Annotated in this window: 101 protein-coding genes, 1 tRNA gene and 2 rRNA genes (1 of these 104 only partly in view); 52 read left to right on the top strand and 52 right to left on the bottom strand. The window is 64.3% G+C overall.

From position 1 onward, the window contains the following. The first annotated feature begins 84 nt into the window (after positions 1–84). The 14 genes from argS to mgtE all read left to right on the top strand — a co-directional run bounded on the left by argS (position 85) and on the right by mgtE (position 17626). On the top strand, positions 85–1830 hold the full coding sequence (gene argS, locus I6L45_RS07410) for an arginine--tRNA ligase (RefSeq protein ID WP_216983847.1): 1746 nt from the start codon (positions 85–87) through the stop codon (positions 1828–1830). A gap of 3 nt (positions 1831–1833) precedes the next feature. Next, the gene (locus I6L45_RS07405) at positions 1834–2682 is read left to right on the top strand and encodes an SPOR domain-containing protein (RefSeq protein WP_043764044.1); all 849 of its coding nucleotides are present in this window, start codon (positions 1834–1836) and stop codon (positions 2680–2682) included. Positions 2683–2867: 185 nt separating this feature from the next. After that, positions 2868–3401: an ATP-dependent protease subunit HslV gene (gene hslV, locus I6L45_RS07400; protein ID WP_134694266.1), complete on the top strand. Its 534-nt coding sequence runs from the start codon at positions 2868–2870 to the stop codon at positions 3399–3401. 54 nt (positions 3402–3455) lie between these two features. Next, a complete protein-coding gene (gene hslU, locus I6L45_RS07395; RefSeq protein WP_134694265.1) occupies positions 3456–4784 on the top strand; it encodes an HslU--HslV peptidase ATPase subunit in 1329 nt (442 codons plus the stop codon). 161 nt (positions 4785–4945) lie between these two features. Further along, a complete protein-coding gene (locus tag I6L45_RS07390) occupies positions 4946–5578 on the top strand; it encodes a TetR/AcrR family transcriptional regulator (protein WP_210550471.1) in 633 nt (210 codons plus the stop codon). Next, positions 5575–6543 carry a secretion protein HlyD gene (gene hlyD, locus I6L45_RS07385; RefSeq protein ID WP_216983846.1) on the top strand — a complete coding sequence of 323 codons (969 nt, stop codon included), beginning with the start codon at positions 5575–5577 and terminating at the stop codon, positions 6541–6543. Before I6L45_RS07390 ends, hlyD begins: the two co-directional genes overlap by 4 nt. Further along, complete coding sequence (locus tag I6L45_RS07380; RefSeq protein WP_216983845.1) at positions 6540–8312, top strand: ATP-binding cassette domain-containing protein; 1773 nt, start codon at positions 6540–6542, stop codon at positions 8310–8312. The genes hlyD and I6L45_RS07380 overlap by 4 nt, the downstream gene beginning before the upstream one ends. Continuing rightward, positions 8309–9424: an ABC transporter permease gene (locus I6L45_RS07375; protein WP_216983844.1), complete on the top strand. Its 1116-nt coding sequence runs from the start codon at positions 8309–8311 to the stop codon at positions 9422–9424. The genes I6L45_RS07380 and I6L45_RS07375 overlap by 4 nt, the downstream gene beginning before the upstream one ends. Before the next feature lie 2 nt (positions 9425–9426). Further along, positions 9427–10515 (top strand): ABC transporter permease, encoded by a 1089-nt coding sequence (locus I6L45_RS07370; RefSeq protein ID WP_216983843.1) that lies wholly within the window; start codon positions 9427–9429, stop codon positions 10513–10515. A 300-nt stretch (positions 10516–10815) separates the two neighbouring features. Beyond that, positions 10816–13362: a nitrite reductase large subunit NirB gene (nirB, locus tag I6L45_RS07365; RefSeq protein WP_216983842.1), complete on the top strand. Its 2547-nt coding sequence runs from the start codon at positions 10816–10818 to the stop codon at positions 13360–13362. Continuing rightward, the gene (gene nirD, locus I6L45_RS07360; protein WP_043170594.1) at positions 13362–13679 is read left to right on the top strand and encodes a nitrite reductase small subunit NirD; all 318 of its coding nucleotides are present in this window, start codon (positions 13362–13364) and stop codon (positions 13677–13679) included. Before nirB ends, nirD begins: the two co-directional genes overlap by 1 nt. Before the next feature lie 51 nt (positions 13680–13730). Continuing rightward, positions 13731–14543 (top strand): nitrite transporter NirC, encoded by an 813-nt coding sequence (gene nirC / locus I6L45_RS07355; protein WP_216983841.1) that lies wholly within the window; start codon positions 13731–13733, stop codon positions 14541–14543. Positions 14544–14555: 12 nt separating this feature from the next. Further along, complete coding sequence (gene cysG, locus I6L45_RS07350; protein ID WP_216983840.1) at positions 14556–15956, top strand: siroheme synthase CysG; 1401 nt, start codon at positions 14556–14558, stop codon at positions 15954–15956. Between the two features lie 245 nt (positions 15957–16201). Then, positions 16202–17626 carry a magnesium transporter gene (gene mgtE / locus I6L45_RS07345; protein WP_216983839.1) on the top strand — a complete coding sequence of 475 codons (1425 nt, stop codon included), beginning with the start codon at positions 16202–16204 and terminating at the stop codon, positions 17624–17626. Between the two features lie 78 nt (positions 17627–17704). On the opposite strand, the gene I6L45_RS07340 is transcribed toward mgtE, so the two are convergent. Continuing rightward, on the bottom strand, positions 17705–19543 hold the full coding sequence (locus I6L45_RS07340) for a methyl-accepting chemotaxis protein (RefSeq protein ID WP_216983838.1): 1839 nt from the start codon (positions 19541–19543) through the stop codon (positions 17705–17707). 143 nt (positions 19544–19686) lie between these two features. On the opposite strand from I6L45_RS07340, the gene rraA reads away from it, so the two are divergent. After that, positions 19687–20172 (top strand): ribonuclease E activity regulator RraA, encoded by a 486-nt coding sequence (gene rraA, locus I6L45_RS07335; protein WP_042077135.1) that lies wholly within the window; start codon positions 19687–19689, stop codon positions 20170–20172. A gap of 272 nt (positions 20173–20444) precedes the next feature. Here the strand turns inward: rraA and I6L45_RS07330 are convergent, their stop codons facing one another. From I6L45_RS07330 to I6L45_RS07320, 3 genes are all read right to left on the bottom strand, one after another. Continuing rightward, positions 20445–21119, bottom strand: a complete 675-nt coding sequence (locus tag I6L45_RS07330) for a 7-cyano-7-deazaguanine/7-aminomethyl-7-deazaguanine transporter (protein WP_216983837.1) — start codon at positions 21117–21119, stop codon at positions 20445–20447. A 151-nt stretch (positions 21120–21270) separates the two neighbouring features. After that, positions 21271–21558, bottom strand: coding sequence for a DUF3630 family protein (locus I6L45_RS07325; protein WP_043764064.1), 288 nt, complete (start codon positions 21556–21558; stop codon positions 21271–21273). 10 nt (positions 21559–21568) lie between these two features. Beyond that, positions 21569–22996 (bottom strand): YdiU family protein, encoded by a 1428-nt coding sequence (locus I6L45_RS07320; protein ID WP_216983836.1) that lies wholly within the window; start codon positions 22994–22996, stop codon positions 21569–21571. 105 nt (positions 22997–23101) lie between these two features. Here I6L45_RS07320 and I6L45_RS07315 point away from each other — a divergent pair, with 105 nt between their 5' ends. Further along, on the top strand, positions 23102–23404 hold the full coding sequence (locus I6L45_RS07315; RefSeq protein WP_216983835.1) for a c-type cytochrome: 303 nt from the start codon (positions 23102–23104) through the stop codon (positions 23402–23404). Positions 23405–23496: 92 nt separating this feature from the next. Here I6L45_RS07315 and recQ read toward each other — a convergent pair whose 3' ends face one another. After that, the gene (recQ, locus tag I6L45_RS07310) at positions 23497–25332 is read right to left on the bottom strand and encodes an ATP-dependent DNA helicase RecQ (protein ID WP_216983834.1); all 1836 of its coding nucleotides are present in this window, start codon (positions 25330–25332) and stop codon (positions 23497–23499) included. A gap of 132 nt (positions 25333–25464) precedes the next feature. Here recQ and I6L45_RS07305 point away from each other — a divergent pair, with 132 nt between their 5' ends. Together I6L45_RS07305 and I6L45_RS07300 are read left to right on the top strand one after the other, a co-directional pair. Further along, a complete protein-coding gene (locus tag I6L45_RS07305; RefSeq protein WP_042077125.1) occupies positions 25465–25929 on the top strand; it encodes a thioesterase family protein in 465 nt (154 codons plus the stop codon). Between the two features lie 123 nt (positions 25930–26052). Beyond that, the gene (locus I6L45_RS07300; protein WP_043764070.1) at positions 26053–26580 is read left to right on the top strand and encodes a hypothetical protein; all 528 of its coding nucleotides are present in this window, start codon (positions 26053–26055) and stop codon (positions 26578–26580) included. A 553-nt stretch (positions 26581–27133) separates the two neighbouring features. Here the strand turns inward: I6L45_RS07300 and I6L45_RS07295 are convergent. The 10 genes from I6L45_RS07295 to I6L45_RS07250 all read right to left on the bottom strand — a co-directional run bounded on the left by I6L45_RS07295 (position 27134) and on the right by I6L45_RS07250 (position 40130). Further along, on the bottom strand, positions 27134–30109 hold the full coding sequence (locus tag I6L45_RS07295) for a hypothetical protein (RefSeq protein ID WP_216983833.1): 2976 nt from the start codon (positions 30107–30109) through the stop codon (positions 27134–27136). Between the two features lie 636 nt (positions 30110–30745). After that, positions 30746–30822: transfer RNA gene (locus tag I6L45_RS07290), tRNA-Pro, on the bottom strand. A 141-nt stretch (positions 30823–30963) separates the two neighbouring features. Then, positions 30964–31689, bottom strand: a complete 726-nt coding sequence (locus tag I6L45_RS07285) for an MOSC domain-containing protein (RefSeq protein ID WP_216983832.1) — start codon at positions 31687–31689, stop codon at positions 30964–30966. A gap of 84 nt (positions 31690–31773) precedes the next feature. Continuing rightward, entirely contained in the window at positions 31774–32616 is an 843-nt protein-coding gene (locus tag I6L45_RS07280) for an ABC transporter permease subunit (protein WP_043764072.1), read from the bottom strand. 73 nt (positions 32617–32689) lie between these two features. Then, the gene (locus I6L45_RS07275; protein WP_043764073.1) at positions 32690–33595 is read right to left on the bottom strand and encodes an ABC transporter permease subunit; all 906 of its coding nucleotides are present in this window, start codon (positions 33593–33595) and stop codon (positions 32690–32692) included. Continuing rightward, positions 33592–34746, bottom strand: a complete 1155-nt coding sequence (gene potA, locus I6L45_RS07270; RefSeq protein ID WP_043764074.1) for a polyamine ABC transporter ATP-binding protein — start codon at positions 34744–34746, stop codon at positions 33592–33594. The genes I6L45_RS07275 and potA overlap by 4 nt, the downstream gene beginning before the upstream one ends. A 75-nt stretch (positions 34747–34821) precedes the next feature. Further along, on the bottom strand, positions 34822–35907 hold the full coding sequence (locus I6L45_RS07265; RefSeq protein WP_134694247.1) for a polyamine ABC transporter substrate-binding protein: 1086 nt from the start codon (positions 35905–35907) through the stop codon (positions 34822–34824). Between the two features lie 120 nt (positions 35908–36027). Then, a complete protein-coding gene (locus I6L45_RS07260; RefSeq protein ID WP_216983831.1) occupies positions 36028–37125 on the bottom strand; it encodes a polyamine ABC transporter substrate-binding protein in 1098 nt (365 codons plus the stop codon). Positions 37126–37178: 53 nt separating this feature from the next. Continuing rightward, complete coding sequence (locus I6L45_RS07255) at positions 37179–38540, bottom strand: aspartate aminotransferase family protein (RefSeq protein ID WP_216983830.1); 1362 nt, start codon at positions 38538–38540, stop codon at positions 37179–37181. Between the two features lie 258 nt (positions 38541–38798). Continuing rightward, positions 38799–40130: a glutamine synthetase family protein gene (locus tag I6L45_RS07250; RefSeq protein ID WP_043764080.1), complete on the bottom strand. Its 1332-nt coding sequence runs from the start codon at positions 40128–40130 to the stop codon at positions 38799–38801. 462 nt (positions 40131–40592) lie between these two features. On the opposite strand from I6L45_RS07250, the gene I6L45_RS07245 reads away from it, so the two are divergent. From I6L45_RS07245 to malZ, 9 genes are all read left to right on the top strand, one after another. After that, a complete protein-coding gene (locus I6L45_RS07245) occupies positions 40593–40979 on the top strand; it encodes a TraR/DksA C4-type zinc finger protein (protein ID WP_043764081.1) in 387 nt (128 codons plus the stop codon). Positions 40980–41141: 162 nt separating this feature from the next. Continuing rightward, entirely contained in the window at positions 41142–42005 is an 864-nt protein-coding gene (locus I6L45_RS07240) for a hypothetical protein (protein ID WP_043764082.1), read from the top strand. Positions 42006–42096: 91 nt separating this feature from the next. Beyond that, positions 42097–42543 (top strand): DUF962 domain-containing protein, encoded by a 447-nt coding sequence (locus I6L45_RS07235; protein ID WP_043764083.1) that lies wholly within the window; start codon positions 42097–42099, stop codon positions 42541–42543. Positions 42544–42564: 21 nt separating this feature from the next. After that, positions 42565–43044, top strand: a complete 480-nt coding sequence (locus I6L45_RS07230; protein WP_210549611.1) for a CreA family protein — start codon at positions 42565–42567, stop codon at positions 43042–43044. A gap of 77 nt (positions 43045–43121) precedes the next feature. After that, a complete protein-coding gene (locus tag I6L45_RS07225) occupies positions 43122–44111 on the top strand; it encodes a 2-hydroxyacid dehydrogenase (protein ID WP_043764085.1) in 990 nt (329 codons plus the stop codon). 102 nt (positions 44112–44213) lie between these two features. Continuing rightward, entirely contained in the window at positions 44214–45575 is a 1362-nt protein-coding gene (yegD, locus tag I6L45_RS07220) for a molecular chaperone (RefSeq protein ID WP_134694241.1), read from the top strand. Between the two features lie 210 nt (positions 45576–45785). Continuing rightward, the gene (locus I6L45_RS07215; RefSeq protein ID WP_043764087.1) at positions 45786–46205 is read left to right on the top strand and encodes an META domain-containing protein; all 420 of its coding nucleotides are present in this window, start codon (positions 45786–45788) and stop codon (positions 46203–46205) included. 69 nt (positions 46206–46274) lie between these two features. Then, positions 46275–47123 (top strand): HDOD domain-containing protein, encoded by an 849-nt coding sequence (locus I6L45_RS07210; protein WP_043764088.1) that lies wholly within the window; start codon positions 46275–46277, stop codon positions 47121–47123. A 246-nt stretch (positions 47124–47369) separates the two neighbouring features. After that, positions 47370–49199, top strand: a complete 1830-nt coding sequence (gene malZ / locus I6L45_RS07205) for a maltodextrin glucosidase (protein ID WP_216983829.1) — start codon at positions 47370–47372, stop codon at positions 49197–49199. A 111-nt stretch (positions 49200–49310) separates the two neighbouring features. Here malZ and I6L45_RS07200 read toward each other — a convergent pair whose 3' ends face one another. Next, entirely contained in the window at positions 49311–49844 is a 534-nt protein-coding gene (locus tag I6L45_RS07200) for an ATP--cob(I)alamin adenosyltransferase (RefSeq protein WP_134694238.1), read from the bottom strand. 94 nt (positions 49845–49938) lie between these two features. After that, positions 49939–51054: a DUF5610 domain-containing protein gene (locus tag I6L45_RS07195; protein WP_216984189.1), complete on the bottom strand. Its 1116-nt coding sequence runs from the start codon at positions 51052–51054 to the stop codon at positions 49939–49941. Between the two features lie 179 nt (positions 51055–51233). Between I6L45_RS07195 and trmA the strand changes: the two genes are divergently transcribed. From trmA to I6L45_RS07175, 4 genes are all read left to right on the top strand, one after another. Next, entirely contained in the window at positions 51234–52340 is a 1107-nt protein-coding gene (gene trmA, locus I6L45_RS07190; RefSeq protein ID WP_216983828.1) for a tRNA (uridine(54)-C5)-methyltransferase TrmA, read from the top strand. Positions 52341–52491: 151 nt separating this feature from the next. Next, positions 52492–53199: a two-component system response regulator RstA gene (gene rstA, locus I6L45_RS07185; RefSeq protein WP_216983827.1), complete on the top strand. Its 708-nt coding sequence runs from the start codon at positions 52492–52494 to the stop codon at positions 53197–53199. Between the two features lie 115 nt (positions 53200–53314). Continuing rightward, positions 53315–54640, top strand: a complete 1326-nt coding sequence (gene rstB, locus I6L45_RS07180) for a two-component system sensor histidine kinase RstB (RefSeq protein ID WP_216983826.1) — start codon at positions 53315–53317, stop codon at positions 54638–54640. A gap of 53 nt (positions 54641–54693) precedes the next feature. Continuing rightward, positions 54694–54870 (top strand): hypothetical protein, encoded by a 177-nt coding sequence (locus I6L45_RS07175; protein WP_081843914.1) that lies wholly within the window; start codon positions 54694–54696, stop codon positions 54868–54870. 89 nt (positions 54871–54959) lie between these two features. Here I6L45_RS07175 and I6L45_RS07170 read toward each other — a convergent pair whose 3' ends face one another. From I6L45_RS07170 to rpmE, 3 genes are all read right to left on the bottom strand, one after another. Further along, positions 54960–56216: a malic enzyme-like NAD(P)-binding protein gene (locus I6L45_RS07170; RefSeq protein ID WP_216983825.1), complete on the bottom strand. Its 1257-nt coding sequence runs from the start codon at positions 56214–56216 to the stop codon at positions 54960–54962. Positions 56217–56395: 179 nt separating this feature from the next. Next, entirely contained in the window at positions 56396–57829 is a 1434-nt protein-coding gene (locus tag I6L45_RS07165; RefSeq protein WP_216983824.1) for a DUF2867 domain-containing protein, read from the bottom strand. Positions 57830–57945: 116 nt separating this feature from the next. Beyond that, positions 57946–58161 (bottom strand): 50S ribosomal protein L31, encoded by a 216-nt coding sequence (gene rpmE / locus I6L45_RS07160; RefSeq protein ID WP_010676078.1) that lies wholly within the window; start codon positions 58159–58161, stop codon positions 57946–57948. A gap of 147 nt (positions 58162–58308) precedes the next feature. Between rpmE and priA the strand changes: the two genes are divergently transcribed. Further along, positions 58309–60516, top strand: coding sequence for a primosomal protein N' (priA, locus tag I6L45_RS07155; RefSeq protein ID WP_216983823.1), 2208 nt, complete (start codon positions 58309–58311; stop codon positions 60514–60516). Here priA and I6L45_RS07150 read toward each other — a convergent pair. After that, positions 60513–61052, bottom strand: a complete 540-nt coding sequence (locus I6L45_RS07150) for a TetR/AcrR family transcriptional regulator (protein ID WP_216983822.1) — start codon at positions 61050–61052, stop codon at positions 60513–60515. The genes priA and I6L45_RS07150 overlap by 4 nt on opposite strands. Positions 61053–61201: 149 nt before the next feature. Here I6L45_RS07150 and I6L45_RS07145 point away from each other — a divergent pair, with 149 nt between their 5' ends. Next, a complete protein-coding gene (locus I6L45_RS07145; protein WP_216984188.1) occupies positions 61202–61597 on the top strand; it encodes an HPP family protein in 396 nt (131 codons plus the stop codon). Positions 61598–61652: 55 nt separating this feature from the next. On the opposite strand, the gene ompA is transcribed toward I6L45_RS07145, so the two are convergent. The 6 genes from ompA to ilvG form a co-directional block, all read right to left on the bottom strand. Next, a complete protein-coding gene (gene ompA, locus I6L45_RS07140) occupies positions 61653–62774 on the bottom strand; it encodes a porin OmpA (RefSeq protein ID WP_216983821.1) in 1122 nt (373 codons plus the stop codon). 246 nt (positions 62775–63020) lie between these two features. After that, the gene (ilvA, locus tag I6L45_RS07135; RefSeq protein ID WP_216983820.1) at positions 63021–64553 is read right to left on the bottom strand and encodes a threonine ammonia-lyase, biosynthetic; all 1533 of its coding nucleotides are present in this window, start codon (positions 64551–64553) and stop codon (positions 63021–63023) included. 3 nt (positions 64554–64556) lie between these two features. Beyond that, on the bottom strand, positions 64557–66398 hold the full coding sequence (gene ilvD, locus I6L45_RS07130) for a dihydroxy-acid dehydratase (RefSeq protein WP_216983819.1): 1842 nt from the start codon (positions 66396–66398) through the stop codon (positions 64557–64559). A 146-nt stretch (positions 66399–66544) separates the two neighbouring features. After that, positions 66545–67489 carry a branched-chain amino acid transaminase gene (locus tag I6L45_RS07125; RefSeq protein WP_216983818.1) on the bottom strand — a complete coding sequence of 315 codons (945 nt, stop codon included), beginning with the start codon at positions 67487–67489 and terminating at the stop codon, positions 66545–66547. Positions 67490–67501: 12 nt separating this feature from the next. Further along, the gene (ilvM, locus tag I6L45_RS07120; protein WP_216983817.1) at positions 67502–67759 is read right to left on the bottom strand and encodes an acetolactate synthase 2 small subunit; all 258 of its coding nucleotides are present in this window, start codon (positions 67757–67759) and stop codon (positions 67502–67504) included. After that, complete coding sequence (ilvG, locus tag I6L45_RS07115) at positions 67756–69402, bottom strand: acetolactate synthase 2 catalytic subunit (protein WP_216983816.1); 1647 nt, start codon at positions 69400–69402, stop codon at positions 67756–67758. The genes ilvM and ilvG overlap by 4 nt, the downstream gene beginning before the upstream one ends. A gap of 385 nt (positions 69403–69787) precedes the next feature. Here ilvG and I6L45_RS07110 point away from each other — a divergent pair, with 385 nt between their 5' ends. The 3 genes from I6L45_RS07110 (at position 69788) to I6L45_RS07100 (ending at position 73280) form a co-directional block, all read left to right on the top strand. Further along, positions 69788–71305 carry a YifB family Mg chelatase-like AAA ATPase gene (locus I6L45_RS07110; protein WP_216983815.1) on the top strand — a complete coding sequence of 506 codons (1518 nt, stop codon included), beginning with the start codon at positions 69788–69790 and terminating at the stop codon, positions 71303–71305. A gap of 120 nt (positions 71306–71425) precedes the next feature. Continuing rightward, positions 71426–72325: an acyltransferase gene (locus tag I6L45_RS07105; RefSeq protein ID WP_134694222.1), complete on the top strand. Its 900-nt coding sequence runs from the start codon at positions 71426–71428 to the stop codon at positions 72323–72325. A gap of 7 nt (positions 72326–72332) precedes the next feature. Then, positions 72333–73280, top strand: coding sequence for an acyltransferase (locus I6L45_RS07100; protein WP_216983814.1), 948 nt, complete (start codon positions 72333–72335; stop codon positions 73278–73280). Here I6L45_RS07100 and I6L45_RS07095 read toward each other — a convergent pair. Next, complete coding sequence (locus tag I6L45_RS07095) at positions 73223–73708, bottom strand: DUF523 domain-containing protein (protein WP_167332250.1); 486 nt, start codon at positions 73706–73708, stop codon at positions 73223–73225. The genes I6L45_RS07100 and I6L45_RS07095 overlap by 58 nt on opposite strands. Continuing rightward, on the bottom strand, positions 73708–74358 hold the full coding sequence (locus tag I6L45_RS07090; protein WP_216983813.1) for a DNA mismatch repair protein MutT: 651 nt from the start codon (positions 74356–74358) through the stop codon (positions 73708–73710). Before I6L45_RS07090 ends, I6L45_RS07095 begins: the two co-directional genes overlap by 1 nt. 74 nt (positions 74359–74432) lie before the next feature. Between I6L45_RS07090 and I6L45_RS07085 the strand changes: the two genes are divergently transcribed. From I6L45_RS07085 to phnE, 5 genes are all read left to right on the top strand, one after another. Then, positions 74433–75068, top strand: a complete 636-nt coding sequence (locus I6L45_RS07085; RefSeq protein WP_216983812.1) for a nicotinamidase — start codon at positions 74433–74435, stop codon at positions 75066–75068. 1 nt (position 75069) lies between these two features. Next, positions 75070–76248 carry a nicotinate phosphoribosyltransferase gene (pncB, locus tag I6L45_RS07080; RefSeq protein WP_216983811.1) on the top strand — a complete coding sequence of 393 codons (1179 nt, stop codon included), beginning with the start codon at positions 75070–75072 and terminating at the stop codon, positions 76246–76248. A 125-nt stretch (positions 76249–76373) separates the two neighbouring features. Next, a complete protein-coding gene (locus I6L45_RS07075; RefSeq protein WP_043153390.1) occupies positions 76374–77219 on the top strand; it encodes a putative selenate ABC transporter substrate-binding protein in 846 nt (281 codons plus the stop codon). After that, positions 77216–77977 carry a phosphonate ABC transporter ATP-binding protein gene (locus I6L45_RS07070; protein WP_216983810.1) on the top strand — a complete coding sequence of 254 codons (762 nt, stop codon included), beginning with the start codon at positions 77216–77218 and terminating at the stop codon, positions 77975–77977. The genes I6L45_RS07075 and I6L45_RS07070 overlap by 4 nt, the downstream gene beginning before the upstream one ends. Further along, positions 77965–79512 (top strand): phosphonate ABC transporter, permease protein PhnE, encoded by a 1548-nt coding sequence (gene phnE, locus I6L45_RS07065; protein WP_216983809.1) that lies wholly within the window; start codon positions 77965–77967, stop codon positions 79510–79512. Before I6L45_RS07070 ends, phnE begins: the two co-directional genes overlap by 13 nt. A gap of 79 nt (positions 79513–79591) precedes the next feature. Here the strand turns inward: phnE and I6L45_RS07060 are convergent, their stop codons facing one another. The 9 genes from I6L45_RS07060 to rph all read right to left on the bottom strand — a co-directional run bounded on the left by I6L45_RS07060 (position 79592) and on the right by rph (position 89104). Further along, entirely contained in the window at positions 79592–80200 is a 609-nt protein-coding gene (locus tag I6L45_RS07060; protein ID WP_216983808.1) for a thiol:disulfide interchange protein DsbA/DsbL, read from the bottom strand. 134 nt (positions 80201–80334) lie between these two features. Then, the gene (locus I6L45_RS07055) at positions 80335–81324 is read right to left on the bottom strand and encodes a serine/threonine protein kinase (protein ID WP_216983807.1); all 990 of its coding nucleotides are present in this window, start codon (positions 81322–81324) and stop codon (positions 80335–80337) included. 128 nt (positions 81325–81452) lie between these two features. Beyond that, positions 81453–82901: a cytochrome c oxidase accessory protein CcoG gene (gene ccoG / locus I6L45_RS07050; RefSeq protein ID WP_216983806.1), complete on the bottom strand. Its 1449-nt coding sequence runs from the start codon at positions 82899–82901 to the stop codon at positions 81453–81455. Between the two features lie 197 nt (positions 82902–83098). Then, a complete protein-coding gene (locus I6L45_RS07045; protein ID WP_005306857.1) occupies positions 83099–83362 on the bottom strand; it encodes a YihD family protein in 264 nt (87 codons plus the stop codon). 31 nt (positions 83363–83393) lie between these two features. Continuing rightward, entirely contained in the window at positions 83394–84548 is a 1155-nt protein-coding gene (locus I6L45_RS07040) for a diguanylate cyclase (protein WP_043764117.1), read from the bottom strand. A gap of 153 nt (positions 84549–84701) precedes the next feature. Continuing rightward, positions 84702–85091, bottom strand: a complete 390-nt coding sequence (gene cueR, locus I6L45_RS07035; RefSeq protein WP_043764118.1) for a Cu(I)-responsive transcriptional regulator — start codon at positions 85089–85091, stop codon at positions 84702–84704. Further along, entirely contained in the window at positions 85088–87499 is a 2412-nt protein-coding gene (locus I6L45_RS07030; RefSeq protein WP_216983805.1) for a heavy metal translocating P-type ATPase, read from the bottom strand. The genes cueR and I6L45_RS07030 overlap by 4 nt, the downstream gene beginning before the upstream one ends. Before the next feature lie 159 nt (positions 87500–87658). After that, positions 87659–88312, bottom strand: coding sequence for an orotate phosphoribosyltransferase (pyrE, locus tag I6L45_RS07025; protein WP_216983804.1), 654 nt, complete (start codon positions 88310–88312; stop codon positions 87659–87661). Between the two features lie 75 nt (positions 88313–88387). Continuing rightward, complete coding sequence (rph, locus tag I6L45_RS07020) at positions 88388–89104, bottom strand: ribonuclease PH (RefSeq protein ID WP_043764121.1); 717 nt, start codon at positions 89102–89104, stop codon at positions 88388–88390. Between the two features lie 146 nt (positions 89105–89250). Between rph and I6L45_RS07015 the strand changes: the two genes are divergently transcribed. After that, a complete protein-coding gene (locus I6L45_RS07015; RefSeq protein ID WP_216983803.1) occupies positions 89251–90114 on the top strand; it encodes a YicC/YloC family endoribonuclease in 864 nt (287 codons plus the stop codon). Positions 90115–90295: 181 nt separating this feature from the next. Here I6L45_RS07015 and I6L45_RS07010 read toward each other — a convergent pair whose 3' ends face one another. The 3 genes from I6L45_RS07010 to waaF all read right to left on the bottom strand — a co-directional run bounded on the left by I6L45_RS07010 (position 90296) and on the right by waaF (position 93662). Continuing rightward, complete coding sequence (locus I6L45_RS07010; RefSeq protein WP_210549643.1) at positions 90296–91174, bottom strand: DMT family transporter; 879 nt, start codon at positions 91172–91174, stop codon at positions 90296–90298. Positions 91175–91297: 123 nt separating this feature from the next. Further along, positions 91298–92563, bottom strand: coding sequence for a lipid IV(A) 3-deoxy-D-manno-octulosonic acid transferase (gene waaA, locus I6L45_RS07005; RefSeq protein ID WP_216983802.1), 1266 nt, complete (start codon positions 92561–92563; stop codon positions 91298–91300). A gap of 1 nt (position 92564) precedes the next feature. Further along, a complete protein-coding gene (waaF, locus tag I6L45_RS07000; protein WP_216983801.1) occupies positions 92565–93662 on the bottom strand; it encodes a lipopolysaccharide heptosyltransferase II in 1098 nt (365 codons plus the stop codon). 334 nt (positions 93663–93996) lie between these two features. On the opposite strand from waaF, the gene I6L45_RS06995 reads away from it, so the two are divergent. Then, on the top strand, positions 93997–94785 hold the full coding sequence (locus I6L45_RS06995; RefSeq protein ID WP_216983800.1) for a glycosyltransferase family 2 protein: 789 nt from the start codon (positions 93997–93999) through the stop codon (positions 94783–94785). A 50-nt stretch (positions 94786–94835) separates the two neighbouring features. On the opposite strand, the gene I6L45_RS06990 is transcribed toward I6L45_RS06995, so the two are convergent. After that, positions 94836–95885, bottom strand: coding sequence for a glycosyltransferase family 9 protein (locus I6L45_RS06990; RefSeq protein ID WP_216983799.1), 1050 nt, complete (start codon positions 95883–95885; stop codon positions 94836–94838). Between the two features lie 221 nt (positions 95886–96106). Here I6L45_RS06990 and coaD point away from each other — a divergent pair, with 221 nt between their 5' ends. Continuing rightward, the gene (gene coaD, locus I6L45_RS06985; RefSeq protein ID WP_216983798.1) at positions 96107–96589 is read left to right on the top strand and encodes a pantetheine-phosphate adenylyltransferase; all 483 of its coding nucleotides are present in this window, start codon (positions 96107–96109) and stop codon (positions 96587–96589) included. Positions 96590–96663: 74 nt separating this feature from the next. Here the strand turns inward: coaD and I6L45_RS06980 are convergent, their stop codons facing one another. The 6 genes from I6L45_RS06980 to radC all read right to left on the bottom strand — a co-directional run bounded on the left by I6L45_RS06980 (position 96664) and on the right by radC (position 100325). Then, complete coding sequence (locus I6L45_RS06980; protein ID WP_216983797.1) at positions 96664–97536, bottom strand: VirK/YbjX family protein; 873 nt, start codon at positions 97534–97536, stop codon at positions 96664–96666. 176 nt (positions 97537–97712) lie between these two features. Next, on the bottom strand, positions 97713–98525 hold the full coding sequence (gene mutM, locus I6L45_RS06975; protein WP_134694207.1) for a bifunctional DNA-formamidopyrimidine glycosylase/DNA-(apurinic or apyrimidinic site) lyase: 813 nt from the start codon (positions 98523–98525) through the stop codon (positions 97713–97715). Between the two features lie 26 nt (positions 98526–98551). Further along, positions 98552–99007, bottom strand: coding sequence for a hypothetical protein (locus tag I6L45_RS06970; protein ID WP_216983796.1), 456 nt, complete (start codon positions 99005–99007; stop codon positions 98552–98554). A 90-nt stretch (positions 99008–99097) separates the two neighbouring features. Beyond that, on the bottom strand, positions 99098–99265 hold the full coding sequence (gene rpmG / locus I6L45_RS06965; RefSeq protein WP_005323752.1) for a 50S ribosomal protein L33: 168 nt from the start codon (positions 99263–99265) through the stop codon (positions 99098–99100). A gap of 11 nt (positions 99266–99276) precedes the next feature. Beyond that, on the bottom strand, positions 99277–99513 hold the full coding sequence (gene rpmB, locus I6L45_RS06960; protein ID WP_005307492.1) for a 50S ribosomal protein L28: 237 nt from the start codon (positions 99511–99513) through the stop codon (positions 99277–99279). Positions 99514–99650: 137 nt separating this feature from the next. After that, positions 99651–100325, bottom strand: coding sequence for a DNA repair protein RadC (radC, locus tag I6L45_RS06955; RefSeq protein ID WP_216983795.1), 675 nt, complete (start codon positions 100323–100325; stop codon positions 99651–99653). Positions 100326–100473: 148 nt separating this feature from the next. Between radC and coaBC the strand changes: the two genes are divergently transcribed. The 4 genes from coaBC to I6L45_RS06935 all read left to right on the top strand — a co-directional run bounded on the left by coaBC (position 100474) and on the right by I6L45_RS06935 (position 104001). Continuing rightward, positions 100474–101676: a bifunctional phosphopantothenoylcysteine decarboxylase/phosphopantothenate--cysteine ligase CoaBC gene (gene coaBC / locus I6L45_RS06950; protein ID WP_216983794.1), complete on the top strand. Its 1203-nt coding sequence runs from the start codon at positions 100474–100476 to the stop codon at positions 101674–101676. Positions 101677–101766: 90 nt separating this feature from the next. Then, complete coding sequence (dut, locus tag I6L45_RS06945; RefSeq protein ID WP_010676116.1) at positions 101767–102225, top strand: dUTP diphosphatase; 459 nt, start codon at positions 101767–101769, stop codon at positions 102223–102225. 70 nt (positions 102226–102295) lie between these two features. Continuing rightward, positions 102296–102892 (top strand): nucleoid occlusion factor SlmA, encoded by a 597-nt coding sequence (gene slmA, locus I6L45_RS06940; protein ID WP_043764131.1) that lies wholly within the window; start codon positions 102296–102298, stop codon positions 102890–102892. 272 nt (positions 102893–103164) lie between these two features. Further along, on the top strand, positions 103165–104001 hold the full coding sequence (locus tag I6L45_RS06935) for a mechanosensitive ion channel domain-containing protein (protein ID WP_134694203.1): 837 nt from the start codon (positions 103165–103167) through the stop codon (positions 103999–104001). Between the two features lie 103 nt (positions 104002–104104). Here I6L45_RS06935 and I6L45_RS06930 read toward each other — a convergent pair whose 3' ends face one another. Further along, entirely contained in the window at positions 104105–104293 is a 189-nt protein-coding gene (locus I6L45_RS06930) for a holin (RefSeq protein WP_210549652.1), read from the bottom strand. 403 nt (positions 104294–104696) lie between these two features. On the opposite strand from I6L45_RS06930, the gene pgi reads away from it, so the two are divergent. Then, entirely contained in the window at positions 104697–106346 is a 1650-nt protein-coding gene (pgi, locus tag I6L45_RS06925; protein ID WP_216983793.1) for a glucose-6-phosphate isomerase, read from the top strand. 355 nt (positions 106347–106701) lie between these two features. On the opposite strand, the gene ilvC is transcribed toward pgi, so the two are convergent. Then, positions 106702–108183 carry a ketol-acid reductoisomerase gene (gene ilvC, locus I6L45_RS06920; RefSeq protein ID WP_043764265.1) on the bottom strand — a complete coding sequence of 494 codons (1482 nt, stop codon included), beginning with the start codon at positions 108181–108183 and terminating at the stop codon, positions 106702–106704. Positions 108184–108412: 229 nt separating this feature from the next. On the opposite strand from ilvC, the gene ilvY reads away from it, so the two are divergent. The 3 genes from ilvY to I6L45_RS06905 all read left to right on the top strand — a co-directional run bounded on the left by ilvY (position 108413) and on the right by I6L45_RS06905 (position 112290). Continuing rightward, positions 108413–109306 (top strand): HTH-type transcriptional activator IlvY, encoded by an 894-nt coding sequence (gene ilvY, locus I6L45_RS06915; protein ID WP_134694199.1) that lies wholly within the window; start codon positions 108413–108415, stop codon positions 109304–109306. A gap of 122 nt (positions 109307–109428) precedes the next feature. Further along, positions 109429–109620 (top strand): hypothetical protein, encoded by a 192-nt coding sequence (locus tag I6L45_RS06910; RefSeq protein WP_216983792.1) that lies wholly within the window; start codon positions 109429–109431, stop codon positions 109618–109620. A gap of 90 nt (positions 109621–109710) precedes the next feature. Next, entirely contained in the window at positions 109711–112290 is a 2580-nt protein-coding gene (locus tag I6L45_RS06905) for a bifunctional acetate--CoA ligase family protein/GNAT family N-acetyltransferase (RefSeq protein WP_216983791.1), read from the top strand. 77 nt (positions 112291–112367) lie between these two features. Here I6L45_RS06905 and rrf read toward each other — a convergent pair. Continuing rightward, positions 112368–112482: ribosomal RNA gene (gene rrf, locus I6L45_RS06900) — 5S ribosomal RNA — on the bottom strand. A gap of 124 nt (positions 112483–112606) precedes the next feature. Beyond that, positions 112607–113342: ribosomal RNA gene (locus I6L45_RS06895) — 23S ribosomal RNA — on the bottom strand; it runs 2153 nt beyond the window's last position.

The following is a 113342-nucleotide window of genomic DNA, read 5'->3' as shown; positions in this document are numbered from 1 at the left end:
TATAGTTTTCTCGGCCCGATGCGGGTAAAATTCACGCCCTTATCCAGTCTGTCATTTTTCGACGCGCAACCTCGGTGGTCAGTTATGAAAGAGCATATTCATCATCTACTTGAACAAACGGTAGCCAATCTCAAGTCAGCGGGCATCCTGCCGGCGGACCTGGAAGCCCGGGTGCAAGTAGACCGATGCAAGGAAAAGGCTCACGGTGACCTGGCCACCAACCTGGCCATGCTGCTGGCCAAACCGGCCCGCAAGAATCCCCGCGAGCTGGCCGCCGCCATCATCGAGCACCTGCCCGCCTCCGATCTGATCGCCAAGGTCGAGATCGCCGGCCCCGGCTTCATCAACTTCTTCTTCGACCCGAGCTGGCTGGCCGGTCAGGTCGAGGCCATGGTGACCTCCGCCAACGCCAACGTGAAACTGCCGACCGCCCAGACAGTGGTGGTGGACTACTCCGCCCCGAACGTGGCCAAGGAGATGGCGGTGCACCACATCCGCTCCACCGTCCTCGGTGACGTGGCTGCCCGTGCCCTGGAGTTCCTCGGCCACAAGGTGATCCGCGCCAACCACATCGGCGACTGGGGCACCCAGTTCGGCATGCTGATCGCCTACCTGGAGAAGATGGCCAACGAGCACGCCTCCGACATGGAGCTGCGCGATCTGGAAGCCTTCTACACCCAGGCCAAGCGCCACTACGACGAAGACGAAGCCTTCGCCGAGCGCGCGCGCAACTACGTGGTCAAGCTGCAGGGCGGTGACGAGTACTGCCGCGCCATGTGGAAGAAGCTGGTCGACATGACCATGGAACAGAACCAGCGCAACTACGACCGCCTGAATGTCTCCCTGACCAACAAGGACATCATGGGCGAGTCCATGTACAACGACATGCTGCCCCAGATCGTGGCCGACCTGAAGGCCAAGGGCCTCGCGGTCGAGAGCGAAGGCGCCACCGTGGTGTTCCTGGACGAGTTCAAGAACAAGGATGGCGAGCCCATGGGCGTCATCATCCAGAAGAGCGACGGCGGCTTCCTCTACACCACTACCGACATCGCCTGTGCCAAGTACCGCTATGAAACCCTGGGTGCCGACCGTGTCATGTACTTCATCGACTCCCGTCAGCACCAGCACCTGATGCAGGCCTGGACCATCACCCGCAAGGCGGGCTATGTGCCGGAATCCGTGCCCCTCGAGCACCACGCCTTCGGCATGATGCTGGGCAAGGATGGTCGCCCCTACAAGACCCGCTCCGGCGGCACCGTCAAGCTGGTCGACCTGCTGAACGAGGCCGAAGAGCGCGCCGCCGCCCTGCTGGAGAGCCGCAACAGCGACCTTTCCGCCGAGGAGAAGGCCCAGGTGGTCCACGCCATCGCCATGGGCGCGGTCAAATATGCGGATCTCTCCAAGAACCGCACCACGGACTACATCTTCGACTGGGATCTGATGCTGTCGTTCGAGGGCAACACCGCGCCCTACCTGCAGTACGCCTACACCCGGATCCAGTCCATCTTCCGCAAGGCCGGCGTCGATGCCGACACCCTGAGCGGCAAGGTGCTCCTGGCCGAAGAGGCGGAAGAGACCCTGGCCCAGAAGCTGATCCAGTTCTCCGACGCGGTCAACGGCGTGGCGGACAAGGGGATGCCGCACCTTCTGTGCACATATCTCTATGAATTGTCTGGCAACTTTATGACCTTCTACGAAGCCTGCCCGATCAACAAGGATGGCGTCGACGAGGCCACTCGCCAGAGCCGTCTGCTGCTGTGTGCGGCCACCGCCAAGGTGCTCAAGCTGGGCCTGGGCGTGCTGGGCATCCACACCCTGGAGCGCATGTAATAGATGGCGACCCGGGATTACGTCGGCAACAGCCCGCGACGCCGGGCGGGTGGCCGTAACATCAAGAAAGCGGCGCCTCGCCGCTTTCCTGTTATCCCGGCACTGCTGGCCGGGGCCCTGGTGGTCGGCTTCGGCGCCTTCCTCTACCTCATCAACGGCAAGGGGGCCGACGCCCCCACCATCGAGGAACAGGTAAAGGCGAACAAGCCCAAGGCGCAGGGCAATGGCCTGCCCCAGGAGAAGTGGAGCTACATCGAGCGGCTGGAGAACAAGCAGGTGGACGTCATCGAGCCGCCGCCCCAGCCAGGCGTGCTGCCGCCACCGCCCGCGCCGACCGTCACTCTGCAGCCGGAGACACTGCCGCAGCCGGTGCCGACCGACATTCCCCAACCGGGCACCCCCATCGGCCAGACGAAGCCCTATCAGCCGCAGCCGGTGCAGCCGACCAAGCCTGCCACCGCCGCCCCGGTCGCCAGCGCCCGGGAGCAGGTGATCGACCAGAAGGCCGAACGTGAACGGATGGAGCGGGAGATCCGCGCCGAGCTGGAACGGGAACGGGCCGAGGCCGCCAGGGCCCAGGCAGCGACCCAGTCTGCACAGACTGCAGCCGCCGACGGCGGCCGCTACATGATGCAGTGCGCCGCCCTGCGCTCCCAGGATTCCGCGGAGTCGCTCAAGGCGCGCATCGCCTTTACCGCCGGGCTCTCCTCCAGCCTGCAGGTGATCAACGGCGCCAACGGCACCGTCTACAAGGTGATGGTGGGCCCCTTCAACGGCAAGGCGGCGGCCGACGCGGCCAACCGCAAGCTGCAGGGCTCCGGCATCAGCGGCTGCATCCCCAGGAAGGGGTGATCGCCGCGTCCATGCACAGGGCCGGGTGGCAACACCCGGCCCTGTTTCTTTCGACGCCCACCTGGTGCCCATCTCCCCCTCCCCGCCATCCGCACAATAAACAGGCTTGAAAAGCCGGTGCGCCATCCCCATCTTTGTTGCCATGCACAGTCAGGCCGTCATTCGGCTCAAGCGAGGTAAATGAAGTGACTACCATAGTTTCAGTTCGCCGCAACGGTCAGGTCGTCATCGGTGGCGATGGCCAGGTTTCCCTTGGCAACACCGTCATGAAGGGCAATGCCCGCAAGGTTCATCGCCTCTACAACGGCAAGGTGCTGGCAGGTTTCGCCGGCGGCACCGCCGATGCCTTCACCCTGCTCGAGCGCTTCGAAGCCAAGCTGCAGGCCCACCAGGGCAACCTGGAGCGCGCCGCCGTGGCGCTGGCCAAAGACTGGCGCACCGATCGTGCCCTGCGCCGCCTCGAGGCCCTGCTGGCTGTCGCCGACGAGCACAAGTCCTTCATCATCACCGGCAACGGTGACGTGGTGCAGCCGGAGCACGATCTCATCGCCATCGGCAGCGGCGGCAACTTCGCCCAGTCCGCCGCCATCGCCCTGCTGGAGAACACAGAGCTGGATGCCAAGAGCATCGTCGAGAAGGCCCTCAAGATTGCGGGCGACATCTGCGTCTTCACCAACCAGCACCACACCGTCGAAGTGCTGGACTACAGCGCCAAGTAAGCGCCCCCCATTCTCCAGGGGCGGCCACGCTGCCCCCGACACAGGAATCCCATCATGTCCGAGATGACCCCGAGAGAAATCGTCCACGAGCTGGACAGGCACATCATTGGTCAGGCCGATGCCAAGCGCGCCGTGGCCGTGGCCCTGCGCAACCGCTGGCGCCGCATGCAGCTCAATGAAGAGATGCGCCACGAGGTGACCCCGAAGAATATCCTGATGATAGGCCCGACCGGTGTCGGCAAGACCGAGATCGCCCGCCGCCTGGCCAAGCTGGCCAATGCCCCCTTCATCAAGGTCGAAGCGACCAAGTTCACCGAAGTGGGCTACGTGGGCAAGGAAGTGGACAGCATCATCCGCGATCTGACCGATGTCGCCATCAAGCTGGTGCGCGAAACCGAGATGGAGAAGATGAAATACCGCGCCGAGGAGGCTGCCGAAGAGCGCATCCTCGACGCCCTGCTGCCGAACCCGCGCAACAGCTGGGGGGAAGAGGAGAAGGCCGACAACTCCAACACCCGCCAGATCTTCCGCAAGAAGCTGCGCGAAGGTCAGCTGGATGACAAGGAGATCGAGCTGGACCTGGCCGCCTCCCCGATGGGTGTCGAGATCATGACCCCGCCGGGCATGGAAGAGATGGCCAACCAGCTGCAGGGGCTGTTCCAGAACCTGGGCCAGGGCCAGAAGAAGAAGCGCAAGGTCAAGGTCAAGGAGGCCATGAAGGCGCTGATCGAAGAAGAAGCGGCTCGCCTGGTCAACCCGGAAGAGCTGAAGCAGAAGGCCATCGCCTCCGTCGAGAACAACGGCATCGTCTTCCTCGACGAGATCGACAAGATCTGCAAGCGCGGCGAGAGCTCGGGCCCGGATGTCTCCCGCGAGGGGGTCCAGCGCGACTTGCTGCCGCTGGTCGAGGGCTGCACCGTCAACACCAAGCACGGCATGGTCAAGACCGACCATATCCTGTTTGTCGCCTCCGGCGCCTTCCAGATCGCCAAGCCGTCTGACCTCATCCCCGAGCTGCAGGGCCGTCTGCCGATCCGGGTCGAGCTGACCGCGCTGACTACCGAAGATTTCGAGCGCATCCTGACCGAGCCGAACGCCTCACTGACCGATCAGTACCAGGCGCTGATGGCCACCGAAGGGGTCAAGATCGAGTTCACCAAGGATGGCATCCGCCGTCTGGCCGAGGCCGCCTGGCAGGTCAACGAGCGCACCGAGAATATCGGTGCCCGCCGTCTGCACACCGTGATGGAGCGCCTGATGGAAGACATCTCCTACGACGCCTCCGAGAAATCCGGTGAGACCTTCGTCATCGACACCGCCTACGTCAACGCCCACCTCGGCAAGCTGATTGAAGACGAGGATCTGAGCCGCTTTATTCTGTAAGGCCCGCTCCTCACGTTATCCAAACGCCTCCCTTTGTGGAGGCGTTTTTATTTTCTTTCTCTCTCCCTCCCTGCTCAAAAAAAGTGCTTCCTTCATTATCGAACTTGATTTATACATACGTATAACTTCGTGTGTTCTTTGCACACCATGGGGATGACACCGTGCACCCGACCCGGCAAAAACTGCTCGATACCGGCCTCGCCATCGCCACCGACAAGGGGCTGCGCGGCCTCACGGTGCGCGAGCTGGCGGCCGCCGCCGGGGTAAACCTCGGCTCCTTCGTCTACCACTTCGGCAACCGCGACGCCTTCATCGACGAGCTGGTGGAGCTCTGGTACGCCCCCCTCTTTGATGAGCTCAAGGCGGTGGCCGCCCGCGGCGCCTACCCCGATGCCCTCACCCAGTTCGAGGCCACCATGCAGGCGCTGATCGCCCTGGTGGGGCGCCAGCGCGGCTTCATCAACCACCTGTTTGGCGATGCCCTGGCGGGCGAAGGGGCCGCCCAGCGCTTCCTGCTCAGCCTGCCGCGCCGCCACCCCCTGCTGCTGCTCGAGCAGGTACAGCGGGCCCAGGCCGAAGGTTCGCTGGTGGCGGGCAACCCGGTGCAGCTGATGATCTTCATCATGGGGGCGGTCGGCCTGCCCCTGGTGATCGCCGGTGGCGGGCGCCAGCTCGGCTGGCTGCCCGAGCAGGCGGCCCCCTTCCTCGCCCACATCGACAACCCCGAGGCCGCTCAGCAGCGGCTGGTCTGGGCCCTGCGCGGCCTGCGCCGTCCCCAAGGAGAACCCCTATGAAGCAACGCATCGCGCTTGTGGCCCTCGTACTGGCCCTGATCGGTGGCTATCTCTGGTGGCAGGGGCGGCCCGCCGACGGCTCCATCCTCTACGGCAACGTCGACATCCGCGACGTGAACCTGGCGTTTCGGGTCGGCGGCCGGGTCAGCGAGGTGCTGGTGGACGAGGGGGACGCGGTGCAGGCCGGCCAGTTGCTGGCTCGCCTCGACCCGGCGCCGCTGATCCATAGCCGCGACAGCGCGCGGGCCAACCTGGCCGCGCTCACCGCCGCTAACGCCTTGATGCACAAGGGGTATCGCAGCGAGGAGACGGACCGCGCCCGGGCGTCCCTCAGCGCCGCCGAGGCCGCGGCTCTCGAGGCCGACAAGCAGTGGCGCCGCCAGAGCGCCCTGGCCGCCACCGGCGCCATCTCTCGCGGTCAGCTCGACACAGCCCGCTCCCAGCGGGATCAGACCCGGGCCCAGGTGCGCGCCGCCCGCGAGCAGCTGGCCCAGCTCGAGACCGGCTACCGTCCCGAGGAGATCGCCCAGTCCGATGCCCAGCTGGAGGGGGCCAAGGCCACGCTTGCCAGCGCCGAGCTGGCCCTGGCGGACGCGACCCTGACCGCCCCGAGCGACGGCATCATCCTCACCCGCGCCGTCGAGGCGGGCAGCATGGTGCAGGCCGGCGCCACCGCCTTCAACCTGTCACTCACCACCCCGGTCTGGGTGCGTGCCTACGTCGAGGAGCCCTGGCTCGGCCACTTCCCGAGCGGCACCAGGGTGCAGCTCACCACCGACTCAAGGCCGGACCAGCCCTATCAGGGGGTGGTGGGCTTCGTGTCGCCCAGTGCCGAGTTCACACCCAAATCGGTAGAAACGCCGGACCTGCGCACCCACCTGGTCTACCGGCTACGCATCGTGGTGCAGGATCCGGACCCGGCCCTGCGCCAGGGGATGCCGGTCACCGTCAGGCTGGCCCCATGAGCGCCGCCATCCGGCTCGACGGGCTGACCAAGCGCTTTGGCGAGCGCGTGGCGCTGGATGCCATCTCGGCCACCATACCGGGCGGCGGCATCACGGGCCTGGTGGGGCCGGACGGGGCGGGCAAGAGCACCCTGCTGCGCCTGCTCGCCGGCCTGCTGGTGCCGGAGGCCGGGCAGAGCCGGGTGCTCGGGCTCGATCCGGTGCAGGAGGGCGATGCCTTGCGCCAGCGCCTCGGCTACATGCCCCAGCAGTTCGGCCTGTATGAAGATCTCAGCGTGCTGGAGAACCTCACCCTCTACGCCGACTTGCGCGGCGTGGTGGAGCCCGAGCGCAGCCCGACGTTTGCCCGGCTGCTCGCCTTCACCGATCTCGCCCGCTTCACCGCCCGCCCGGCGGGCAAGCTGTCGGGGGGGATGAAACAAAAACTCGGGCTCGCCTGCGCCCTGCTCGGCCAGCCCGAGGTGCTGCTGCTCGACGAACCCGGGGTCGGAGTCGATCCCATCAGCCGCCGCGCCCTGTGGAAGATGGTGCGCGAGCTCGCCCAGGGGGGCATGACGGTGCTCTGGAGCACCGCCTATCTCGATGAGGCGGAGCTGTGCGATCACGTGCTGCTGATGGCGGAGGGCGCGGTGCGCACCAGCGGCCCCCCGGCGGATCTGATGGGGGCCATGGCGAGCCGCTGCTGGCTGCTGGAGGCGGGCAACCTGAACGGGCGGGAGCGGCGCGCCCTGCTGCGCCGGGCCCTGGCCCACCCGGCGGTGATGGACGGCGCCGTGGCCGGGGAGCGGGTGCGCCTGCTTCTGCGCCCCGATGCAGCACCGCCTCCCCTCGGCGAGCTGGGGCTCTCCGAGGGAGCCTTCGCACCGACCCCGGCCCGGCTGGAGGATGCCTTCATCGATCTGCTCGGCGGCGGGCCTGGCGGGGAGTCGAGCCTGGCCGCCACCATGGCCGAGGCCGAGCTGCCGGAGGGGGTCTCCCCCGAGGCGGTGATCGAGGCGCGCCACCTCACCAAGCGCTTCGGGGACTTTGCCGCCACCGACGACGTCAGCTTTGCGGTGCGCCGGGGCGAGATCTTCGGCCTGCTCGGCCCCAACGGGGCGGGCAAGTCCACCACCTTCAAGATGGAGTGCGGCCTGCTGCGCCCAAGCGGCGGCCAGGCCCTGGTGACCGGCATCGATCTCGCCCACAGCCCGTCGGCGGCGCGCCAGCACCTCGGCTACATGGCCCAGAAGTTTTCCCTCTACAAGCAGCTCACCGTGGCCCAGAACCTGTCGTTCTTCGCCGGCATCTACGGCCTGTTCGGCCGCGCCCAGCAGGCGCGCATCGACGCCATGGTGGAGGCCTTCGCCCTCGGGCCCTGGCTCGGTCAGCAGGCCGAAGCCCTGCCCCTCGGGCTGCGCCAGCGCCTCTCGCTCGCCTGCGCCCTGCTGCACGCGCCGCCACTGCTGTTTCTCGACGAGCCCACATCTGGGGTCGACCCGGTCACCCGGCGCGAGTTCTGGTCCCACATCAACGCCCTGGCCGATCACGGGGTGACCGTGCTGGTCACCACCCACTTCATGGACGAGGCGGAGTATTGCGACCGTATCGCCCTCATCTACCGAGGCAAGCTCCTGGCCCTCGGCACCCCGGACGAACTCAAGGGACAGGCGGCGCAGGCCATGCCCGTCAATTCGTCACACACCATGGCCTTACCCACCACCTCTTTACCCACCATGGAAGAGGCCTTTATCACCCTGGTCGAGCGGGCCAGCGAGGAGGACGCATGAGCATCAGCCGCCGCCGTCTGCTGGCCCTGTGCCGCAAGGAGTCGCTGCAGATCGTGCGCGACCCGAGCAGCATACTGGTCGCCTTCATCATGCCGGTGGTGCTGCTGGTGGTGATGGGGTACGCCATCAACCTGGACGTGGACCACCTGCGCCTCGGGGTGTGGCGCGCCGACGGCGGGGCGCCGGCGATCCGCTTCGAGCAGGCTCTGCGCGGCTCGACCGCGCTGGAGGTGCACGGGGGCGCGAGCAAGGAGGCGCTGCTCGGGAGCCTGGAGCGCGGCGAGATCCGGGGGCTTTTGGTGATCGACGAGGGCTTCTCCCGCGCCCTGGCCGGACAGGGGGGCAACGCGCCGCGCATCGCCCTGCTCACCGACGGCTCCGAGCCCAACACGGCGAACTTCGTCACCAACTATGTGCAGGGGATCTGGCAGGGTTGGCTTCTCACTGAGGGCAAGCCCCAGAGCCAGCCGGTGGAGCTGCGCACCCGCGCCTGGTTCAACCCCGCGCTGGTGAGCCGCAACTTCCTGGTACCGGGCTCTATTGCCGTCGTGATGACCATCATCGGCGCCCTGCTCACCTCCCTGGTGGTGGCCCGGGAGTGGGAGCGCGGCACCATGGAGGCCCTGCTCGCTACCCCGGTGACCAAGGCCGAGCTGCTGCTCTCCAAGCTCATCCCCTACTACGGGCTCGGCATCGCCGCCATGTTCATCTGCCTGCTCTTCTCGGTGGTTGTGATGGGGGTGCCCTGGCGCGGCTCCCTGGCCGTCCTGTTTCTGGTCACCAGCCTGTTTCTCGGCAGCGCCCTGGGGCTCGGGCTGTTTCTCTCCACCGTGATGCGCAGCCAGTTCAACGCCGCCCAGGCGGCCCTGACGGCGGCCTTCCTGCCGGCCATGATGCTCTCGGGCTTCGTGTTCGAGATCGCCAGCATGCCGCCCCTGCTGCGGGCCATCACCCACCTCATTCCGGCCCGCTACTTCGCGAGTTCGCTGCAGACCCTCTATCAGGCAGGCAACGTGATCTCGATCCTGCTGGTCAACGCCCTCTGTCTGTTGCTGCTGGCCGCCTTCTGGCTGGCCCTCACCGCCCGCAAGACGCGGCGAACCCTGGAGTAACCATGCTGACTCGACTCTGGTGGCTGGTGCGAAAAGAGCTCTCGATCCTGCTGGGCAACACCCAGGGGCGCTTCCTGCTGATCATGCCGGTGCTGCTGCAGACCGCCCTCTTCCCGTTCGCCGCCACCCTGGAGGTGACCGGCAACACCCTGGCCGTCTACAACCAGGACGGGGGCGCCGAGAGCCGCGAGCTGCTGGAGCGCCTGACCCATATGCCCGCCTTCACGACCGTGCTGCCGGTGGCAGGCGATGCCGGCGTGACGGCGGCCATCACCGAGCAGCAGGCCCTGCTGGCGCTGGTCATTCCCGCCGATTTCTCGCGCCGGCTGGCCCGGGGAGAGAGCGCACCGCTGCAGCTTATCGTCGACGGGCGCCGCTCCAACGGCGGTCAGGTGGCGGCGGGCTACATCAGCCAGGTGATCGCCCGCTGGCAAAGCGAGGGGCGCGGCGCCCCCGAGCTGCTGGTGCGCCACCTCTACAACCCCAACATCGAGTTTCGCTGGCACGTGCTCCCCTCCCTGGTGGCCATCATCACTACCATCGGCTGCCTCATCGTCACCGCCCTGTCGGTGGCGCGCGAGCGGGAAGAGGGTACCTTCGACCAGCTGCTGGTCTCCCCCCTCACCCCGGGCTGGATCATGGCGGGCAAGGCGGTGCCCGGCATCCTGGTAGCGGTGGGGCAGGGCACAATCGTCGCGCTGGCGGCCCGCTTCGTCTACGCGGTGCCGTTTTCCGGCAGCCTGACCCTGCTGCTGGCCGGCATGATCTGCTACGGTCTGGCGCTGGCCGGCATCGGGCTCTTCATCTCGTCCCTCTGTTCGACCCAGCAGCAGGCGTTTCTCGGGGTCTTCTGCTTCATGGTGCCGGCGGTGATCCTCTCGGGCTACGTCTCGCCGGTGGAGAACATGCCGCAAGTGTTCCAGTGGCTCGCCGCCATCGACCCCCTGACCCACTTCATCGTGCTGCTCAAGGGGGTCTTCCTGAAGGGGCTCGGCTGGTCGGCGGCCTGGCCCCTGCTCTGGCCCCTGATCGCCATCGGCGGCATCAGCCTCTCCCTCGCCCTTGCCCTGTTCCGCCGCCACATCGCCTGACGGTGTCGGCGCTCCACCAGGAGACCCGATGCAGGGTCTCCTGGTCCATGACGGCAATTTTCATCTTTTCCGTCATGCAGATAAGACCTCGCCTCCTCACCTTTCCCCCTTCCCTGACTGCCCTGATCGGGTTCCTGAATGAGCCTTCAATATACCCATTTATGTATATGCTTGAATTTTCGAGAATTACCCCTGAAGGGATATATAAACAGACACTTGATTTACATCAATTGCCCACCTCCCCTAACTGGATAGCCTAACGTCAGATTGATGTTTTATTACTCCAAACTTGAGGCAACCATGAGCAAAGTCAGACTGGTCGTTGTAGGCAACGGCATGGTGGGGCACCGCTTCATCGAAGAGTTGATCGAGCGGGCCGAGCCGGGCCGATACGAGATCACCGTCTTCGGTGCAGAACCCCGCCCCGCCTATGATCGCGTCCACCTCTCCTCCTACTTCTCCCACCACACCAGCGAAGATCTCTCCCTCGTCAAACCCGGCTTCTACGACAAGCACGGCATCCGTCTGCTGCTCGGCGAGGCGGTGAAAAAAATCGACAAAGCGGCCCGCGAGGTGCACTCCAACAAGGGCACTGTGGTCGGTTACGACAAGCTGGTGCTGGCCACCGGCTCCTACCCCTGGGTGCCGCCCATCCAGGGCAGCCAGCACCACGAGTGCTTCGTCTATCGCACCATCGAGGATCTGAAGGCCATCCGCAGCGCCGCCAAGAGCGGCAAGAGCGGCGTGGTGATCGGGGGCGGCCTGCTTGGCCTCGAAGCCGCCGGTGCCCTCAAGGCATTGGGTCTCGAGACCCACGTGGTGGAGTTTGCCCCTGTGCTGATGGCCGAGCAGCTCGACGGCCAGGGTGGCCAGCTGCTGCGCCGCAAGATCGAATCCATGGGTGTGCAGGTGCACACCAGCAAGAGCACCAGCGAGATCCTGATGCATGGCGGCGAACAGGCGAAACATCGCCTCGCCTTCGCCGACGGCAGCCAGCTTGAAGTGGACGTGGTGGTCTTCTCCACCGGCATCCGCCCGCAAGACACCCTCGGTCGCTACGGCGATCTCGCCATCGCCGAGCGCGGCGGCATCGTCATCGACGATCACTGCCTCACCTCCGACCCCGACATCTACGCCATCGGCGAGTGCGCCGCCTGGCAGGGCCGCTTCTTCGGCCTGGTGGCCCCGGGCTACAAGATGGCCCAGATCACCGTCGACCACCTGCTGGGCGGCGACAGCCGTTTCGAAGGGGCGGACATGAGCGCTAAGCTCAAGCTGCTCGGCGTCTCTGTCGGCTCCATCGGTGATGCCCACGGCCGCACCCCGGGCAGCCACAGCTATGTGTTCCAGGACGACCAGGCCGGCGTCTACAAGAAGATCGTGGTGAGCGAAGACAACAGCCGATTGCTCGGCGCCGTGCTGGTGGGTGACGTGGAGGATTACGGCAACCTGCTGCAGATGATGCTCAACGCCCTGCCCCTGCCGAGCCACCCGGACACCCTGATCCTGCCTGCCTATGCCGGTGCCAAACCGACCCTGGGGGTGGATGCCCTGCCGGAAAGCGCCCAGATCTGCTCCTGCTTCGACGTCTCCAAGGGCGACATCGCCCAGGCCGTCGCCGAGGGTCACACCACGCTCGCCGCCATCAAGCAACACACCAAGGCCGGTACCGGCTGCGGCGGCTGCGTGCCCCTCATCAGCCAGGTGCTCAACGCCGAGCTGGTGAAACAGGGCATCGAGGTCAACAACCACCTCTGCGCCCACTTTCCCCACTCCCGTCAGGAGCTGTTCCACCTGGTCAAGGTGGAGGGGATCAAGAGCTTCGACGAGCTGCTGGCCAGGCACGGTCAGGGTCATGGCTGCGAGGTGTGCAAGCCGACCGTCGGCTCCATCCTCGCCTCCTGCTGGAACGACTATGTGCTGAGCCCGCTCAACACCCCGCTGCAGGACACCAACGACATCTTCCTCGGCAACATGCAAAAGGACGGCAGCTACTCCGTCATCCCGCGCATGGCCGGTGGCGAGGTGACCCCGGAAGGGCTGCTGGCGGTGGCCGAAGTGGCCCGCGACTACAAGCTCTACACCAAGATCACCGGCGCCCAGCGCATCGGCCTGTTCGGGGCCCAGAAGGATGATCTGCCCGCCATCTGGCGCAAGCTGCTGGCGGCGGGCTTCGAGACCGGTCAGGCCTACGCCAAGGCGCTGCGCATGGCCAAGACCTGCGTCGGCAGCACCTGGTGCCGCTTCGGCGTGCAGGACAGCGTCGGCCTCGGGGTCTTCCTCGAGAACCGCTACAAGGGTATTCGCACCCCGCACAAGATGAAGTTCGGTGTCTCAGGCTGTACCCGTGAGTGTGCGGAAGCCCAGGGCAAGGACGTCGGCATCATCGCCACCGACGCGGGCTGGAACCTCTACGTGGGCGGCAACGGCGGCATGAAGCCGCGCCACGCCGACCTGCTGGCGTCTGACCTTGACCGCGAGACGTTAGTCCGGTTGATAGACCGCTTTATGATGTTCTACGTCATGAGTGCCGACAAACTGCAGCGCACCTCGGTCTGGCTCGGCAATCTGGAAGGGGGCGTCGACTACCTGCGCGAGGTGATCGTCGACGACAAACTGGGGCTGGCCGACACGCTGGAGCGCGATATCCAGACCCTCATCGACAGCTACGAGTGCGAATGGTCGCGCACCCTCAACGAAGAGCAGGCGTTGCAGCGCTTCAGCCACTTCATCAACAGCGACAAGCGCGACCCGGACGTCCAGTTCGTTGCCGAGCGTGACCAGCACCGACCGGCGACCCCGGCCGAGCGCATCCCCGTCTACCAGATCGAGGTGGAGACCAAATGATGAAATTAGCCTGCCAACTCAACGACATCCTGCCGGGCACCGGTGTCTGCGCCCTGCTCGAGGGGCGCCAGATCGCCCTGTTCCGCCCGAACGCGGCCGCCGAGGTGTTCGCCATCGACAACCGGGATCCCTTCTTCGCCGCCAACGTGCTGTCGCGGGGCATCCTCTGCGAACACGACGGCGAGCTCTGGGTGGCCAGCCCCCTCAAGAAGCAGCGCTTTCGCCTGAGCGATGGCCACTGCTTCGATAACCCGGCCATGTCGGTGCAGAGCTATTCCGTTGAAGTGCGCGACCAGCAGGTCTGGGTCGCCGTCTAACACCATGCATATCAGGGCTGCCCGCGGGCGGCCCTCTTGAAGGAAACAACGATGTATACAGAAACCATCAACAAGTGCGCCGCCAACGCGGCCCGCATCAACCGCTTCGAGCGCAGCGACAAGCTCGGCTTCTGGCTCAGCTCCGCCATGGCGGGGGCCTATGTGGGCCTGGGCATCATCCTCATTTTCACCCTCGGCAACCTGGTGGATCCCACCGTCCGTCCACTGGTGATGGGAGCCACCTTCGGCATAGCCCTCACCTTAGTTGTCATCGCCGGCTCCGAGCTCTACACCGGCCACACCATGTTCCTCACCTTCGGGGTGAAGAGCGGCAAGATCACCATGGGTGACCTGCTGCGCATCCTGCCGCAGACCTGGGCGGGCAACCTGCTCGGCTCCATCGTCGTGGCGCTCATCTACTCCTACGGCGGCAGCCTGCTGCCGGATGCGGGCAGTCTGGCCCACAAGGTGGCGCTGGCCAAGACCCAGGCACCGGCCCTGACCCTGTTCATGAAAGGGATCCTCTGCAACTGGCTGGTCTGCCTCGCCATCTGGATGGCGCTGCGCACCGAAGGAGCCGCCCGCTTCATCGCCATCTGGTGGTGCCTGCTGGCCTTCATCGCCTCCGGCTACGAGCACTCCATCGCCAACATGACTCTGTTCGCCCTCTCCTGGTTCGGCGCCCACTCCGAGGCCTACACCCTGGGCGGCATCGGCCACAACCTGCTGTGGGTGACCCTGGGCAACACCGTCTCCGGCGTCCTCTTCATGGGTCTGGGCTACTGGTATGCCACCCCCAAGGCTGAACGCCCTGTCGCGGTGACCGACGCCACCAACACCGCCAGCCAGACCCAAACCGCCTGATCAGGAGGCCCCATGGACTACTTGCCCATCTTTTGCCAACTCGACAACAAACCCGTGCTGCTGGTCGGCGGCGGCGAGGTAGCGGAGCGCAAGGCACGCCTGCTGCTGGATGCCGGCGCCCTCCTCACCGTGGTCGCCCCCGAGCTCGACCCCGAGCTGGCGGAACTGGCTGCCAACGGGAGCATCGAGTGGCTGGCCGGCGACTTCGCGCCGCAGCAACTGGCGGGCAAGTGGCTGGTGGTGGCCGCCACCGATCGGCGTGAGGTGAACGCCCTGGTCTACCAGAGCGCCAATCAGGCGCGGATCTTTGCCAACGTGGTGGATGATCCCAAGCGCTCCAGCTTCATCATGCCATCCATCATCGATCGATCGCCCCTGATGGTGGCCATCTCCTCCGGCGGCAAGGCGCCGGTGCTGGCCCGGCTGCTGCGGGAGAAACTCGAAGCCATGCTGCCCCAGCACCTGGGCGCCGTGGCGACCTTTGCCGGCAGCCTGCGGGATAGGGTCAAGGCGCGCTTTGCCACCATGGGAGAGCGGCGCCGCTTCTGGGAGCGGCTGCTGGGGGCCGATCGCCTCGGTCAGGCGCTGGCGCGGGGCGATCACGCCTCGGCCCACCAGCTGGCCGATACCCTGTTTGCCGAGGAGAGCAAGGCTCACGGCGAGGTGGTGCTGGTCGGTGCCGGCCCCGGGGATCCGGGTCTGCTCACCCTGCACGCCCTGCGCCAGATGCAGCAGGCGGATGTGGTGGTCTATGACCGCCTGGTCTCCGACGAGGTGATGGCGCTGGTGCGCCGGGATGCCAAGCGCATCTTCGTCGGCAAACAGGCGGGCAACCACTGCGTGCCCCAGGAGGGGATCAACCAGCTCTTGCTGGACGAGGCGAAGAAGGGCCAGCGGGTAGTGCGGCTGAAGGGGGGCGATCCCTTCATCTTCGGCCGTGGCGGCGAGGAGCTGGAGACGCTCGTTGGTACTGGCATTGGCTTTCAGGTGGTGCCGGGGATCACGGCGGCCAGCGGCTGCGCCGCCTACGCCGGCATTCCCCTGACCCACCGGGATCACGCCCAGAGCGTGCGCTTCGTCACCGCCCACGGCAAGGGGGGTGCCCAGGATCTCGACTGGCCATTGCTGGCCAAAGATCGGCAAACGCTGGTGTTCTATATGGGGCTTTCATCCTGCGGGGTAATCCGCGAGCAGCTGCTGGCCCACGGCAAGGGGGTCGACACCCCGGTGGCGCTCATCGAGCGTGGCACCCAGCCGAGCCAGCGGGTCATTCGCGGCACCCTGGACCAGTTGCCCGAGCTGGCGGTCGGGGTGGAGAGCCCGGCGCTCATCATGGTGGGCTCGGTGGTGACCCTGGCCGATCAGCTCGCCTGGTTCGGCACCAGCCCCACCTCAATGCAGGCCAGCGCCTGACACGAGAAGCGCCTCATCGAGGCGCTTTTTTTACACCGTCAGGCCGCTTCGGCCTATCTCCTTGTCCAGCGCCTCGGCCAGCAGGCGGACGCCGGGCACGATCGCAGAGCGAGCCTGGTCTGCCAGACTGACCCCGAGGCGCCCCCTGGGGGCGCCTTCCTCTTCTTTCTGTCATCCGCCGCCGGCTCCATTCTGGTATCCTAGTGACCATTTCCGACCCGATCCGTCACCAGGAAACCGCTTCTATGTCCCTCTCTACCCGCAATGGAGCCAAGCAGCGCGAACAGGATCGTTACCGCATCCTGGCCCTGCTGCTGGCCGACGACGACCTCACCGACAGCCTGCGCGACGCCGAGACACCGCTCGATGCGGTGCTGCGCGAGCGGGCCGACGAGATCGCCACCATGGTCAACCGCCTGCCGGCGGCCGACATCGCCGACGCCGTCGAGTCGCTGCCACCGGACGAGCGTCACGCCCTGTGGGCGCTGGTCGATCCGGACAGGCGTGGCCAGGTGCTGGTCGAGGCGTCGGAAACCGTGTGGGACAGCCTCATCAGCGGCATGAGCGACAAGGCGCTGCTGCACGCCCTGAGCACCCTCGACATCGACGATCAGATCTACCTGGGGCAATACCTGCCCCGCAACCTGATGGGGCGGCTGCTCACCTCCATGGCCCCCATGGACAGGGAGCGGGTGCGGGAGGTGATCCGCTATGGCAAGCACACGGTCGGCGCCATGATGGACTTCGAGCTCATCACGGTGCGGCCCGATGTCAGCCTCGCCACCGTGCAGCGCTACCTGCGCCTGCGCGGCCAGATCCCGGACAACACGGACAAGCTGTTCGTCACCGACAGGCGCAACCGGCTGCAGGGGGAGCTGCCGCTCACAACCGTGCTGCTGCACAAGCCGGAAACCCGGGTGAGCGACGTGATGGAGCAGGATCCCGTCACCTTCGACCCGGAGGACAACGACGAGGCGGCGGCCCGCACCTTCGAGCGGGACGATCTCGTCTCCGCCGCCGTGGTGGATGCCAAGGGCAAGCTGATGGGCCGGCTTACCGTCGCCGAGGTGGTGGACCTGGTCTATGAGGAGAGCGACACCGATCTGCGCCGCATGGGGGGGATCAGCCAGGAGGAGGACGTGTTCGCGCCGGTCGCCAAGGCGGTCAAGACCCGCTGGGCCTGGCTCGCCATCAACCTCTGCACCGCCTTCGTGGCGTCGCGGGTGATCGGCCTGTTCGAGCACACCATCTCCCAGCTGGTGGCGCTGGCCGCCCTGATGCCCATCGTCGCCGGCATCGGTGGCAACACCGGCAACCAGACCATCACCATGATAGTGCGGGCGCTGGCGCTGCAGCACATCCAGACCGGCAACGTCTCCTTCCTGCTGTGGCGCGAACTGGGGGTGGCCCTGATCAACGGCCTGGTGTGGGGCGGCATCATGGGCATCGCCACCTTCCTGCTTTATCAGGATGCGGCGCTGGGGGGCGTGATGACCCTCGCCATGATCCTCAACCTGCTGGTGGCGGCCCTGATGGGGGTCATCATCCCCATGACCATGAGCCGGCTGGGACGCGACCCGGCGGTGGGGGCCAGCGTGATGATCACCGCCATCACCGACACTGGCGGCTTCTTCATCTTCCTGGGGCTGGCGACCCTGTTCCTGCTCTGACACTCGCCCATCGCCCATGAAAAAGGGAGCCACTATGGCTCCCTTTTTCATGCAGCTGGCGTTATGCAAGTGACGGGGTCACACCCGGTACTGCTCCACCGCCCTGTTCAGCACCCTGGCCTGTTCGCTCAATCCCTGGCTGGCGCGGGCATTCTCCTCCGCCATCTGGCTCGACTCCCCCGCGATGTCGCGGATATTGCTGACGTTGCGGTTCACCTCGCCGGCCACCAGGCTCTGCTGCTCGATGGCGGCGGCGATCTGGGTGCTCATGTCCATGATGCGGGTGACATCCTGGGTGATCTGGCCGAGCAGCTCCCCCGCCAGGGTCGCCTGCTGCACGCTCTGGCCACCCTGCTCCCGGCAATCCGCCATCCTCGTCACTATATGGCCGGTCTGCTGCTGCAGCGAGCCGATGATGACGGCGATCTCCTGGGTCGACTGCTGGGTGCGGATGGCGAGGTTGCGCACCTCGTCCGCCACCACCGCGAAGCCACGGCCCTGCTCCCCCGCCCGCGCCGCCTCGATGGCCGCGTTGAGCGCCAGCAGATTGGTCTGATCCGCGATCCCCCGGATCACCTCCAGTACCGAGCCTATGGTCTCGCTCTCCCGCTGCAGCTGGCTCACTTCGCCTGAGGCCTGCTCCAGCTGGGTTGCCAGGGTGTGGATCTGGTGGATGGTCTGCTCGACCGCACCGCGTCCCTCGCTGGCCTTGTGGTTGGTAGCCGCGGCATCGTTCGCCGCCTGCTCCGTGCTGCGGGCGATCTCCTCGATGGTGGAAGCCGTCGCCACCTGATCCGTCTCCAGCAGCTGGCGCTGAGTCCCCTCGCTGGTGCGGTGCACGTTGCCTGCGAGGTGCTCCGCCGCCCCGGTCAGAGTGTGTGCGCTCTGTTTCACGTCCCCGATCAGGTGGCGGAAGCCATCCAGCATCACGTCCAGATTGCCCGCCAGCTGCGCCATCTCGTCATCCCCCCGCAGGGCGATGCGCAGGCGCAGATCGTTGTCCTGGCGGATGCGGTTGACCGTGTCATTGACCCGCGCGATGGGCCTGTCGATGCTGCGCCCCAGGAGCACGCTCATGAAGCCGATGACCAGGATGATCAGAGCGCCGCAAGCCAGCATCAGGCGGTTGAAGCCCTTGGTCTGGCTGGCCAGTTCACTCTCTATCTGCTGACCCACCCTGCCGAGGGTCTGCTCGGCCTGTTGCACCTGGGCGCGCATCTGGCCGCGCAGGCCGGCCTCCTCGCTCAGCCCCAGCTGCTGCATCCCCTGCACCAGGGCCACGAAGTCCTGGCGATACTGTTCGCTGGCCTGCTCCAGCTCGGCGCGCTGCTCCTCAGGCAACGCGCTCAGCCCCTGCTGGAAATCCTTGTGCAGGGTCTGGAAGCGATCCAGATACTGGATGTCGGTGCGCAGCATGAAGTCCTTCTCCGCCCGCCTCAGCTGCAGCATGGTGATCAGCAAGCCCTGCTGATCCTGCGCCTTGAGGGCCTCCTCCACCCTGTGCACCGCCGCCCGCAGCCTGCCATAGAGGCCGTCCTCCGGCCCCAGACCAATCTTCTTCTGCTGGGTGACCAGTTCGTTGAAGGCCTTGCCATAGGCGCTGACCTGACCATCCAGCCCGGCCAGTTCGGCACGGGCAGCACCGAGGTTGTCATCCTCCCCCAGCGCCCTGTCGAGCCTGTGGATCTCCGCCAGCACGGCGTTGAACCGCTCGGTGACAGCCGGATCCTTGTGCAACAGGAAGTCCTGCTCTATCCGCCTCAACTGCAACATGGACAACTCGAGGCCATCGACGCTGCGCTGTGCCTCCATCATGTGCCGGCTCTCCTTGCTGGCGTAGAAGAAGAGTCCGCTCAGGGTCAGCATGGCCGTGGCGACCAGAACGGTATTCAGTATCAGCTTGTGACGGATCAGCACGATAAACCTCGGGATCAGGGGGTGGACTGCATCGGGCGCGTGCAGAATACGTTATCCATATGTCCGTTCAAGGAATATTCATTGAAATGCCACCCCCACTCCTTATACTGGATCCACCTGTTTCCAGCGGTGGATCTGACACAATGGAATACAACACTTCAGAACTGTGCGACATCTATCAGGACATGGTGGATGTACTCGAACCCATGCTCTGTTCCTTCGGTGGTCGTGCCTCTTTCGGCGGCGTCATCACCACGGTCAAATGCTTCGAATCCAACGGCCTCATCCGTGAGCTGGTCAAGGAGAATGGCGCCGGTCGCGTGCTGCTGATCGACGGTGGCGGCTCCATGCGCCGGGCGCTGATCGACAGCGAGATTGCCACCACGGCGGCGGAGAACGAGTGGGAAGGGATCGTCTGCTACGGCTGCGTTCGCGAGGTCGACATTCTGGAGGATCTCGACATCGGCATTCAGGCCCTGGCCGCCATCCCGGTCGGCGCCGACAGCAAGGACATCGGTGAGACCGATCTGCCGGTCAACTTCGGCGGCGTCACCTTCCTGCCGGACGATCACCTCTACGCGGATACGACGGGGGTAATCCTCTCCCCCGATGCCCTCGACATCGAGTGATTGGATGGAAACGAAGAATGGGAGCCTGGGCTCCCATTTTTTATGCTCGTCGCTCGCTGAAAACAGGCAAAAAAAGAGGGCCAGTAAACTACTGGCCCCTTAACTGGAAGCAATGTGAGCAATGTCGTGCCTTCACAAGAAGTCCATCACGTTGGAACAAATGAAGTCTTTCCCGGAAAACAAGGTAACAATAATCATTCTCATTTAACTGTGCAAGCCTTATTTGCGAAAAACGCAAAAAAAATGACCACAGGTAACTGTGGTCATTTTCGTCAGGCCTGGCGTGCCGTCGTCTGCAAGCCGGCAAGGCTGGCGTCGCCCACCAGCTTGTGGCTGAGATAACGCAGCAACACGCCGTAGAGCGGCACAAACAGGCCCAGGCTTATCAGCAGCTTGAACACGTAATCCACGGTGGCGATCTCGACCCAGTGCTCGGCCATGAAGGGATCCGTGCTGCGCCAGAAAGCGATGCTGAAGAAGGTGATGGTGTCCACCAGGTTGCCAAACAGGGTGGAGGCGGCCGGCGCGACCCACCAGGCTTTCAGCAGGCGCAGGCGGTTGAATACCACCACGTCCATGAACTGGCCCACCAGATAGGCCATGAAGCTGGCCAGGGCGATGCGCGCCACGAAGAGGTTGAACTCCGCCAACTGGCCGACGCCCTGGAAGCCCCCTTCGAAGAAGAGCACCGAGAGCACGTAGGAGATGGCCAGCGCCGGCAGCATCACGGTCTGGATGATCTTGCGCGCCAAGCCGGCGCCGAAGATCCGCACCGTCAGATCGGTGGCCAGGAAGATGAACGGGAAGCTGAACGCACCCCAGGTGGTGTGGAAGCCGAAGATGGTGATCGGCAGCTGCACCAGATAGTTGCTGCTGGCGATGATCAGGATGTGGAACAACGAGAGACGCACCAGCGCCGTCTGGTGCTGAGCAGGGGTCAGATTCATATTGTGACCTTTTTGGTTAATGGGGTTAGGGAACCCATATCGCCACCATGGCGATAATCGAGGGGCGGGATTATACGCCCCCAAATTGATAGTTCAATCTTTATGCGGCTATTTCGAACAGTGGCGACTCACATTCGGAACCGGCCAGGGGTCAGTTCCCGTATTGCCGGGCGAGCCAGAGCAGCGCCTCGATGTCCGCCGGTTGCACCGCCGCCAGCCAGCAACCGCTGTGGTGTTCGAACTCGAGCCGAAGGCGACTCCCCTCAAACTCCAGCAGCCAGCCGTGACGATCGGCCCCCCACTCCCGCTCGAGCGCCACCAGCTCCCACTCCTGCAACAGGGCTTCGGCCAGCACTGGAAAACTGTCCCAGTCGAGCGCCGGGCACGTCAGCATCACCACCCCGGCCTCTTTGTCTATCTGCGTGATCCGCCAGTTCATTCCCGGTTCCTCAACTGCTGCAAGAGAGTTCGCCGCCGCAATACCAGCCCGGATGCGGTGTCGCCAGGTCCTCGTATTCGGGCTGCTCGTCAAAGGGGTGCTGCAAGGCCACAAAGAGCCGCTCGAGCGGTTCCATGTCGCCCCGCTCGGCCGCGTCGATCACCTGCTGGGCCAGGGCGTTGCGCAGCACATACTTGGGATTGAGCGCGTCCATCCGTGCCTTGCGCTCCCCATCCTCGCTCCCTTCCCGAGCAAGGCGAGCCCGATAGGTTTCGAGCCATTCCTGCCAGGCGGCCGGATCCGGCAACAGCGCCAGCAGGCTGGCGGGCCATGCCCCCTGCGTGGTCAGCATCCCCAGCCGGCGCAGGAAGAGATGATAGTCCACCGCGTGCGCCGCCAGCAGCCGGAACAGCTCGCGGAACAGCGCCGGATCCTCCTCTTCCCACACCGCCAGCCCCAGCTTGGCGCGCATCAGCTCGGAGTAGTGCAGCATCAGCTGGTGCTCGTACTGGGCCAGGGCCGACGCCAGGGCGTCGCCATCCACATGACCGGCCAGCGCCTGGGCCAGCTTCTGCAGGTTCCAGTACCCCACCGCCGGCTGCTGATCCAGTGCATAGCGGCCGCCCGGGTCCGAGTGGTTGCAGACGAAGTCCGGCACATAGGCATCGATGAAGCCGTAAGGGCCGTAGTCCAGGGTCAGCCCGAGCAGGGACATGTTGTCCGTGTTCATCACCCCATGGCAGAAGCCCGCCGCCTGCCACTTGGCGATGAGGCGTGCGGTGCGGCGCACCACCTCTGCAAACAGCTCGGCGCCATCGCTCAACTCGGGGAAGTGGTGGCGCAGCAGGTAATCGATCAGCAAGGGGATCTTCTCTCCCTGCCCGCTCCAGGCGAAGTACTCCACATGGCCGAAGCGCAGGTGGCTGGGTGCCGTGCGCAGCACGGTCGCCCCCGTCTCCACCTGCTCCCGGTAGACCGGCTCCTGGCTGCCCACCAGCACCAGGGCCCGGGTAGTGGGAATGCCGAGGGCATGGAGCGCCTCGGAGGCGAGGTACTCGCGAATGCTGGAGCGCAGCACAGCACGGCCGTCGCCGAAGCGGGAGAAGGGTGTCTTGCCCGCCCCCTTCAGGTGCAGATCCCAGCGGCTGCCGTTCAGGGCCAGCTGTTCACCCAGCAGCAGGGCGCGGCCATCGCCGAGGCGCGGGCTGTAACCGCCAAACTGGTGGCCCGCATAGACCTGTGCCACCGGCTGCATGCCGGGCAGGGGCTGACCATGGCCACAACAGGCAAGCCAGTCGGCTGCGCTGACCCCATCCAGCCCCAGCTCCCGCAGCAACCCCTGGTTGAGGTGCAACAGCCTGGGTTCATGCAGGGGTTGGGGCGCCACGGCTTCGCAGGCCCAGGGCAACTCGGTGGCGAAAGTGTTGATCAGCTTCATGGTGATGGCGGTTCTCCCTGCATATGCTCGTGTCACTCTGTTATACCGCCGTCAGCCTCTCCGGGCTAACGGACGATCGCGAATATTCATTTCAAGGAGAAGAAGATGCCAAAGTGGGTCTATACCCTGCCCCTGCTGGCGCTGGCCTGGGGACATCATGCCAGGGCAGCCGACATCGACGCGGGCAAGGCCAAGGCCGCGCTCTGCGCCGCCTGCCATGGGGCAGAGGGCAAGGCGAGCGTGCCCGTCTATCCCCACCTGGCCGGCCAGAATGCCGCCTATCTGGTGAAGCAGCTGAAAGCCTTCAAGGATGGCAGCCGCAAAGAGCCCCTGATGGTGCCCTTCATGGCGGCCCTGACCGAGACGGACATGGAGAACCTGGCAGCCTATTACGCCAGCTTGAAATAACTCGCCTTACCCGGGCGACCCCGGCCCTTCCCTTGCCAAAGAGGGGGTATAACAGTGCCATCCATGCTTGCGAGGGAGGCCGGGGTCACTGACTACCGCCGGCAGTGCTCGATGATCAGGTCCATAAAGGCCTCTCCGAAGCGCTCCAGCTTGCGGTGGCCGACGCCGTTGATCGCCAGCATTTCGTCTTCCGTCATCGGCATTAGCTGCGCCATCTCCACCAGGGTGGCATCGTTGAACACCACGTAGGGCGGCACCTCCTCATCCTCGGCGATCTGCTTGCGCAGGGCCCGCAGCTCCTTGAACAGCCGCTTGTCGTAGTTGGCGCTGTCGAGCAGGCCGTTGCGCTTCTCCTTGCGACTGGAGATAGGCTGCAAGCGGGGCACCGCCAGTTCCAGCTTCACCTCGCTGCGCAACACGGGTCGGGCCGCCTCGGTGAGCTGCAGCACCAGGTTGCGGGTGATGTTCTGGGTCAGCAGCCCCTTGTGGATCAGCTGGCGGATCACGCTCATCCAGTATTCGTGGCTCTGATCCTTGCCGATGCCATAGGTCGACAGCTTGTCGTGGCCGTGATCCTTGATGCGCTGATTGAGCGAGCCGCGCAGCACTTCGACCACATAGCCCACCCCGAAATTCTGCCCCACCCGCCAGACGCAGGAGAGCGCCTTCTGGGCGTCTTCGGTGCCGTCATAACTCTGGGGCGGATCGAGGCAGATGTCGCAGTTGCCGCACGGCTTGTCGTTGTACTCGCCGAAGTAGTTGAGCAGCACCTGACGACGGCAGGTCTGCGCCTCGGCAAAGGCCGCCATCACGTTGAGCTTGTACTGCTCCACCTGCAGCTGCTGGGGATTCTCGATATTGTCGAGCAGCCGGCGCACCCGGCCGATATCGGCGGGGTCGTAGAGCAGCAGCGCCTCGGCCGGGGTGCCGTCACGGCCGGCACGGCCGGTCTCCTGATAGTAGGACTCGATATTCTTCGGGATGTCGTAGTGCACCACGAAGCGCACGTTGGGCTTGTCGATGCCCATGCCGAACGCCACCGTCGCTACCACTATCTCGATGTCATCCTTGAGGAAGGCTTCCTGGGTCTGCTGGCGCAGCTCCAGCGGCAGGCCGGCATGATAGGGTGCCGCCTTGCAGCCGTGGCGGGAGAGCCGCTCGGCCACCTCCTCCACCCGGTTACGGCTGGAACAGTAAACGATGCCGCAGTTGCCCTTCTGGCTCTGCACGTAGCGCAGCAGCTGTTCGGCCGCCTTGAACTTCTCCACCAGGCTGTAGCGGATGTTGGGCCGGTCGAAGCTGGCAGTGTGGATATAGGGGTCGTTCAGCTCCAGCCGGTGCAGCATGTCGCTGCGGGTCGCCTCGTCGGCGGTGGCGGTGAGCGCCACCACGGGCACCTGGGGGAACCACTGCTTGAGCCGTCCGAGCGCCGCGTATTCGGGGCGAAAATCGTGACCCCACTGGGAGACGCAGTGGGCCTCGTCGATGGCGAACAGACCGAGGGGCAGCTCCGCCAGCCGATCCATGAACTCGTGCTGCAGCAGGCGTTCGGGGGAAACATAAACCAGCTTGATCTCACCGCGACGCATGGCGGCGAAGTTCTGGATCATCTCCTCCCGACTCAGAGCCGAGTTGATGTAGACCGCCGCCACGCCGTTGGCGCGCAGGCTGTCCACCTGATCCTTCATCAGTGAAATCAAGGGGGAAACCACCACCCCGAGTCCGGGCCGCAGCAACGCCGGGATCTGGTAGCAGAGCGACTTGCCGCCGCCGGTGGGTTTGAGCACCAGGGCATCGCGCCCCGCCACTATCTGCTCGATGATATCGAGCTGGCCAGGCCGAAACTGCTGATAGCCGAAGACCGCCTGCAGCAGGGCAAGGGGGGTCTCTGGCTGGGCGTCAGGCAGGGTTTCGGCAATCGCGGTCATGGGCTCTCCTTTGGGGCCGCCATTCTAAAACAGCCGCCGCCCACAATAAACCTGCCATTGCGACTGTTAAGGAAGTGTTGCAGACTGGCTGGAGTTTTTACTCGGCTTTGATGACAGGGATCGGGATCAAGGATGAAACAGATGCTCAAGAAGATGGCGCTCAGTGGCATTGCCAACCTGTTTGCCGAGAAGATGCCGTTCAACAAGCTGATCGGCATGCAGGTCACCCACTACGACTTCGACAGGGTCGAACTGCGTATCAGGATGGAGGAGAAGCTGGTCGGCAATCCCTTCCACAACATACTGCACGGCGGCGTCACCGCCAGCCTGCTGGACGTGGCCGGCGGCATGATAGTGGCGGCCTCCTGCATCGACGAGCTGGAGGACTTTTCCCCCAGCTACCTCAAGGAGCGCTTCTCCCGTCTCGGCACCATCGATCTGCGGGTGGACTATCTGCGGCCGGGGCGCGGCAACGAGTTCATCGCCACCGCCCACATCATCCGCGCAGGCAGCAAGGTCGCTGTCGCCCGGATGGAACTGCACAACGAGGAAGGGACTCATATCGCCTTTGGTACCGGCACCTACCTGGTCGGCTAACGGCAGGTATTGCATAAAAAATGCACTGATAAGCCGATTTTAATCATTAGAATTGCTACCCCCTCCCCCGTTCAGGGTCCATACTGAAAGTCGGGATTGTGTGCAGAGGGAGGATTGCAGACGATGAGTGCGATACTGGCTACCCAACCATCCAGAGCCTTGTTGACACAGCTCGAGGCCATGCGCGAACAGGTGCAGACGCCTGAGTGCCGTCACTGGTTGGAACAGGAGCTGGAGGGGTATTCTCTCTGTTCACCCCTGCCGTGGTATCGGATCATTGCCTGTCGGCAACGCGGTCACTTCCTGAATCTGAAGACGGGGAAATATCTGACTTGCCACATCGGCAGCCAAACGCTAAGCCAACGCGACCTGGCCCAAATTCAGTTCATCTATGCCCGTGAACCCGCCGCCCACTATTTGCTGCGTCATGATTCCCATATCGAGCCCTGGCCGGACCAACTGCTGGAAGCGTATCGAGAACAGTTGATCCCCGACCATCTCTGCCTGCAGGCCTGGCATGAGCCTGTGTCTTCGCTGCGTTCACAACTGATGGAGGGAATAGCTCATTTCATTAGTGAGTACCCGAAGCATGCGGCTCTGCAAGCCCAACACGGCTTCAAGGCATTGCGGCATCAACACTGGCACATCTGAGCACGCGCCTGGCGCGCAAGGAGGGCACCATCGACAGGACCCACAACGAGATTGCCACAATCTAGAGTGCCGGAGTCAGGATCAGACTCCACCAGCGGGCCACCGAGCGGTGGCCCTTTTATTGGGCCTCTTTCAGCACGATCTGACGCCCTTTGAGTCGTCACGACATCCCTCTCCCTTCAGGTTAGCGCCTCATGTACGCGACCACTGGTTGAACACAGTGCTGTTCGCTCGCAGCGTGGCATAAGATTGACCAGGTGACAGGCTTCGATGGTGCCCCCTCATCCCACTCGCTGTTCAAACTGGTGTCTCGCTCCCAGCCATTGCCAGACCGCACAGTGACGCCAGGGCTCCCATCATTGTGCGCCGCCCATGTTCACTGGTGCCTGCACGTCATACATGACTGTCCCCCGGAACGGCAGCCGTCTGGTCGCTGATATGTCGCGGGTTTGCCGCCAGCCCCTGGCTCCTCGCCCTGCCGGAAGCGCGGCAGGCATAAAAAGAGGGCCCGGCTTCTGCCGGGCCCTCGTTGAACACCTGATGCCTTACCCCCTTAGGGTCCGACACACAGGTAGTTGTTGTTGTACTGATCCAGCGTCGTGGCAAGGTTGTTTGCCTCGCTCGCGAACTGCCCCTTCTTCGGATAATCGCCCGTTCCGGTGAAGTTCACCGCATAGCTGGGCGGCGGTCCATCGAGGATCTCCTGGCCTGCAATGATCGCGGTGGCGGCATTCGGACAAAGTCCGGCCCCGGCCTGCACGTTCAGCTTGGCGGCAAGCAGTTGCGCCGCCATGTTGAACGCCGGATCACTCGACTTCTGCTTGCCAGTCCCGACATCCTGCTTGCTCAGGATGCGAACGGCTTCCTGGCAGGTGTCCACGAACAGCTTGCCGATGTAGACGCCACCACCGGTAAAGGAGGCCAACGTCTGGTCGAGCACGTCCTTTTGCTTGCCGTTGGACTTGGCGCAGGACGCCCAGTTCTTCCAGAAGCCGATGGTCAATGCACGCCCCCCTGGAGGCGGGGTGTTGTCGATCTCGAATACCTTGGTCTCGCCCGGGCCGACCTCGAAGTCGCCACAGATAATGCTGTTGTCGACATTCGGGTTGATCACGACGCCATCCGGCGGTGCGAACGAGTCAGGCACGAAGGTCCCGAAGCTGCTGAGCCACCCCGGACCCACGATCTCGCAGATCTGGTAGGTCTGGCCCGGGATGAGTTCGGTCGTGAACATCAGGGAGCCACCGTTACCTGCATCGGCCACCATAGACTCGAGCGTCTGGCCGATGGCAACAGTGCTGGCACCTTGCCGCAACACGAAGGTAAACGCGTAACCGCCGAGATCGGCACTGCCACTCAGGGTCTTGAGGACTTGCGCCCTGCCGCGCTCGCGGTTCAGGAACGAACACGAGAACGTCTTGCCCAGATCCTCCGGATAGTCGACCGTGAAATCACAGGTCTTGTCCTGATCCGAATCCGGGCTGGCCGAAATCAGGTCCCAACCCGACTTGGTCGTCTCGACCACGGTGTAGGCTCCCTCGGCCGTGAGCAACAGGTCATCCAACCCATCCAGGAACTTGCCAAAGCCCTCGCCAGCGCCGACCACTTTCGTGCTCAGCAGCGTGCCGCCCGGGCCGTACAGCCTGAAGGTCCAGTCAAAGTCCTCATCCGCGTTGTCGAGCGCCGGTTCGGTGATCTTCTCCACCTGCGCCTTGGCAGGTCGGTCTGTCGGCTCGTTCTGGAAGTCGGCGGTGGCCGCGCAATGGGTGGCGATTCCGTCTTCGAGCCGCAGATCGACCGGTCTGGGATTCGGGTATTGAGCGGGATCCCGCGGATCGGCCAGGCCGATGGCTTCACCCGTGCTGCTGCCATCGGCGAAGAACATGCTGCCCTGTTCCTCGACGTAGTACATGTCGGGCACCAGGCCAGACAGCGTGGCGGATTGCGTCGTCGCACCACCGCCGAGGAAGGTGATCACTTCTGTCTGGTCGAAGGTCGGGTCATTCGCGCGGGTGATGCGGAACGTCACCTCGAGTTTCTCGCCCGTATCCAGGAAGTCCGGGATGATCTTCTGGATGGTCAGCATCGCCTGAACCGATGACGTTATCGGGATCTGCAGTTCGTCGGTCTCGGCGTTAAAGCCGTCCGAAGCCGTCAGGTAGGCCGTGTCTCTCAACACACCGGACGTGACGCGCTTGGGATCGTCGAGATAGACGGCCTTGTCGAAGGTGATGGAGCCGTTATCTGTCTGGCCAGTGACCTGCCACCCGACTTCACCATCGGTCTTGGTACCCGCAACGTAGCCATTAAGGAAGCCGCCAAGCGACGGTGCCGCGACTGAATACGTCAGACCCATTCCGTCGATCTCCTCCACGTCCTTGACGGTCGTAGAGGCGTTAGTGACCGCCCCCTGCTGGATCTGGGCGTTCGCGACAGCCGTCGTGGTGCCCGGTACAGGAATACCGGTCGCTTTGTCCGTATAGGTACCGGACACCTCGTTGTGCAGCCAGTCGCCGACGTTGCCTGCCGTCGCTGCATCAAACTCGACCGTGAAGTCGGCGACGCTGCCGTTGAAGCCAGCGGCGAGGTCAAACGGTCCCTCGTGATAGGTGTCGAGCAGGGTGCCAGCGTTGTTCGACCCCTTGTAGAGCTTGTCCGTCAAGTCAACGGTGATGGTGCGGGCGGCCGGGTTCTTCGCGTTCAGCACTATGTTGACCGCGACCTTGCCACCGATCACTTCCGCCTTGGTCCAGGTCACGGTGATCTGGACGGGCAGGGATTCCGGCGCATCACTGCGGCAGACGTCGCCGAAGTCCAGGGTATCCTCGGTCCCCTTGGAGATATTCCAGGTCTGCTCCGCCCCCTGTTGCGCGGTCATGGTCTTGGAGATCTCCTGAGGTTCGATCTCCTTCACCGGGATTGAGACGTCGCGCGCCCCCGCCCCACCCGTGCCGAGGTTCTCGGCCAGGAGGTTGGCGTGCAGCGATGCCCCCGGGAACAGGTGCGACCCCAGGGCCAGTCGGCCGTAGTAGTCGTAGACACAGGTGCTGTTTTTCGCCTGTGACACCGTCAATATCCGGTAGATGGTGGTGTCGGTACCGCCGATGCCTGGGGTCAGAGAGGTTTGATCCGTCGACTGGACGACCGAGCAGGAGGGGCTCGACTTGGCAGCATTGAGCACCGGGAAAGACAGAATGTCATACCCGGGTTTGCCTGCATCCTCGTTGTCCAGCGCCACGGCCATCTTGTATTCCTGGTTGGCAGGGGCCGAATTGCCGGCCTTCAGCGTGATGCGGTAAGGAACGAGGTCGAGTTCGTTCCAGGTCTTGCCCAGGTTGCCTGTGGTGTAGTTGCTGTCGGGGCAGATATAGGGGCCACCATCTGGGAAAGTGAAGCCCGCGTCTTTGCGACATCCCTCCAGCGTCAGCTGCACCCCCTCGGGTGCGGCAGCCTGTGCTGGCGGTGTGCCGAGCAGCCCGAGCGTCAGCAGGGCCCCCAGCATCGTCGCCCATCGTTTAGTGACGAACATGTCGATCTCTCCTTGACGTTGTCCTTGTGTGGTCGGGTCGCGCCGATCGACGCGGACACCTGCGACCGCCTGTCGTCATGACGAGAGCGATGGAGCAAGCCATATGCCAGTGAAAATTACATTTAAAAACAATGTGTTGAAAAATTCCGCGTCATGGTCTGTTACGCCCGTGGAACGGGCTCACCACACGACACGTCGCGGCTGACGGCAACTCGTTGATAACTTGACCAAAGGTGCATCCCCCCACTGTATCGCCACTGATACTCGTGGCTCCGATACCTGAGGGGACACTAGCCTGTACGCCAGGCCATACATACAGCCGCCAAGCCGCGCTGTCATCCCTCAAAGGGCGTTTATCGGTCAGCCGCGACTGGGTGGAGATAGCGTTAACATGGCGCCCTGACGAGGACTTGGCGAAGGCGTGACAAGGGAAGGTCACCCGCTCGGGGACAGCTGGCAGCCACGTCGGCCACATGCAATAGCCGGCGGGATCAGCGCAATCGTTCCGGACTTGTCAGAGCGTCATTCGTATCAGGGGTATGACCAGGGGAAGGGGCCGCGCGAAGAGAGGGCGTCCAGAAACAGAAAGGCCGGAAAAGCACAAGGGCCTAGCCGAAGCTAAGCCCTTGTTGAATTTGGTCGGTGTGAGAGGATTCGAACCTCCGACCCCTTCGTCCCGAACGAAGTGCGCTACCAAGCTGCGCTACACACCGATGTCTGCGGGACGGGAATTTACCGAAAGCCCCGACCCGACACAAGCCTTTTTTTGCATTCGCCACAAAAAAATGGCTTTCCGCTCAACAATCCAGCGCCTTGAGGAAAAAAAGAACGCAGGGCTTCGTCCTGCGGCCTGTTCACCCCTGTGGCGGCAACCGGAACTCGGCCGGCCCCAGCAGACGTCGTGACCAATCCGCCACGACCCCATGTTCCAGCCAATGGGCCGCATGCTGGCGCCAGTTCGGGGAGAGCGCCGGGTTGTCCAGCAGCAGTTGCAGATCCTCCTCGTTGCGGGGCTGGTTGAACAGGATGTCGGCGGTGCGCTGCACCGTGAGCCCGGGATAAGGACTGTCCACCAGCAACAGCTCATCCGCCGGTGCCACCCGTCCCTCTTCCAGCACCCGCAGCAACCAGCCGCAGCGGCCACTGAGCTGCATCACCTGGGACAGCTGGCCATAGCCGAACCGCTGGTTGAGCTTGAAACAGGGGGAGCGCGGCTGGCTTATCTGGATCAGTGCCTCCCCGAGGCGGTAGACATCGCCGATGCAGGCCTGCGCCTCGATGAGCCCCAGACCAGAGAGATTCTCGCCAAATGCGGCGGGCTGCCAGGGAGCTCGGGGGGCCGGCAGGCCCAGCGCGGTTTGCCAGGTCTTCCACCAGGCATAATGCTCCGCAGGATAATAGTGCAGGGCCCGGTCCGGGCCGCCGTGATGGCGTTGATCGCTCTGTTCATCCCCCTCCAGACCGGAATAGCGGCACCACAGGGGCGTATGGGACTCGTGCTTGTCGATGGCGCTGACGAGGCCGGGGGCCAGTTCGGGATGGATGTCGGCGCTCTGGCCGATAAAGAGGGAAATCCGCATTCCATGCTCCTGACGGATGGGGGAATGCGGATCTTAGGAGGTGTTGACGCCTGGGCGCAAGGTGCGCCGGCGTCAACATCCGGGTCAGGCGACGGCCTGCATCTGGGTGGTCATGGCGATCTCGGCACGGCGGCGTTTTTCCGCCCGCGCCATCAGGTACCAGCTGCCGAAGGTGAACAGCGACACCGACAGCAGGATCAGGCTCGCGATGGCGTTGATCTCGGGTTTCACCCCGAGGCGCACCGCAGAGAACACCTCCATCGGCAGCGTGGTCGAGCCCGGACCAGAGACGAAGCTCGCCAGCACCAGGTCATCCAGAGAGAGGGCAAAGGACATCATGCCGCCCGCCGCCAGCGACGGGGCTATCATCGGGATGGTGATCAGGAAGAACACCTTCCACGGCTTGGCACCGAGATCCATGGCCGCCTCCTCGATGGAGAGATCCAGCTCCCGCAGCCGCGCCGACACCACGATCGCCACGTAGGCGGTACAGAAGGTGGTGTGGGCGATCCAGATCGTCACCATGCCCCGCTCGGCGGGCCACCCCACCAGCTGGGCCATGGCCACGAACAGCAACAGCAGGGACAGACCGGTGATCACCTCGGGCATGACCAGGGGGGCCGTCACCATGCCGCCGAACAGGGTACGGCCGCGGAAGTGCGGGATCCGGGTCAGCACGAAGGCCGCCACCGTGCCCAGCGCCACCGCCGCAATCGCTGTGTAGAAGGCGATCTCCAGGGAGCGGAAAACGGACCCGATCAACTGCTTGTTGTCGAGCAGGCCGAAGTACCACTTCATGGACCAGCCCCCCCACACCGTCACCAGCTTGGAGGCGTTGAAGGAGTAGATCACCATGATGACCATGGGCAGGTAGATGAACAGCAGACCCAGCCACAGCATCAGCTTGGCAAAACCAAAGCGCCTCATACTTTACCCTCCAGCTCTTTGGCCTGGTTGCGGTTGAAGAGGGACGATACGGGGATGATCAGCAGCATAGTCTTCATACCTTGCCCTCCAATTCTTTCGCCTGGTTGCGGTTGAACAGGATGATGGGGACGATCAGCACCGCCAGCATCACCACCGCCAGGGCAGACGCCACCGGCCAGTCACGGTTGTTGAAGAACTCCTGCCACAGCACCTTGCCGATCATCAGGGTCTCCGGGCCGCCCAGCATTTCCGGGATGACGAACTCGCCCACCACGGGAATGAAGACCAGCATGCAGCCGGCGATGATGCCGTTCTTGGAGAGGGGCACCGTGATCTGCCAGAACCGGGTCAGGTTGCGGGCGCCAAGATCCGAGGCCGCCTCCAGCAGGCTCTGATCGTGCTTGACCAGGTTGGCATAGAGCGGCAGCACCATGAATGGCAAGTAGGAGTAAACGATGCCGATGTAGACCGCCAGGTTGGTGTTGAGGATCTGCAGCGGCTCGCTGATGAGCCCCAGGTTCAGCAGCAAACCGTTGAGCAGGCCGTTGTTGCTGAGGATGCCCATCCAGGCGTACACCCGGATCAGGATGGCCGTCCAGGTCGGCATCATGATGAGCAGCAGCAGAACGGTCTGGGTCTCCTTGTTGGCCCGCGAGATGGCGTAGGCCATGGGATAGCCGATCAGCAGGCACAGAATGGTGCTGACCAGGGCCATCTTGAGGGAGCCGAGATAGGCCGCGATATAGAGCTCATCCTCCTGCAGCAACAGGTAGTTGCCCAGGTTGAGCAGAATGGTGAGCTGGCTGTCCGCCCAGCTCACCACGTCGGTGTAGGGCGGGATCGCCACATCCGCTTCGGCGAAGCTGATCTTCACGACGATGATGAAGGGCAGCAGGAAGAAGAGGAACAGCCAGAAGAAGGGGATGCCGATGACCAGCTGGCGCCCCCCCGCCTGTTTGAGTCGTCTCAATGCCTTCATGATTGCAGCACCACGCCGCTGTCATCTTCCCAGTAGAGGAACACCTGGTCATCCCAGGTCGGCCGCTTGCCGTGGCGCTCGGCATTGGCGATGAAAGCCTGAACGATTTTGCCCGAGGGCAGCTGGATGTGATAAACGGAGTGGCCGCCCAGATAGGCGATGTCGTAGACCTCGCCCTTGGTCCAGTTGAAGTCCGGGTGCTCTATCTCGTCCGGCTTTTGCAAGCTCATCAGCAGCTTTTCCGGGCGCAGGGCATAGGTGACCTTCTTGTTTTCCGCGCGGGAGCTGATGCCGTGGCCCACGTAGATGGGCTGCTCCAGATCCGCACAGGCGATGGTGGCGTGGTCCTGCTCATCCTCCACCAGCAGGCCGTCAAACAGGTTGACGTTGCCGATGAACTCGCACACCAGCCGGCTGGCCGGGGTCTCGTAGATGTCCATCGGGCTGCCGATCTGCTCGATGCAGCCCAGGTGCATGATGGCGATCCGCTCGGCCATGGTCATGGCCTCTTCCTGATCGTGGGTCACCATGACGCAGGTTACGCCGACCCGTTCGATGATCTCGACCAGCTCCAGCTGCATGGTGGAGCGCAGCTTCTTGTCCAGCGCCCCCATGGGCTCGTCCAGCAGCAGCAGTTTCGGGCGCTTGGCCAGGGAGCGCGCCAGGGCGACCCGCTGGCGCTGGCCACCGGAGAGCTGGTGCGGCTTGCGGCGGGCATACTGGGTCATCTGCACCAGTTTGAGCATCTCTTCCACCCGGGCGTCTATCTCCGCCTTGGGCAGACCATCCTGCTTGAGGCCGAAGGCGATGTTCTGGGCCACCGTCATATGGGGGAACAGGGCATAGGACTGGAACATCATGTTGATGGGACGCTCGTAGGGCGGCATGTCGGTAATGTCGACGCCATCGAGGTACAACCGCCCTTCGGTGGGGCGCTCGAACCCGGCCAGCATCCGCAGCAGGGTGGACTTGCCGGAGCCGGACCCCCCCAGCAGGGCGAAGATCTCGCCCTTGTGGATGTTGAGGGACACGTTGTCGACCGCCAGCGTTTCGTCGAACTGCTTGCTTACCCTGTCTATCTTGACCAGCACTTCTTTGCGTTGCTGGCTGCCCTCGAGGGCTTTCTTGTAGGCACTGGAGGCTATCGCCATTACCAAACTCCCAAAGGTAATACCGGCCGGGGCCGATCCATAAAACAGTCTGGCGCCCCGGGATGGGCGCCAAGGTTAGGTTCCGGACTTGATCCTGGTCCAACTCCGGGTGATCAGGCGCTGCACCGAGCGGGGATGTGCTTCCTGCACATAGAGCCGCTCAAGCACCGCCTGGGGGGGGTAGACTGAGGCATCCTCGCGGACGGCCTTGTCCATGAACTCTCCCGCCTTGATGTTCGGGTTCGCGTAACCCACATAGTCGCTCACCTTGGCGATCACTTCAGGCTCGAGAATGTAGTTGATCAGGGCGTGGGCCTCTTTCACGTTGGTGGCATCGGACGGGATCGCCATCATGTCGAACCAGAGGTTGCCGCCCTCCTTGGGGATGCTGTAGGCGATCTCGATCCCCTTGCCCGCCTCCTCGGCGCGGGACGCCGCCTGCAGGATGTCGCCGGAGAAGCCCGCCGCCACGCAGATGTTGCCGTTGGCGAGATCGCCGATGTACTTGGAGGAGTGGAAGTAGGCCACATAGGGGCGCACCTTGAGCAGCTGCTCTTCGGCCCGCTTGAGGTCTGCCGGCTCATGGCTGTTGGGGTTGAGCCCCAGATAGTTCAGCGCCGCCGGGATCATCTCGTCCGCCGAGTCGAGGAAGGCCACCCCGCACTGGGAGAGCTTCTTCATGTTTTCCGGCTCGAAGAGGGTTGCCCAGGAGTCGATCTTGTCGACCCCCAGCACCGCCTTGACCTTCTCGACGTTGTAACCGATGCCGTTGGTGCCCCACAGATAGGGCACGGCGTACTGATGGCCAGGATCCACCTTGTCGAGCTGCTTGAGCAGCACGGGATCCAGGTTGCTCAGGTTTGGCAGCAGGGCGGGATCCAGTTTCTGGAAGGCCCCCGCCTTGATCTGCTTGGCCAGGAAATTGTTGGAGGGCACGACCAGATCGTAACCGGTACGGCCGGTCAGCAGCTTGCCTTCCAGGGTCTCGTTGGAGTCGAACACGTCGTAGACGGTCTTGATCCCGGTCTTCTGCTGAAAGTCGCTGAGGGTGGTCTCGCCGATATAATCGGACCAGTTGTAAAAATGAACCACAGGGGCTGCCTGGGTCAGATTTGCAAACCCCAGGGTCAGGGCCAGCGTTGCCATCTTGGTCATGTGCACGTATCAGTCCTCATGTGTGTGATTTTGCCAGTCGCGTGTCCATACGCGCCGTCCAACCTGTCGGGTGGTCACTCCCCTCCCGGCCGAACTGCGGACCGGGAGGGGTACTGCTCGTCTTGCTTACTTGCCTGACTTGATCTTGGTCCAGCTGCGGGTCATCAGACGCTGCACCTTGGCCGGCAGATCCGGGAAGGTGTAGATCTTCTTGAGGGTGTCAGCCGTCGGGTAGATGCCCGGATCGTTGCGGATCGCCTCGTCCACCAGCGGAGTGGCCGCCTTGTTGCCGTTCGGGAACTGCACCACGTTGGTGATGTTCGCGATCACGTCCGGCTTCATCAGGTAGTTGATGAAGGTGTGGGCTGCCTCGACGTTCTTGGCATCCGCCGGGATGGCGATCATGTCGAAGAAGCTGCCAGCCCCCTCCTGCGGAATGGTGTAAGTCAGGCTGACACCGTTCTTGGCCTCGGCAGCACGCGCCTTGGACTGTTGCAGGTCACCGGAGTAACCCACCGCCACGCACAGGTTGCCGTTGGCCAGATCCGAGATGTACTTGGAGGAGTGGAAGTAGGCTGTGTAGGGACGGATGGAGAGGAACAGCTCCTCGGCCTTCTTCAGCTCGTCCGGCTTCTGGCTGTCCGGCTTGAAGCCCAGGTATTGCAGGGCTGCCGGCAGCATTTCGGTCGGCGAGTCGAGGAAGGAGACACCGCACTCCTTCAGCTTGGCCATGTTCTCCGGCTTGAACACCAGATCCCAGGAGTTGACCGGCGCATCCTTGCCCAGCACGGCTTTCACCTTCTCCGCGTTGTAGGCATAGCCAATGGTGCCCCACAGGTAGGGAATGGAGTACTGGTTGCCCGGATCGCTCGGATCGAGCGCCTTGAGCAGGTCAGCGTCCAGGTTCTGCCAGTTGGAGAGTTTGGACTTGTCCAGCTTCTGGAAAACGCCCGCCTTGATCTGCTTGGCCAGGAAGGGGTTGGACGGGACGACGACGTCATAACCCGAACTGCCCGCCAGCAACTTGGCTTCCAGTACCTCGTTGCTGTCGAACACGTCGTAGACCACCTTGATGCCCGTCTCCTTCTGGAAGTTGTCCAGGGTATCCGGCGCGATGTAGTCGCTCCAGTTGTAGACGTGCAGCACCTTCTCGTCGGCCATCGCCCCGGAACTCATCATGGCCAGCGCCACGGAGGCAGCCATCATTCCCTTTTTAAAAGACATAGTCCTTGTCTCCTAAGCAAATTGTATGCGTAAGCCAACCTGCCTCGCGCAGCCTATCCCCGCAGCTTCGCAGCCGTCAGGTCCAGACTGAGCCTGGCCAGTTTGACCAATTCATCCACCTGTTCCTCGGTGATCACCAAGGGGGGCGATATGATCATGGTATCGCCGACGGCCCTCATCACCAAGCCATTGTTAAAACAGAACTCCCGACAGGTCATCCCGGCGTGGAGTTCGGCCGGGAAGCGACGTTTCGTCTGCTTGTCCTGCACTATTTCCAGCGCGGCCACCAGGCCTTTGCCCCGGGTTTCGCCCACCAGCGGATGGTCGGCCAGCTCTGCCCAGCGGCGCTGCAAATAGGGGCCGATACTATCATGAACGCGCTTAACTATGCTCTCACTTTGCATAAGCTGGATGTTGGCAATGGCCACGGCGCAGGCCACCGGATGACCGGAGTAGGTGAAACCGTGGTTGAACTCGCCCCCCTCCTCCACCAGCACCCTGGCGACCCTGTCCCCGACCATCACGGCCCCCATCGGCAGATAACCCGAGGTGATGCCCTTGGCCAGGCACATGAGGTCCGGTTTTATGCCGAAGCCCTCGCTGGCAAACCAGTGACCGGTACGCCCGAAGCCGCAGATCACCTCGTCGGCGATGAGCAGGATGCCGTACTGGTCGCAGATGCGCTGGATCTCGGGCCAGTAGCTCTCGGGCGGGATGATGACGCCACCGGCGCCCTGGATGGGCTCGCCGATAAAGGCGGCCACCTTGTCCACCCCCAGCTCCAGGATTTTCTCCTCCAGCTGGCGGGCCCGGGCCAGCCCGAACTCGTGGGCGCTCATGCCCTCCCCCTCACCGAAGTGATAGGGCTGATCGATGTGCACTATGCCGGGAATGGGCAGCCCGCCCTGGGCGTGCATCCCCTTCATGCCCCCCAGGCTGGCCCCAGCCACTGTGGAGCCGTGGTAGGCGTTGTGGCGGCTGATGATCACCTGCTTGTCCGGTTGTCCCTTGCTGGCCCAGTAGTGGCGCACCATGCGCAGCACGGTGTCGTTGCACTCGGAGCCCGAGCCGGTGAAGAAGACGTGGTTGAGGTGCGGGGGCGTGATCTCGGCCAGCAGGGTCGCCAGCTCGGCGGCAGGGGGATGGCTGGTCTGGAAGAAGAGGTTGTAGTAAGGCAGCTCCTGCATCTGCCGGGTGGCGGCGTCCACCAGCTCCTGGCGGCCGTAGCCCATGTTCACGCACCACAGACCCGCCATCCCGTCCAGGATGCGACGCCCGTCGGAGTCTTCCAGATAGACCCCTTCGGCCTTGGTAATGATGCGGCTGCCCTTCTTGTTCAGGGCCTGAAAGTCGGTGAAGGGATGCAGGTGGTGGCTGGCATCCAGTTGCTGCCACTCACGAGTGGTCTGCTTCATTGCTTGCTCCTCGGTTCCTTCGATTCGGCGGCATGGCCGCCAATTGATGAGGGCGCAGGCGATCGATCCCCGGTCACAGCCTCTCGCGGGTAGATCGCTTCATTGCCTGCTCCTCGATTCCTTTCCATTCGGCAAGCGCCGTCACCCGGTTATTGAAGGCGTCGGCCACCCCGGGTCACGGCGACCCGCGGGTATGTTGTGCTCTTGCCTGCTTGCGTCGTGACTGGGGGAGAGGCCCTGGCCTCTCCCGGGATGGGGTCACACGTTCAGCAGCAGGAACTCCCGTTCCCAGCGGCTGATCACCCCGAAGTAGGTCTCGTACTCCTTGCGCTTGACGGCGACGAAGGCGCGGGTGAAGCGTTCGCCCAGCATCTCCTTGATGGGCTCGCACTGCTCGAGATGGCTCAGCGCCTCCTCCAGGGAGCGGGGCAGGCTGTAGGGCAGCTCGTAGGCGCTCGACTTCATCTCCGGCAGCGGCTCCAGCTTCTCCATCATGCCGAGGTAGCCGCAGGCCAAGGTGGCGGCCAGGGCCAGATAGGGGTTCGCATCTGCACCGGCGAAGCGGTTCTCGACGCGACGGGCATTGGGCTCGGAGAAGGGCACGCGCAGGCCGCAGGTGCGGTTTTCCACCCCCCACTGCACGTTGCGCGGCGCGCTCTCACCGAAGGTGAGACGGCGGTAGGAGTTGACGTTCGGTGCCAGCAGAGCCGTTACCGCAGGGGTGTATTTCTGCAGGCCGGCGATGAAGTGCATGAACAGGGAAGAGTTGCCCCCCTCGCTGGTACCGAACAGGTTGTTGCCGTCCATGTCCTCCAGGCTCTGGTGGATGTGCATGGCGGACCCTGGTTCGTTGCTCATGGGCTTGGCCATGAAGGTGGCGTAGATACCGTGTCGATGGGCGGCTTCGCGCATGGTGCGCTTGAACAGGAACACCTGGTCGGCGAGATCGATGGCATCCCCGTGCAGGAAGTTGATCTCCATCTGGGCGGCGCCTGACTCGTGGATCAGGGTGTCCACTTCCAGTTCCTGGGCTTCGCAGTAATCGTACATGTCCTCGAAGATGGGATCGAATTCGTTGACCGCATCGATGCTGAACGACTGGCGGGCCGTTTCCGGGCGGCCGTTGCGCCCCACCGGCGGTACCAGGGGATAATCAGGATCTTCGTTGCGGGTCACCAGGTAGAATTCCAGCTCCGGCGCCACCACGGGCTTCCAGCCCTGCTTCTCGTAGAATGACAGAACCCGGCGCAGTACGGAGCGGGGGGCGATGTCGATGAGCTTGCCGTTGACGTCGAAACAGTCGTGGATCACCTGGGCGGTGGGTTCCAGCGCCCAGGGCACGAAACGAATGGTATTGGGATCGGGATAGAGCTGCATGTCCCGCTCCAGCGGGTCGATCATGCTGTCATCATCCGGGTACTCGCCGGTCACCGTCTGGGTGAAGATGACCTCGGGCAGCCGCATGCCCCCCTCTCGCAGAAATTTGTTGGCTGGAATGATCTTGCCTCGGGCATTGCCGGTGAAATCCGGGAACAGGCACTCCACTTCCGTGATGCGATTGCTCTCCATCCAGCCCTTGATACTGTCCATGTTAAACCCCGACTCTACGGTTGTCATTGGCAAGGGTGTCTAATATAAGGAACACCCTTGTTAAGAAAATGTAAGCGACCACACCATAAAAGCCCGCGATAAAGGCCTTTGTCAAGCAGCGGTGTTTAAAAAACTATAAATAACGGCCTGTATAATGACCAGGGCGGCACCAAATACTAAACACTCTGTGTCACGATGAGCCCACTGCAAGCCTGATGCCAACGAAAGGCTGGGTCCGCACGAAACTCAGTCACTCTCTGTCGGAGGAGGCCCATTTCTTTGCAAGTGCGCACACTCTTTATCCGAGCTCCTTTGCATGCCTGCATTTTTTTGGTACAAGGCCCGCCCTGATTTGCACTCTCCTGCATGGATTTGGTGCAAATCGGGATACAAGGGCTTGGTCTGCAGGCAGACAGCCCCCATACATGGGAAAAATTGGGAAACTGACTGGTAGCAAACCATATGTGTGATTTCATGACTGAAGACCAGCTGGCCTTTTACAAGGGCCAGATCGAGGGGCAGATCGTCGAGCTCGAAGAACGTCTCAACTCCCAGGCCAGCCAGGCTATCGCCACCGATACCAACGAGATGGCCGACGAGATCGATCGTGCCAGCGTCGAGGAGGCCCGTCGTCTGGAGCTGAACCGCATCGAGCACGACAAGCTGCATCTGCGCAAGCTGAAGGGAGCGCTCAAGCGCATCAATGACGGGGATTTCGGCTATTGCGAATCCTGTGGCGACGAGATTTCCCTCAAGCGGCTGCAGGCTCGGCCCGAGTCCCGCTTCTGCGTCGAGTGCCAGAGCACCAAGGAATTCAACGACACCCACGTGTTCCGCCGCGTCGCCTGATGCGTCGGGTGGCCCATGCCGGTGCGGCATGGGCCACCCGCAGGCTTTCTCGACCGAGCCAGGCCTGACAACACCTGATTCCCTGCTCACGGCGTCACAGCAAGAGTGTGGAAACTTCTGTTAGACTCCGGGCAAGTCCCGGACTCTACAGGAGAACAAAGCGTGAAATGGCTCATCAGGCTGTGCTTGTGCCTGCCACTGCTGGCACAAGCACAGACGTTCACCGTCAAGGTCCCCAGCCGGCCGATCAACGACCTCGACAACGAGTACCAGCTCAAGCTGCTGGAACTGGCGCTCAACCGCGCCGGACAGCCCTACAAGCTGGAACGGGTCGAGCTCAACCTCAATCAGTACAGCCTCCAGCAAGCCCTCGCCAGGGGCAAGACCATCAATGTGTTCTGGATGGGCACCTCCAGCGCCCTCGAATCCTCCCTGATCGCCGTTCCCGTTCCGCTGTTTCGCGGGCTGGAAGGACTGCGCCTCTCCTTCATTCACGCCAATGCCCAGGAGAAGTTCAACCAGATCAATACCCTGGAGGATCTCAAGAAGCTGAAGGCGGCACAGGGGGTGGGGTGGGCCGACAACAAGATCCTGGAGCAGGCGGGCATTCCCACCTATGCGGGGCGCTACAGCAACCTGTTCCGCCTGATGAATGACGGCGACAAGCTGGACTTCTTCCCGCGCGGCCTGGTGGAGATCTTTGCCGAGCGCAGCGAGCTGGTGGCGCAGTATCCCAACCTGGTCATCGATCAGCATCTGCTCATCCGCTACCCCTTCGCCGAGTTCTTCTTCGTCAGTCCAGAGGCCCCCAAGCTGGCCAAGGCGATCCAGACAGGGCTGGAACGGGCCTATGCCGACGGCAGCTTCATGAAATTCTTCCACGAGAACCCCAGGATCCGCGAGGCCCTGGCCAGCGCCAACCTGGATCAACGGGTAACCATCTCCCTGCCCAATCCCGACATGACCCCCTTGCTCAGGCGAATACCGGCCCAATATTGGGAATATCCGCCCCAGCAAGGGCAGTAGCACTACGCCACCGTCGGGAATATGCCTTCCGGCGAGGGCAAACCAGCGGCTCGAAGGGATCTCATTCAGACAACAGCGCCAGGGAGGTGCCATGAAACGACTCGACGAATGGTTCAGCGACTACGGCCAGAGCCACCAGCACCCGGTCAACGTGGCCATCCACAAGCTGGCGGTGCCCGGCATCTATCTCTGTTCCCTGGCCCTGCTGTGGTGCCTGCCTGCCGGGCCGCTGCCGCCGTCCCTCAACTGGGCGGCGCTGGCGGCCATCCCGGTGCTCGCCTTCTACCTGCAGCTGTCGTTTTCGCTGTTTGTCGGCATGGCGGCGCTGACGTCCCTTGGGCTGGCACTCTGTTACACCTGGCAAGGCCCGCTGCTGTGGCCCGCCCTCGGCGGCTTCCTGCTGCTCTGGGTGGCCCAGTTCGTCGGTCACAAGATCGAGGGCAAGCGCCCCTCCTTCCTTGCGGACCTGCAATTCCTGCTGGTAGGCCCCGCCTGGGTGCTGGCCAGCCTCTATCGTCGTTTGGGCATTCCCTACTGAGGAGTGCCGACAGGAGACACCATGACACACCCTCATCCCCTCAGCCGCGCCCTGCCCCTGCTGCTGGGCATGCTCTGTGCAACCCCTGCGCTGGCCGACAAGGCAGACCCCGTCGGCGAGGTGAGCACCGCCTTCAAGCTGGTCGGCCCCAATCACAAGATCCTGGTGGAGGCGTTCGACGACCCCAAGATCGCCGGCGTCGCCTGCTATCTGGCGCGCCCCAAGACCGGGGGCGTCAAGGGCGGCCTGGGGCTGGCGGAGGATCCCTCCCACGCGTCCCTCTCCTGCCACCAGATCGGCCCCATCACCCTGCCCGCCAGGCTGAAGGCGGGGGAAGAGGTGTTCGATGTCAGCACCTCCCTGGTGTTCAAGGAGCAGAAGGTGGTGCGCTTCTACGACGAGAAGCGCAATGCCCTGGTCTACCTGACCTACAGCACCAAGTTGGTGGATGGTTCTTACAAAAGTGCCGTGAGCGCCGTGCCCATCATGCCGTGGGGCTGATACCCCACCATTTATCCCGTGCTCAACACCTCAAGCTGTTGTAATTTAACTACATCATTATCTGCGGAGAGCGCACCATGAGAGTCGCCGTTTTCAGTACCAAGAGCTACGACAAGGAACACTTCCACCAGGCCAACAGCCAGTACGGTTTCGATCTGGAGTTCTTCGACGTGCGGCTGGAGGCCAAGACGGCCCGGTTGGCCCACGGCTTCCCCGTGGTCTGCCTGTTCGTCAACGATGATGCCGACCGCGAGGTACTGACCGAGCTGGCACAGTACGGCACCAGGGTCATCGCCCTACGCTGCGCCGGTTACAACAACGTGGATCTGGCCGCCGCCAAGGAGCTGGGCCTGAAGGTGGTACGGGTGCCAGCCTACTCCCCCGAGGCCGTCGCCGAGCACGCGGTGGGCCTGATGATGACCCTCAACCGCCGCATCCATAAGGCGTACCAGCGCACCCGCGACGCCAACTTCTCCCTGGAGGGGCTGGTCGGCTTCAACATGCACGGCCGCACCGCCGGCATCATAGGCACCGGCAAGATCGGCATCGCCACCCTGCGCATCCTCAAGGGCTTCGGCATGCGCCTGCTGGTGAGCGATCCCTACCAAAACCAGGCGGCCATCGATCTGGGCGCCGAATACGTGGACCTCGACACCCTGTTCCGCCAGTCCGACGTCATCAGCCTGCACTGCCCCCTGTTCAAGGAGAACTATCACCTGCTGAACAAGGAGGCCTTCGCCAAAATGAAGGACGGGGTGATGATCATCAACACCAGCCGGGGCGGCCTGCTCGACTCCAACGCCGCCATCGAGGCCCTCAAGACCGCCCGCATCGGCGCCCTGGGGCTGGACGTCTACGAGGAGGAAGAGGATCTCTTCTTCGAGGACAAGTCCAACGAGGTGATCACCGACGATGTGTTCCGCCGCCTGTCCGCCTGCCACAACGTGCTGTTCACCGGTCACCAGGCCTTCCTGACCCGGGAGGCGCTGCACGCCATCGCCGACACAACCCTTAGCAACATCCAGGCCATCGAGAGCCAGGGGCGCAGCGACAACGAGGTGGAGTAAACCCGCCCCGTCTTTCGCTCGCCATTCAGCTGCGCCGGGTTGTGAGACCCGGCGCCTTCGGGTAGGCTACCAGCCCTTTTTTGCTCAGGAGTCTGGCCGCCCATGTTTATCGGATTTGATTACGGTACCTCCAACTGTGCCGTCGCCGTGATGGAACAGGGCAGCCCCAGGCTGCTGACCCTCTCCGGTTCCCATTACCTCCCCTCCACCCTGCACGCCCCCCACCGGGATGCCATCGCCGGCCTCCTGGCCGAAGGGCTGGCACCCGTCCAGCAGAGCGAGTACCTCAAGCTGCGCGGCCCCGTGGTAACCCGAGCCCAGGCGGTGCGCCGCCAGATGCGGGAAGAGGGGCTGATCGACGAACTCAGCTTCGGCGGGGCTGCCCTGGAGCGCTACCTGGAAGAGCCGGACGAGGGCTACTACATCAAGTCGCCCAAATCCTTCCTCGGCGCCTACGGCCTCAAGGCGCCCCAGATCGCCCTGTTCGAGGACATCGTCTGCGCCATGATGCTGCACGTGCGCCAGCAGGCGGAGCAGCAGACGGGCACCCCCGTCCGTCAGGCGGTCATCGGCCGGCCCGTCAACTTCCAGGGCCTGGCGGGGGAGGAGAGCAACCGCCAGGCCATCGCCATTCTGACCGAGGCAGCCCGCCTCGCCGGGTTCGAGCGGGTGGAGTTCCTCTATGAACCTGTGGCCGCCGGCTTCGAGTTCGAGGCGCGCCTCACCGAGGATGCGGTGGTGCTGGTGGTAGACATCGGCGGCGGCACCACGGACTGCTCCATGCTGCGCATGGGCCCGAGCCATCGCGACCGGCTGGATCGCGACGGCGACCTGCTCGGCCACAGCGGCCAGCGCATCGGCGGCAACGACTTCGACATCCGCCTGACGGTGGAGGGCATGATGCCGCTGCTCGGCATGCACGAGACCCTCAAGACCGGCAAGCCGCTGCCCCACCCCCTGTTCTGGGACGCGGCCGCCATCAACGACGTCAGCGCCCAGAGCCGCTTCTACAGCCTGGATACCGCCCGCCAGCTGCAGGATCTGCAGCTCGACAGCCAGCCCGGCAGCAAGCTGCCCCGCCTCGCCAGCCTGCGGGCACACAAGCTGAGCCACCAGCTGGTGTGGCGCGCCGAGCAGGGCAAGATCGCCCTCTCCGACCAGGCGCTCAATCACCAGACCCTGAACGAGCTGGAGAAGGGGCTGGAGGCCGAACTCACCCGCGATCAGCTGGCCAGTGCCTCGGCACCACTGCTGGAGAAGATTGGCGAGCTGATGGATGAGGCGATCAACGCCGCCGGCGTCCAGCCGGATCGCATCTTCATCACCGGCGGCAGCGCCCGCTCTCCCCTCATCAAGGCCTTTATCCAGCAGAAACTGCCCAAGGTACCGCTGGAAGGGGGGGACGACTTCGGCTCGGTCGCCTCCGGCCTCGCCCGCTATGCCGAGCGGCTGTTTGCCGCCTGATGGCCAGGCCCGTCAAGACGCACGGATAACATGGGGCCACGTTGTGGCCCCTTTTGCTGATAACGGGCCTCGCCCGGGGCGAGTGTTGCCATTTACCGACACCCCCCGTTTCTGCGGGGCGACAGAAGCGGTCGGGCGCGCCCCCCCGCGATCTGCCTCCGGCTCCCCGGTGCGGGTATGCTTGCCATACCCACCACCGGAGCCCCTTCAATGCCCAGATACCTGCTACTGCTGCTCGCCCTGCTCCTGCTCAGCGCCTGCAGCAGTACACCCCGCTTCGCCTCGCAAGATCTGCAGCACCATCACTGGGTGCTCGACCGGCTGGATGGCCAGGCCATCGCCAGCAGCCGCGTCAATCCCCCTGACATCGAGATCGGGGAACACTTCACCGTCAATGGTATCGCCGGTTGCAACCGCTACTTCGGCCAGGGTCATCTGGAGGGTGACAGACTCTGGGTCACCAGCCTCGGCAGCACTGCCATGGCCTGCCCCCCCGGGCTCGATCTGGTCGAGCAGGCCGTGCTCGCCACCCTGACCGAGGGCGCCACCCTGAGCGGCACGCCCCAGACCCTGATCCTGCAGGGGAAACGGCACCGTTTGGAATACAAGCTGCAAGACTGGGTGTTCTAAGGGTCACAAAACCGCTCGCCGACAGGAACAACTGGCCAGGCTGTGGCACAATATGAGGCATTGTTAGCAATGGAGGCTGCCTCAGCCATGTCGATGGATCGCCTGTTTGGCAAGATCAAGCAACTGCCCACAATCCCCAAGCTGCTGCACGAACTGATGCAGAGTTTCAACGATGAAAATGCCCGCATCGACGAGATCGCGGCCAAGATCGCCATGGACCAGGTGATCAGCGTCAAGGTGCTGCGTATGGCCAACTCGGCCGCCCTGCGTCGGGGCAACGAAGTGACCTCCATCGAGCAGGCGGTGATCCGGCTCGGCTTCAACCGTCTGCGCTCCGTGGTGGTCGCCTCCGGCATCATCAGCAGCTTCAAGGCTCCCCCCGGCTTCGACAAGAACCGTTTCTGGACCCAGACCTTCCAGGTCGCCACCATAGCCCGCACCCTGGCCCAGCAGACCAGGGCCGTGGATCCGGAGACCGCCTTCACCTGCGCCCTCATTCACAACATCGGGGAGCTGCTGATCCAGAGCACCCTGCCGGAGGAGGCCGGGCTGGTCAATCTGGCCATCGAGAAGGGGAGCAGCCGGGTCGAGGCCCAGCGGGAGATGCTGGGTTACGACTATGCCCAGCTCGGTGCCGAGCTGGCGCGACGCTGGAACCTGTCGACCGCCTTCGTCGACGCCATCGCCCAGCAGCTGGACCCCCTCTCCCACGATCCGGTCAGCAAGGAGGCCGTGCTGATCCGGCTCGCCGTCTTCGTCTCCTTCGCCTGGCACGCCGGCGTTCCGGCCCAGGCCATCATCGCCCGCTTCCCCAAGCCCCTCGCCGACCAGCTCGGGCTGGATCCCGCCACCCTGGCTGATCAGCTCGAACAGCTGCACGAACAGGGCAATGCCCTGGCCGATTTGCTGACCCAGTAGATGTACAACGGCCGATCAGCAGGAACCGGATCCCCGTCTCATTCTGGCGGATCAGCTCGACCTGCTCCACGAGCAGGGGAATGCCCTCGCCGACTTGCTGACGCAATAGGCTCACGGATGACAGCACAGCGGAGCCGGTTCTGCCGGCTCATTCTGGCCCGTCGTCACATACACCACCCCATGGACAGGCTAAGATGGCCCGAGCCGATCGCCTGATCCTGTAGCCTCTTTGACACAGTAGACACCATGACCCATCCCTTCCTGTTTCACCCCCAGGCGGCACCCTGGTTCAAAGAGAGTGCCGACACCCTGCTGCTCACCCTGTTCAGCGAGCTGGACGCCCCCATCCGCGAGGTGTGGCTGCGCCATGAGCCGGACAACGAGGAGTACCTGGTCGCCATGACGCCCATCTCCACCCGGGACAGGCTGCAGGTCTGGCAGGTCGAGCTGCCCCTCGCCCGGGGGCAGGACATTCACCTCTACTGCTTCAAGTGCCTCACCGACGAGGAGCAGTGGTGGCTGCACGGCGCCGGCGTCAGCGCCGCCATGCCGCCGCGCGAGCAACATTTCCGCTTCAACAGCCTCCACCAGCCGCCGGCCTGGGTCCAGGATCAGGTCTTCTACCAGATCTTCCCCGACCGCTTCTGCAACGGCGATCCGTCCCTGAGCGTCAAGCATCACGAGTACGAGTACCGCGGCAAGGCGGTCATCAGCAAGGCGTGGGGCGAGCCGGTCAGCCGCCACGAGGAGGGTCACGGTGCCTGCGAATTCTACGGCGGAGATCTGGCGGGCATCGACGCCAAGTTGCACTACCTGCAGTCCCTGGGGGTGACGGCGCTCTACCTCAACCCCATCTTCGATTCGCCGAGCAACCACAAGTACGATACCCAGGACTACTTCAAGGTGGATCCGCACCTCGGCACCAACGCCCGGTTTGCCGAGCTGACCCGCAACCTGCACCAGCGCGGCATGAAGATCATCCTGGATGCGGTGGTCAACCACACCTCCACCGAGCACCCCTGGTTCTGCCCACCCCTGGGGGCCCAGCGTAACCCGGACTCCCCCTGGCGCAGCTTCTACACCTTCGACCAGGAGGGGGATTACGTCAGCTGGAAAGGGATCCGCAGCCTGCCCAAGCTGGACTTCTCCAGCGAGCAGGTGCAGGACGCCGTCTATCGCGCCGACGACGCCATCCTGCGCTACTGGATGCGCGCCCCCTACCAGATCGATGGCTGGCGCTTCGACGTCATCCACATGCTCGGGGAGCGTGGCACCGCCGAGGGCAACCGCGGCCACGTGCGCGCCATTCGCGGCGCGGTAAAGCAGGAGAACCCCGACGCCTACGTGCTCGGCGAGCACTTCTTCGAGGCGAGCCAGTGGCTGCAGGGGGATCAAGAGGATGGCGCCATGAACTACTACGGCTTCGCCCACCCCATCCGTGCCTTCCTGGCGGGGCAGGACATCGCCTATCACCCCATCAGGATCAGCGCCACCGAGCTCGACCACTGGCTCAAGCTGGCGCGGGCCCACATCCCGTTCAAGAACCAGCTGGCCCAGTTCAACCTGCTGGACAGTCACGACACCGCCCGCTTCCTGCACCTGCTGGGAGAGGACAAGCAGCGGATGCGGCTCGCCGCTACCCTGCTCATCACCTACATCGGCGTGCCCTCCATCTACTACGGCGACGAGGTGGGGCTCTCCGGCGGCAACGATCCGGACTGCCGCCGCTGCTTCCCCTGGAACACCACCGACTGGGATCACGTGCTGCACGACCACTATCGCCGCCTGATCCAGCTGCGCCGCCAGCGCCCGGCCCTGCGCCGGGGAGACATCCAGACCCTCTACGCCGGCCCCCACAGCTATGTGTTCGCCCGCACCCTGCAAAGCGATCAGGTGCTGGTGGCCTGCAACCGCCACCCCACGGAGCCGCGCACCATCAGCCTGCCCCTGTGGCAGACCGCCAGCCCCGCCAGCCGCTTCACCGACGCCTTCAACGGCGACAAGTTCGAGGTGGTGCAGGGGGAGGTGCAGCTCACCATCCCCGCCAACTCGGCCAGAGTGCTGCTCTCCAGCTGAGTGACGTTATCTCGCCAATAAAAAAACCGGAGCCGCAGGCCCCGGTCTTTTTATGCGCCACTGCTGGCCTGCAGTGGCCTTGTGCAGACCACCAGCAAGCCGGGCTGAGCATCAGTAGTTGATGCTGACATAGGGGACTTCGGTCACGTCCCACGCCTGCTTGAGGTAGACGGTCAGCACGAAGAAGAAGTTGGCCAGCAGGTTGGCAAAGCGGTAGAGGATGGGATCGAAGCGCACGCCGCTCTCTTCCAGCCGCACCAGCAGGCGCACCACCTTCTTGCTGCCGCAGCGGCACAGGTGCAGGGTGGGGATGGGCTGGGGCCCCTGGGGCAGCACAAAGCCGGTGACCCGGCCGCGGCTCGCCTCGTTGTAGTGATCGTAGCGCCCCTTGAGCCAGTCCAGATCCTCCTCGAAGATGCCGAGCCGGCCCCGCACCGAGCCGTTGAGGTTGTAGATGAGCCGCTGCAGCGCCGCAAGATCCGCCAGCACGGGCCGGGTATCGTCATCCGCCACCAGGTGGGAGAGCACTGCGCCCACCTGGCAGCAGAGCTCGTCGGTAGCGATCTCGTAGTCGCACTGGAACTGGGTCTCGAAGATGAAGGGGTAGCAGAGCTCGCGCTTGTCTCTTGGCTTCTTGGGATTCATGGCATCGCCGGGCAGGGGAAAAGGGCAGTGTGCCAGCCCGGGGGCGAGCTGGCAAACCCAGCGCCCCCGCCGACATCACGGGGGCGTTGCCAGACTAGCCGGTCGCCATCTGCTGGCCGAGCAGCCTCATCGCCTCCAGCATCCGCTGGTTGAAGCCCATGAAACCGGCACCCTGGGTCGCCCCGTCCTGGCCACGCGCCGCCAGCACGGCGGGGGTCAACGCCTGCTGCTGGGCGGTGGGCAACAGGGCATCCGCCTGCTGCTGCATCTGGCTGAGCCTCGGCAGATAGTCCGCCAGCGGCTTGAGGCTCTCCTGCAGGGAGTGGGCCCCCTGGTACGCCAGGCTCAGCTTGGCCGACTGCTTGAGCTTGAGGGAGTAGGAGACCAGCTGACTGTCGTCCAGCTGCAACCCCGCCAGCCTGTCGGCCAACGTCTTGTCGTCGCCGCCTCCGAAGAACTGGCCGGCCAGCTCGTCCAGCCCCTTCACCAGGTTGCCGATGGCATCCATCTCGGCGCTGTCGAGCTCCCCCTCCAGGGAGAAATCGAAACTCTGGCTCGATTTGAGGCTGATCTGGCTGCCATCGTGGCGGGACTTGAACTGCCAGCTATCGCTGAAGCGCAGCATCACCTTGTCTCCATCCCGGGTCTCGATCTCGAGGAAGGTCTGCTGCCGGCTGGCCATCTTGGCCGCCCCCAGCTCCGTGGTCGACACCTCGCCGAAGAACTCCTTCTCGAAGGACTCCAGCCCCTCCTGGATCAGCTTGTAGCTCTGATCCATGCCGGTCTTGATGTCATCGTTTTCCGCCCAGTCGCCAAGCTGCTTCCTGGCGTCGCCGAAGCCCTTGTCCACCCCCTTGCGAGCCTGGGCGATCATCTCGGCCAGATCCTCGTCACTCTTGCCATCAGCCCGTGCCGCCCCCAGCCGCCCGGTGACGAACTGCAGCACGTTGTCCGCCACGGCTTCGTAGTCGAACAGGGTCTCGGGCGTGACCTCCTGAGGCTCCTGCACCTTGGGCGCCTTGTAGCCCTGGCCGTTGATCTCCAGCGCAAATTGCAGCGCCTGCTGGATCAGCACCTGAGCCCACTTCGGAGGCTTGTTCAGGGAGACCTCCTCCCCCTTGTCCGCCGCTTTCGACGCCGTCTGTTGAGGCGATTTGGGAGCAATGCCCACTCCCTTGGGTTGGGCTGCGCCCATGCCATCGATCTGCATCATCACTCTCCCGCCTATAGTGGTGGATCGGTTATCGGCCCGACTGGCCACTTCTTGACCACAAAAAACTTGGACAATCCGCGACGGCCTTTTAAAATCCCCACCCTTTGGTTGGCTGCTGCCTGGCTGCAGCCTTCCCCGGTTTTTACCCGGCTCAGCCCGGCGCACGCGAGGTATCCATGACCCAATCCCAGCGAACTCCTGCCGACTACCAGGCCCAGCTCGACGAGAAGCGCGATCGTCTCACCGGCATGTTCGCAGGCTTCAACCCGCCCGTGCTGGAGGTGCACGCCTCCCCCGCCGAGCACTACCGGATGCGCGCCGAGTTTCGCATCTGGCACGAGGGGGATGACCTCTTCCACTGCATGTATGCCCCGGCCACCAAGGAGATCATCCGGGTCGACCAGTTCCCCACCGCCAGCCGCCTCATCAACCGGCTGATGCCGGTGCTGCTGGAAGGGCTGCGCCCGCACCCGGTGCTGCGCCGCAAGCTGTTCCAGATTGACTACCTCTCCACCCAGTCCGGCCAGATCTGCGTCAGCCTGCTCTACCACCGCAAGCTGGAAGCCGAGTGGCAGCAGGCCGCCGACGCGCTGCAGGCCGATCTGCGCGCCAAGGGATTCGATCTGCAGCTGATCGGTCGTGCTCACAAGCAGAAGATCTGCCTGGGGGAGGAGTTCGTCATCGAGCGTCTGACCGTGCAGGGGCGCGAACTCGTCTACAAGCAGGTGGAGAACAGCTTCACCCAGCCCAACGCCGCCATCAACGAGCAGATGCTGGGCTGGGCCCTGGACGTGACCAGGGGGAGCGAGGGCGACCTGCTGGAGCTCTACTGCGGCAACGGCAACTTCTCCATCGCCCTGGCGCAGAATTTCAGCAAGGTGCTGGCCACCGAGATCGCCAAACCGAGCGTGGACTCCGCCCAGTTCAACATCGCCGCCAACGGCGTCGACAACCTGATCATCCTGCGCATGTCGGCGGAGGAGTTCACCATGGCGATGCGTGGCGAGCGGGAGTTCAACCGCCTCAAGGGGGTCGACCTCTCCGCCTACCGGTGCAACACCATCTTCGTCGACCCGCCCCGGGCCGGTCTGGACGACGCCACCGTCAGGCTGGTGCAGGACTACGACAACATCCTCTACATCTCCTGCAACCCCGAGACCCTGGAGGCCAACATGGCGGTGCTCGGCGAAACCCACGAGATCGCCCGTTTCGCCCTGTTCGATCAGTTCCCCTGGACCCACCACATGGAAGCCGGGGTCTATCTCAAGCGCAAGGCGGGCTGATGCCGCAGGGGACGCCGCTCCCCGCTCGACCAGCAAGACAAGAACAGGGCCCTCGGGCCCTGTTTGATTAGTTATCCCGGTGCAGAGGGTTGGCGCAGCCGTTATGCTGGCGGCACGCGCATTCGCGCCATGATCGGGGAACCACGCCACCATGCCACGCGTTCTGTTTGTTGAAGACGATCCCGAGATAGGCCAGCTCATCAGCAACTGGCTCGGCCGCCACGACATCGAGGTGATGCTGGAAACCCGCGGCGATCGGGCGCTCGCTAGGGTGGAGGCCGAGCAACCGGACCTGGTGCTGCTCGACATCATGCTGCCGGGCCAGGACGGCCTCTCCCTGTGCCGGGATCTGCGCCCGCGCTTCGGCGGTCCCATCGTCATGCTGACCTCGCTGGACAGCGACATGAACCAGATCCTGAGCCTGGAGCTGGGGGCCAACGACTACATCCTCAAGACCACGCCGCCCCCCGTGCTGCTGGCCCGGCTGCGGGTCCAGTTCCGCCAGCACGGACAGAGCCAGCAGGCCGTGGCCCCCGCCGCCCCGCCCCAGCGTCTGCAGTTCGGCCGCCTGCAGATCGACGGGCCGGGTCGGGACGTGCGCCTGGACGGCGACAGCATCCCCCTCTCCACCGCCGATTTCGATCTCCTGTGGGAGCTGGCCTGCCACGCCGGCCAGATCCTGGGGCGGGAGACGCTGTTTCGCAGCCTGCGGGGGCGCGACTACGACGGCCTAGATCGCAGCATGGACGTGGCCATCTCCCGCCTGCGCCGCCGGCTGGGGGATGACAGCAACAACCCGACCCGCATCAAGACGGTGCGCCAGAAGGGCTACCTGCTGGTACCCCAGGCCTGGGAATAAGCCCCGCCGAATGACCTTGATGCTCTCTGCCCCCTTCTCCCCTTGCGGGAGAAGGGTTGGGGATGAGGGAGCAACAAGGCAATGCCCGACCCAATCCAGGCAAGAGGAGAGCCCGATGCGACGCCTGTTTATCCAGTTCTACCTGCTGCTGATCGGCTGCTTCGCCCTGGCCATCCTGCTCATCGGGCTGGTCTATCAGGTCAGCGCCGAGCGGGCGGGGGACCGCTATCTGGAGCGGATGATGCAAGGCTCCCTCGGCCTGCTCACCGGCGAGCTGGCCCGGCTGCCGCCAGAGCACTGGCCGGCCCGCACGGCGGAGCAGAGCCGCCAGCTCAATCTGCCGCTGCAGATCGGGAGTCTCGCCAACCAGCCCCTGGCCCGGGAGGATCAGGCCTTCCTGGAGGCGGGCAACATCGTCATCGTCGAGGAGGATGACACCTTCCTGCAGCGCATTCCCGGCACGGAGCGGGTGCTGATTGTCGGCCCCGTTCCCTACCTCTCCTATCTGCACGAGCTGCACTGGGTGGACGTGGGCCTGCTGCTGCTCATCGGCCTCTCGCTGGGCCTGCCCATCCTGCTCTGGCTGCGCCCTCACTGGCGCGGCCTGCAACGGCTGGAGCAAGCCGCCCGCCGGGTCGGTGACGGCGATCTCTCCTGCCGCACCCGCTTGCCGCCCGGCAGCAGCCTGGCCCGGGTCGGCCGCACCTTCGATCAGATGGCGGAACAGCTGCAGGCCATGCTGGCCAGTCGCAAGCAGCTGACCGACGCCATCGCCCACGAGCTGCGCACCCCCCTGGTGCGGCTGCGCTACCGGCTCGCCATGCTGGCGTCGCCCCCCTCGCCCGAGGAGCAGCAGGGGCTGGAGCGGGATCTCGGCGCGCTGGACGGCCTCATCGAGGAGATGCTCACCTACGCCAGGCTCGATCGCCCCGAGCTGCCGCTCCAGTGCAGCGATCTGGAGCTGGGCCACTGGGCCCGGAGCCGTCTCGCCGACTGGCAGGCCCTGCAGCCGCAGAAGCGCCTCTCCCTCGACGCTCCCGACCAGCCCCTGCCCTGGCGCGGCGACGTCCGCCTGCTGGATCGGGCGCTGGAGAACCTCATCGGCAACGCCCTGCGCCACGCCGCCAGCCGGGTCAGCCTGCGCATGGCGCGGCAGGGGGACGACTATCTGCTGGAGGTGAGCGATGACGGCCCCGGCATCGATCCGGCCCTCGCCCCCCAGATCTTCGAGCCCTTCGTGCGCCTCGACCAGAGCCGGGACAGGCGCACCGGCGGCGCCGGCCTGGGGCTCGCCATCGTGCGCAGCATCGCCCGCCACCATGGCGGCGAGGTGCAGCTGCTGCCCTGCAGCAGCGGTGCCCGTTTCTGCCTGACCCTGCCCGTACATTTGGATACAAACCGTCACCAGTCCCTCACTGAACCCCAGACGCCGTCGCCCTAGGATGAAGCCATGGAGAAACGCTCCATGTCATCAACCGAATGAGGAACTGGAATATGAACAAGCTGATCCCCCTGAGCCTGGCCGCTGTCTTCGCCCTGACCTCCGGCTTCACCATGGCTGCCACCCCGACCAAGGCCGCCGCTCCCCACGCCACCCAGACCAAGGTCGTGAAAAAGCACCACAAGGCCGCCAAGGCGCCGACCGTCCAGGTGGCTCCCAAGACCAAGTAATCCATACACCAGCGTCCCGCAATGAAAAAGGGGCCCCATCACGGGGCCCCTTCTGTTTTACCGGTTGCAAGCCTGAAGCCCGATGGACCTCAACCCAGCATGTAGTCTGCCGGCAGTGCGATGCGGGCGACCCCGGATGCCACCGCCGCCAGCGCCACGGCGCGGGCGACCCGTGGCAGCAGACGGGCATCCATCGGCTTGGGAATGACGTACTCCTTGCCGAAGGTGAGCTCGCTCACGCCGGCGGCGCTCAGCACCTCGGCCGGCACCGGCTCCTTGGCCAGGGCGCGGATCGCCTCGACCGCGGCGATCTTCATGGCGTCATTGATGCGGCTGGCGCGCGCGTCCAGGGCACCGCGGAAGATGAAGGGGAAGCAGAGCACGTTGTTGATCTGGTTCGGGTAGTCCGAGCGGCCCGTGCCCATGATGAGGTCGCCGCGCACCGAGTGGGCCAGGGCAGGCTTGATCTCGGGATCCGGGTTGGAGCAGGCGAAGATCACCGGGTTGGGGGCCATCAGCGCCACCGCCTCGGCGGGCAGCACGTCTGGGCCGGAGACGCCGACGAACACGTCGGCCCCGTCGATCACGTCCATCAGGGTGCGCAGGGGAGTATCGTTCGCAAAGCGCTGCTTGTATTGGTTCAGATCGGTACGACCACTGTGGATCACCCCCTGGCGGTCCAGCATGAAGATGTTCTCGGGTGCCGCGCCGCACTTGATCAGCAGGTCCATGCAGGCGGTGGCGGCCGCACCGGCCCCCATGCAGACGATGCGGCTGCTGCCGATCGCCTTGCCCTGCACTTCCAGGGCGTTGAGCAGGCCGGCGGCGGTGACGATGGCGGTGCCGTGCTGGTCGTCGTGGAACACCGGAATGTCGCAGCGGGCGATCAGCGCCTCTTCAATCTCGAAGCACTCGGGGGCCTTGATGTCTTCCAGGTTGATGCCGCCGAAGGTGTCGGCGATGGCAGCGACCGTGTCGATGAACTGGGCGCAGGTCTCGTGCTTCACCTCGATGTCGATGGCGTCGATGCCGGCGAAGCGCTTGAACAGCAGGGCCTTGCCCTCCATCACCGGCTTGGAGGCCAGCGGGCCCAGGTTGCCCAGCCCCAGGATGGCGGTGCCGTTGGAGATGACGGCCACCAGGTTGCCCTTGCCGGTGTAGCGGTAGGCATCGGCCGGGTTGGCGGCGATCTCGCGCACCGGCTCGGCGACGCCCGGGCTGTAGGCCAGCGCCAGATCGCGGGCGGTCTCGGCGGGCTTGGTGAGGGCGATGGCGATTTTGCCCGGGACGGGCTGGGCGTGGTAGTCGAGTGCTTGTTGACGAAGATCGTGACGCTGATCGGACATGGGGGACCCCGATACGGAAATGAATGAGTGGTGCATTGGCTCGCCCACGGGCGAGGGCTGGGGATCATAATGAAAACCGCCGGGCTTTCACAGCAGAAAATATCGCCAAACAACGCCGACCAGCCACTCGGCAGCATGTACCACCAGCCACACCTACCCAATTAGATATAGATTCGTTTTCAATCCATCACCGGGATACCGGCCCTCTCCTCCGCCTGACGGGCGATGGCCTCCGTCATCCCCTGGAAGATGAAGAGGTGGAACGGCAGCATGGCGAGCCAGTAGGCCAGTCCCCAGGCCCCCTGGGGGTGCCAGTGGGCCGTCACCCTGAGCCGGGTGAGCCCGGACTCCAGGGGCTGGATGTTGAACTCCAGCCGCCCGACGCCCGGGGCCTTCATGTTGAACAGCAGATCCAGCCTGCGCCCCTCGTCCACCCCGAGGATCTGCCAGGAGTCCAGCATGTCCCCCTTCACGAAGCGATCCGGGTTGGTGCGCCCCCGGGTCAGGGCCGGGCCGCCGATCAGGTGATCCATCCACTCCCGCACCACCCAGAGCTCGTTCATGTAGAAGTAGCGCTGCTCGCCCCCCAGCTGCTGCAACACCTGCCACACCACCTCGGGCGCGGCGAGGCAGTCGGCCTCCCCGCTCGCGGTGCGGTCGTAGAAGCCGTATTCGGGATGGCGCCAGCGCAGGCCGAGCGGCGTCTCCTCCCCCTGCTGCTCGGCGCCGAGCTTCTGCTCCAGGGCCAGGCTCTCCGTCAGCGCCTCGTCGAAGCTGAGCAGATGCTGGGGCAGCAGGGTGCGCAAGGGGCCATCATCCGCCGGAATGTCGTGCTTGAGCCCCCCCACCAGCGCCTTGGCGATGGGTTGGGGGACCGAGGTGGCGAACTGCAGCCACCAGGCGGAGAGGCGCGGGCTGAGGAACGGCAGCGGCACTATGGGGCAACGCTTGCCGATGTGGGCGGCGAATTTCTGCAACTGCTGCTGATAGCTGAGCAGCTCGGGCCCGGCGGCGTTGAAGATATGGCCGTCCACCCCCTCTGCCTCCACCAGCCCGGCCAGATAGTGCAGCAGGTTGGAGAGGGCGATGGGGGGCGTGCGGGAGCGCACCCACTTGGGGGTCACCATCATGGGCAGGTTGAACACCAGATCCCGCATCACTTCGAACGCGGCCGAGCCGGGCCCGATGATGATGCCTGCCCGCAGCTCCACCGTGGGCACGCCGGCATCCCGGAACAGCTCGCCACAATAGCGGCGGGAGTTGAGGTGACGGCTGTTGCAGGGCTCGGGCTGGATGGCCCCCAGATAGATGATGCGCCGCACCCCGGCGGCGCGGGCGGCGGCGGCGAAGTTCTTCACCCCCTGCTGCTCCAGCCGGTGAAAGCCGGCCCCCGCCCCCATGGCGTGCACCAGATAGAAGACGGTGTCGACCCCGACGAGCGCAGACGACAGGGTGGCGGGCTTGAGGCTGTCGGCGAGGCGGAACTCCACCCCCTCCGGCAAGCGGCAGGGGCGGCGCGCCCCGGCGATGACCCTGTACCCCAGATCTTGCAGGTGAGGCACCAGGTAGGACCCTATGTACCCGGCCGCTCCCATCACCAGACATGTGCGCATCGACTCTTCTCCCTTGGTTGAGCCCACACCATAGGGCAAAGCGAGGGATTACAGAACGCCGACCAATAAAAAAGGCGCCCGATGGGCGCCTTTTTCAGAATGCTTCAGAAGCAAGATTACTTCTTGGAGGTCAAGCCACCGAAACGCTTGTTGAACTTGTCTACGCGGCCGCCGCTAGAAACTTCTTTCTGCTTGCCGGTGTAGAAGGGGTGGCACTCGGAGCACACGTCCAGGTTCAGATCTTTACCGATGGTAGAGAAGGTGTTGATGACGTTACCGCAAGAGCACTTGGCGGTGATGGCTACGTAGTCAGGGTGGATACCAGCTTTCATGGACAACCTCAATTATCAGGCCGTGTCGCCATCCGATCTCTTGTCGGACACCACACGATTGTTGAACACAGTTTCAAAGGCTGCGAATAATATAGGAAATGCCTGAGTTCAGGCAAGTGGCTTCGCAGAAAAAATAGGCAACATCTGGTGAATTCTTCCCAACCCCTGGATCTGGTTCGTGTGGCCGTGCCGGTGCCGTTACGCCGTCATTTCGACTATCTCTCCCCCCTGCCCTTGCCTGCCCCCGGCTGCCGGGTCGAGATCCCCTTCGGCCCCCAGACTCTGGTCGGTCTGGTGGTGGATCACCCCACCGACAGCCAGGTGCCGCGCAACAAGCTCAAACCCATCAAGCGCGTGCTCGACAGCGCCCCCGTCCTGGGGCCGGACATCCTGGCGCTGATGGCCTGGAGCGCCGGCTACTACCAGCATCCCCTGGGAGAGGTGCTACCCCACGCCCTGCCGGTGCTGGTGCGCAAGGGGGAGCCCGCCGCCTATCGGGAGCTGGAGTTCTGGTTTGCCACCGAGGCCGGCATGGCGCTCGATCTCAACGAGCTCAAACGGGCGGCCAAGCAGCAGCAGGCCCTCGCCCTGCTGCGCAAGGGGCCGCAGACGCCATCTGCCCTCAAGCAGGAGGAGATCCAGAGCGCCGCACTCAGCGCACTGGAGAAGAAGGGGCTGCTGGAGAAGCGCTCGCTGGAGCCAAGCCATGAGGGTGACTGGGCCGCCCGCTTCGAGCCGGGCGAGGGGCTGCGCCTCAACGGCGAGCAGGCGCTGGCGGTCTCTGCCGTCACCAGCCAGAGCAACAGGTTCGGCGCCTTCCTGCTGGATGGCATCACGGGATCCGGCAAGACCGAGGTTTACCTCAGCATCCTCGAGCCCCTGCTCAAGGCGGGCAAGCAGGCCCTGGTGATGGTGCCGGAGATAGGCCTCACCCCGCAGACCATCAACCGCTTTCGCCGCCGCTTCAACGTGCCCGTGGTGGCGATGAACTCCGCCATGAACGATCGGGAGCGGCTCGACGCCTGGCTGGCCTGCCGCGACGGCGGTGCCGCCATCCTGATCGGCACCCGCTCCGCCGTGTTCACCCCGTTTCACGACCTCGGCATCATCATCATCGACGAGGAGCACGACGGCTCCTTCAAGCAGCAGGACGGCTTTCGCTACCACGCGCGGGATCTGGCGGTGATGCGCGCCCACCGTGCCGGCATTCCCATCCTGCTGGGCTCGGCCACCCCGTCGCTGGAGACATTGCACAACGCCCGCACCGGCAAGTATCACCACCTCAGCCTGACCCGGCGCGCCGGCAACGCCCAGACCGCCCGCCAGGTGATCCTGGACATCAAGAACGTGCGGTTGCAGGCCGGCCTCTCCCCCCAGCTGGAGCAGCTGATGGCGGAGCATCTGGCGGCCGGCAACCAGGTGATGCTGTTCCTCAACCGCCGCGGCTATGCCCCGGCCCTCATCTGCCACCAGTGCGGCTGGAGCGCCGCCTGCGAGCGCTGCGACGCCTGGTACACCTGGCATCAGGCCGGACGGCGCCTGCACTGCCACCACTGCGACAGCGTGCGCCCCCTGCCCCATCACTGCCCCGAGTGCGGCAGCAGCGAGCTGATCGGCTCAGGGGTCGGCACAGAACAGCTGGAGCAGCTGCTTGGCACCGTTTTCCCGCAATATCCAGTGGTGCGCATCGATCGGGACAACACCCGGCGCAAGGGGGAGCTGGAGACCCACCTCGGCGACATCAAGGCGGGCAAGTACAAGATCCTGATCGGCACCCAGATGCTGGCCAAGGGCCACCACTTCCCGGACGTGACATTGGTAGGGCTGCTAGATGTGGACGGCGCCCTGTTCAGCGCCGATTTTCGCGCCGCCGAGAAGCTGGCCCAGCTCTATACCCAGGTGGCGGGCCGCGCCGGTCGCGCCAGCAAGCCGGGGTTGGTGGTGCTGCAGAGCCACCATCCCGAGCACGCCCTGCTGCAGGATCTGACCCAGAATGGCTACGGCCACTTCGCCGACACGGCACTGAAAGAGCGCCGCCTGCTGGGGCTGCCGCCGTTCAGCCATCAGGGGCTGTTCCGGGCCGAGGCCAACGGCCGCGACGAGGTGCAGCTGTTCCTCGTCCGGCTTGCCGACACCCTGCGCAGTGCCCGCTATCCCCAGGTGCAGGTGCTCGGGCCCATCAGTGGCTTCATGGAGCGCAAGGCGGGCAAGTTTCGCATGCAGCTGCTGGTGCAGGGGCCCAGCAGGGCACCGCTGGCCCAGCTGCTGGACTGGGCGGTGAAAGAGCTGGAGGCCTGGCCCGAGACCAAGAAGGTGCGCTGGAGCCTGGATATCGACCCCACCGAGCTGAACTAGACCCCCTCTGTCAGCACCGCGTGCGCCAGCCCCCTGGCCTGTTCCAGGGCCAGGGGCTGCTGGTAGCTGTGGGCCATCACCACGGCCCCCTCCAGCAGCAGGCACAGGCCCGTCGCCTGCGCTGCGGTGCACGCGAGCGCCTCCCTGATCCAGTGCAGCAGGGCCTGCTTGTGCGCCACCACCAGCTTGCGCACCGGATGGCGCGGATCGGAGAACTCGGCGCTGGCGTTGATGAAGTTGCAGCCGTAGAAGTCGCTGCGGCCAAACCAGTCGGCAAAGCCGTCGAACAGCGCCTGCACCCTGGCCTCCCGGCCAGAGACCCCCTCCATCCTGGCGTCGAGCAGGGCAAAAAATTCCGTATCCCGCGCCATCAGCACGGCCTCGATCAGGGCGTCCTTGGTGGGGAAGTGGCGATACAGAGTGCGCTTGGTGCTGCCCGCCTCGGCCCAGATGCGATCGATGCCGGTGGCGTGAAAGCCATGGCGGTTGAAGAGCTGATAGGCCGTCGTCATCAGTTGCTGGCGTTTCTCACTCACCTTGATTTCCCCCTTGAAGTACACCGATCTGTCTACCTAATGTCGCCATCAGGGTCAAGGGACCCTTCATCAACGAGGAGACAGAGATGGAGATGCAACGATGGAGAGCGGCCATACTGGCCGGGGCGGGCGCCAGCACGGCCATCGCCGTGCTCGGCTGGCTGGATCTGGGCTGGCAGTGGAGCCTGCTGATGGCACCGTTCGGGGCGAGCTGCGTGCTGCTCTTTTCCCTGCCGGACAGCCCGCTGGCCCGACCGCAGAACGTGCTGGGAGGGCATCTGCTCTCGGCGATCCTGGGGTTGCTGGTGCAGCTGCTGCCCCTGCCCATGGAGATCAAGCTGGCCCTGGGGGTCGGCCTCGCTGTCGCCCTCATGCAGGGCCTGGGAGTGATCCATCCCCCCGCCGGCGCCAATCCGCTGGTGGTGGTGCTCACCGCGCAATCCTGGCCCTTCCTCTGGCAGACGGTGCTGCCCGGCGCCCTGCTCCTGATCCTCATGGCGCGCGGCACCAGCTGGATGAAGCAGCGGCCGCTGCGAACCCCATGATCGACGAGGGGGCCCTGGGGCCCCCTCGTCATTGTCACCGCCCGGTGGTCAGGGCCTATTCGGCGACCTGAGACACCCCGGTCAGACGCACCTCGACCCGGCGATCCGGTGCCAGGCAGGCGATCATCTGCGCCTTGGCGCCGTCCGGGCAGCTGCCCCCGGTCACCGGAGAAGACTCGCCGCGCCCCTCGGCACGCACCTTGTCCGCAAACAGCCCCTTGGCGATCAGGTAGTCCGCCACGGTGCGGGCACGCTGCTCCGAGAGCGTCTGATTGTAGGCATCGGACCCCAGCCGGTCGGTATGACCGATCACCGTCGCCACCCCATCCTTCGGATTGGCGGCCAGGATATCGGCAAACAGCTGGTCGAGGGCCTGGCTCGCGGCCGGCTTCAGGGTCGCCTTGTTGAATTCGAACAGCACGTCGGAATCCAGGTTGAACTGCTTCTCCACCAGCACGGGCGCCGGGGCCGGTTCAGGGGCCGGCGTCGGAGCCACCGGCTCGTCACCCACCTGGCCGAAGCGGTAGAGCATGCCGACCGACAGCAGGCCGTTGTCCAGCTCGATGCCCGACTCACCGGGGGAGGTCTTGCCGAGCGGCGTGGTGTACTGGTATTCGAGGCGGGCGGCCCAGTCGCGATCGATCGAATACTCGAGCCCCAGCGCCCCCACGAAGGCGGCGCCGTTGTAGCTGCCGCTGTCCGAGTCAGACAGCGCGTTGACGCCGTCGTTGTACCAGGCGTTGATGGAGCTGTCCGTCCAGGCGTAGGCACCGCCCAGACGGCCATAGATCTCCAGCGCCTCGGTCGCCGGGAAGCCGATCTTCATGGTGGCCTGGATCATCTGGGCCTTGGCCTCGCCCTCCAGCCCGGAATCGATGCCGTTGCCCGAGTAGTGCCGGTCGACCTTGTACTTGCCGAGCCAGTCATAGCCCAGCTCGACGGCCACGTTGCGGTTGACCTGATAACCCACGAAGGCCCCCAGCCCCAGGTCGTCACTGTTCTCGTTCACCTTGGCGGCGTCCAGCAGGTCTTTGATGTCGGAGTCGTAATCCGCCCCGAAATAGTTGGACCAGCCGGCCTTGCCGCCGACATACCAGGTGTTGTCCTGGGCGGCGGCCTGCACCGTCCCCGTTGCCATCAGAGCGCCGATCAGGACGGCGAGCGTAGATCTGTTCATGGATGAGCCCCTGCAATGAATTGTTATGACGCGACTGCGCCTCTCTTCCCTGACGGGGCCCCGAACCCAAGCCCCGTATTCAGAGTATCCCATCTGCAACCAGCCTCAAACGACCAGGGACTCAGGAGTGTGATATTGGCGACATTATCGACAGTCATCCCCCCCCATCCTCCGGGTGGGTCAGGCGGCTGCCCATAAAAAAACGAAGAGCCAGGCTCTTCGTTTTGGATCGAGTGATAATTGCCGTCACTGGCGGCTCTGGCTCGCCAGGAACAGCCGGTAGGCGGGATCCTCGCTCACCTCTTTCCAGCCGTAGCCAATCTTGTGCAGGTAGTCGTGGAAGGCCGCCACGTCTTCGTCCGGCAGCTCGAAGGCGCACAGCACCCGGCCGTAGTCCGCACCGTGGTTGCGGTAGTGGAACAGGCTGATGTTCCAGCGACACCCCAGGGTCTCGAGGAAGCGCATCAGGGCCCCCGGCTGCTCCGGGAACTTGAAGCTGTAGAGCCGTTCGCCGAGGGGCCGGGCCGGGCGGCCGCCAATCATGTAGCGCACGTGGTTCTTGGCCAGCTCGCTCTCGGTCATGTTGACCACCGGGTAGCCGTTGCCTTCCAACTGCTGCTGGATCTGGCCGAGCTCCTCATCGCCGCCGGTGAGCCGCACCGAGACGAACAGGGACGCCTGCACCGCATCGGCATAGCGGTAGTTGAACTCGGTCACCATGCGGGGTCCGAGTTGGCGACAGAAGTCGAGGAAGGCCCCCTTGCGCTCGGGGATGGTCACCGCCAGCATGCCCTCGCGCTTCTCGCCGATCTCGCAGCGCTCCGACACGTAGCGCAGGCTGTGGAAGTTGACGTTGGCGCCGGACAGAATGGCCGCCATCCGGCCGCCCTTTACCTGCTCCCGCTCGCTGTAGGCCTTGAGGCCTGCCAGGGACAAGGCGCCGGACGGTTCGGCGATGGCGCGGCAGTCGTCGAAGATGTCCTTGAGCGCGGCGCAGATCTGGTCGTTGGAGACGGTCACCACCTCGTCCAGATACTGGTTGCACAGGCGGAAGGTCTCCTCGCCGATGCGCTTGACCGCCACCCCGTCCGCAAACAGGGAGACCCGCTCCAGGTTGACCGGCGTGCCGGCCTCCATGGCCGCCTTGAGGCAGGCGGAGCCCTCCGCCTCCACCCCGATCACCTTGACGTCCGGCAGCAGCTGCTTGATGTAGACCGCCACCCCGGCGGCCAGGCCGCCACCCCCCACCGGCACGAAGACGTGGGTGAGGTGGGTGTCCTGCTCCAGCAGCTCCTTGCCGATGGTGCCCTGCCCGGCGATCACCTCGACGTCGTCAAACGGCGGGATCAGGGTGTAGCCCTCAAGCGTGGCGAGGCGGCGGCTCTCGCCGTAGGCCTCGTCGAAGCTGTTGCCAAACAGCAGCACGTTGCCGCCCTGGCGGCGCACCGCGTCGATCTTGATGTCCGGCGTGGTCTGGGGCATCACGATGATGGCCTTGATGCCGAGCTTGGCCGCCGACAAGGCCACCCCCTGGGCGTGGTTGCCAGCGGAGGCGGCGATGACGCCGCGCTCCTTCTGCTCCTGGGTCAGGGTGGCAATCTTGTGGTAGGCGCCCCGCAGCTTGAAGGAGTGGACCGGTTGCAGATCCTCCCGCTTCAGGGCCACGTGGTTGCCGAGCCTGTCGGACAACTTCTTCAGGGTTTGCAAAGGGGTGACCCGCGCCGCCTCGTAGACGGGGGAGAGCAGCACCTTGCGTAGATAATCCGCCGCAGAGACCATGGTTTATTCCCCCAGCATCGAACGATCGCGCACCGCACCCTTGTCGGCACTGGTGGCGAACATGGCGTAGGCGCGCAGGGCAAAGGAGACCTGACGCTGGCGATCGAGCGGCTTCCAGCCGCGGGCCTCGACGGCGACGCGGCGGGCGGCCAGCACGCTGTCGGCCACCTCCAGCACCATGCTACGGGCCGGGATGTCGATGTTGATGATGTCCCCATCCTCCACCAGACCTATGGTGCCGCCAGAGGCCGCCTCCGGCGAGACGTGGCCAATGGAGAGACCCGAGGTACCGCCGGAGAAGCGGCCGTCGGTGATCAGCGCACACGCCTTGCCGAGACCCATGGATTTCAGATAGGTGGTGGGGTAGAGCATCTCCTGCATGCCCGGGCCCCCTTTCGGCCCTTCGTAGCGGATCACCACGACTTCGCCGGCCTTGACGGTGCCGTCCAGGATGCCGGTCACGGCGCTCTCCTGGCTCTCGAATACCCGGGCCGGGCCGCGGAAGGTGAGGTTCTCCTCGTCCACCCCGGCGGTCTTGACGATGGCCCCGTTCAGCGCCAGGTTGCCGGCGAGCACGGCGAGGCCCCCCTCCTGGCTGTAGGCGTGTTCGAAGGAGCGGATACAGCCCTCGGCGCGGTCCAGATCCAGCTCGGGCCAGCGGCAATCCTGGCTGAACGCCTTGGTGGTGCGGATCCCGGCCGGGCCGGCGCGGTAGAAGTCGTGCACGCCCTTGTCATCGCAGCGGCTCACGTCGTACTGCCCCAGCAGCTCGACCAGGGTGGTGCCGAGCACGTTGCGAGCGTCGCCGTGTACCAGGCCCGCCTTCTCCAGCTGGCCCAGGATGGCAACCACGCCGCCGGCGCGGTGCACGTCTTCCATGTGGTATTTCTGGGTGGAGGGCGCCACCTTGCACAGCTGGGGCACCTTGCGGGACATACGGTCGATATCGGCCATGGTGAAGTCGACGCCCGCCTCCTGGGCCGCCGCCAGCAGGTGCAGCACGGTATTGGTGGAGCCGCCCATGGCGATGTCCAGGGCCATGGCGTTCTCGAACGCCGCCTTGGTGGCGATATTGCGCGGCAGGGCGCTCTCGTCATCCTGTTGGTAGTAGCGGTTGGCCAGAGCCACGATGCGCTGACCCGCCAGCTTGAACAGCTGCTCGCGATCGGCGTGGGTTGCCAGCAGGGAGCCGTTGCCCGGCTGGGAGAGGCCCAGGGCCTCGGTCAGGCAGTTCATGGAGTTGGCGGTGAACATACCGGAGCAGGAGCCGCAGGTGGGGCAGGCGCTGCGTTCGATCTGGTCGCTCTGGGCATCCGAGACCTTGGGATCGGCGCCCTGGATCATGGCGTCCACCAGATCCAGCTTGATGATCTGGTCGGAGAGCTTGGTCTTGCCCGCTTCCATGGGGCCGCCGGAGACGAAGATCACCGGGATATTGATGCGCAGGGCGGCCATCAGCATCCCCGGGGTGATCTTGTCGCAGTTGGAGATGCAGACCATGGCGTCGGCGCAGTGGGCGTTGACCATGTACTCCACCGAGTCGGCGATGAGTTCGCGGGACGGCAGGGAATAGAGCATGCCGCCGTGGCCCATGGCGATGCCGTCATCCACGGCGATGGTGTTGAACTCCTTGGCGACCCCGCCGGCGGCCTCGATCTCCCGGGCGACCAGCTGACCCAGATCCTTGAGGTGGACGTGACCCGGCACGAACTGGGTGAAGGAGTTGACCACGGCGATGATGGGCTTGCCGAAATCCTGATCGGTCATGCCGGTGGCACGCCAGAGGGCGCGGGCCCCGGCCATGTTACGTCCGTGGGTGGTGGTGGCGGATCTCAACTTCGGCATTGTCTCTACTCCCTGAATGCCCCTGGGGCGCATTGTCTTTCAACATGAATGTGTGATTCGCGGATCGGGAATCGATCCTGGTCAGGGCACCGCCGGGCGCCCTCACCGGAAGCGACTCGGGGAGGCGTATCGCCTCCCCGCGCGCGTCAGTCCGCCACCGGGGTCAACCAGCCCCACTTGTCCTCGGTCTGGCCGTTGAACAAACCGAAGAAGGCGTTCTGCAACTGTTCGGTCACCGGGCCGCGGCAACCGGCGCCCACCTGCATCCGATCCACGGAGCGCACCGGGGTCACCTCGGCCGCCGTGCCGGTCATGAAGATCTCGTCCGCCACATAGAGCGCCTCGCGGGGCAGCGCCTGCTCGCGCACCTCATATCCCAAGTCACGTGCGAGGGTCATGATGGTGTCACGGGTGATGCCGGGCAGGATGGCGGCGGTGGCGGGCGGGGTGAACAGCACGCCGTTTTTCACCAGGAAGAGGTTCTCCCCCGCCCCTTCGCTCAGGTAGCCGTTCACGTCCAGCGCCAGCCCCTCGGCGAAGCCGTTGCGCCTGGCCTCGCGGCTGATGAGCTGGGAGGAGAGATAGTTGCCACCCGCCTTGGCGCCGGTGGGGATGGTGTTGGGAGCGAGCCGGTTCCAGGAGGTGACGCACACATCCACCCCGTTTTTCAGCCCCTCTTCCCCCAGATAGGCGCCCCACGGCAGGGCGGCCACCATCAGGTCAGCCTTGGCATCCAGCGGCGGATGCAGCCCCAGCCCCACGTTGCCGACAAAGGCGAGGGGGCGCAGGTAGCCGCTTTTCAGGCCGTTCTCGCGTACCACGGTGCGGCAGGCTTCATTCACTTCGGCCTCGCTATAGGGAACGTCCATCCAGTAGATCCTGGCGGAGTCGAACAGGCGGCGGGTGTGTTCCTGCAGGCGGAAGATGCAAGCGCCCTTGGGGGTATCGTAGGCACGCACCCCTTCAAACACCGAGGAGCCGTAGTGCAGGGCGTGGCTCATGACATGCACCTGGGCGTCCTGCCAGGGGACCAGCTTGCCGTTGAACCAGATGAATTTGGGTTGAGTCGCGGATTGGGAAGGCTGTGACATTGGCTTGGCTCCTTAAGCGCTGATCCGGGGTTGCTGTTCCAGTGCATCGACCCGGGAGACATCCACCAGCTTGACCAGCTGGCTCCACAACTGCTGGATGGGACGTACCGACTCGACAGTAACCGTGATCCGCAGCTGTTGGCAATCCTGCTCCATGTTGAGGGCGCAGAGATTGAAGCCGCGGTGACGGACCACCCGCAGCACCCGTTCCATCACTTCGGGTCTGGGCTGGGCGTGGATGTGCAGAGTGTGCTGGTTGTGCTGGTTCATGGGCGTTGCTCCATCATCTTGTGGTTGGCGACTCCTGGCGGTACCAGGGGCCAGACATTTTCTTCCTCTGAAATGGCCACATGCAGCAGATAGGCCGTGTCGCTCGCCAGCAGGCGATCCAGTGCCGGGGCTATCTCCTCCTTGCATGTGATGGTCTCGCCCGGAATGCCGAAAGCGGCGGCCAGGGCGACGAAGTCGGGGTTGTCGGAAAGGATGGTCTCGCTGTAGCGGCCGTCGAAGAACAGCTCCTGCCACTGGCGCACCATGCCGAGGCGCTGGTTGTCCAGCAGCACCATCTTCACCTTGAGCTGGGCGCGGCGGATGGTGCCAAGCTCCTGCACGTTCATCATGAAGGAGCCGTCGCCGCTCACCAGCACCACCTCGTCTTCGGGGCGCGACATCTTGGCGCCGATGGCGGCGGGCAGGCCGAAGCCCATGGTGCCGAGACCGGCGCTGGAGAGGTGGTTGCGCGGGCTGGTGAAGCGCATGTGCTGGGCCACCCACATCTGGTGCTGGCCCACGTCGCAGGCGACCACGCTGGTGTCAGGCAGCCGGCTTGAAAGCTCTTTGAGCAGGGCCGGGGCGTAGATGGCCTGACCCGGATGGTCGTAACGGAAGGCGTACTCGCGGGCCATGGTGGCGCAGTGCTCGCGCCAGGGCTCGATGGCCAGGGTCATGGCCAGGGCCGGCAGCACCCGCTTGAGATCCGTGGTGATGCCCACCTCGGCGGCGCGGCGCTTGCCAAACTCGGCGGCGTCCACGTCCAGGTGGATCACCTTGGCCTCGGGGGCGAACTCCTCCAGCTTGCCGGTCACCCGATCATCGAAACGGGCGCCCACCACCACCAGCAGGTCGCACTGCTGCACCGCCAGGTTGGCGGCCTTGGTGCCGTGCATGCCGAGCATGCCGAGGTAGACGGGGCTGTCGGGGTCGAGGGCACCTATCCCCTTGAGGGTGGTGACCGCCGGCATGCCGGTCGCGGCGGCAAAGTCGCGCAGCTGCTGCTCGGCATTGGCCATGCCCACCCCGCCACCGACGTAGAGCACGGGGCGCTCGGCAGCGGCCAGCAGGGTACGGGCGACCATCAGCTCGGCCGGGTTGAGAGGCTCGGGATCCTCCACCGCAAACAGCGGGCTCTGGGCCGGCACCGCGGCCAGCTGCACATCCTTGGGCAGATCGATCAGCACGGGGCCGGGGCGCCCTTCGCTGGCAATGGCGAAGGCCTCGGCAATCACCTGAGGCAAATCCGCCACGTCCGTCACCATAAAGGAGTGCTTGGTGCAGGAGAGGGACATGCCGAGCACGTCGACCTCCTGGAACGCATCCGTGCCCACGGCGGCGCAGGGCACCTGGCCGCTGATGGCCACGAGCGGCACCGAGTCGAGCAGCGCCTCCGCCAGACCGGTCACCAGATTGGTGGCGCCGGGACCCGAGGTGGCGATACAGACCCCCACCTGGCCGGAGGCGCGGGCATACCCCACCGCAGCCATGGCTGCCCCCTGTTCGTGGCGGCAGAGCTGATGGGCCAGACCGCCGTCATACAGGGCATCGTAGACCGGCATGATGGCTCCGCCCGGGTAACCAAACACCTGGGTCACACCCTGTTTCTTGAGAGCCTGTACCAAAAACTGCGCGCCGTTCATGTGGAAAATCCTGTCCTTTGGTCGAAAAAAAACCCCCGGGCCGTGAGGCTCGGGGGTCGCTTTGTTTCGTTCTGTCCGGTGGTGGGTCTATCCCTTGTTCCGTGCAGCCAAACGAGCCCCGAGCGGTGAGATAATAATCACCACTAGGACCACAATAATGCTGACGAAACGGGAGGCCATGTTCATAGTTACAACCGGGAATCCTGTGAAATGGGGGCGGAGCTTGCCGCGAATGGCTATTAGAACTAGCACGGTGATTTTTATTGGGCAAGCATTTTTTACCTGACAAGACTCTGATTTTAACTGCTCTGAAACCCGCCAACTGGAATAAAAAACTAATAAAGAACGGTTAACCAGCACATACATCAAACCAAGGACGGGATTTATGTCATTAGCTGTTGTTTATAGCCGTGCCAGCCTGGGGATAACGGCGCCGCAAGTCACGGTGGAGGTGCACCTCTCCAACGGCCTGCCCGCGTTCAACATGGTGGGCCTCCCGGAGACCTCGGTGAAGGAGTCGCGGGATCGGGTGCGCAGCGCCCTGCTCAACGGCAACTTCGAGTTCCCGAGCAAACACATCACGGTCAATCTGGCTCCCGCCGATCTGCCCAAGGAGGGGGGCCGTTTCGATCTGGCCATCGCCATCGGCATTCTCGCGGCTTCCAAGCAGATACCGGCAAAATACCTTCTCGATCACGAATTTTTAGGGGAACTGGCTCTGACCGGCGAGATCCGCCCCGTGCTCGGTGTGCTGCCCGCCGTGCTCGCCTGCCGCGACGCAGGGCGCACCCTGCTGGTTCCGCGGGAAAACGGCCCGGAGGCTTCGCTCATCCAGGACGCCGAGGTACGCACCGCCCATCAGCTGCTGGCCGTTACCGCCTGGCTGGCGGGTCAGTACGAGCTGCCGCTGCCGGATCCCCAGAGCGCGGAAACCCTGCCCGACGTGCCGGATCTGCAGGACGTGATCGGCCAGTCCCAGGCGAAGCGGGCGCTGGAGATCGCCGCCGCCGGCAGCCACAACCTGCTGTTCATCGGCCCGCCCGGTACCGGCAAGAGCATGCTGGCCAGCCGATTGCCCGGCATTCTGCCGCCGCTCAGCGAACAGGAGGCGCAACAGACCGCCGCCATCCACTCTATCGGCGGCCTCACCCCGCGGGCCGGTCACTGGCACCACAGGCCCTATCGCACGCCACACCACAGCGCCTCGGCAGTGGCGCTGGTGGGCGGCGGCAGCCACCCGAGGCCCGGCGAGATCTCCCTGGCCCACAACGGGGTGCTGTTTCTCGACGAGCTGCCGGAGTTTGAACGCAAGGTGCTCGACTCCCTGCGCGAACCGCTGGAGACGGGCCACATCACCATCAGCCGCGCCGCCCGCCAGGTGGACTTCCCCGCCCGCTTCCAGCTGGTCGGTGCCATGAATCCCAGCCCCTGCGGCCACTACGGTGACGGCCAGACCCGCTCCAGCCCGGATCAGGTGCTGCGCTACCTCGGCAAGCTCTCCGGCCCCTTCCTCGACCGATTCGATCTGACGGTGGAGGTGCCGCTCCTGCCCAAGGGGAGCCTGACCGGCAAGGCCGAGCGGGGGGAGTCGAGCGGTCAGATCCGCGAGCGGGTGCTGGGGGCGCGGGAGCGCATGCTGAGCCGCAATGGCAAGCTCAACAACCTGCTTGATAGCCGTGAAATCGAAGAGATTTGCCGCTTATCGCCGCAGGATGCCGAATTTCTGGAGAATGCGATCCAGAAGCTCGGGCTCAGCATCCGGGCCTGGCACCGCATCCTGCGGGTGTCGCGCACCATCGCCGACCTCGCCGGACGACCCGTCATCGAGCGGGAGCATCTGATCGAGGCGCTCGGCTATCGCGCCATGGATCGGCTGCTCTCGCGCCTGCGCAGCGGCCAGTGAGCGAGGGGCCAACCCCTCAAGCGGGGATGCCTTCCATGGTCTAGTCGTGCCTCGGCTGATATTATGGCCACTGATCTGACCACTTGGTTGCCATCCACAGACACGAAAACGGATTCCACCATGCCCAACAAGCTGATAGAGCGACTGCGCGGCAGCCTCTCGACCCTGCTCTATTTCATCAACACCCTGTTCTGGTTTGCCCCCGTCCTGCTGCTTGGCCTCATCAAGCTGCTGCTGCCCATCAAGGGGTGGCGCACCCTCTGCAACGCGCTGCTGGATGGCTGCGCCGGCTGTTGGATTGGTTTCAACAACCTGATCCAGAAAACCATCATCAGAACCCCTTTCGAGGTGGTCGGAGTGGACAAAGGGCGCCGGAATGAGTGGTATATGGTGATTGCCAACCATCAATCCTGGGTCGACATACTGGTACTGCAGCGGATTTTTAATCAAAAAATCCCCTTCCTGAAGTTTTTCCTCAAGAAAGAACTGATTTGGGTACCTTTTCTCGGTCTGGCCTGGTGGGCGCTCGACTTCCCCTTCATGCGACGTTATTCCCGTAAATTCCTGGAAAAACACCCGCATCTGAAGGGAAAAGACATAGAAACCACGCGAAAGGCCTGTGCCAAATTCCGCCACATTCCGGTGAGCGTGATGAATTTCGTCGAGGGCACCCGCTTCACCGCCAGCAAGCACGACAAACAGGGCGCCCCCTATCGTCACCTGCTGCACCCGAGGGCGGGTGGCGTCGCCTTCACCCTGGCGGCCATGGGGGATCAGCTGCACAAACTGGTGGATGTGACCATCGCCTATCCGGGTGGCATCCCCAGCTACTGGGACTTCATGTGCGGTCGAGTCAGGGAGATCAAGGTTCGGGTCCGCTTTCTGCCGATCGAACGCAATCTGGTGGGGGATTACTTCAATGACCCCGAGTTCCAACAAGAGTTTCAGCAGTGGCTGAACGGGATCTGGTGCGAGAAAGACCAGACCCTGGGCCAGCTACTGGCGGACAAGACGCAGTAAGACACTCATGCTAAGCCTGCTCCCCGGCCCCCTGGTGCTGCTCATCAGCGCCGGCCTGACCATACTGTTTACCGCCCTGTGCGCCAGCCTGATCCTGCTGGTGTCCCTGGCCAAGCTGCTGCTCCCCGTGCCGGCCTTCGGTCGTGCCTGCAGTCGCCTCAACAACCGTTTCATGCGCCTGTGGCTCGGCTGCAACGCCCTGGTGATCCGCCTCACTACCCGTATCAACTGGCAGATTGAGGACGACACCCGGCTGCGCAAGGATGGCTGGTATCTCATCATCAGCAACCACCTGAGCTGGACCGACATCGTCGTGCTGGGCCATCTCTTCCGCGATCGGCTGCCGGTCCCCAAGTTCTTCATGAAGCACGAGCTCATCTACATCCCGCTGCTGGGGCTCGCCTGCTGGGGGCTGGACATGCCCTTTATGCGCCGCTACTCACGGGAGTTCTTGCTGCGCAATCCGCACCTGCGGGGCAAGGACATCGAGACCACCCGCAACGCCTGCGAGAAGTTTCGCCACATCCCCACCACCGTCATCAACTTCGTGGAGGGAACCCGCTTCACCGAACAGAAACGCGACGCCTCCCGCTCCCGCTTCCGCCACCTGATGCCGCCCAAGGCGGCCGGGCTCGCCTTCACCCTGGCGGCCATGGGCGATCAGTTCGACAGCCTGATCAACGTCACCATCAGCTACCCGGACAACACCGAAACCCCCTTCAAGGACTTCCTGATGGGGCGGATGAAGCGCATCCAGGTGCGGATCGAGGAGCTGCCGGTGGACGAGCAACTGGTGGGGGATTACTTCAACGACAAGCAGTTCAAGCGCGGCTTCCAGGAGTGGCTGAACCAGCGCTGGCAGGAGAAGGACGAGGTACTGGAAGGCTGGCAGCGGGTTCAGGCACCCGTCCCATTGACCGCCAAGGAGAGCGCCGACGCCAGTTCGGGCAGCTGATCCTCGCTGAACACGGCGATGCCGTGGCGGCGCAGCAGGGCGGTGGTCTTGCCCTCTCCCGCCACCGAGACCCCTTCGAAGCGGCCGTTGTAGATACGGCCGCTGCCGCAGGAGGGGCTCCCCTCTTTCAGCAGGGCGAAGCGAATGCCCTGCTGCTGGCAGAGCGCCAGCGCCAGGGCGGCGCCGCGATCGAACTCGGTCGTCACATCCAGCCCACTTTCGGTGACCACAGACTCACCCTGCCGCTCGGCAGGCGGTCGCGGGGTAGGCAGCCCCCCCGCCACCTCGGGACAGAAGGCCAGCACCCGCCCCTCGGCACCGAGCTCCCTCAGCCAGTCGCTGACGATGCCCTTGCTGCGGCCGTCGTAACGCACTGGCTGACCCAGCAAACACGCGCTCACCAGCACCTTGGGCACGCAGACATCCATCATGCTTCCGCTCCATTCATCACCTGGTCGAACATCACGCAGCAGGGGTTCTCCAGCCGGTAGAGGATGGCGGGCCGCTGTTTGCCGGTGCGCTTGCGGCCGGTGTCCGTCAGGATGTCGGCCCGGTGGATCCGCTTGCGAAACGCAGCCGTGTTCATGGGGGTCTGCAGGATGATCTCGAAGGCGCGCTGCACCTCGGAGAGGGTGAACTCCGACCCCAGCAGGTGCAGCGGCAAGGTGCTGTAACGGCTCTTGATGCGCAGCCGCTCCAGCCCCATGGCGATGAGCTGGGGATGGTCGAAGGCGAGTTGCAGGCCGGGCAGATCGTCCAGGGGGTGCCAGCAGCCGCGCACGGCGCCGGCCTCGGGCTCCGCCAGGCACAGATAGACGAGGGTGGTGGACCAGCCCCGGGGATCCCGCTCCAGGTTGCCGAGGGTGCAGACCTGCTCGCTGTAGCACTGCGCCAGCCCCCATTGCGCCAGCAGGCGGTGGCGAGCGGCATCCAGATCCCGATCCCGGGTCTCGTCGATGCGCAGGGCCGGCAGCTGCCAGCAGTGGGCAAAGGGGGGGCGATCCCGGGTTTCGAGGAGCAGTTCGAGCCGCTCCTCGCGCAACCGCAGCACCACCATATCCAGACTCATTCTCGGCATCCTGGTCGACCTGCTCGCCTTCTAATAATGTTTGGTAGATAATATCACAAGAATATTATGTGCAGGAGTCACCCATGGGAACCATCGCCAGCCTGGATATTGATGCGCAGAAGGGGTTTACTCCGCTCTGTCCGAACGAGCTGCCCGTCGCAGGCGGGGATGACATAGTGGCGGCACTCAACGCCCAGGCCGCCCTCGCCACCCTGCGAGTCGGCAGCAAGGACGCCCACCCCGCGAACGCTGCCTGGGTCGTGAGCGAGCCGGCCGCCATGCTGCAACCGCTGACGCTGCCCAACGCCGACCTCACCTGGCCGGCCCATTGCGTGCCGGGCACCCCTGGCTTCGAGCTGCTCGACGGCCTGCCCGCCCCCATCGACTACGACTTCTTCGTCTGGAAGGGGGTCGAGCCGGATCTGCACCCCTATGGCGCCTGCTACCACGACCTGGCCGAGCGTCGCAGCACCGGGCTCGTCGAGTTCCTGCAGGCCCGCGGCGTCAGCACAGTGCTGGTCGGCGGCCTCGCCACCGACTACTGCGTCAAGACCAGCGTGCTGCAACTGCTCCGCGCCGGCTTCCGGGTCATCGTCCACCTCGATGCCTGCCGCGGCATCGCCCCCGAGACGATCGCCCAGGCCCGTGCCCAGATGATCGAGGCCGGCGCCGAGCTGGCCCAGACCCTGGCCGATGTACAACGCCTGCTGGACGCCTGATATGCCCCCGATCCTCAACAGCCTGCTCGACACCGATGCCTACAAGCTGCATATGCAGCAGGCGGTGTTCCATCGCTACCCGGATGCCGAGGTGGTGGCCGAATTCCACAGCCGCAACGAAGAGGATCTGCTGCCCATGATGGGCGAGATCGAGGAGCAGCTGCGCCTCGCCGGCTCCCTGCGGCTGACCCGACCCGAGCTCGATTTTCTGGCCGAGCGCCCCTTCTTCACCGCCGACTACCTCGACCACCTGCGCCGCAAGCCGCTGGATGCCTCCCTGCTCAAGGTGTTCGAGCAGGATGGCCGCATCAATGTGCGGGTCGAAGGGCCCTGGCAGGACGTCATCCTGTGGGAGATCCCGGTGCTCGCCATCATCAGCGAGATGCGCAACCGCTTCCGCTACCCCCAGTTCGGCGTCAGCCAGGCGCTGGAACGGCTCGACCAGAAGATCGACAAGCTGGAACGGGAGCTGAGCCCGGAGGAGATGACCGAGTTCAACCTCATCGACTTCGGCACCCGTCGCCGCTTCTCCCACGCGGTGCAGGATGCCGTGGTGGACCGCCTCCAGGAGCGGCTGCCGGCGTTTCGCGGCACCAGCAACTACCAGCTGGCCCAGAAATACCGGCTGCCGGCGGTGGGCACCCAGGCCCACGAGTGGTTCCAGGCTCACCAGCAACTCGGCTTCCCGCTGGAACTCAGTCAGCGCGCGGCCCTCACCAGCTGGCTGGACGAGTTCACCAACCATCTCGGCATCGCACTGACCGACTGCATCACCATGGATGCCTTCCTGCGTGACTTCGACTTCGAGCTGGCGAGCCGCTACCAGGGGCTGCGCCACGACTCCGGTGACCCCGTGGTCTGGGGCGAGAAGGCCATCAGCCACTACCAGCGCCTCGGCATCGATCCCGCCACCAAGACCCTGGTCTTCTCCGACGGCCTCGACCTCGACAAGGCAGTACGGCTGTTCCGCCACTTCCGCGGTCGCATCAACACCAGCTTCGGCATCGGCACCAAGCTCACCTGCGATCTGCCCGGGGTCACCCCGATGAACATCGTCTTCAAGCTGATGGAGTGCAATGGCGGCCCGGTCGCCAAGATCTCCGACAGCCCGGGCAAGACCCTGTGCCGGGACGCGGACTTCATCCGCAACCTCAAACAGGCCTTCCACGTCGGGGTATAAGACGCCTTTTTGAGTGCCCCATCTTGCGCACTGCGCCGATGGCCCCCTACCATGACTCACCTGAAAGGTCCGGCCCCCCGTCGGACCTTTCGCTTGTTCGAACGCCAGACCACAAGGAACCACCCATGACCTCCAGATGGATATTCGCCCTCACCACCCTGCTCGCCAGCCTGAGCGCCGTCGCCGCCGAGCCGCTGCGGGTCTCCGCCATCCCGGACGAAGCCCCCACCGAGCTGCAACGCAAGTTTGCCCCCCTGGGTGACTACCTGGCCGAGAAGACCGGCCGCGAGGTAGTGTTCGTGCCGGTCAACGACTACGCTGCCGTGGTCGAGGCGCTGGCCGCCGGCAAGCTGGACATGGCCTGGCTCGGGGGCTTCACCTATGTGCAGGCCCACCGCCGCGCCGACAAGGTGGTACCCCTGGTACAGCGCCAGGAAGATGCCCAGTTCACCTCCAAGTTCATCGCCAATGCCGACAGCGGCATCAAGACCCTGGCCGACACCAAGGGTAAGGACTTCGCGTTTGGCTCCCCCTCCTCCACCTCCGGCCACCTGATGCCACGCCACTTCCTGGCCGAGCAGGGCATCAACCCGGAGCGTGACTTCGCCCACGTCGCCTTCTCCGGCGCCCACGACGCCACCGTCGCCTGGGTCGCCTCCGGCAAGGTGCCGGCCGGTGCGCTCAACGCCTCCGTGTGGGAGAAACTGGTGGAAGAAGGCAAGGTCGACACCACCAAGGTCAAGGTGATCTGGACCACCCCGACCTACTTTGACTACAACTGGACAGTGCGTGGTGATATGGATCCGGCCCTGCAAGAGAAGATCAAGCAGGCCTTCCTCAGCCTGGATCCGGCGGTGCCCGCCCAGGCCGAGATCCTCAAGCTGCAACGCGCTACCCGCTTCATCGAGACCAAGCCCGAGAATTACCTGGGCATCGAAGCCGCCGCCACCCAGGCCGGCCTGCTGAAGTGATCACCGTCGCGCTGGACGGGGAAGGATTGCGGCTCGGCCAGAGCCGCATCCTGCAGCCGTTCAACCTGCAGATAACGGCAGGCGAGTGCGTGGCCATCATAGGGCCGAGCGGCGCGGGCAAGACCAGCCTGCTGCGGCTGCTCGGCACCGAGCTGCGCGGCGAAGGCAGGCTCACCCTCTGGGACCAGGATCCCTGGACCCTCTCCACCCGGGACCGCCAGCGGCTGCGCAGCCGGATCGGCATGGTCTGGCAGCAACCGCCGCTGCCCGCCTCCCAGCAGGTGGTGACCGCCGTGCTGGCCGGCCGGCTCGGTCAGTGGTCCCTCGGCCGTTCCTTACTCTCCCTGCTGCGCCCCTGCGACCCCGAAGGTGCGCTAGCCGAGCTGGCGCGCCTCGGCCTCGCCGACAAGTGGCAACAGCGCTGCGGCGAGCTCTCCGGTGGCCAGTTGCAGCGGGTCGGCATCGCACGGGTGCTCTATCAGCAGCCGGATCTGATCCTCGCGGACGAACCCGTCTCCGCCCTCGATCCCGTGCTCGCCCAGAGCAGCCTGGATGCCCTGCTGACCCAGGCCCGCGCCCGGGGCAGCACACTCATCGCCAACCTGCATGCGGTCGAGCTGGCGCTCGGCCGTTTCCCCCGCATCATCGGCCTGCGGGAGGGGCGAGTGCTGTTCGACTGTCCGGCGGCGGCCGTCACCCCGGCCATGCTGGCCGAGCTCTACGCCGGTGATGACGAGGCGGCGGCGTGCTCAACTTGACTAGCCGCTGGCGCCATCCCCTGCCCTGGTTGCTGCTGCTCATCGGCTACAGCCTGTGGCAACAGGCCGACGGCTGGCTCGGCCTGTTCGACGGCCAGAGCTGGCGGCAGATGGGCAACTTCCTCGCCACCAGCTGGCCGCCCCGCATGGATCGGGGCTTCCTCGTCCTGACCCTGACCGCGACCCTGGAGAGTCTGGCGGTCGCGACCCTGGGACTGGCGGGCGCCCTGCTGCTCGGTGTGCCGTTCGCCCTGCTCGGCTCCCGCGCCCTGTCGCTGGCCGAACTGGGGCCGGTGCCCAGCCCGCTGCGCGGCGCCTTTCGGGCCCTCTCGCGCCTCGTCGCCATCGTGCTGCGCAGCCTGCCCGAGCTCATCTGGGCGCTGCTGTTCGTGCGTCTGTCGGGGCTCGGGCCGCTCGCCGCCATCCTGGCCATCGCCGTCAGCTACGGCGGCATGCTGGCCAAGGTCTACAACGAGATCATGGAGAGCGGTGCCCTGCAACCGGCACGCGCCCTGCTGCTGGGCGGTAGCGGCCGGCTGCAGGCGCTCTGGTACGGCGTGCTGCCTGCGGTGCGTCAGGAACTGCTCTCCTACACCGTCTACCGCTGGGAGTGCGCCCTGCGCGCCTCCGTCATCATGGGTTTCGTCGGCGCCGGCGGGCTCGGCCAGCAGCTCGAACTCTCCCTGCGCATGTTTGCCGGTGGCGAGGTGGTGACCCTGCTGCTGGCCTTTATCCTGCTGGTGACCCTGGCGGATGGCCTCAGCGCCTGGTTGCGCCACAGCCGCTCCCCCGGCCTGCTGTTGCTGATCTGCCTGGGGCTGGCCGCCGTCCTCGCGCTGTATCAGCTCGACTGGCGCATGCTGAGCTTATCCCTGAGCGGGCTGGGTTCCTTCGTGGGGGAGTTTTTGCGACCGGACTGGTCATGGCCCTTCCTCAAGACAGTGGCTATGGGCCTGCTCGATACGGTGCAGATGGCGCTGCTAAGCACCCTATTCAGCGCCCTGCTGGCCCTGCCGCTGGCCTGCCTCGCGCGCCACTGCTGGCCGCTGCGGCTGCTGTTCAACCTGCTGCGCTCCGTGCCCGAACTCATCTTCGCCAGCCTGCTGGTGATCGCGGTCGGACTGGGGCCGGTGGCGGGCATACTGGCGCTGACCCTGCACACCACCGGGGTGCTGGCGCGGTTGTTCGTGGAGACCCTGGAGAACGCGGATCCCGCCCCTCGCCTCGCCTTGCAGCTGAGCGGGGCCGGCCCTACGGCCTGCTTCTGGTACGGGGTGTTCCCCCTGGTGGCGCGCCAGTGGCTGGCCTACAGCCTCTATCGCGGCGAGATGAACCTGAGGGCCGCCACCATACTCGGCGTGGTTGGCGCCGGCGGCCTGGGACAGCAGCTCTATGTCTCACTCAGCCTGTTCCGCTACGATCAGACCGCCACCCTGCTGCTGGCCATCCTGCTGCTGGTCTGGCTGGCGGAGGCCCTCAGCCGCCGCACCCGTTTGCCGCGCCCGGCCCCCAGCCAGCGGGACTGCCAGATCTGAGCCCCGCCTTGCATGGCCCTGATAAACAAAAAGCCCGCCGGTTTGCACCGGCGGGCTTTTTTCACGAGGTCAGTCTGAATCAGTCTTTCTTCGCCAGCAGGAATTGCACCAGCTGGTTGAACTGTTCCTGGGAGGTGATGGATTCGATTTTCACCATGTACTTGCCGTTCACCAGGAAGGCCGGCACGCCGCGCACGTTGTAGCTCTCGGTGTTGCGGTCGAACTGGGAGACCATGCCGGAGACGGCGAAGCTGTCGACAGCACCGTCGAACTCCTCGGCCGGCACGCCGTTGTCCACGAAGATCTGCTTCACGTCACCACGGCTCTGGGGGATCTGGCGCTGGGTGTGGATCTTGTCGAAGATGGCCGGGGTCAGCTTGCCTTCGACGTTCAGCAGGTTGGCGACAGCGTAGGCACGCTGCATCTCGGGCCCCATCTCACGGCCCAGGAAGGCCACCGGGTTCTTCTTCATGGGTACGCCTTCCGGCAGGCTCTTCTTCAGCTCTTCGGCGATCGGCTCGAACTTGGCGCAGTGCGGGCAGAAGTAGGAGAAGAACTCCATCACTTCAGGCTGGGCGCTGCCGGTCTGGGTGACCACGTCATAGTTGACGCCTTCCTTGAATTGCGGGGCGGCGTGAACCATGGGGATCATCAGCATGGCGGCGAGGAAAAATAGGATTTTTTTCATGACGTTTCCTGTTAAGGGATCACTGTGAGGCACGCCCGGCGAACCGAAGCAGTCCAAGCCTATTGTGTCCCCCTCGTGCCGTCAATGGCAAAGGCAGCCGGGGGAGGCTGGCATGCCTCCCCCGGCGACCTCCCTCACCACTGGGGCATGAGGCTCAAGGGAGGGGCCTTCAGCGCCGCCAGCTGGTCGTGCAGGGTGGCGATCTGCTGGCGCCAGTAGTGTTCGGTGTTGAACCAGGGGAAGTGGCGGGGGAAGGCGGGATCCTCCCAGCGTCTGGCCAGCCAGGCCATGTAGTGGACGATGCGCATGGCCCGCAGTGGCTCGATGAGCGCCAGCTCCCGCGAATCGAACTCCATGAACTCCTCGTAACCTGCCAGCAGGGTATCGAGCTGGAGCTGCTGTTCGTGGCGCTCCCCGCTCAGCAGCATCCAGAGATCCTGGATGGCCGGGCCAGTGCGACAGTCGTCGAGATCGACGAACAGGGGACCGTCACGCCACAGGATGTTGCCGGGGTGGCAGTCCCCGTGCAGGGAGATCCACGCCACGTCCAGGATCATGGCGTCGCACACGTGCCGGATCAGTTCGTCGAGCACGCCGAAGAACTGCTTGGCCAGGCCGCTTGGCAGCCACTCGCCGGACGCCAACAGCTGACGCGGCTCGTGCAGCATGGTCTCCACGTCCAGGGGGACGCGGTGATGGAACCCATGGCTGGCCCCGACCCTGTGGATGCGGCCGAGATAGCGCCCGACCCACTCCAGCTGATCCAGGTTGTCCACCTCGAACTGGCGGCCGCCGACGCTCTGCCAGATGGCGAAGGGGTAGCCCTGATGCTCCAGCAGGGTCTCTCCGGCGAAGCTGAGGGGAACGGCGACCGGGATCTCCGTCTCCCCCAGGCGGGCGGCGAACTCGTGCTCCTCCAGGATCTGGGCCCGGCTCCAGCGACCGGGGCGATAGAACTTCACCACGTAGCGGCGACGATCCTCGTCCTGAAACTGGTAGACCCGGTTCTCGTAGCTGTTGAGCTCGATGAGGCCGGAATCGATGCGCAGGCCGCTGAGATCGATGGCATCCATGATGAGGTCGGGATTGAGGTCGGAATAGTTGAAACGCATGTCATCCACCATAGGAAAGGGGCGCTGTTGCGCCCCATTCTATCCGATCCGGCCCGGGATGGACGACCCGCCCTCCCGTAAACCGTCACAACCTGCCGATAAAGTTGCCGGTCCGAGCAGGGTGCCCTTTGGCCATCCCGTCACAGCCTGCTGATAAATTTGCTCGGCTGACGCAGGGTACCCTTGCTGTCGTCCGGTGCCGCCCCTTCCCGCTTGAGCACGAACTGGACGTCCAGGGTCGGCCGCTTCAGGTTGAAGGGATCCACCGCCAGGCTCACCGGCAGGGTGAAAATTTCCCCTGGTTTGAGAGTCACTTCCCGCGGCCCGAACCACTGGAACTCGGGCAGCCCCTCCACGTCCAGCCGATAGGTCTGGGACTGCAGGGTCTTGTTGAGGATCTTGAGGGTGTAGGTGTTCTCGATGAGCCCTTCACTGTTCTCCCTGAACAGCTGGTTGCGATCCCGCAGTATGTCGAGCCCCATGGGCATGATGGACATGGCGTTGTAGACGAAGACCCCCAGCATGACGAGCATCACCAGGCCATAGCCGATCAGTTTGGGCCGCGCGACCTGGGTCTCGCTGTGGGCCAGCTTGTGCTCGGTGGTGTAGCTGATGAGCCCCCTCGGATAGCCCATCCGATCCATGGTCTGATCGCAGGCATCGACGCAGGCGCCACAGTTGATGCACTCGTACTGCAGGCCGTCGCGAATGTCGATGCCGGTCGGGCAGACCTGCACGCAGAGATCGCAGTCGATGCAGTCCCCCAGCCCCAGGGCCTTGGGATCGGCCTTGCGGCCACGGGCGCCACGGGTCTCGCCGCGCTTGCTGTCATAACCGACGATGTAGGTGTCCTTGTCGAACATGGCGGACTGGAAGCGGGCATAGGGGCACATGTGAATGCACATGATGGCCCGCATCCAGCCGGCGTTGCCGTAGGTACAGGCGGCGAAGAACAGCACCCAGAAGATGACCCAGCCACCCGCCTGCAGGGTGAAGAACTCGGGCACCAGCTGGAACACATCCTGGAAGTAGGCGACGAAGGTGAGGCCGGTGCCCAGCGACAGCAGGATCCAGGCCAGGTGCTTGGTCCCCTTGCGGGCCAGTTTCTCGCCGCTCCAGGGCGCCGCATCCAGCTTGCGCCGCTTGTTGGCAGCCCCTTCCAGCTTCTCTTCGAACCAGATGAACATGAAGGTCCACACCGTCTGCGGGCAGAGGTAGCCACACCAGACCCGGCCGAGGAAGGTGGTCACGAAGAAGAGGGCGAAGGCGGCGATCATGAAGACCCAGGCCAGCAGGGTGAGGTCCTGCGGCCAGATGGTGGCACCGAAGATGTGGAATTGCTGGTGCTCCAGATCGAACAGCACCGCCTGGCGGCCATCGTAGCGCAGCCAGGGCAAGGCGACGAAGAGCACGACGAAGAACCAGCCCATGGCCTTGCGCACTCGCTGCCAGTAGCCGGTCTGGGACCTGACGTAGATACGCTTGCCGGGGTTGAACCTGTCGTCACCCGCCTTGAAGGTGTTGGGATTGAAGGTCCCGGTGACGTCACCGGTCACATCCTTGATATCGATCTTGTCCTGGTCCGACATTGCAATACCTTGCTCCACTCACATTGTTATGAAGCCGATTATATCTTAAACAACCTGCTAATTGTGTGGGTTAAATGTATCTATAGTTCGAGTGCCGTCGCAGTTTCAGGTAACAAAAAAGGCCCATAGCCAGTTGACTATGCGCCTCTTTGCAGATTCTCTTGAAACCTTTCTCTCCCCGGGGCAGGGAGACCGGCTTACTTGATGCCGCGGGCCTTGAGCAGGGCCTCCTTGAAGTCGGGCACATGATCCTTGGCCAACCCTGGGATCATCGCCTGCTTGTCGGATTCCCGCATCTTGAGGTGATAGATCAGCATGTCGTCGGTCAGCTCGGACAGGGGGCCTTCAAATCCGGCCTCCTCGGCCAGCTTGGCGACAAACTGCACCAGGCTGAGATCCTGTTCCTTGATCCAGGCGGGCTGCAGCAGTTCGAGCAGCTCTTCGATACGATGACATTGCATAGACGACCTCTTTCAATCTGTCTTGTGAAACTCAGGCAACCTTACCCATCAAGGCTACTTCGATACGATCCCGGCCATTATGCTTGGCCTGGTAGAGGGCCGCATCCGCTTTTTGGACGAGATCGGCGATGGAGTGGTGCGAATCCGGCACCAGAGTCGCCACCCCGAAGCTGCAACTGACCCGACCCGAGACACGGGACTTGTGGTGGGGAATGCCGAGGGCGCTCAGGGCCGTGCGCACCTGTTCGGCGATCTGTATGGCTCCCTGCATGGTGGTGCAGGGCAGCAACAGGGCGAACTCCTCCCCCCCGTAACGGGCGGCCAGATCATCCTCCCGGCGCAGCACCCCGGCCAGCAGGCTCGCCACCTGTTGCAGGCATTGGTCCCCCAGCTGGTGGCCATAGTGATCGTTGAACTGCTTGAAGTAGTCGACGTCCACCAGCACCAGGGAGAGGGGCGCCCGGGCCCGGTGGCAACGGCGCCAGGCCCGCGCCAGGCTGTCATCGAGGTGAGCCCGGTTGGCGATGCCGGTCAGGCCATCGAGGCGGGAGGTGAGCTTGAGGTGCTCCGAAACCGCCTTGAGCTCCGCCACCAGCTCGGCGTTGGAGAAGCTGTGGTAGAGGGAGGCCACCTGATCCCGCCGCAGGCGTCGCAGCAGGGTGGGCAGAAACACGAACAGATAGCCCGCCAGCATGCAGGAGACGATCCGCTCCTGCTCGTTGCCGCCACCCAGTTCGAACAACATGGCGAGCCCCAGCGGCAACACGGCGCCGTAGAGGGAGCGGCGACTGCCGAACAGCATGATGGCGCTGCCGGTGAGGATCAGGCTGGAGAGCATCATCATGGCAGCGCGGTAGGTGTCCGGCAGCTTGCCCATATAAAGCAGCACGCCGAGGGCCCAGATGATGGAGGTGATGGTCACCCCGACAAAGAGTTCTCGCTCCAGCACCGGCAGCGGGAGCTGCGCCAATCCGGGCCGACGCCAGCGCAGGTGCCACCCGCGCCCCAGCAGCAACAGCAGCACCAGGCCGAGCCAGCCAAATGCCTCCCCGGCGGGCAGGTAGTCGTGGAACAGCAGGCTCCAGCCAAGCGCCAGCAGCGCCAGACAAGGCAGGCTGAAAGAGGCGTGGGTATAGAGCTGGACCATGATGGCCCGCCGAACCTGATGTTTCACACTCTGGGTCAACTGGGGGCTCCCTGTACAATAGCCGCCCAGTCTAACACTCCCCTTTCCTGCTCAACAATCAATCGACCGCTATTAAGAAGCCGCTCAGCGCCTCTCCCGCCTGGTGAGCGCCACGCCCCTCAGGGTGCGGCGCCAGCAGCCGGGGCTCTCCGATCACCCCTTCTCCAGCTCGTCGAGGATGGGGCACTCGGGGCTCGTGTCCCCATGGCAGCAACTCACCACCTCCTCCAGGGCACCGAGCATGGCCTGCAGCCCCGCGATGCGGGCCCGCAGATCGACGATCTTCTCCTGGGCCAGCTTCTTCACCTGGGCGCTGGTTCTGTGCTCGTCCCGGTAGAGCGCCAGCAGCTCCTGACACTCCTCCAGGTTGAAGCCGGTCTCCCGCGCCCGCTTGACGAAGCGCAGTTCCCGCAGGGCACCGTCGCTGTAGCTGCGGTAGCCGTTGTCACTGCGCACCGGCGCCGTGATGAGCCCGATGCTCTCGTAATAGCGGATGGTCTTGGCGGTCAGGCCGGTGGCCTTGGCAACCTTGCTGATGTTCATGGATGACTCCTCTTCGATTCGGATGGGCGCCGGCTGCCCGCTCCGGGTTGCCAGCGCTTCAGTAACAGGGAATTGCTCAGTACGGTGATGCTGCTCAGGGCCATGGCCGCCCCCGCCAGTTCGGGGCTGAGATAGCCCAGGGCCGCCAGCGGAATGCCGATCACATTGAACGCGAAGGCCCAGAACAGGTTCTGCTGTATGGTCCGCCAGGTTGCCGCCGAGATGTCGATGGCATCGGCCACCAGCCGCGGATCAGATCGCATGAGCGTGATGGCGGCGGTCTCCATCGCCACGTCGGACCCCGAGCCCATGGCGATCCCCACGTCCGCCGCGGCCAGCGCCGGGGCGTCGTTCACACCGTCCCCCACCATGGCCACCAGCCCGGAGGTCTGCGCCCGCAGCGCCGCGACCTTGTCCACCTTGCCGGCAGGCAGCACGGAGTCGAAGGCTCCGTCCAGCCCCAGCTTGGCGGCGATATGGGCCACCGGCGCTGGCGCATCACCGCTCACCAGCCAGCTCGCGATGCCGCGCCGGCGCAGGGTGGCGATGGCCTCGGGGCTCTCCGGCCTCAGGGTATCGGCCAGGGCAGCGAGGCCGGCGACCACGCCGTCGATGGCCACCCAGACCCGGGTCGCGCCGTCGGCGGGTTGTTCATCCTGCGCGGGCGCTTCGATGCCGAGCTGGGCCAGCAAGGCACTGTTGCCGATGGCAACCCCATGGCCCGCCACCTGGCCGAGTATGCCGGCGCCCACTCGCACCTCTACCGCCTCCGGCTGGGGCAGCGCGGCATCTTTACCGACAGCCTCCCGCATGGCCAGCGCCAGCGGGTGCTCGCTCGCCTGTTGCAAGGCGGCGGCGAGGCGCAGCTGCTCGTCGCTGCCGCTCCAGCTCGCCAGCACAGGCCGCCCCTGGGTGAGCGTGCCGGTCTTGTCGAAGATGAGCGCCTTGATGGCGTGGGCCTTCTGCAGGGTATCGACGTCTTTTATCAGGATGCCGTGGCGGGCCGCCACCCCGGTGCCGGTGACAATGGCCGCCGGCGTCGCCAGCCCGAGGGCACAGGGACAGGCGATCACCAGCACGGCGACGGCCGCCAGCAGCGCCTGGCCGAAGTCACCACTATAGGCATACCACGCCAGCAGGGTGAACAGGGCGATGGCCATCACCACGGGTACGAACACGGCAGAGACCCTGTCCACCAGCTGTTGCAGCGGGGCCTTGCCCATCTGGGCGCTCTCCACCAGGGCGATGATCTTGCTGAGGCTGGAGTCCTCCCCCACGGTCGTGGCCTCGATCTCCAGCACGCCGGAGCGGTTGATGGCGCCCCCCAGCACGGCATCCCCCAGGCTGCGCGGCACCGGCAGGCTCTCACCGGTGAGGATGGATTCATCCAGTTCGCTCTCGCCGCTCGTTATCTTGCCGTCCACCGGCACCCGCTCCCCCACCAGCACCCGCAGCCGATCGCCGCGCAGCACCTCGTCGATGCCGACGCTCTGCCACTCCCCCCCGCGCCAGACGGTGGCCGTCTCGGGGCGCAGGGCCATCAGCTCGCGAATGGCGGACTGGGTGCTGCGCCTGGCGCGCGCCTCCAGCAGCTTCCCGAGGGAGATGAGGGTGATGATGATGGCGCTCGCCTCGAAGTAGAGCTTGCCGCTGGCGGCCGCCCCCAGGGTGAGCAACAGATAGAGGCTGTAGAAATAGGCGGCGCTGGTACCGGTCGCCACCAGCACATCCATGTTGGCGGAGCGGTTCTTGAGGGCGAGCCAGGCACCGCGATAGAAGCGGGCCCCGATCCAGAACTGCACCGGGGTGGCGAGCACCAGCTCCAGCCAGGCGGGCAGATGCCAGTGCAGCAGGCCGGCCATGGAGAGCATGCCCACCAGCAGCGGCAGGGTCAGCAACGCCGAGATACAGACCTGGATCAGCGCCTGGTGGGCGGCGGCAGACTCCTGCGCCTCCCGCTCCAGCAGCTGCTGACGACGGCCGCTCGCCGAGCCCTGCGCCAGCTGGGCGTCAAAGCCTATCTCCTCGATCCGGGTGCGCAGGGCGGCGGGGGTCTGCATCCCCGGCACCAGCACGAGACGGGCCTGTTCGAGTGAGAAATTGACGTCGGCGGAGATGACGCCGGGCAGCGCGGTCAGCATCTTGTTGAGGCGGGCGGCACAGCCGGCACAGGTCATGCCGCCGATCTGGAAGGTGAGTGTCTCCTGGCCATAGTCGTAGCCCTGGGCCTTGATGCTCTCCAGCACCTCGGGCAGGCGGTCGCCATCGGTCAGGTCGATGGCCGCCTGCTCCAGCGCGAAGTTGACGGTTGCCTGCACGCCCTCCAGCTTGTTCAGGGCAGCAGAAATACGGCTGGCGCAGTTGGCGCAGCTCATGCCGGTCAGCGGCAGTTGAATATGTGTGGTCATGGTGTTCCTCCCCGGAACTGGTCGGCCAATAGAGTGCCGATGAACAAACCTTAACCTTTACTGTAAGGGTAAGCTCAAGCCACGATCGTTACTTTTTTTGGCCATGAAAAATGGCGCCACCCCGGCAAGGGTGGCGCCATTTTTCAGGATATGGCTCTATCAGATGCCGTACTGGGTGCGATAGGCCTTCATGGCCGCCAGTTGTGTCGCCAGCTCCGGCTGCTCGGCCTGCTTCTCTTCCAGATAAGCGATGAGATCGCTCATCTGGATGATGGCGATGATGTGGGCGCCGTAGTCACGCTCCACCTCCTGGATGGCGGAGAGCTCGCCCTTGCCCTTCTCCTGGCGGTCCAGCGCGATCAGCACGCCGGCCAGGGAAGCGCCGTTGGCCTGGATCAGATCCATGGATTCACGGATCGCGGTGCCGGCGGTGATGACGTCGTCCACCAGCATGATGCGCCCCTTGAGCGGGCTGCCCACCAGGTTGCCGCCCTCGCCGTGATCCTTGGCCTCCTTGCGGTTGAAGCACCAGGGCACGTCCACGTCGTGCTGTTCCACCAGCTGCACTGCGGTGGCGGAGGCGATGGGGATCCCCTTGTAGGCCGGGCCAAACAGCACGTCGAACTCGATGCCGGCATCCATCAAGGCGGCGGCGTAGAAGCGGCCGAGGCGGGCCAGATCGCGACCGCTGTTGAACAGGCCGGCGTTGAAGAAGTAGGGGCTCTTGCGGCCGGATTTCAGGGTGAATTCACCGAATTTGAGGACCTGTTTCTCCAGGGCGAACTCGATAAATTGACGCTGGTAGGCTTTCATTCTGGCTCCTTGCTTGGCTTGTCGTTGTCTTGTGTGGGGGTATAAAAAAACGCGGTCAATGCCGCGTTTTTAAAATCAGGAGAGCGACTGCTTCTGCAGCGCGATGATGTCCATGATGCCGCCCTTGGCGAGTGCCAGCATCGCCAGCAGCTCCTCGTGGGTGAAGGGCTCGGCCTCCGCGGTGCCCTGCACCTCGATGATGCGACCGTCTTCGGTCATCACCACGTTCATGTCGGTCTCGGCGGCGGAGTCTTCCACGTACTCCAGATCGCAGATGGCTTCGCCCTGGAACATGCCGACGGAGACGGCGGCGATCATCTGCTTGAGCGGGCTCTGTTTGATCAGACCCTTCTCCAGCATCCAGTTCAGGGCATCCACCAGGGCGACGCAGGCCCCTGTGATGGCCGCGGTACGGGTGCCGCCATCGGCCTGCAGCACGTCGCAGTCAACGGTGATGGTGTGCTCACCGAGCGCGGTCAGATCCACGGCGGCGCGCAGGGAGCGGGCGATCAGGCGGGAGATCTCCAGGGTGCGGCCACTCTGCTTGCCGGAAGCGGCTTCACGGTTCATCCGGGAGTGGGTGGAGCGCGGCAGCATGCCGTACTCGGCGGTGACCCAGCCCTGCCCCTTGCCTTTCAGGAAGCGCGGCACGCTGGTGTCGACGCTGGCGGTGCACAGCACGCGGGTGTGGCCGAATTCCACCAGCACCGAGCCTTCCGCGTGTTTGGTGAAGTGGCGGGTGATGGTTACCGGGCGCACCTGGGCGGCGCTGCGATCGCTGGGACGGGACATGGGACTGACCTCTGGGCTGGCTGAATTGGCGCAGGAGTATAAGCCATTGCTACTCAAATATCAGCCGCTAAAACCATGCCGTCGGCTGACGGGGCAGGCCTGGCTGAGTATACTGGCCGCACACTTCATCAAGCCCGGAACAATCAATGATTCACAGCATGACCGCCTACGCCCGCAAGGAACTCAAGGGCGACTGGGGCACAGCCGTTTGGGAAATTCGTTCGGTCAACCAGCGCTATCTGGAGACCTACATTCGCCTGCCGGAACAACTGCGCAGCCTGGAGCCGGTGCTGCGTGAGCGCTTCCGCGCCAAGCTGCAGCGGGGCAAGGTGGAGTGCAACCTGCGTTTCGAGGCCGCCCAGGCTGCCGCCAGCCAGCTCCACATCAATGAAGAGCTGGCCAGACTCATCATCGAGAGCGCCAACTGGGTGATGAAGGAAGCGGGTCAGGGCCAGCTCAACCCGGTGGACGTGCTGCGCTGGCCGGGCGTCATGGCTGCCGCAGAGCAGGACATGGACGTGGTCGCCACCGAGCTGATGGCCGGTTTCGACCTGACCATGGATGACTTCCTCGCCTCCCGCGCCAGCGAAGGGGCCAACCTCAAGGCGCTGATCGAGCAGCGTCTGGCCGGTATCCAGGTGGAAGTGAAGAAGGTGCGCGAGCACCTGCCACAGATCATCGAGTGGCAGCGCCAGAAGCTCACCGACCGGCTGGCCGAAGCCAAGGTGGAGCTGGATCCGGCCCGCATAGAGCAGGAGATCGTGCTGCTGGCCCAAAAGATCGACGTGGCCGAGGAGCTGGATCGCCTGGAGATGCACATCGGCGAGACCACCAAGATCATGAAGAAGGGGGGCGCCTGCGGCCGTCGTCTGGACTTCATGATGCAGGAGTTCAACCGCGAGTCGAACACCCTGGGTTCCAAGTCCATCAACGCCGAGGTGACCCAGTCCGCCGTCGAGTTGAAGGTGCTCATCGAGCAGATGCGCGAACAGATCCAGAACATCGAGTGATCCCCTCCTCGATGCACAGCCCCCGCCATGCGGGGGCTTTTTTATGTCCGCTTCCCACCGAGAACAGCGCCCTGGCTGATGGCAACCCTAGGCGAAGACAGCCTGGCCTTCGCAGCAGAGAGGGCCTGCCATGCAGACCCTCTCGTTTTTCCGAACCACTTAGGTTTGTCGCCCGTTCAGGCTAGACCGGTGACTTCAACTTGCGGCTTCGCAGCAGCAGGGGAAGCTGGTAGAGCACCAGGGCGCCGAGCACCAGGCCCACGCCGGCCAGCTTGGCGCCGCCCAGCGGCTCGTCATAGAAGAGGGTGCTGAGGATCAGGGTCCAAACAGGTTCGAGCAGCATCAGCAGGGCGGCGTGGGCCGTAGTCATCCCACTCAGGGCGTGGGTCAACAGCCAGTAGCGTAAGGTAGTGGCGATCAGGACGCTGGCGGCAAACCAGCCCCAGATGCCGTGGCTGATGTCGGCGGGCCACTGCTCGGTCAGCAGGGAGAGCAGGGTGCCGAGCAGCCCGGTCACCGCCAGCTGGATGCAGGTGAGCCAGGTAGGGGGGATGGACTGGGCGAAGTGACGGTGCACCGCGAGCTGGACCCCCAGGGTAGCGGCCGCCGCCAGAAACCAGAACAGGGAGAGCGACACGCCCCAGTGGGTGCTGCTGGAGAGCAGCAGCAGGCCGGCGACGGCGAGCGGCAGGGTCAGCCAGTAGTGGCGGCCGGGTCTGGCCTTGAAGGCAGCCCAGGCGGCGAGCGGCGCCATCAGGGTGGCCACGCTCATGATGAAGGCGCCGCTGCCGAGCGCATCGCTCTGGCTGATGGCGGTGACCCAGAACAGCAGGCTGGCCCCGAGCAGGGTGCCGCACCCGGCGGCCCGCAGCAGCTGCGAGCGGCTGGGCGGCGGCTCCCGCAACCAGGCGAGCGGCAAGAGCAGCAGGGCGGCCAGCAGGAAGCGGCTGCCGATAAAGGCGGCGGTGGGCAATTCGCGGATCGCCTCTTTCGAGAAGAGCCAGCCGGCGGCGGCCAGCAGGGTGACCAGTATCATCAGCAGCAGGGGAACGCGGTTCATCGGGGCATCGCAGGGTGAAGACAGAGGGCAGAGCATAAAGGAAAGAGGGCCGGATTGTCTCCGGTGGATTGCTCAGGGGGTGTGCCCCAGAGCCAGGCTGCGGCAGAGAGGCGGGCCGCCCGCTCAGTCGTTCTCCAGGCTGGCGAGGCAGTGGGACAGGGTGCGGGCCAGCGCCCCCTGGTTGCGCAGCACCACGGCGCGAGCCTGCTCACCCATCTCCCGGCGAGCGCCGGCATCGCCGAGCAGCCGGCTCACCGCTTCGCCAAGGTCATCGGCATCCGCCACCACGGCGGCGCCCCCCTGGGCCACCAGCTGGCGGGTGATGTCGCTGAAGTTGAAGTAGGCAGGGCCAGTCAGGCAGGGCTTGCCGAGCGCTGCCGGCTCCAGCAGGTTGTGGCCGCCGATCTTCACCAGACTGCCGCCGACGAAGGCCAGATCCGCCGCCGCCAGCATCAGTGGAAGCTCCCCCATGGTATCGCCCAGGTAGATCTTGTCGCTCTCGCCAACCGCACTGCCCGCCGTGCGCCGCACGCAGCCATAGGGGGCGCACAGCTCGGCCACCCGATCGAAGCGCTCGGGATGGCGGGGCACCAGGATCAGCAGGGCGGAGGGATGGACCTTGAGCACCCTATCGAAGGCGGCCAGCACCTGCTCGTCCTCTCCCTGATGGGTGCTGGCGGCGATCCAGGCAGGCCGGGCCTCTCCAAGCTGCTGGCGCAGGGCACGCCCCCTGGCCTGCACCTCGTCGCCGGACTGGATGTCGAACTTGATGGAGCCGGTCACCGCCAGCCGGCTGCGGTCTATCCCCAGGCGATGGAAGCGATCCGCGTCGTCCTGATGCTGACACAGCAGGTGGGTCAGAGGCCGGCTCAGGGCATCGAAGGCCCCCTGGAAACGGGCATAGCGCTGGCAGGAGCGCTCAGAGAGGCGGGCATTCAGGATGGTCACCGGCAGGTGGCGCGCCTCGCAGGCCGCCAGCCAGTTCGGCCACAGCTCGGTCTCCATCACCCAGAGGGCACGGGGCTTGAAGGTATTCAGAAACGCCGAGACGGCCCAGGGATAGTCGAGGGGCGCGTAGCGGTGCACCACCAGATCCCCTAGCTTGGCCGCCTGCTCGGCACCGGTACGGGTGGTGGTGGTGAGCAGGATGGGCAGCTCGGGCAGCTCGGCCTTGAGGGCGCGAATGAAGGGGGTGATGGCCAGGGTCTCCCCCACGCTCACCGCATGGATCCACAGCGGGGCCTCCTGCCCCGTGGCGGGCACCCGCCCCAGGTGTTCGGCCCAGCGCGTCCCGAAGCCGGGCTTGCCCTTCTTCGGTCTGTAGAGCGCCAGCAGTGCCAGGGGCAAGCCCAGATGGATCAACAGGTTGTAGAGCAGCCGGTAGATCATCTTATTGGCCTGCGCTCTCTTCACCCGTCCCAGCCACCGGCTGGCGCGCGATGAGCAGATCCGCCGACTCCCCCCGCTCCAGCCGGTTGCCAGCCTCGATGACCTGCTCGGGCATCAGCTCGATCAGGCATTTGAGGTGGCCGAACTTGCAGGTGCGCTTGAAGCAGGGGCGGCACTCGATGTCGGTGTGGACGATCTCGACCCTGTCCGCCAGCGGCGGCGTGTAGAGGGGCGAGGTGGATCCATAGACACCGATCAGCGGCCGGTTGAGGGCGGCCGCCACGTGCATCAAGCCCGAGTCGTTGGCGATGACCCGGCCAGCCAGCGCCATCAGATCGATCGCCTCGTGCAGGCTGGTCTTGCCCGCCAGCACGTGGCAGTTGGGGCGCGACAGGGGGTTGATGCGCTCGCGGATGGTGTTCGCCACCGCCGCATCCTTGCCGGAGCCGAAGATCCACACCTGCCAGCCCTCGTCGAGGTGCTTCTGCGCCACCACGGCGTAGTGCCCCTCGGGCCAGCGCTTGGCCGGACCGAACTCGGCCCCCGGGCAGAGCACCAGCACGGGGCGGGCGCGATTCAGACCGAGCCGATCCAGCGCCTTGCCCTGGTTGACGAGGTCCACGTGCAGGGAGGGATGGGGAATCGCGGGAATGTCGGCCCGGCTCTTCATCTGCCCCTTGGGGTAGGCCAGCGCCAGATACCCTTCCACCATCAGCGGGAAGGCCTTCTTGTTGCTGCGCATGTCGTTGAGCAGGCCGAAGCGATGCTCCCCCTTCCAGCCGGTACGCACCGGGATCCGGGCAAACCAGGGGATGAGCGCCGACTTCATGGAGTTGGGCTGAATGATGGCCTGATCGTACTTCTCTGCGGCCAGCTGCTTGCCGAGCCGGCGGCGTTCCCCCAGCTTGAAGTCGCCATGGCCGAGCGGCATGGGGATGGCCTTGTCCACCTCGGGCATGCGCTCCAGCAGGGCCACGCACCAGGCCGGTGCCATCACATGCAGCTCGCTGCCGGGGTGGTTGCTCTTGAGCGCCTTGTAGAGGCTCTGGGACATCACCATGTCGCCGACCCAGGAGGGGCCGATCACCAATATCTTCATCGCGCGTCTTCTCTCGGGACTGGCCCGGCTGTTGATCGTTACTGGGCGAGATTATGCCCCAAGAAAGGCCGAAGAAATAACAGAAGATCCCCGCCAGCCCTGCAAAGGGGCCTCATATCCGGGATCGCATGCCCCTGCGGCCGTGCCACCACGTGGCAGATGGGTCGGTCAGCGACCTCGCGTCAGGCGAATGCCTGCCGCCACCCCTTCCTGCGGGCCGGGGAACCGGGACAAAGCTGGCAGCGAGCCCATGCCCCGGGCAAGGTTTTAGGCTAGAATGGGCGCCAATCCGAGCATGACCCGCCCGCCGGGTGCCAACAAGAGTCCCTCGCCTGTGAAAAAACCGACCCTGGCGGCCGTCCTGATCGTCAAGAATGAAGCCGACAACCTGCGTGCCTGCCTCGCCTCTCTCGAGGACCTGGTGGACGAAATCGTCATCCTCGACTCCGGCAGTCAGGATGACACCCCCGCCATCGCCGCCGAATTCGGCGCCCGCTTCTTCGTCAACACCGCCTGGCCCGGCTTCGGCCGCCAGCGCCGTCTGGCCCAGTCCCATGTCCAGTCGGAATGGGTGCTCTGGCTGGATGCGGACGAGCGGCTCACCCCGGCGCTGCGAAGCGCCATCGCCGACGTCATGGCCAACCCGGGCCAGGACACCATCTACTCCATCCCGCGCCTCTCCTGGGTATTCGGCCGCTTCATCCGCCACAGCGGCTGGTATCCGGATCGGGTGCTGCGCCTCTATCCCAAGGCGCTGACCGGCTACAACGAGGCGCTCGTGCACGAGAAGGTGGAAGTGCGCGCCAACATGCAGATCGTCAACCTGCACGGTGACCTGCTCCACTTCACCTACCGGGATCTGGAACACTATCTGGTGAAGTCCGCCGGCTATGCCAGAGCCTGGGCCGATCAGCGTACCGCCCGCGGCAAGAAGGGCTCTCTGGGCCAGGGACTGGTGCACGCCGTCGGTTGCTTCCTCAAGATGTACCTGCTCAAGGCCGGCTTCCTCGACGGCAAGCAGGGCCTCCTGCTGGCCATACTGTCGGCCCACTCCACCTTCGTGAAGTACGCCGACCTCTGGATCCGCCAGCAGCCCCAGACACCGGACCAGGCGGGCAAGTAACCCGCCAGATCATCCGTATCACGAAACAGGGCCCATCGCGGGCCCTGTTTTTATTGCTCGATTTTTTCCTGCCAGAACGGCGGCGCCCAGCGGGCGATCGCCGCCGCCATGGCCTTGGGATCGAGCTGGCTCATGTCTTCCGGGTGATCGCTGTCTTCCGGCGGGCTGAACGCCAGGTGGCGTCCTTCACCGTTGAGCGGGCGCCAGCGCAGGGGCGTCGCCGAGCGGTGCGCCGGGAAGAAGCCGACGGTCGGCACGTCCAGCGCCGCGGCGATGTGCAGCGGCCCCGTGCTGCCCGCCACGAACAGGGCGGCGTTAGCCATCACCTGGCAGAACTTCGGCAACCCCTCGTCGGAGCGGTAGATCCAGCCGTTGCCGCCGTGGGCCAGCAGCTCGGCCGCCAGCTGTTCCGCCTTGCCCTCCTCCCCCGGCCCCGCTGTCAGCACGCACTGCAGCTCGGGACAGGCCTGGTTGAGCTTGATGATGAGGCGTGAATACTGCTCGATGGAGAGGTTGTTGGCCGAGCCACCGCTGCCGGCGTGCACCATCAGCCAGGGGCGGCCGGCATCCAGCTTCAGGCGGGTGGCGACCTGCTCGCGCACCTGTTGCAGGCTGGCGGGGTCGAAGTCGAGGTAGGGGCCCTGCGGCTCCACTGCCGCCTGATGCTGGTCGGCGAGGAAACGGCGCACCAGATCCAGGTTGTATTCGTACTCCGGCTTCTGGGAGCGGGAGCGGCGCTGCACCAGGCGATGGTTGTAGAGCACCTGGGCCAGCTTGGTGGCGGGGGCCAACCGGTAGGGAATGTGCGCCTTCCACACCAGCTTGGCGTTGCGGGTGTTGGAGAAGAGGCAGATGGAGGCATCGAAGGCGGCCGCCTTGATGCGCGCCAGCAGGGCGCGTTGCTGTTCCTTGTCGGCCCGGGCACCCGGGTCCAGGATGATCTCGTCGATCCAGGGGCAGAGGCGGGCCAGCGGCGCCGTGTAGGCGGGAACCAGGGCAGTCACATGACACTCCATGGAACGCTTGAGCATGGCAAAACTCGGCCAGGCCAGCATGAAGTCACCAATCTTGTCATTGCGGACTACCAGAATACGTTTCATAAAAAATCCCTTTGCTCCCAGTCACCCACGACGGAAGCTTGATGCGCGATGCGGGTATTCTTGCCTGATGCAGGGCGATTCTCAAGCGATGACACCGAAGGCCCCCGATTTGTGGGCAAGACGCGGGGGCTCGCGCCAAAAATCCGCGCCAACGCGGTCGCGCCCAACCCGCAACACCCCCTATAATGCGACCAATTTTCCGGCTTCAGGAAGTCAGCAGCATGACCAACAAGGTAATCTACCCCGGCACCTTCGACCCCATCACCAACGGCCACACCGACCTCATAGGCCGGGCCGCCAGGCTGTTTGACGAGGTGGTGGTCGGGGTGGCCAACAGCCCGAGCAAACGGCCGCTGTTCGATCTGACGGAGCGTGTCCAGCTGGCCCGGCAGGTGACGGCTCACCTGCCCAACGTCAAGGTGGTGGGCTTCTCCGGCCTGCTGGTGGATTTTGCCAGGGAGCAGCAGGCCAACGTGCTGATCCGGGGCCTGCGCGCCGTCTCCGACTTCGAGTACGAATTCCAGCTCGCCAACATGAACCGCCGCCTGATGCCGACCCTGGAGAGCGTCTTCCTCACCCCGGCGGAAGAGAACTCCTTCATCTCCTCCACCCTGGTGAAAGAGGTGGCGCTCCACGGCGGCGACATTCACCAGTTTGTCGATCCCTTGGTGGCCCAGGCCATCGCCGCCAAGCAGCAGCGCTAATTCCCTCCCCTGATGGGCCGAAACGAACAAGGGCTACCCGCGGGTAGCCCTTGTTGCATCAACGCACTGCACGCCTAGCTGTGGGCAAACTGCTGGCGGATCGCCCGCTCCAGCCCGTCCAGCCACTCGTAGCGACGCCGGTACATGGCCCGCTTCTTGGCGGCCACCTCCTCCAGCGGCTTGCGCACCACGGATTGCAGCCGCACGAAGTTGGCGTCCTGATCGAGAGCGCCAAACTCCTGCCACAGCTCGTCGTAGTCCGCCTGCAGGCAGGCTTTCTTCTTCTTGCTGTACCGTCTTGCCTGGAAGATGTGGGCCTTCATGCGCACCGCACAGACCCGGTGGGCCCCCATGGCCCCGGCCAGCGCCATCACCAGCATCACCACCAGCGACTTGGGTCTCAGACCCTGACCCGCCCGGGTCAATGCCCGCACCTGCTCCTGGGGCTGCTCGACACAGGGCTCTGGCCCCTGCACCGACCCGATCACCAGGGCCAGCTCCTGTTCGTTGCCCGCCAGGGAGAAGGCACAGCTGTAGAGTCGCTCCCCCCGCGCGTTGACGATGGAGAGCGCCAGCTCCGCCTCCCTGCGGAAGGTGCCGTCGTGACGCAGCACGATGCGCCAGCCGCCATCGGGAAAATGGCCCAGCACTATCCCCTCCCCCAGATAGAGCGGGTCGATGAGCTCGGGGTACAGGCCCAGCAGCAGGCGGTAGTGATCCTCCACCATCTTGACCCGCTGGTTCACCGTCGAGCAGGCGAAGCGATAGGGGCGCATCGGCTTGTCGAGCAGCTCGGGGTGGTGGGCGGGAAGCGCCCGCAGGGGGGCGCTCTGGAACAGCTCGAATACCCGGTTCAACTGCGCACGGTAGAGCAGACTGCGCAGCAAAAACTTGCCGCGATTGAAGGTCTTGCGGGCGCTGTCTTCGGGATATAGGAAGCGGGCCATATCGTGGGCACAATAGTGCCCCTGCCGGGATAAATGTTCCCAGTCTATTGATTTAGCTGTCATTTTATTACCTCGCAGCCTGAACTGGCGAGATAGTAGTCATGGGCTGACGCCGCTTCAACAGACCGGAAATACTCTCTTACAACTTGGCCGGTTCCGGCTCAAAAACCCCTCTTTCAACGTTGGCAGTGGGAGCAGAACACCGTGGTTCGCTGGCCCATCTTCACCTCGCTCAACAGGGTCTGGCAGTGGAAACAGGGTTGGCCGCCCCGGCCATAGACCTGCAGCTGCTGGACGAAATAGCCCGGCTTGCCGTCGGCGCTGGTGAAATCCTTGAGGGTGGTGCCCCCCTGCCGAATGGCTTCGGTCAGCACCCTCTTGATCTCGCTCACCAGGTTGCCCAGCCGCTCGGCGCTGATGTTGCCCGCCGCCCGCTTGGGGTGAATGCCGGCGGCATAGAGCGCCTCGTTGGCGTAGATGTTGCCCACCCCGACCACCACATGGTTGTCCATCAGGAACAGCTTGATGGCGGTGCTGCGCCCCTTGGCCCGCTCCCGCAGATAATCGGCGCTGAAGGCGTCGGTGAGCGGCTCCGGCCCCAGCTTGGCGAGCAGGGCGTGCGCCTCGGCCGGTTCACGGGTCCACAGCAGGGCACCGAAACGGCGCGGATCGTTGAGCCGCAGCAGTTTGCCGTTGGCCAGCTCGATGTCCACGTGATCGTGCTTCTCGGCCGGGGTGCCGATGTCCAGTACCCGCAGGCTGCCTGACATGCCCAGATGCAGGATGGCGGTACCGAAGTCGGTCTCCAGCAGCAGGTACTTGGCGCGGCGGCGGACCCGGTGAATGACGAGATCCACCAGCTCCTGGATTTCGCCAGGCACGGGCCAGCGCAGCCGGCCGTCCCGCACCACCACGCGGGTCACCTTGATGCCGGTGAGCCAGGGCGAGATCCCCTGGCGGCTGACTTCAACTTCCGGTAATTCAGGCATAGACGGGCCTCTCGCTCAGGGCGTGGTTAGGGGGTGGGCCGCATCAGATCGCGGTATTGCGCCTGACTCAGACTGAGCCAGGTCGAGGGGGGCAACAGGGCGCCAAATTTGCCGTCGTCCTGATAGAGCCCTACCTCGACGGGATCGCTCTGGCCGGCGATCCAGATCTTGAGGGTGACCGGCGCGCCGCGCACGGCCTCCCCCGGCGGCAGCAACCAGCCCTGCCACGCGTCGATACGGGCGGCCAGCTGGGCGCTGTCGAGCCCCAGATCCGGCCCGCTGCGCCACCCCTGGCCGATGCGCTCTATCTGCCAGCTCGGTCCCTGCCAGGTCAACACCACGGCATCCGCCGGCAACAAGGGGCGTGGTCGCTGGGCGCTGTTTTCCTGCTGCACCTGCTCGAGCCGGTGCAGCAGGGTAATGACGATCAGCACGCCCACGATGATCACGTTGTTCCAGCCTTTGCGGCTCAATTTAAACATGGCAAGCCTCCCTTCCAACCGGCAGTGTACTGAATTCCGACCATAAAAAAACCCGGCACAAGGCCGGGTTTTTGCAGCAAAACCAAGTAATTACTTGATTTTGCCTTCTTTGTAGATCACATGCTGACGAATCACGGGATCAAATTTCTTGATCTCCATTTTTTCGGGCATGGTGCGCTTGTTCTTGGTAGTGGTATAGAAGTGACCAGTACCGGCGCTGGAGTTCAGGCGAATCTTATCGCGAATACCTTTAGCCATGATCTAATTCCTTATACCTTAACGCCGCTGGCACGCAGTTCAGCCAGAACCACTTCAACGCCGCGCTTGTCGATGATACGCATGCCTTTTGCGGATACGCGCAGGCTCACGAAGCGTTTTTCACTCTCAACCCAGAAACGGTGAGTGTGCAGGTTCGGCAGGAAACGACGCTTGGTAGCGTTGTTAGCGTGCGAACGGTTGTTACCAACTGCCGGGCGCTTGCCGGTTACTTGGCATACTCTAGACATGTCAGTCTCTCCAAATCTTACTTCATTGCTCGAGCAAATATCTGCCCCGCTGGCCTTCGATTGCGGGGCAAACAGAAGGCGGCATTTTATACAGCATCCGTGATCAAAGATCAACTAATACAGTGCCAGAGCCCAGTCTATAGCCAACCACGCTCTGCAAAAGAAACCGTGATGCCGTCACCGATCACCAGGTGATCCAGCACTCTGATATCGACCAGGGCCAGGGCGGCCAGGATCCGATCCGTGATCTGGCGGTCGGCCCGACTGGGCTCGGCCACGCCGGATGGGTGATTATGCGCCAGAATCACGGCGGCTGCATTATGTTTGAGCGCGATCTGCACGATTTCCCTGGGCCAGACGCTCGCAGCGTCCAGCGTACCGTAAAAAAGTTCGACAAACTGGATGACCCTGTGCTGGTTATCGAGCAGCAGCAGCGCAAAGACCTCCCGCGGCCGATCCCGCAACTGGGCCTGCAGATAGGCCCGGGTGAGCCCGGGCGAGGTGAGCGCCTCCCCCCGTTGCAGCTGCTCGGCCAGATGGCGCCTGCCCATCTCCAGCACGGCCTGCAGTTGTGCGTACTTGGCCGGTCCGAGGCCATGCGCTTCGCAGAAGGTCTGCTGTTCGGCCCCGAGCAACGCCCGCAGGGAGCCAAACTGCCGCAACAGCTGGCGGGAGAGATCCACTGCACTCAACCCGCTCACCCCGGTGCGCAGGAAGATGGCCAGCAGTTCGGCATCGGAGAGCACCGTCGCTCCGCGGCGCAGCAACTTTTCCCGTGGGCGCTCCTCTTCAGGCCACTCCTTGATGCTCATTTGTCTCTCCCTGTCTGCCTATTGAGAGAAAACATAGCAAAGAATCCCGCGAGCCCGACCACAACTCCCCCATGTCAGCCTCTGTCGCCACCCACCGGCTGTGCTATCTTAGCCGACCAGTCAGATTGAGCCGGAAGAGATACAGCAGATGAGATTGGCCGATAAACGTATCCTGTTGGGTGTCAGCGGTGGCATCGCCGCCTACAAGAGTGCCGAGCTGGTGCGCCGCCTGAAAGATCAGGGGGCCGAGGTGCGCGTGGTGATGACCCGCTCCGCCAAGGAGTTCATCACGCCGCTGACCCTGCAGGCCGTCTCCGGATACCCGGTCTCGGACAGCCTGCTGGATCCGGCCGCCGAGGCGGGCATGGGCCACATCGAGCTGGCCAAATGGGCCGATCTGGTGCTGATCGCCCCCGCCAGCGCCAACCTGATGGCCCGCATGGCCGCCGGCATGGCGGACGAACTGCTCACCACCCTCTGTCTGGCCACCCCGGCCCCGGTTGCCCTGGCGCCGGCCATGAACCAGCAGATGTATCTGAACGCCGCCACCCAGGCCAACCTCCAAACTCTGGCCAATCGCGGCATCCAGCTCTGGGGGCCGGACTCCGGCAGCCAGGCCTGCGGCGACGTGGGTCCCGGCCGTATGCTGGATCCCCTCGACCTGGTAGAGCGCTGCTGCCAGCAGCTCGCCGCCGAGCCCCTGCTGGCAGGCGTCAGGCTGCTGCTCACCGCGGGACCGACCCGCGAGGCGCTGGATCCGGTGCGCTACATCAGCAACCACAGCTCCGGCAAGATGGGCTATGCCATCGCCCGCGCCGCCCGCGAGGCGGGCGCCGAGGTGATCCTGGTGAGCGGCCCCGTCAGCCTGCCAACGCCCCCCGGGGTGGAGCGGGTCGATGTGGAGAGTGCCCAGCAGATGCATGAGGCGGTGATGAGCCGGGTTGGCGAGTGCGATCTCTTCATCGGCTGCGCCGCCGTCGCCGATTACCGCCCCGAGCAGGTGGCCAGCCAGAAGATCAAGAAGACCGGCGACAACGACCAGATGGTCCTGACCCTGGTCAAGAATCCCGACATCATCGCCGATGTGGGAGCCAGGTCAGACAAACCCTTCACCGTCGGATTTGCCGCCGAAACCGTGGATGTGGAACAATACGCCCTCGACAAATTGCGACGCAAACGGCTGGACATGATCGCTGCCAACGATGTGTCCCGTGCCGGCCAGGGCTTCAATGCCAATGACAACGCCCTGACCGTCTTCTGGCAAGGGGGTCAAGCCGCGCTGCCCCTGGCCGATAAGCTGACGCTGGCTCGTCATCTTGTCGCCCTGATTGCACGCCACTATCGACCTTGAGCCCGCTCCCGGGCCCATTGAACATGCCGGGTGCCCCACAGGCACCCGCTGAACCACCCGATCGCCCGGCGATCCAATTGAACAATATTCATGACGACACAAATTGAACTGAAAATTCTGGATGCCCGCATCGGCACCGACTTCCCGCTGCCCGCCTACGCCACGCCCGGCTCCGCCGGCATGGATCTGCGCGCCCTGCTGGATGCCCCGCTGACCCTGGCCCCGGGCGACACCACGCTAGTGCCGACCGGGCTGGCCATCCACATCCAGGATCCGGGTCTGTGTGCCACCATCCTGCCCCGCTCCGGCCTCGGCCATAAGCACGGCATCGTACTGGGCAACCTGGTGGGCCTGATCGATTCCGATTACCAGGGCCAGCTGATGGTCTCGGTGTGGAATCGCGGCAACGACAGCTTCACCATGCAGCCCGGCGAGCGCATCGCCCAGCTGGTGATCCTGCCGGTGGTTCAGGCCAGCTTCCAGCTGGTCGACGAGTTCAATCAGAGTGAACGGGGTGAAGGCGGGTTTGGTTCTTCTGGTCGCCAATAACAAGACCACACGGCCCCTTGGGGCACGTGCCAAATAACAGAATCAAGCCATTGTTTTTTTAGGGGAATCCATGGCAAGCAGTAACCAGAAACAGAGTCGGCGCGATCAGATCCTGCAGGCACTCGCCCACATGCTGGAAACCAGCCCGGGCCAGCGCATCACCACGGCTCGCCTGGCGGCCGAGGTGGGTGTGTCAGAGGCGGCCCTCTACCGGCATTTTCCCAGCAAGGCGAGGATGTTCGAGGGGCTGATCGACTTCATCGAGGATTCCCTGCTGTCACGGGTCAACCTGATCATGGCCGAAGAGAAGGACACCATGGCCCGCTGCCACCACATACTGCAGCTGCTGCTGGTGTTCGCCGAACGCAACCCGGGTATCACCCGCATCCTCAACGGCGACGCCCTGCTGGGGGAGCACGATCGGCTGCGGGATCGCATCAGTGTCCTGTTCGACAAGCTGGAGACCCAGCTCAAGCAGGCGCTGCGGGAGAAGCGCCTGCGGGAAGGCCAGGGCTTCCAGCTCGACGAGACCATGCTCGCCAACCTGCTGCTGGCTTATGCAGAGGGCCGGATAAGCCAATTCGTTCGTTCCGAGTTCAAGCTCAAGCCCACCGCCGGCTTCGAGGACCAGTGGCAGTTCATGCGCAGCCAGCTGCTGCAAAGCTGATACCGAAGGGCGGATCAACCAACACGTCCGCTCCGAGTGCAAGCTCAAGCCCACCGCCGGCGTCGAGGACCAGTGGCAATTCATGCGCAGTCAACTGTTGCGGAGTTGAGACAACCTGACCCGAAAAGGGCGAGTACACAGGGAGGCCTTGGCCTCCCTTGTTTTTTATGACAGCGTGCCATGACAGGAAATAAGCACCAGATGCGACCCAGACTGTCGCGTTCAGGTGTTAGATTCATGCGCCATCCACCTTCAAACCAACAGGATATCCTATGGAACCCGAGATCATTACCGAAGCGCAAACCTGGCTGGTCAACAACCAGGGGCTGATCATCGAGTATGCGGTCAACATCACCGCTGCCCTGCTCACCCTGCTGGTCGGTTACATCGCCGCCAACCTGCTCAGTGGTGGTGCCGTCAAGGTGATGCAGAGCCGCAAGCTCGATACCACCATCACCGAATTCGTCGGCAGCATCCTCAAGTACACCATACTGGTGTTCGTGGTGATCGCCGCCCTGGGCAGGGTCGGTGTGCAAACCGCCTCCTTCGTGGCCATCATAGGTGCCGCCGGTCTGGCCATCGGCCTGGCACTGCAGGGGTCGCTCTCCAACTTCGCGGCCGGCTTCCTGCTCATCATCTTCCGCCCCATCAAGGCGGGGGAATTCATCGAAGTGGCCGGCACCAACGGCGTGGTTCAGGCGGTGCAACTGTTCACCACCACCCTCACCTCAGGTGACAACAAGATGGTGGTGGTACCGAACTCCGCCATCCTCAACGGCACCATAGTCAACTACTCCCGCATGGATACCCGTCGCGTCGACATGACCTTCGGCATCGGTTACAACTCAGACCTGCGCAAGGCCAAGCAGATCCTCGAGCGCCTGGTGAGCGAAGAGCCGCGCATCCTCAAAGATCCGGCCGCTACCATCGCCGTCGCCGCGCTGGCCGACTCCTCGGTCAATATCGTGGTGCGTCCCTGGGTCAAGACCGGCGACTACTGGGGTGTCTGGTTCGACTTCCACGAGAAGGTGAAACTGACCTTCGACGCCGAAGGCATCGAGATCCCCTTCCCTCAGATGGTCATGCACATGCAAAAAACGCAGGCCTGATCCCCTGAATGCGACAATGCCAGCCCCCGGGCTGGCATTGTCGTTTCTGGGCCCCGGTCACCCGGGCCGGCCTCCTTTGCCTCGTCACTGTGCTCAGCCGAACTCAGGCCAGCCGTCTGGCCAACCGGTTGAGCAGCGGCTGTATCAGCACATAGCCCCCCAGCACGGCCCCCATGACCGCCAGCACCCGCATCTCGAGCGTCGGTGCGGCCGTCGTCAATGCCAGGGTCAGCAGGCCGATGAGACCGGTGGCGATCAGGCTCAGGGCAAACAGGGACAGTACGCGTTTCATGTCGATCTCCTCGTTCCAATAACCTGGCCATCCCTGGGAGAATCGTCCATCTGGTCGGATAATAACCGGCTCCGGACGGAGCAAGTTTGCGTTTGCGCATAAAATCGACGAAAAGGTGTATTGCCAGGCGTCATTCGAGGGGATGGGCACAGTGTCTCTCCGGCCCCGGGCTGAAAACCCTTTCACCCGTGCAAGCCAGGCCAAGCATGCGCCAACGCAAGATCCTGCGGCCACGGGTGGCTCATAATCGCCGCGTTTTGGTTGTAAACTCCTTCGGTGCAGACAATTGGTAAAGCTCTGTTACACGGGCTGAACGCAGCGCCCGGTATAATGCTCGAATAAGAAGGTTTGGCGGGAGCCTTGCCTGCAAGGTTCAAACACAACTTGGCATTTCAGGAATCCTATGAAAAACATCAATCCGACCCGGACCCAGGCCTGGCAGGCACTGGAAGCCCATTTTGCAGCTAACAAGGAGAGCCGTCTCAAGGATCTGTTCGCACAGGATCCCCAACGTTTCGACAAGTTCTCCCTCACCTTCGGTGGCGACATCCTGGTCGACTACTCCAAGAACCTGATCACCGAGGAGACCCTCAAGCTGCTGGTCAACCTGGCCAACGAAACCGACCTGCGCAGCGCCATCGATGCCATGTTCAACGGCGACAAGATCAACATGACCGAAGGGCGCGCCGTGCTGCACACCGCCCTGCGCAACCGTTCCGATTGCCCCATCGAGGTGGACGGCAAGGACGTGATGCCGGAAGTCAACGCCGTGCTGGCCAAGATGAAGGGTTTCTGCGAGAAGGTCATCTCCGGTGAGTGGAAGGGCTATACAGGCAAACCGATCCAGCACGTGGTCAACATCGGCATCGGCGGCTCCGATCTGGGCCCCGTCATGATCACCGAGGCCCTGCGCCCCTACAAGAATCACCTGGAGATGCACTTCGTCTCCAACGTCGACGGCACCCACATCGCCGAGACCCTGAAGAAGATCGATCCGGAAACCACCCTCTTCCTGGTGGCCTCCAAGACCTTCACCACTCAGGAGACCATGACCAACGCCCTGACCGCCCGCGACTGGTTCCTCGGCCACGCCGGCGACAAGGCGCACGTCGCCAAGCACTTTGCCGCCCTCTCCACCAACGGCAAAGCCGTGGCCGAGTTCGGCATCGACACCGCCAACATGTTCGAGTTCTGGGACTGGGTCGGCGGCCGCTACTCCTCCTGGTCCGCCATCGGCATGCCCATCGCCCTCTCCCTCGGTTTCGAACACTTCGAGGCCCTGCTGCAAGGCGCCTTCGAGATGGACATGCACTTCGCCACTGCCGCCTATGAGCAGAACGTGCCCGTGCTGCTGGCCCTGATCGGCCTGTGGTACAACAACTTCTACGGCGCCGAATCCGAAGCCATCCTGCCCTACGACCAGTACATGCACCGCTTCCCCGCCTACTTCCAGCAGGGCAACATGGAGTCCAACGGCAAGTACGTGGACCGCGACGGCAACAAAGTCGACTACCAGACCGGCCCCATCATCTGGGGTGAGCCGGGTACCAACGGCCAGCACGCCTTCTACCAGCTGATCCACCAGGGCACCAAGCTGATCCCCTGCGACTTCCTGGCCCCGGCCATCAGCCACAACCCCATCGGTGACCACCATCCGAAACTGCTGGCCAACTTCTTCGCCCAGACCGAGGCCCTGGCCTTCGGCAAGAGCAAGGAGGCCGTGGAGGCCGAGTTCCTGGCCGCCGGCAAGACGCTCGACCAAGTTAAAGAGCTGGTGCCGTTCAAGGTGTTCGAAGGCAACCGCCCGACCAACAGCATCCTGTTCAAGAGCCTGACCCCGAAGACCCTCGGCTCCCTGATCGCCATGTACGAGCACAAGATCTTCGTGCAGGGCGCGATCTGGAACATCTTCAGCTTCGATCAGTGGGGTGTGGAGCTGGGCAAGCAGCTGGCCAACAAGATCCTGCCGGAACTGGGCAACGACGAGGTGGTCACCAGCCACGACGGCTCCACCAACGGCCTGATCAACACCTGGAAAGCCTGGAAGGCCTGATTGCTCACGCCCTCCTGAATGCAAAAGCCCCGCTCGATGAGCGGGGCTTTTTTGTTGGCTTCAACCGGTCTGCTTGCATCATCCGGACGACTGGCCAGGTGTCTAAGCCGGCCAGTAACGGGAATCGTCATCCCCGCCCCTTCTGATGCTGCGCAGCGAAGGCTTAGCCGCCGACGGCGATGCGCTTCATGTCCTTCATGTAGCCACGCAGGGTCTGGCCGATCTTCTCGCACCAGGCATGGTTGCGGGTCATGCCAGATTAGCCGCCGACGGCGATACGCTTCATGTCCTTCATGTAACCGCGCAGGGTCTGGCCGATCTTCTCGCACCAGGCATGGTTGCGGGTCATGCCAGATTAGCCGCCGACGGCGATGCGCTTCATGTCCTTCATGTAGCCGCGCAGGGTCTGGCCGATCTTCTCGATCGGGTGGTTGCGGGTCGCTTCGTTGGCAGCCAGCAGGGCCAGGTTGTCCACGGCCTTGCTCTCGGCGCGGGCGCTGCCCAGATCCCCGGCCTGCAGGGTCGGCATGAAGTGCTCGCGCAGCAGCGGCACGGCGGCGTTGGCGAACAGGTAGTTGCCGTACTCCGCAGTGTCGGAGATGACCACGTTCATCTCGTACAGACGCTTGCGGGCAACGGTGTTGGCGATCAGCGGCAGCTCGTGCAGAGACTCGTAGTAGGCGGATTCTTCGTAGATGCCGGAGGCCACCATGGTCTCGAACGCCAGCTCGACACCCGCCTTGACCATGGCCACCATGACCACGCCGTTGTCGAAGTACTCCTGCTCGGCGATCTTGCCGGCATAGGCAGGGGCATTTTCGAAGGCGGACTTGCCTGTTTCTTCGCGCCAGCCGAACAGCTTGGCATCGTCTTCGGCCCAGTCAGCCATCATGCCGCGGGAGAACTCGCCGGCGATGATGTCATCCATGTGCTTCTCGAACAGCGGGCGCATCAGGGTGCGCAGTTGCTCGGACAGCTCGAAGGCACGCAGCTTGGCCGGGTTGGAGAGACGGTCCATCATCAGGCTGATGCCGCCCTGCTTCAGGGCCTCGGTGATGGTCTCCCAGCCGAACTGGATCAGCTTGCCGGCATAAGCGGGATCTGTACCCTCGGCAACCAGTTTGTCGTAGCAGAGCAGGGAACCGGCCTGCAGCATGCCGCAGAGGATGGTCTGCTCGCCCATCAGGTCGGATTTCACTTCCGCGACGAAGGAGGATTCCAGCACGCCGGCACGATCGCCGCCGGTGGCAGAAGCCCACGCCTTGGCGATGGCCATGCCCTCGCCCTGGGGATCGTTCTCCGGGTGCACGGCGATCAGGGTCGGTACACCGAAGCCGCGCTTGTACTCTTCACGCACCTCGGTACCCGGGCACTTGGGGGCGACCATGACGACGGTGATGTCGGAGCGGATCTGCTGACCCTCTTCCACCACGTTGAAGCCGTGGGAGTAACCCAGTGCGGCGCCCTGCTTCATCAGCGGCATCACGGTTTTCACCACGTCGGAGTGCTGCTTGTCCGGAGTCAGGTTCAGCACCAGATCGGCGGTCGGGATCAGATCTTCATAAGTGCCGACCACGAAGCCATTGTCGGTGGCCTTCTGCCAGGAGGCACGCTTCTCGGTGATGGCGGCCTTGCGCAGGGCGTAGGAGATATCCAGCCCGGAGTCGCGCATGTTCAGGCCCTGGTTCAGGCCCTGGGCGCCACAGCCCACAATCACCACCTTCTTGCCCTTGAGCGCCGCACAACCGTCCGCGAACTCTTCGCGCTGCATGAAACGACACTTGCCCAGCTGGGCCAGCTGCTGGCGCAGGTTCAGGGTGTTGAAATAATTAGCCATGGTGATTGCTCCGTTCGATTGATTCCATGCCGGGTAACGGCGTTGTCCAAACCACTATAGCGCGGGACACTTATTGCCTGAACTGATATATTCGAAACAGTACGTTGCAATAATTGAAATGTGACGCCCCGCCATTTCCCACCCCGGATAGCCCCATTTCGGGTGCCAACCCGGGCAGGATACGGGCGGTACTGACGACTCGGCGCCGTGCGCCCCCAGGAATAGATAGATGGACCTTCGCAATCTCGAGCTGTTTCTCCACCTCGCCGACTCCCTCCACTTCGGCAAAAGCGCCGATGCCATGGCGGTCAGTCCCTCCACCCTGAGCCGCGCCATCCAGCGGCTGGAACAGGAGACCGGCTGCGTGCTGTTCGAGCGGGACAATCGCTCGGTACGGCTCACCCCGGCGGGGGAGAAGCTGCGAGAGTTTGGAGGAGCCCTGTTGCAGGAGTGGCGCCAGCTCAAGCAGGAACTCAAGCGCAGCGACGAACCGCTGCAGGGGCGGCTGCGGGTGTTCTGCTCGGTCACCGCCAGCTACTTCCTGCTGCCCGAGGTGCTGGAGCGCTTTCGCCGCCGCTACCCCCAGCTGGAGATCAAGCTGGAGACCGGCGACCCGGCCCTGGCGGTGGACAAGATCCTGGCGGACGAGGCCGACCTCGCCATCGCCGCACGCCCGGATGCCCTCTCCTCCAAGCTGGAATTTGCCAGTCTGCAGCAGGTGCCGCTGGTCTTCATCGCCCCACGCAATGCCCCCCAGCAGAGCCAGTGGTTCCAGCAGGGCGAGCCGGACTGGGAACGGCTGCCCCTCATCCTCTCCGAGCAGGGGCTGGCCAGAAAGCGCTGTGACCAGTGGTTTCGCAACAAGGGGATAGCCCCCAACCTCTATGCCGAGGTGGCGGGCAATGAGGGCATCGTCGCCATGGTGGCCCTCGGCTTCGGCGTCGGCGTGGTCCCCGCCGCCGTGATCGATCACAGCCCCATGGGTGACAAGGTACGCATCGTCGAGCCCAAACCGGCGCTCAAACCGTTCGACGTCGGCATCGCCGTGCTCAAGAAGCGGCTGGAAGAACCGCTGATCCGCGCCTTCTGGGATACGGCGCGCGGCCAGGGTGGCACGCGCTGACCCTGCGACGGGGTGTCGTGACTGCCGATACACAGTTATCAAGTGTCAAATGTATCAGTATGAAAGCGGGGGAGAAGGGGGGAGACTGGCCGGCCCAAACAGCCATCATCAGGGAATAGCACATGAGCCAGCATCTTGTCGAAATCCGGAGCGCCATCCTGTTCGCAGAATATCTGCAGAGTCTGGGGATACAACGCCATGAACTCGATCGGGAGCAGGAGATCTACCTGCAGGACCGGCACCTCGCCACGGTGCAATGCATCCAGGGAGAGCTGCGATTTTATCTGCGCGCCAATGCCCTCACCCGATCGTGATCCGCAACCGGTCACAGAACGAACGCGCAAAGCGTATTAGACTGGCACCATCCGTCACCCTCGACCCGGGGGTCGTCCTCAGGAGTGCCCATGAAACAAAGCGGCCTGGATCGGCTCTTCAAACCCCACTCTATCGCCGTCATCGGAGCCTCCGGCGATCCGCAAAAAGCCGGGCATGTGGTCATCAGACACCTGCTTGCGGGCCAGTTCCAGGGCCCCATACTGCCGGTTGCCCCCCACAGCCAGTCCGTCGCCGGGGTACTCGCCTATCCTGATGTCGAGAGTCTCCCCCTCTCCCCGGATCTCGCCATCGTCTGCACCCGGCGCGAACGGGTGCTGCCACTCATCGAGGAGCTCGGCAAGAAGGGGACGGGGGCGGCCATCATCCTGGCCGCCCAGTTCTCCGGTGACGAGCGCCAACGGCTCAGAGCGCTGTGCCGGCAGTACGGTATCCGTTTGCTCGGCCCCAACAGCATGGGCATGCTGCTGCCGGGCCAGGGCATCAATGCCAGCTTCTCCCCCATCGCCGCCACCCCGGGGCAGGTGGCGTTTCTCTCCCAGTCGGCGGCGGTCAGCACCACCATCCTCGACTGGGCCAAGCAGCGCGAGATAGGCTTCTCGGCCTTCATCTCCCTGGGGGATCACTGCGACATCGACTTCGGCCAGCTGCTGGATCAGCTCTCCCGCGACGGGACGACCCGCGCCATTCTGATCTACATGGACAAGCTGCACGATGCGAGGCACTTTCTCTCCGCCGCCCGCGCCGCCTCGCGCAACAAGCCCATCCTGGTCCTCAAGAGCGGGCGGCACGACCCGGCCAATGGCCTCGACAACGTCTATGATGCCGCCATCCGCCGGGCCGGCATGCTGCGCGTCCGGGATACCCACGAGCTGTTCGCCACCGTCGAGACCCTGAGCCACTCCCTGACCCTCAAGGGAGAGCGGCTCGCCATCCTCTCCAATGGGCGGGGTCTGGCCAACATGGCCGCCGATGTGCTGCTGGCGCGCGGCGGCAAGCTGGCGATGGCACCACTCGACATCGGCAGCGATGCCGATATCGAGTCCTACAAGAGTGCACTGGAGGCCCTGCTGCAGGGGGAGGCTGCCGATGCCATCCTGCTGATCCACGCCCCCTCCCTCACCGCCCGTGGTGCGACCCTCGCCAGCAGCCTGATCGACTTCATCAGGCAGCATCCCCGTGCTCGTCGCTTCAACATCCTCACCAACTGGGCGGGGGAATACTCCGCCCAGGAGGGACGTCGCCTGTTCAACGAGGCGGGGATCCCCACCTATCGCACCCCGGAGAGCGCCGTCACCGCCTTCATGCACATGGTGGAATATCGCCGCAACCAGAAGCAGCTGATGGAAACCCCGGCCTCCCTGCACGGGGACCGGCTCGATGTCGAACGCTGCCAGCAGCTGCTCCAGCAGGCGCTGGATCGCCAGCAGCGGGTGCTGGATACCCACCTGGTCCAACCCATCATGCAGGCCGCCGGACTGTCCACTCTGGCGACCTGGATCGTCACCGATTCTATCGAAGCCGCCCTGACGGCAGAGCAGATCGGTTACCCGGTGGCAGTGAAGCTGCGCTCACCCGACATCGCTCACAAGTCAGAAGTGCACGGCGTCATGCTGAATCTGCGAACCTCGGCGGAGGTGGCTCAGGCGGCGGATGCCATCCTGGACAGGGTACGTCAGCACGACCCGGGTGCCCGTATCGAAGGCCTGCTGGTACAGCGTATGGCGCGCCGCAGCGGCGGACTGGAGCTGCGGATCAGGTTGCAGCAGGATCCCGTCTTCGGACCCGTCATCCTGCTTGGCGAATCCGGCGCCGAGCCTCACGAAATGGTCGCGGCCCTCCCGCCCCTCAACCAGGCGCTGGCGCGCTACCAGATCATCGGAGCCCTCAAGGACGGCAAGATCCGCGAGCAGGCCAGCCCAATACGGCTCGATATCGACGCTCTGGGCCAGGTGCTGTGCCAGCTCTCCGAGCTGCTGCTGGCCTTCCCCGAGATACAAGAGCTGGACCTGCATCCGCTGCAGGCCTGTGGCGATGAGATGGTGATCCTTGATGCCCGTCTCGTCCTGATGGAGAGAGGGCAACAGATGCTGCCGCTCGCTATCCGCCCCTATCCGACCGAGCTGGAAGAGGGCGCCTGGCTCAAGGACAAGAGTCATGTGCTGCTGCGCCCCATCCGCCCCGAGGATGAGCCTGCCCACAAGCAGTTCGTAAAGCTGGTGTCCGATGAGGACAGGTACAAGCGCTTCTTCGCCGACGTGGGGGAGCTGGGACACGAGGAACTGGCCCGCATGACCCAGATCGATTACGACCGGGAGATGGCCTTCGTCGCCGTGGGGCAGGACGGTCCTTTCAGCCAGCAGATCCTGGGGGTGGTTCGAGCCATTGCCAGTCCGGATCAGTCAGATGCAGAGTTTGCCATCCTGGTGCGCTCTGATTTGAAGGGGCTGGGGCTCGGCAAACTGATGATGGAGAAGATTGTGCGCTACGCGAAAGAGCGAGGCATTGGCCAATTGTCGGGCATGACCATGCCCAGCAATCGCGGTATGATCAATCTGGCCAGGCGACTCGGCTTCAAGATCGATATCCAGCTGGAGGACGGGGTTGTCAACATGGCGCTGCTCTGTGCCGATGAGGCAGAAGGGGCCTAGCACCAGAAAATGGTGGGGATGAGAAATTTCAGGCAATAAAAAAGCCCGCTCGAATGAGCGGGCTTCTTCAATTGGGTGCCTGGCAGTGTCCTACTCTCGCATGGCGAATGCCACACTACCATCGGCGCTACAGCGTTTCACTTCTGAGTTCGGCATGGGGTCAGGTGGTTCCACTGCGCTATTGCCGCCAGGCAAAATCTTCAATCTTGGAAAGCTGACGTGAATAACGACTTGGCTAGTGTGCTGCCTCGCTATCACTGAATTTGTAAGTAGTTCATGCACTTGCTACAGGCCCAGAACACTTCTTGGGTGTTGTATGGTTAAGCCTCACGGGTAATTAGTATGGGTTAGCTCAACACGTCGCCGCGCTTACACACCCCACCTATCAACGTTGTGGTCTCCAACGGCCCTTTAGGACCCTCAAGGGGTCAGGGATGACTCATCTCAGGGCTCGCTTCCCGCTTAGATGCTTTCAGCGGTTATCGATTCCGAACTTAGCTACCGGGCAGTGCCACTGGCGTGACAACCCGAACACCAGAGGTTCGTTCACTCCGGTCCTCTCGTACTAGGAGCAACTCCCTTCAATCATCCAACGCCCACGGCAGATAGGGACCGAACTGTCTCACGACGTTCTGAACCCAGCTCGCGTACCACTTTAAATGGCGAACAGCCATACCCTTGGGACCGACTTCAGCCCCAGGATGTGATGAGCCGACATCGAGGTGCCAAACACCGCCGTCGATATGAACTCTTGGGCGGTATCAGCCTGTTATCCCCGGAGTACCTTTTATCCGTTGAGCGATGGCCCTTCCATTCAGAACCACCGGATCACTATGACCTACTTTCGTACCTGCTCGACCTGTCCGTCTCGCAGTTAAGCTGGCTTATGCCATTGCACTAACCTCCTGATGTCCGACCAGGATTAGCCAACCTTCGTGCTCCTCCGTTACTCTTTGGGAGGAGACCGCCCCAGTCAAACTACCCACCAGGCACTGTCCGCGGCCCAGATTCATGGGCCTGCGTTAGAACATCAAACATACAAGGGTGGTATT

It is taken from the genome of Aeromonas sp. FDAARGOS 1415 (assembly GCF_019048365.1).
GTDB classification, from domain to species: Bacteria; Pseudomonadota; Gammaproteobacteria; order Enterobacterales; family Aeromonadaceae; genus Aeromonas; species Aeromonas taiwanensis.
The sequence above is the reverse complement of the archived record's forward strand: the minus strand, read 5'-3'. Positions and strand labels throughout refer to the sequence as shown.

What these genes read in the sequence shown, in the direction of transcription:
- I6L45_RS06980 (WP_216983797.1), bottom strand. Translation starts at nt 97,536, where the DNA reads ATGGCCCGCTTCCTATATCCCGAAGACAGCGCCCGCAAGACCTTCAAT.
- I6L45_RS07105 (WP_134694222.1), top strand. Translation starts at nt 71,426, where the DNA reads ATGCCCAACAAGCTGATAGAGCGACTGCGCGGCAGCCTCTCGACCCTG.
- I6L45_RS06910 (WP_216983792.1), top strand. Translation starts at nt 109,429, where the DNA reads ATGAGCCAGCATCTTGTCGAAATCCGGAGCGCCATCCTGTTCGCAGAA.
- pncB (WP_216983811.1), top strand. Translation starts at nt 75,070, where the DNA reads ATGCCCCCGATCCTCAACAGCCTGCTCGACACCGATGCCTACAAGCTG.
- radC (WP_216983795.1), bottom strand. Translation starts at nt 100,325, where the DNA reads ATGAGCATCAAGGAGTGGCCTGAAGAGGAGCGCCCACGGGAAAAGTTG.
- I6L45_RS07110 (WP_216983815.1), top strand. Translation starts at nt 69,788, where the DNA reads ATGTCATTAGCTGTTGTTTATAGCCGTGCCAGCCTGGGGATAACGGCG.
- rstB (WP_216983826.1), top strand. Translation starts at nt 53,315, where the DNA reads ATGCGACGCCTGTTTATCCAGTTCTACCTGCTGCTGATCGGCTGCTTC.
- argS (WP_216983847.1), top strand. Translation starts at nt 85, where the DNA reads ATGAAAGAGCATATTCATCATCTACTTGAACAAACGGTAGCCAATCTC.
- I6L45_RS07055 (WP_216983807.1), bottom strand. Translation starts at nt 81,324, where the DNA reads ATGGTGGATGACATGCGTTTCAACTATTCCGACCTCAATCCCGACCTC.
- I6L45_RS07295 (WP_216983833.1), bottom strand. Translation starts at nt 30,109, where the DNA reads ATGTTCGTCACTAAACGATGGGCGACGATGCTGGGGGCCCTGCTGACG.
- recQ (WP_216983834.1), bottom strand. Translation starts at nt 25,332, where the DNA reads ATGACCGCGATTGCCGAAACCCTGCCTGACGCCCAGCCAGAGACCCCC.
- dut (WP_010676116.1), top strand. Translation starts at nt 101,767, where the DNA reads ATGACGACACAAATTGAACTGAAAATTCTGGATGCCCGCATCGGCACC.
- I6L45_RS07320 (WP_216983836.1), bottom strand. Translation starts at nt 22,996, where the DNA reads ATGAAGCTGATCAACACTTTCGCCACCGAGTTGCCCTGGGCCTGCGAA.
- I6L45_RS07375 (WP_216983844.1), top strand. Translation starts at nt 8,309, where the DNA reads ATGAGCATCAGCCGCCGCCGTCTGCTGGCCCTGTGCCGCAAGGAGTCG.
- malZ (WP_216983829.1), top strand. Translation starts at nt 47,370, where the DNA reads ATGACCCATCCCTTCCTGTTTCACCCCCAGGCGGCACCCTGGTTCAAA.
- I6L45_RS07260 (WP_216983831.1), bottom strand. Translation starts at nt 37,125, where the DNA reads ATGTCTTTTAAAAAGGGAATGATGGCTGCCTCCGTGGCGCTGGCCATG.
- rstA (WP_216983827.1), top strand. Translation starts at nt 52,492, where the DNA reads ATGCCACGCGTTCTGTTTGTTGAAGACGATCCCGAGATAGGCCAGCTC.
- I6L45_RS07280 (WP_043764072.1), bottom strand. Translation starts at nt 32,616, where the DNA reads ATGAGGCGCTTTGGTTTTGCCAAGCTGATGCTGTGGCTGGGTCTGCTG.
- I6L45_RS06905 (WP_216983791.1), top strand. Translation starts at nt 109,711, where the DNA reads ATGAAACAAAGCGGCCTGGATCGGCTCTTCAAACCCCACTCTATCGCC.
- I6L45_RS06990 (WP_216983799.1), bottom strand. Translation starts at nt 95,885, where the DNA reads ATGAAACGTATTCTGGTAGTCCGCAATGACAAGATTGGTGACTTCATG.
- I6L45_RS07030 (WP_216983805.1), bottom strand. Translation starts at nt 87,499, where the DNA reads ATGACCACACATATTCAACTGCCGCTGACCGGCATGAGCTGCGCCAAC.
- waaF (WP_216983801.1), bottom strand. Translation starts at nt 93,662, where the DNA reads ATGAAGATATTGGTGATCGGCCCCTCCTGGGTCGGCGACATGGTGATG.
- I6L45_RS07200 (WP_134694238.1), bottom strand. Translation starts at nt 49,844, where the DNA reads ATGAATCCCAAGAAGCCAAGAGACAAGCGCGAGCTCTGCTACCCCTTC.
- yegD (WP_134694241.1), top strand. Translation starts at nt 44,214, where the DNA reads ATGTTTATCGGATTTGATTACGGTACCTCCAACTGTGCCGTCGCCGTG.
- I6L45_RS07210 (WP_043764088.1), top strand. Translation starts at nt 46,275, where the DNA reads ATGGAGGCTGCCTCAGCCATGTCGATGGATCGCCTGTTTGGCAAGATC.
- I6L45_RS07075 (WP_043153390.1), top strand. Translation starts at nt 76,374, where the DNA reads ATGACCTCCAGATGGATATTCGCCCTCACCACCCTGCTCGCCAGCCTG.
- I6L45_RS07330 (WP_216983837.1), bottom strand. Translation starts at nt 21,119, where the DNA reads ATGAATCTGACCCCTGCTCAGCACCAGACGGCGCTGGTGCGTCTCTCG.
- cueR (WP_043764118.1), bottom strand. Translation starts at nt 85,091, where the DNA reads ATGAACATCAGCAAGGTTGCCAAGGCCACCGGCCTGACCGCCAAGACC.
- ilvC (WP_043764265.1), bottom strand. Translation starts at nt 108,183, where the DNA reads ATGGCTAATTATTTCAACACCCTGAACCTGCGCCAGCAGCTGGCCCAG.
- rraA (WP_042077135.1), top strand. Translation starts at nt 19,687, where the DNA reads ATGGAATACAACACTTCAGAACTGTGCGACATCTATCAGGACATGGTG.
- I6L45_RS07245 (WP_043764081.1), top strand. Translation starts at nt 40,593, where the DNA reads ATGTGTGATTTCATGACTGAAGACCAGCTGGCCTTTTACAAGGGCCAG.
- ilvM (WP_216983817.1), bottom strand. Translation starts at nt 67,759, where the DNA reads ATGAACCAGCACAACCAGCACACTCTGCACATCCACGCCCAGCCCAGA.
- mutM (WP_134694207.1), bottom strand. Translation starts at nt 98,525, where the DNA reads ATGCCTGAATTACCGGAAGTTGAAGTCAGCCGCCAGGGGATCTCGCCC.
- rpmG (WP_005323752.1), bottom strand. Translation starts at nt 99,265, where the DNA reads ATGGCTAAAGGTATTCGCGATAAGATTCGCCTGAACTCCAGCGCCGGT.
- cysG (WP_216983840.1), top strand. Translation starts at nt 14,556, where the DNA reads ATGGACTACTTGCCCATCTTTTGCCAACTCGACAACAAACCCGTGCTG.
- I6L45_RS07370 (WP_216983843.1), top strand. Translation starts at nt 9,427, where the DNA reads ATGCTGACTCGACTCTGGTGGCTGGTGCGAAAAGAGCTCTCGATCCTG.
- I6L45_RS07380 (WP_216983845.1), top strand. Translation starts at nt 6,540, where the DNA reads ATGAGCGCCGCCATCCGGCTCGACGGGCTGACCAAGCGCTTTGGCGAG.
- I6L45_RS07325 (WP_043764064.1), bottom strand. Translation starts at nt 21,558, where the DNA reads ATGAACTGGCGGATCACGCAGATAGACAAAGAGGCCGGGGTGGTGATG.
- I6L45_RS07300 (WP_043764070.1), top strand. Translation starts at nt 26,053, where the DNA reads ATGAGTGCGATACTGGCTACCCAACCATCCAGAGCCTTGTTGACACAG.
- I6L45_RS07175 (WP_081843914.1), top strand. Translation starts at nt 54,694, where the DNA reads ATGAACAAGCTGATCCCCCTGAGCCTGGCCGCTGTCTTCGCCCTGACC.
- rph (WP_043764121.1), bottom strand. Translation starts at nt 89,104, where the DNA reads ATGTCCCGTCCCAGCGATCGCAGCGCCGCCCAGGTGCGCCCGGTAACC.
- I6L45_RS07230 (WP_210549611.1), top strand. Translation starts at nt 42,565, where the DNA reads ATGACACACCCTCATCCCCTCAGCCGCGCCCTGCCCCTGCTGCTGGGC.
- I6L45_RS07125 (WP_216983818.1), bottom strand. Translation starts at nt 67,489, where the DNA reads ATGTCACAGCCTTCCCAATCCGCGACTCAACCCAAATTCATCTGGTTC.
- I6L45_RS07060 (WP_216983808.1), bottom strand. Translation starts at nt 80,200, where the DNA reads ATGAAAAAAATCCTATTTTTCCTCGCCGCCATGCTGATGATCCCCATG.
- trmA (WP_216983828.1), top strand. Translation starts at nt 51,234, where the DNA reads ATGACCCAATCCCAGCGAACTCCTGCCGACTACCAGGCCCAGCTCGAC.
- waaA (WP_216983802.1), bottom strand. Translation starts at nt 92,563, where the DNA reads ATGATCTACCGGCTGCTCTACAACCTGTTGATCCATCTGGGCTTGCCC.
- ilvD (WP_216983819.1), bottom strand. Translation starts at nt 66,398, where the DNA reads ATGCCGAAGTTGAGATCCGCCACCACCACCCACGGACGTAACATGGCC.
- ilvG (WP_216983816.1), bottom strand. Translation starts at nt 69,402, where the DNA reads ATGAACGGCGCGCAGTTTTTGGTACAGGCTCTCAAGAAACAGGGTGTG.
- pgi (WP_216983793.1), top strand. Translation starts at nt 104,697, where the DNA reads ATGAAAAACATCAATCCGACCCGGACCCAGGCCTGGCAGGCACTGGAA.
- I6L45_RS07090 (WP_216983813.1), bottom strand. Translation starts at nt 74,358, where the DNA reads ATGCCGAGAATGAGTCTGGATATGGTGGTGCTGCGGTTGCGCGAGGAG.
- pyrE (WP_216983804.1), bottom strand. Translation starts at nt 88,312, where the DNA reads ATGAAAGCCTACCAGCGTCAATTTATCGAGTTCGCCCTGGAGAAACAG.
- I6L45_RS07170 (WP_216983825.1), bottom strand. Translation starts at nt 56,216, where the DNA reads ATGTCCGATCAGCGTCACGATCTTCGTCAACAAGCACTCGACTACCAC.
- ompA (WP_216983821.1), bottom strand. Translation starts at nt 62,774, where the DNA reads ATGAACAGATCTACGCTCGCCGTCCTGATCGGCGCTCTGATGGCAACG.
- I6L45_RS07235 (WP_043764083.1), top strand. Translation starts at nt 42,097, where the DNA reads ATGAAACGACTCGACGAATGGTTCAGCGACTACGGCCAGAGCCACCAG.
- I6L45_RS07195 (WP_216984189.1), bottom strand. Translation starts at nt 51,054, where the DNA reads ATGCAGATCGATGGCATGGGCGCAGCCCAACCCAAGGGAGTGGGCATT.
- ccoG (WP_216983806.1), bottom strand. Translation starts at nt 82,901, where the DNA reads ATGTCGGACCAGGACAAGATCGATATCAAGGATGTGACCGGTGACGTC.
- I6L45_RS07255 (WP_216983830.1), bottom strand. Translation starts at nt 38,540, where the DNA reads ATGAAGCAGACCACTCGTGAGTGGCAGCAACTGGATGCCAGCCACCAC.
- hlyD (WP_216983846.1), top strand. Translation starts at nt 5,575, where the DNA reads ATGAAGCAACGCATCGCGCTTGTGGCCCTCGTACTGGCCCTGATCGGT.
- I6L45_RS07225 (WP_043764085.1), top strand. Translation starts at nt 43,122, where the DNA reads ATGAGAGTCGCCGTTTTCAGTACCAAGAGCTACGACAAGGAACACTTC.
- I6L45_RS07165 (WP_216983824.1), bottom strand. Translation starts at nt 57,829, where the DNA reads ATGCGCACATGTCTGGTGATGGGAGCGGCCGGGTACATAGGGTCCTAC.
- I6L45_RS06970 (WP_216983796.1), bottom strand. Translation starts at nt 99,007, where the DNA reads ATGTTTAAATTGAGCCGCAAAGGCTGGAACAACGTGATCATCGTGGGC.
- rpmB (WP_005307492.1), bottom strand. Translation starts at nt 99,513, where the DNA reads ATGTCTAGAGTATGCCAAGTAACCGGCAAGCGCCCGGCAGTTGGTAAC.
- I6L45_RS07275 (WP_043764073.1), bottom strand. Translation starts at nt 33,595, where the DNA reads ATGAAGGCATTGAGACGACTCAAACAGGCGGGGGGGCGCCAGCTGGTC.
- I6L45_RS07285 (WP_216983832.1), bottom strand. Translation starts at nt 31,689, where the DNA reads ATGCGGATTTCCCTCTTTATCGGCCAGAGCGCCGACATCCATCCCGAA.
- mgtE (WP_216983839.1), top strand. Translation starts at nt 16,202, where the DNA reads ATGTCCCTCTCTACCCGCAATGGAGCCAAGCAGCGCGAACAGGATCGT.
- I6L45_RS07315 (WP_216983835.1), top strand. Translation starts at nt 23,102, where the DNA reads ATGCCAAAGTGGGTCTATACCCTGCCCCTGCTGGCGCTGGCCTGGGGA.
- rpmE (WP_010676078.1), bottom strand. Translation starts at nt 58,161, where the DNA reads ATGAAAGCTGGTATCCACCCTGACTACGTAGCCATCACCGCCAAGTGC.
- I6L45_RS07250 (WP_043764080.1), bottom strand. Translation starts at nt 40,130, where the DNA reads ATGGACAGTATCAAGGGCTGGATGGAGAGCAATCGCATCACGGAAGTG.
- ilvA (WP_216983820.1), bottom strand. Translation starts at nt 64,553, where the DNA reads ATGGTCTCTGCGGCGGATTATCTACGCAAGGTGCTGCTCTCCCCCGTC.
- I6L45_RS07045 (WP_005306857.1), bottom strand. Translation starts at nt 83,362, where the DNA reads ATGCAATGTCATCGTATCGAAGAGCTGCTCGAACTGCTGCAGCCCGCC.
- I6L45_RS07010 (WP_210549643.1), bottom strand. Translation starts at nt 91,174, where the DNA reads ATGAACCGCGTTCCCCTGCTGCTGATGATACTGGTCACCCTGCTGGCC.
- I6L45_RS07215 (WP_043764087.1), top strand. Translation starts at nt 45,786, where the DNA reads ATGCCCAGATACCTGCTACTGCTGCTCGCCCTGCTCCTGCTCAGCGCC.
- I6L45_RS06930 (WP_210549652.1), bottom strand. Translation starts at nt 104,293, where the DNA reads ATGAAACGCGTACTGTCCCTGTTTGCCCTGAGCCTGATCGCCACCGGT.
- nirD (WP_043170594.1), top strand. Translation starts at nt 13,362, where the DNA reads ATGAAATTAGCCTGCCAACTCAACGACATCCTGCCGGGCACCGGTGTC.
- coaD (WP_216983798.1), top strand. Translation starts at nt 96,107, where the DNA reads ATGACCAACAAGGTAATCTACCCCGGCACCTTCGACCCCATCACCAAC.
- nirC (WP_216983841.1), top strand. Translation starts at nt 13,731, where the DNA reads ATGTATACAGAAACCATCAACAAGTGCGCCGCCAACGCGGCCCGCATC.
- I6L45_RS06935 (WP_134694203.1), top strand. Translation starts at nt 103,165, where the DNA reads ATGGAACCCGAGATCATTACCGAAGCGCAAACCTGGCTGGTCAACAAC.
- I6L45_RS07405 (WP_043764044.1), top strand. Translation starts at nt 1,834, where the DNA reads ATGGCGACCCGGGATTACGTCGGCAACAGCCCGCGACGCCGGGCGGGT.
- hslU (WP_134694265.1), top strand. Translation starts at nt 3,456, where the DNA reads ATGTCCGAGATGACCCCGAGAGAAATCGTCCACGAGCTGGACAGGCAC.
- I6L45_RS07100 (WP_216983814.1), top strand. Translation starts at nt 72,333, where the DNA reads ATGCTAAGCCTGCTCCCCGGCCCCCTGGTGCTGCTCATCAGCGCCGGC.
- slmA (WP_043764131.1), top strand. Translation starts at nt 102,296, where the DNA reads ATGGCAAGCAGTAACCAGAAACAGAGTCGGCGCGATCAGATCCTGCAG.
- ilvY (WP_134694199.1), top strand. Translation starts at nt 108,413, where the DNA reads ATGGACCTTCGCAATCTCGAGCTGTTTCTCCACCTCGCCGACTCCCTC.
- coaBC (WP_216983794.1), top strand. Translation starts at nt 100,474, where the DNA reads ATGAGATTGGCCGATAAACGTATCCTGTTGGGTGTCAGCGGTGGCATC.
- nirB (WP_216983842.1), top strand. Translation starts at nt 10,816, where the DNA reads ATGAGCAAAGTCAGACTGGTCGTTGTAGGCAACGGCATGGTGGGGCAC.
- I6L45_RS07015 (WP_216983803.1), top strand. Translation starts at nt 89,251, where the DNA reads ATGATTCACAGCATGACCGCCTACGCCCGCAAGGAACTCAAGGGCGAC.
- I6L45_RS07085 (WP_216983812.1), top strand. Translation starts at nt 74,433, where the DNA reads ATGGGAACCATCGCCAGCCTGGATATTGATGCGCAGAAGGGGTTTACT.
- I6L45_RS07305 (WP_042077125.1), top strand. Translation starts at nt 25,465, where the DNA reads ATGAAACAGATGCTCAAGAAGATGGCGCTCAGTGGCATTGCCAACCTG.
- potA (WP_043764074.1), bottom strand. Translation starts at nt 34,746, where the DNA reads ATGGCGATAGCCTCCAGTGCCTACAAGAAAGCCCTCGAGGGCAGCCAG.
- I6L45_RS07095 (WP_167332250.1), bottom strand. Translation starts at nt 73,708, where the DNA reads ATGGATGTCTGCGTGCCCAAGGTGCTGGTGAGCGCGTGTTTGCTGGGT.